83 protein-coding genes and 5 pseudogenes (1 of these 88 running past the window's edge) are annotated in these 115,343 nt (G+C 73.6%); 39 read left to right on the plus strand and 49 right to left on the minus strand.

Annotation, left to right across the window (positions count from 1 at the left end; translation table 11 throughout):
* The 4 genes from ACWCPI_RS33820 to ACWCPI_RS33835 all read right to left on the minus strand — a co-directional run.
* Window positions 1–468 (minus strand): DUF2461 family protein (locus ACWCPI_RS33820; protein ID WP_451041772.1); only part of this gene is annotated, 468 nt, incomplete at its 3' end.
* On the minus strand, window positions 465–1,865 hold the full coding sequence (locus ACWCPI_RS33825; RefSeq protein WP_451041773.1) for a serine hydroxymethyltransferase: 1,401 nt from the start codon (window positions 1,863–1,865) through the stop codon (window positions 465–467). The genes ACWCPI_RS33825 and ACWCPI_RS33820, both read right to left, overlap by 4 nt.
* A 60-nt stretch (window positions 1,866–1,925) precedes the next feature.
* Complete coding sequence (locus ACWCPI_RS33830) at window positions 1,926–5,189, minus strand: non-ribosomal peptide synthetase (protein WP_451041774.1); 3,264 nt, start codon at window positions 5,187–5,189, stop codon at window positions 1,926–1,928.
* 97 nt (window positions 5,190–5,286) lie between these two features.
* Window positions 5,287–7,119 (minus strand): BTAD domain-containing putative transcriptional regulator, encoded by a 1,833-nt coding sequence (locus tag ACWCPI_RS33835; protein WP_451041775.1) that lies wholly within the window; start codon window positions 7,117–7,119, stop codon window positions 5,287–5,289.
* Window positions 7,120–7,366: 247 nt separating this feature from the next.
* Here ACWCPI_RS33835 and ACWCPI_RS33840 point away from each other — a divergent pair, with 247 nt between their 5' ends.
* Window positions 7,367–7,561, plus strand: a complete 195-nt coding sequence (locus tag ACWCPI_RS33840) for a hypothetical protein (protein ID WP_451041776.1) — start codon at window positions 7,367–7,369, stop codon at window positions 7,559–7,561.
* A 477-nt stretch (window positions 7,562–8,038) separates the two neighbouring features.
* Here the strand turns inward: ACWCPI_RS33840 and ACWCPI_RS33845 are convergent, their stop codons facing one another.
* The 4 genes from ACWCPI_RS33845 to ACWCPI_RS33860 form a co-directional block, all read right to left on the minus strand.
* On the minus strand, window positions 8,039–11,050 hold the full coding sequence (locus ACWCPI_RS33845; protein WP_451041777.1) for a BTAD domain-containing putative transcriptional regulator: 3,012 nt from the start codon (window positions 11,048–11,050) through the stop codon (window positions 8,039–8,041).
* Window positions 11,051–11,218: 168 nt separating this feature from the next.
* Entirely contained in the window at window positions 11,219–11,671 is a 453-nt protein-coding gene (locus tag ACWCPI_RS33850) for a MarR family winged helix-turn-helix transcriptional regulator (RefSeq protein ID WP_451041778.1), read from the minus strand.
* 806 nt (window positions 11,672–12,477) lie between these two features.
* Window positions 12,478–12,942 (minus strand): cell envelope biogenesis protein OmpA, encoded by a 465-nt coding sequence (locus ACWCPI_RS33855; protein ID WP_451041779.1) that lies wholly within the window; start codon window positions 12,940–12,942, stop codon window positions 12,478–12,480.
* 248 nt (window positions 12,943–13,190) lie between these two features.
* Window positions 13,191–13,340, minus strand: coding sequence for a hypothetical protein (locus ACWCPI_RS33860; protein ID WP_388797366.1), 150 nt, complete (start codon window positions 13,338–13,340; stop codon window positions 13,191–13,193).
* A 407-nt stretch (window positions 13,341–13,747) separates the two neighbouring features.
* Between ACWCPI_RS33860 and ACWCPI_RS33865 the strand changes: the two genes are divergently transcribed.
* Genes ACWCPI_RS33865 through ACWCPI_RS33875 form a run of 3 tightly spaced genes read left to right on the plus strand, consistent with a single transcriptional unit; the run spans window position 13,748 to window position 16,868 of the window.
* A complete protein-coding gene (locus ACWCPI_RS33865; protein WP_451041780.1) occupies window positions 13,748–15,619 on the plus strand; it encodes a hypothetical protein in 1,872 nt (623 codons plus the stop codon).
* Window positions 15,616–16,047, plus strand: a complete 432-nt coding sequence (locus ACWCPI_RS33870) for a hypothetical protein (protein WP_451041781.1) — start codon at window positions 15,616–15,618, stop codon at window positions 16,045–16,047. The genes ACWCPI_RS33865 and ACWCPI_RS33870 overlap by 4 nt, the downstream gene beginning before the upstream one ends.
* Before the next feature lie 50 nt (window positions 16,048–16,097).
* Complete coding sequence (locus tag ACWCPI_RS33875; RefSeq protein WP_451041782.1) at window positions 16,098–16,868, plus strand: hypothetical protein; 771 nt, start codon at window positions 16,098–16,100, stop codon at window positions 16,866–16,868.
* A gap of 263 nt (window positions 16,869–17,131) precedes the next feature.
* Here ACWCPI_RS33875 and ACWCPI_RS33880 read toward each other — a convergent pair whose 3' ends face one another.
* A complete protein-coding gene (locus ACWCPI_RS33880) occupies window positions 17,132–17,728 on the minus strand; it encodes a DinB family protein (protein ID WP_451041783.1) in 597 nt (198 codons plus the stop codon).
* Between the two features lie 90 nt (window positions 17,729–17,818).
* Complete coding sequence (locus tag ACWCPI_RS33885; RefSeq protein WP_451041784.1) at window positions 17,819–18,499, minus strand: maleylpyruvate isomerase N-terminal domain-containing protein; 681 nt, start codon at window positions 18,497–18,499, stop codon at window positions 17,819–17,821.
* Window positions 18,500–18,928: 429 nt separating this feature from the next.
* Between ACWCPI_RS33885 and ACWCPI_RS33890 the strand changes: the two genes are divergently transcribed.
* Window positions 18,929–19,678, plus strand: a complete 750-nt coding sequence (locus tag ACWCPI_RS33890) for a restriction endonuclease (RefSeq protein ID WP_451041785.1) — start codon at window positions 18,929–18,931, stop codon at window positions 19,676–19,678.
* An 86-nt stretch (window positions 19,679–19,764) separates the two neighbouring features.
* On the opposite strand, the gene ACWCPI_RS33895 is transcribed toward ACWCPI_RS33890, so the two are convergent.
* Window positions 19,765–21,474 (minus strand): SpoIIE family protein phosphatase, encoded by a 1,710-nt coding sequence (locus tag ACWCPI_RS33895; protein WP_451041786.1) that lies wholly within the window; start codon window positions 21,472–21,474, stop codon window positions 19,765–19,767.
* A gap of 214 nt (window positions 21,475–21,688) precedes the next feature.
* On the opposite strand from ACWCPI_RS33895, the gene ACWCPI_RS33900 reads away from it, so the two are divergent.
* Window positions 21,689–22,339, plus strand: coding sequence for a hypothetical protein (locus ACWCPI_RS33900; protein WP_451041787.1), 651 nt, complete (start codon window positions 21,689–21,691; stop codon window positions 22,337–22,339).
* Between the two features lie 234 nt (window positions 22,340–22,573).
* Here the strand turns inward: ACWCPI_RS33900 and ACWCPI_RS33905 are convergent, their stop codons facing one another.
* The 8 genes from ACWCPI_RS33905 to ACWCPI_RS33940 all read right to left on the minus strand — a co-directional run bounded on the left by ACWCPI_RS33905 (window position 22,574) and on the right by ACWCPI_RS33940 (window position 28,659).
* On the minus strand, window positions 22,574–23,191 hold the full coding sequence (locus ACWCPI_RS33905) for a TOPRIM nucleotidyl transferase/hydrolase domain-containing protein (protein WP_451041788.1): 618 nt from the start codon (window positions 23,189–23,191) through the stop codon (window positions 22,574–22,576).
* 89 nt (window positions 23,192–23,280) lie between these two features.
* Window positions 23,281–24,141 carry an oxygenase MpaB family protein gene (locus ACWCPI_RS33910; protein ID WP_451041789.1) on the minus strand — a complete coding sequence of 287 codons (861 nt, stop codon included), beginning with the start codon at window positions 24,139–24,141 and terminating at the stop codon, window positions 23,281–23,283.
* A 66-nt stretch (window positions 24,142–24,207) separates the two neighbouring features.
* Complete coding sequence (locus tag ACWCPI_RS33915) at window positions 24,208–24,696, minus strand: MSMEG_6728 family protein (RefSeq protein WP_451041790.1); 489 nt, start codon at window positions 24,694–24,696, stop codon at window positions 24,208–24,210.
* An 11-nt stretch (window positions 24,697–24,707) separates the two neighbouring features.
* Window positions 24,708–24,953, minus strand: a complete 246-nt coding sequence (locus ACWCPI_RS33920) for a DUF2945 domain-containing protein (protein ID WP_451041791.1) — start codon at window positions 24,951–24,953, stop codon at window positions 24,708–24,710.
* Between the two features lie 39 nt (window positions 24,954–24,992).
* On the minus strand, window positions 24,993–25,895 hold the full coding sequence (locus ACWCPI_RS33925; RefSeq protein WP_451041792.1) for an SDR family oxidoreductase: 903 nt from the start codon (window positions 25,893–25,895) through the stop codon (window positions 24,993–24,995).
* Between the two features lie 120 nt (window positions 25,896–26,015).
* A complete protein-coding gene (locus ACWCPI_RS33930) occupies window positions 26,016–26,495 on the minus strand; it encodes a hypothetical protein (RefSeq protein WP_451041793.1) in 480 nt (159 codons plus the stop codon).
* A gap of 51 nt (window positions 26,496–26,546) precedes the next feature.
* Window positions 26,547–28,166, minus strand: coding sequence for a phytoene desaturase family protein (locus ACWCPI_RS33935; protein ID WP_451041794.1), 1,620 nt, complete (start codon window positions 28,164–28,166; stop codon window positions 26,547–26,549).
* A complete protein-coding gene (locus ACWCPI_RS33940; protein WP_451041795.1) occupies window positions 28,159–28,659 on the minus strand; it encodes an SRPBCC family protein in 501 nt (166 codons plus the stop codon). Before ACWCPI_RS33940 ends, ACWCPI_RS33935 begins: the two co-directional genes overlap by 8 nt.
* 195 nt (window positions 28,660–28,854) lie before the next feature.
* Between ACWCPI_RS33940 and ACWCPI_RS33945 the strand changes: the two genes are divergently transcribed.
* Window positions 28,855–29,988: a hypothetical protein gene (locus tag ACWCPI_RS33945; protein WP_451041796.1), complete on the plus strand. Its 1,134-nt coding sequence runs from the start codon at window positions 28,855–28,857 to the stop codon at window positions 29,986–29,988.
* A 46-nt stretch (window positions 29,989–30,034) separates the two neighbouring features.
* On the opposite strand, the gene ACWCPI_RS33950 is transcribed toward ACWCPI_RS33945, so the two are convergent.
* The gene (locus ACWCPI_RS33950; RefSeq protein ID WP_451041797.1) at window positions 30,035–31,132 is read right to left on the minus strand and encodes a carboxylate-amine ligase; all 1,098 of its coding nucleotides are present in this window, start codon (window positions 31,130–31,132) and stop codon (window positions 30,035–30,037) included.
* A gap of 501 nt (window positions 31,133–31,633) precedes the next feature.
* Here ACWCPI_RS33950 and ACWCPI_RS33955 point away from each other — a divergent pair.
* Window positions 31,634–32,521, plus strand: a complete 888-nt coding sequence (locus ACWCPI_RS33955) for a DMT family transporter (protein WP_451041855.1) — start codon at window positions 31,634–31,636, stop codon at window positions 32,519–32,521.
* Between the two features lie 154 nt (window positions 32,522–32,675).
* Here ACWCPI_RS33955 and ACWCPI_RS33960 read toward each other — a convergent pair whose 3' ends face one another.
* Entirely contained in the window at window positions 32,676–34,178 is a 1,503-nt protein-coding gene (locus tag ACWCPI_RS33960; RefSeq protein WP_451041798.1) for a HEAT repeat domain-containing protein, read from the minus strand.
* Window positions 34,179–34,235: 57 nt separating this feature from the next.
* On the minus strand, window positions 34,236–34,853 hold the full coding sequence (locus tag ACWCPI_RS33965) for a TetR/AcrR family transcriptional regulator (RefSeq protein ID WP_451041799.1): 618 nt from the start codon (window positions 34,851–34,853) through the stop codon (window positions 34,236–34,238).
* A 99-nt stretch (window positions 34,854–34,952) separates the two neighbouring features.
* Between ACWCPI_RS33965 and ACWCPI_RS33970 the strand changes: the two genes are divergently transcribed.
* The 5 genes and pseudogenes from ACWCPI_RS33970 to ACWCPI_RS33990 all read left to right on the plus strand — a co-directional run bounded on the left by ACWCPI_RS33970 (window position 34,953) and on the right by ACWCPI_RS33990 (window position 40,012).
* A complete protein-coding gene (locus ACWCPI_RS33970; protein WP_451041800.1) occupies window positions 34,953–35,657 on the plus strand; it encodes an alpha/beta fold hydrolase in 705 nt (234 codons plus the stop codon).
* A gap of 173 nt (window positions 35,658–35,830) precedes the next feature.
* Window positions 35,831–36,823 (plus strand): alpha/beta fold hydrolase, encoded by a 993-nt coding sequence (locus tag ACWCPI_RS33975; protein ID WP_451041801.1) that lies wholly within the window; start codon window positions 35,831–35,833, stop codon window positions 36,821–36,823.
* 97 nt (window positions 36,824–36,920) lie between these two features.
* Window positions 36,921–37,100, plus strand: a pseudogene (locus ACWCPI_RS33980) (RICIN domain-containing protein); the annotation flags it as partial.
* Between the two features lie 149 nt (window positions 37,101–37,249).
* Window positions 37,250–37,873, plus strand: a complete 624-nt coding sequence (locus tag ACWCPI_RS33985) for a histidine phosphatase family protein (RefSeq protein WP_451041802.1) — start codon at window positions 37,250–37,252, stop codon at window positions 37,871–37,873.
* Between the two features lie 93 nt (window positions 37,874–37,966).
* A complete protein-coding gene (locus ACWCPI_RS33990; protein WP_451041803.1) occupies window positions 37,967–40,012 on the plus strand; it encodes a spermidine synthase in 2,046 nt (681 codons plus the stop codon).
* A 40-nt stretch (window positions 40,013–40,052) separates the two neighbouring features.
* Here ACWCPI_RS33990 and ACWCPI_RS33995 read toward each other — a convergent pair whose 3' ends face one another.
* Window positions 40,053–40,745 carry a YoaK family protein gene (locus ACWCPI_RS33995; protein ID WP_451041804.1) on the minus strand — a complete coding sequence of 231 codons (693 nt, stop codon included), beginning with the start codon at window positions 40,743–40,745 and terminating at the stop codon, window positions 40,053–40,055.
* A 35-nt stretch (window positions 40,746–40,780) separates the two neighbouring features.
* Window positions 40,781–41,971, minus strand: a complete 1,191-nt coding sequence (locus tag ACWCPI_RS34000) for an MFS transporter (protein WP_451041805.1) — start codon at window positions 41,969–41,971, stop codon at window positions 40,781–40,783.
* A gap of 73 nt (window positions 41,972–42,044) precedes the next feature.
* On the opposite strand from ACWCPI_RS34000, the gene ACWCPI_RS34005 reads away from it, so the two are divergent.
* On the plus strand, window positions 42,045–42,257 hold the full coding sequence (locus ACWCPI_RS34005) for a hypothetical protein (RefSeq protein WP_451041806.1): 213 nt from the start codon (window positions 42,045–42,047) through the stop codon (window positions 42,255–42,257).
* The gene (locus ACWCPI_RS34010) at window positions 42,245–43,186 is read left to right on the plus strand and encodes a hypothetical protein (protein ID WP_451041807.1); all 942 of its coding nucleotides are present in this window, start codon (window positions 42,245–42,247) and stop codon (window positions 43,184–43,186) included. The genes ACWCPI_RS34005 and ACWCPI_RS34010 overlap by 13 nt, the downstream gene beginning before the upstream one ends.
* Window positions 43,187–43,229: 43 nt before the next feature.
* On the opposite strand, the gene ACWCPI_RS34015 is transcribed toward ACWCPI_RS34010, so the two are convergent.
* Both ACWCPI_RS34015 and ACWCPI_RS34020 read right to left on the minus strand, forming a co-directional pair.
* Window positions 43,230–44,159 (minus strand): carbohydrate kinase family protein, encoded by a 930-nt coding sequence (locus ACWCPI_RS34015; RefSeq protein ID WP_451041808.1) that lies wholly within the window; start codon window positions 44,157–44,159, stop codon window positions 43,230–43,232.
* Window positions 44,156–44,842 carry a class II aldolase/adducin family protein gene (locus tag ACWCPI_RS34020; protein WP_451041809.1) on the minus strand — a complete coding sequence of 229 codons (687 nt, stop codon included), beginning with the start codon at window positions 44,840–44,842 and terminating at the stop codon, window positions 44,156–44,158. The genes ACWCPI_RS34015 and ACWCPI_RS34020 overlap by 4 nt, the downstream gene beginning before the upstream one ends.
* Window positions 44,843–44,913: 71 nt before the next feature.
* Between ACWCPI_RS34020 and ACWCPI_RS34025 the strand changes: the two genes are divergently transcribed.
* Window positions 44,914–45,582, plus strand: a complete 669-nt coding sequence (locus ACWCPI_RS34025; protein ID WP_451041810.1) for a TetR family transcriptional regulator — start codon at window positions 44,914–44,916, stop codon at window positions 45,580–45,582.
* Between the two features lie 110 nt (window positions 45,583–45,692).
* Here ACWCPI_RS34025 and ACWCPI_RS34030 read toward each other — a convergent pair whose 3' ends face one another.
* The 3 genes from ACWCPI_RS34030 to ACWCPI_RS34040 all read right to left on the minus strand — a co-directional run bounded on the left by ACWCPI_RS34030 (window position 45,693) and on the right by ACWCPI_RS34040 (window position 49,151).
* Window positions 45,693–47,696 carry a DUF1996 domain-containing protein gene (locus tag ACWCPI_RS34030; protein ID WP_451041856.1) on the minus strand — a complete coding sequence of 668 codons (2,004 nt, stop codon included), beginning with the start codon at window positions 47,694–47,696 and terminating at the stop codon, window positions 45,693–45,695.
* A 221-nt stretch (window positions 47,697–47,917) separates the two neighbouring features.
* Window positions 47,918–48,370 (minus strand): flavodoxin family protein, encoded by a 453-nt coding sequence (locus tag ACWCPI_RS34035; RefSeq protein WP_388796279.1) that lies wholly within the window; start codon window positions 48,368–48,370, stop codon window positions 47,918–47,920.
* Between the two features lie 58 nt (window positions 48,371–48,428).
* Complete coding sequence (locus ACWCPI_RS34040) at window positions 48,429–49,151, minus strand: anti-sigma factor antagonist (RefSeq protein ID WP_451041811.1); 723 nt, start codon at window positions 49,149–49,151, stop codon at window positions 48,429–48,431.
* A gap of 130 nt (window positions 49,152–49,281) precedes the next feature.
* On the opposite strand from ACWCPI_RS34040, the gene ACWCPI_RS34045 reads away from it, so the two are divergent.
* Window positions 49,282–49,647, plus strand: a complete 366-nt coding sequence (locus ACWCPI_RS34045) for a helix-turn-helix transcriptional regulator (RefSeq protein WP_451041812.1) — start codon at window positions 49,282–49,284, stop codon at window positions 49,645–49,647.
* A 63-nt stretch (window positions 49,648–49,710) separates the two neighbouring features.
* On the opposite strand, the gene ACWCPI_RS34050 is transcribed toward ACWCPI_RS34045, so the two are convergent.
* On the minus strand, window positions 49,711–50,592 hold the full coding sequence (locus tag ACWCPI_RS34050) for a YegS/Rv2252/BmrU family lipid kinase (RefSeq protein ID WP_451041813.1): 882 nt from the start codon (window positions 50,590–50,592) through the stop codon (window positions 49,711–49,713).
* 140 nt (window positions 50,593–50,732) lie between these two features.
* A complete protein-coding gene (locus ACWCPI_RS34055) occupies window positions 50,733–52,331 on the minus strand; it encodes an FAD-binding oxidoreductase (protein WP_451041814.1) in 1,599 nt (532 codons plus the stop codon).
* Between the two features lie 72 nt (window positions 52,332–52,403).
* Between ACWCPI_RS34055 and ACWCPI_RS34060 the strand changes: the two genes are divergently transcribed.
* Both ACWCPI_RS34060 and ACWCPI_RS34065 read left to right on the plus strand, forming a co-directional pair.
* On the plus strand, window positions 52,404–53,003 hold the full coding sequence (locus ACWCPI_RS34060) for a TetR/AcrR family transcriptional regulator (protein WP_388796266.1): 600 nt from the start codon (window positions 52,404–52,406) through the stop codon (window positions 53,001–53,003).
* On the plus strand, window positions 53,000–54,586 hold the full coding sequence (locus ACWCPI_RS34065) for a glycerol-3-phosphate dehydrogenase/oxidase (RefSeq protein ID WP_451041815.1): 1,587 nt from the start codon (window positions 53,000–53,002) through the stop codon (window positions 54,584–54,586). Before ACWCPI_RS34060 ends, ACWCPI_RS34065 begins: the two co-directional genes overlap by 4 nt.
* A gap of 26 nt (window positions 54,587–54,612) precedes the next feature.
* On the opposite strand, the gene ACWCPI_RS34070 is transcribed toward ACWCPI_RS34065, so the two are convergent.
* Window positions 54,613–55,251 carry a class I SAM-dependent methyltransferase gene (locus ACWCPI_RS34070; RefSeq protein ID WP_451041816.1) on the minus strand — a complete coding sequence of 213 codons (639 nt, stop codon included), beginning with the start codon at window positions 55,249–55,251 and terminating at the stop codon, window positions 54,613–54,615.
* Between the two features lie 14 nt (window positions 55,252–55,265).
* On the opposite strand from ACWCPI_RS34070, the gene ACWCPI_RS34075 reads away from it, so the two are divergent.
* A complete protein-coding gene (locus ACWCPI_RS34075; RefSeq protein ID WP_451041817.1) occupies window positions 55,266–56,093 on the plus strand; it encodes an NADPH-dependent F420 reductase in 828 nt (275 codons plus the stop codon).
* A 37-nt stretch (window positions 56,094–56,130) separates the two neighbouring features.
* On the opposite strand, the gene ACWCPI_RS34080 is transcribed toward ACWCPI_RS34075, so the two are convergent.
* The gene (locus ACWCPI_RS34080; RefSeq protein ID WP_451041818.1) at window positions 56,131–56,919 is read right to left on the minus strand and encodes a maleylpyruvate isomerase family mycothiol-dependent enzyme; all 789 of its coding nucleotides are present in this window, start codon (window positions 56,917–56,919) and stop codon (window positions 56,131–56,133) included.
* A gap of 106 nt (window positions 56,920–57,025) precedes the next feature.
* Between ACWCPI_RS34080 and ACWCPI_RS34085 the strand changes: the two genes are divergently transcribed.
* A complete protein-coding gene (locus ACWCPI_RS34085; protein ID WP_451041819.1) occupies window positions 57,026–57,727 on the plus strand; it encodes a lipoprotein in 702 nt (233 codons plus the stop codon).
* A gap of 23 nt (window positions 57,728–57,750) precedes the next feature.
* Here the strand turns inward: ACWCPI_RS34085 and ACWCPI_RS34090 are convergent, their stop codons facing one another.
* The 6 genes from ACWCPI_RS34090 to ACWCPI_RS34115 form a co-directional block, all read right to left on the minus strand.
* A complete protein-coding gene (locus tag ACWCPI_RS34090) occupies window positions 57,751–58,530 on the minus strand; it encodes an alpha/beta fold hydrolase (RefSeq protein WP_451041820.1) in 780 nt (259 codons plus the stop codon).
* 67 nt (window positions 58,531–58,597) lie between these two features.
* A complete protein-coding gene (locus ACWCPI_RS34095; RefSeq protein WP_451041821.1) occupies window positions 58,598–59,737 on the minus strand; it encodes an alpha/beta hydrolase in 1,140 nt (379 codons plus the stop codon).
* On the minus strand, window positions 59,734–62,436 hold the full coding sequence (locus tag ACWCPI_RS34100; protein ID WP_451041822.1) for a thioester reductase domain-containing protein: 2,703 nt from the start codon (window positions 62,434–62,436) through the stop codon (window positions 59,734–59,736). The genes ACWCPI_RS34095 and ACWCPI_RS34100 overlap by 4 nt, the downstream gene beginning before the upstream one ends.
* Window positions 62,437–62,508: 72 nt before the next feature.
* Window positions 62,509–76,263 carry an SDR family NAD(P)-dependent oxidoreductase gene (locus tag ACWCPI_RS34105; RefSeq protein WP_451041823.1) on the minus strand — a complete coding sequence of 4,585 codons (13,755 nt, stop codon included), beginning with the start codon at window positions 76,261–76,263 and terminating at the stop codon, window positions 62,509–62,511.
* A gap of 126 nt (window positions 76,264–76,389) precedes the next feature.
* Complete coding sequence (locus tag ACWCPI_RS34110; RefSeq protein WP_451041824.1) at window positions 76,390–78,132, minus strand: fatty acyl-AMP ligase; 1,743 nt, start codon at window positions 78,130–78,132, stop codon at window positions 76,390–76,392.
* A 367-nt stretch (window positions 78,133–78,499) separates the two neighbouring features.
* Entirely contained in the window at window positions 78,500–78,736 is a 237-nt protein-coding gene (locus ACWCPI_RS34115) for a hypothetical protein (RefSeq protein WP_388796234.1), read from the minus strand.
* 359 nt (window positions 78,737–79,095) lie between these two features.
* Between ACWCPI_RS34115 and ACWCPI_RS34120 the strand changes: the two genes are divergently transcribed.
* Genes ACWCPI_RS34120 through ACWCPI_RS34145 form a run of 6 tightly spaced genes read left to right on the plus strand, consistent with a single transcriptional unit; the run spans window position 79,096 to window position 84,519 of the window.
* On the plus strand, window positions 79,096–80,613 hold the full coding sequence (locus ACWCPI_RS34120) for an ATP-binding protein (protein ID WP_451041825.1): 1,518 nt from the start codon (window positions 79,096–79,098) through the stop codon (window positions 80,611–80,613).
* Complete coding sequence (locus ACWCPI_RS34125) at window positions 80,610–81,032, plus strand: roadblock/LC7 domain-containing protein (protein WP_451041826.1); 423 nt, start codon at window positions 80,610–80,612, stop codon at window positions 81,030–81,032. The genes ACWCPI_RS34120 and ACWCPI_RS34125 overlap by 4 nt, the downstream gene beginning before the upstream one ends.
* A complete protein-coding gene (locus ACWCPI_RS34130) occupies window positions 81,029–81,394 on the plus strand; it encodes a DUF742 domain-containing protein (RefSeq protein ID WP_451041827.1) in 366 nt (121 codons plus the stop codon). Before ACWCPI_RS34125 ends, ACWCPI_RS34130 begins: the two co-directional genes overlap by 4 nt.
* Window positions 81,363–82,007: a GTP-binding protein gene (locus ACWCPI_RS34135; protein ID WP_451041828.1), complete on the plus strand. Its 645-nt coding sequence runs from the start codon at window positions 81,363–81,365 to the stop codon at window positions 82,005–82,007. The genes ACWCPI_RS34130 and ACWCPI_RS34135 overlap by 32 nt, the downstream gene beginning before the upstream one ends.
* The gene (locus ACWCPI_RS34140) at window positions 82,004–83,275 is read left to right on the plus strand and encodes a cytochrome P450 (RefSeq protein WP_451041829.1); all 1,272 of its coding nucleotides are present in this window, start codon (window positions 82,004–82,006) and stop codon (window positions 83,273–83,275) included. Before ACWCPI_RS34135 ends, ACWCPI_RS34140 begins: the two co-directional genes overlap by 4 nt.
* Entirely contained in the window at window positions 83,272–84,519 is a 1,248-nt protein-coding gene (locus tag ACWCPI_RS34145) for a cytochrome P450 family protein (protein ID WP_451041830.1), read from the plus strand. Before ACWCPI_RS34140 ends, ACWCPI_RS34145 begins: the two co-directional genes overlap by 4 nt.
* Before the next feature lie 122 nt (window positions 84,520–84,641).
* Here the strand turns inward: ACWCPI_RS34145 and ACWCPI_RS34150 are convergent, their stop codons facing one another.
* Window positions 84,642–86,174, minus strand: coding sequence for a helix-turn-helix domain-containing protein (locus ACWCPI_RS34150; RefSeq protein ID WP_451041831.1), 1,533 nt, complete (start codon window positions 86,172–86,174; stop codon window positions 84,642–84,644).
* Between the two features lie 203 nt (window positions 86,175–86,377).
* Between ACWCPI_RS34150 and ACWCPI_RS34155 the strand changes: the two genes are divergently transcribed.
* The 3 genes and pseudogenes from ACWCPI_RS34155 to ACWCPI_RS34165 form a co-directional block, all read left to right on the plus strand.
* Window positions 86,378–86,998: an L-threonylcarbamoyladenylate synthase gene (locus ACWCPI_RS34155; protein ID WP_451041832.1), complete on the plus strand. Its 621-nt coding sequence runs from the start codon at window positions 86,378–86,380 to the stop codon at window positions 86,996–86,998.
* Window positions 86,999–87,116: 118 nt separating this feature from the next.
* Window positions 87,117–87,872, plus strand: a complete 756-nt coding sequence (locus tag ACWCPI_RS34160; RefSeq protein ID WP_451041833.1) for a dienelactone hydrolase family protein — start codon at window positions 87,117–87,119, stop codon at window positions 87,870–87,872.
* A gap of 88 nt (window positions 87,873–87,960) precedes the next feature.
* A pseudogene (locus ACWCPI_RS34165) lies at window positions 87,961–88,221 on the plus strand (DUF899 family protein); the annotation flags it as partial.
* Between the two features lie 52 nt (window positions 88,222–88,273).
* Here ACWCPI_RS34165 and ACWCPI_RS34170 read toward each other — a convergent pair.
* From ACWCPI_RS34170 to ACWCPI_RS34180, 3 genes are all read right to left on the minus strand, one after another.
* A complete protein-coding gene (locus ACWCPI_RS34170; protein WP_451041834.1) occupies window positions 88,274–88,747 on the minus strand; it encodes a universal stress protein in 474 nt (157 codons plus the stop codon).
* A gap of 44 nt (window positions 88,748–88,791) precedes the next feature.
* Window positions 88,792–90,033, minus strand: coding sequence for an SLC13 family permease (locus ACWCPI_RS34175; RefSeq protein ID WP_451041835.1), 1,242 nt, complete (start codon window positions 90,031–90,033; stop codon window positions 88,792–88,794).
* A 103-nt stretch (window positions 90,034–90,136) separates the two neighbouring features.
* Window positions 90,137–91,033, minus strand: coding sequence for an arginase family protein (locus ACWCPI_RS34180; protein ID WP_451041836.1), 897 nt, complete (start codon window positions 91,031–91,033; stop codon window positions 90,137–90,139).
* Window positions 91,034–91,340: 307 nt separating this feature from the next.
* Between ACWCPI_RS34180 and ACWCPI_RS34185 the strand changes: the two genes are divergently transcribed.
* Together ACWCPI_RS34185 and ACWCPI_RS34190 are read left to right on the plus strand one after the other, a co-directional pair.
* Window positions 91,341–92,219 carry an MHYT domain-containing protein gene (locus ACWCPI_RS34185; RefSeq protein ID WP_451041837.1) on the plus strand — a complete coding sequence of 293 codons (879 nt, stop codon included), beginning with the start codon at window positions 91,341–91,343 and terminating at the stop codon, window positions 92,217–92,219.
* A 78-nt stretch (window positions 92,220–92,297) separates the two neighbouring features.
* On the plus strand, window positions 92,298–93,800 hold the full coding sequence (locus ACWCPI_RS34190; protein ID WP_451041838.1) for a metallophosphoesterase family protein: 1,503 nt from the start codon (window positions 92,298–92,300) through the stop codon (window positions 93,798–93,800).
* Here the strand turns inward: ACWCPI_RS34190 and ACWCPI_RS34195 are convergent.
* Window positions 93,781–106,059: an amino acid adenylation domain-containing protein gene (locus ACWCPI_RS34195; RefSeq protein WP_451041839.1), complete on the minus strand. Its 12,279-nt coding sequence runs from the start codon at window positions 106,057–106,059 to the stop codon at window positions 93,781–93,783. The genes ACWCPI_RS34190 and ACWCPI_RS34195 overlap by 20 nt on opposite strands.
* A gap of 274 nt (window positions 106,060–106,333) precedes the next feature.
* Window positions 106,334–107,308, minus strand: a complete 975-nt coding sequence (locus ACWCPI_RS34200; protein ID WP_451041840.1) for a TauD/TfdA dioxygenase family protein — start codon at window positions 107,306–107,308, stop codon at window positions 106,334–106,336.
* A 406-nt stretch (window positions 107,309–107,714) separates the two neighbouring features.
* On the opposite strand from ACWCPI_RS34200, the gene ACWCPI_RS34205 reads away from it, so the two are divergent.
* Complete coding sequence (locus ACWCPI_RS34205; protein WP_451041841.1) at window positions 107,715–108,326, plus strand: DNA polymerase ligase N-terminal domain-containing protein; 612 nt, start codon at window positions 107,715–107,717, stop codon at window positions 108,324–108,326.
* A gap of 190 nt (window positions 108,327–108,516) precedes the next feature.
* Complete coding sequence (locus tag ACWCPI_RS34210) at window positions 108,517–108,951, plus strand: cupin domain-containing protein (RefSeq protein WP_451041842.1); 435 nt, start codon at window positions 108,517–108,519, stop codon at window positions 108,949–108,951.
* An 18-nt stretch (window positions 108,952–108,969) separates the two neighbouring features.
* Here ACWCPI_RS34210 and ACWCPI_RS34215 read toward each other — a convergent pair.
* The 4 genes and pseudogenes from ACWCPI_RS34215 to ACWCPI_RS34230 form a co-directional block, all read right to left on the minus strand.
* Window positions 108,970–109,202: pseudogene (locus tag ACWCPI_RS34215) on the minus strand (ATP-binding protein); the annotation flags it as partial.
* 97 nt (window positions 109,203–109,299) lie between these two features.
* Window positions 109,300–109,758 (minus strand): peroxiredoxin, encoded by a 459-nt coding sequence (locus ACWCPI_RS34220; protein ID WP_388796176.1) that lies wholly within the window; start codon window positions 109,756–109,758, stop codon window positions 109,300–109,302.
* Window positions 109,755–110,135: a DoxX family protein gene (locus ACWCPI_RS34225; protein WP_451041843.1), complete on the minus strand. Its 381-nt coding sequence runs from the start codon at window positions 110,133–110,135 to the stop codon at window positions 109,755–109,757. Before ACWCPI_RS34225 ends, ACWCPI_RS34220 begins: the two co-directional genes overlap by 4 nt.
* A gap of 89 nt (window positions 110,136–110,224) precedes the next feature.
* A pseudogene (locus ACWCPI_RS34230) lies at window positions 110,225–110,899 on the minus strand (AraC family transcriptional regulator); the annotation flags it as partial.
* A 5-nt stretch (window positions 110,900–110,904) separates the two neighbouring features.
* On the opposite strand from ACWCPI_RS34230, the pseudogene ACWCPI_RS34235 reads away from it, so the two are divergent.
* The 5 genes and pseudogenes from ACWCPI_RS34235 to hemC form a co-directional block, all read left to right on the plus strand.
* A pseudogene (locus tag ACWCPI_RS34235) lies at window positions 110,905–111,367 on the plus strand (LuxR C-terminal-related transcriptional regulator); the annotation flags it as partial.
* Window positions 111,368–111,441: 74 nt separating this feature from the next.
* Entirely contained in the window at window positions 111,442–112,422 is a 981-nt protein-coding gene (locus tag ACWCPI_RS34240; protein WP_451041844.1) for an ATP-dependent DNA ligase, read from the plus strand.
* 143 nt (window positions 112,423–112,565) lie between these two features.
* Window positions 112,566–113,342 carry an NPP1 family protein gene (locus tag ACWCPI_RS34245; RefSeq protein ID WP_451041845.1) on the plus strand — a complete coding sequence of 259 codons (777 nt, stop codon included), beginning with the start codon at window positions 112,566–112,568 and terminating at the stop codon, window positions 113,340–113,342.
* Between the two features lie 98 nt (window positions 113,343–113,440).
* A complete protein-coding gene (locus ACWCPI_RS34250; protein WP_451041846.1) occupies window positions 113,441–114,457 on the plus strand; it encodes a questin oxidase family protein in 1,017 nt (338 codons plus the stop codon).
* A gap of 299 nt (window positions 114,458–114,756) precedes the next feature.
* A protein-coding gene (gene hemC, locus ACWCPI_RS34255; RefSeq protein ID WP_451041847.1) for a hydroxymethylbilane synthase crosses the window boundary here: on the plus strand, window positions 114,757–115,343 show its 5' portion. 349 nt of this gene lie beyond the right edge of the window; the window shows 587 of its 936 coding nt (coding positions 1–587); it begins with the start codon at window positions 114,757–114,759; its stop codon lies off the right edge, out of view.

Below are 115,343 nucleotides of genomic sequence, written 5' to 3' on the forward strand. Positions count from 1 at the left end.
GGGCGGGGGGGCGCGCGGGTCGCCCCCGAGGTGGAAGCCGGGCCGGGACCGCGGGGGGGTTAGCGCGGGGAGGTGCGCGCCGCCGTCCTCAGCCCGGCGGGGGGCGCGGTACCGGGTGATCTCGGCGGTCGCGTACGGGTAGTAGCGGCCGGAGGCGTACAGCCCGTCCCGGTCCAGGTGGACCCAGAAGCCGAGGGCGGGCAGTACGTCGAGGTAGGCGCCCTGGTACGTCTTGTACGGCGACTTGTCGTTCGACATCCGGGTGTCGCGGACGGGGCCGAGCAGCCGCACCCCGTCGTCGTCCGGGGCGAAGTGCGCGGACAGTTCCGCGGCGAGCTCCTCCATGGGGGCCCGCACGTCGCTCTCGTAGACCGCGCGGTGGCGCAGCCGCCAGGCCTCCTTGGTGTTGTCGGCGGCGAGTTGCGCGTACAGGCGCGGCGCGGAGGGCGGGAAACCGCTGAACGTCACGACAGGTAGCCCGGGAGGGGGTGGCGGGCGCAGAGCTCGACGACCCGGGCCCGTGCCGCCGCACGCGCCGCGTCGGGGAGCACTCCGGAACCGGCCCGCAGCGCGTCGAGCACGTCGGCGACCAGGTCCGCGCACGAGGCGGCGGCGGCGCGGTCCATGCCGCGGGCGGCGAGGGTGTTGCTGCCCAGGCGCAGGCCGCTCGTGGTGCGCACGGGGGTCATGTCGCCGGGGACGCGGTTGCGGTTGACGATGATCCCGCAGGACTCCAGGGCCTCCTCGGCGATGTCGCCGGTCAGCCCGGTGCCGCGCAGGTCGATGAGGACCATGTGGGTGTCGGTGCCGCCGGTGACCAGGCGCATGCCCCGTTGCACGAGCCGTTCGGCGATGGCCTGGGCGCCGTCGGCGAGCCGCTGGGCGAGTGCGGCGAACTCGGGCCCGGCCACGTAGTGCAGGGCGCGTGCCTTGGCCGCGACGGACGCCAGGTCCGGGGTGCCCTGGGTGAAGGGGAAGACCGCGCGGCGCATGGTGGCGGCGAGCGTGCCGCGTTCGGGGCCGGCCCGCCGGGCGTCGCGGCCGAGCAGGATCAGGCCGCCGCGCGGCCCGTACAGCTGCTTGTAGGTGCTGGTGGTCGTGATGTGGGCGTGGTCGACGGGGCTGGGGTGGAGGCCGGCGGCGACCAGGCCCGCGATGTGCGAGATGTCGGCGAGGAGGTAGGCGTTGGCCTCGTCGGCGATCTCCCGGAACCGGGCGAAGTCGATGCTGCGCGGGTAGGCGCTCGCCCCGCACACGATGAGCTTGGGCCGGTGGGCGAGGGCGAGTTCGCGGATCTGGTCGTAGTCGAGCAGGCCCTGAGGGGTGAGTCGGTAGCCCTTGGCGTTGTAGTAGCGGCCGCTGACCGAGGCGGGCGAGCCGTGGGTGAGGTGGCCGCCGCAGTCGAGGTCGAGGCCGAGCAGGGTGTCGCCGGGGCTGAGCAGGGCGGTGAGCACCGCGAGGTTGGCGGACGAGCCGGAGTGCGGCTGGACGATGGCGTCGCGGGCGCCGAACGCGGTGCGGGCCCGCTCGATCGCCAGCCGCTCGATCTCGTCGGCGACGCCGCAGCCCGCGTGGTAGCGGGCGCCCGGGTAGCCCTCGGCGGTGAGGTTGCCGAGGGTGCTGCCGCCGCAGGCCAGCACCGACGGGTCGGCGACGCTGGAGGCGGCGACCATCATCAGGGTGTTGTTCTGCCGGGCCGCCTCCCGGTTGAGCAGCTCGTACAGCGTGGTGTCGGTCTGCCGCAGCCGGGCGGCGGCGCGGCCGGCGAAGGTGATCGGGTCGGGTGCGTGCGGTCCTGGCCCGGCGTGCGGGGCGACGTGGTCGCCGGCCGGCGCTTCGACCGGCGCCGGCATGGTGAACGTCATGGCTGTCCCCTCCTGGAGTGGGTGAATCGGCTGGTGCCGTGCGACGGTCCGGTGCCGCCGTCAGTGCGGGGCGTCCGCGTCGTCCGGGGACAGCTCGCTGAGCGCCTCCGCGGTCGCGACCGCTTCGGCGCCGTGCTCCTCGTCGGCGGCGATCTTCGCGGCGAGTTCGGCGACGACCGGGGTGCGGAACACGGTCCTGACCGGTACGGGCACTCCCAGCAGCTCCTGGAGGAGGCCGGCCAGGCGGGTGCCGCTGAGCGAGTCGCCGCCCAGTTTGAAGAAGTTGTCCGCGGGTCCCACGTGGTCCAGGCCGAGGATGTCGCCGATGGCCGCGCAGAGCACCAGCTCCAGCGCGTCGCCGGGTTCCGTGTCCCGGTCCGCGGCGCGGTCCTCGGCCGACTGCTGGGTTCCGGCCCGGGAGGCCAGCAGCAGACGGTCGACCTTGCCGTTGCGGGTGAGTGGCAGTTCGTCCAGCACGGTGAGCGCGGCGGGCACCATGTACGTCGGCAGCTGCTCGCAGAGCCGCGCCAGGATCTGCTCGCCCGAGCCGCCCGGCCCGGCGACGACGTAGGCGTGCAGCCGCCGGACGCCGTGGGCGCTGGCCGGGGCGACGACCACGGCGGCGTCGACCTGCTCGTCCTGGCGCAGTGCCGCCTCGATCTCACCGAGTTCGATGCGGTGGCCCTGGACCTTCACCTGGAAGTCGTCGCGGCCGAGGATCTCGATGCTGCCGTCGGGCAGGTAGCGGCCCAGGTCGCCGGTCAGGTAGGCGCGTTCACCGGTCTCGGGGAGGTGGACGAAGCGGTCGCGGGTGCGCTCCTCGTCGCCCAGGTAGCCGAGCGCCAGGCCGACGTCGCTGGCCACGGCCATCTCGCCGACGACGCCGAGCGGACGCTCGTGGGCGGTGCCGTCGACGACGTAGTAGCGCTGGTTGGTGATGGGCGTGCCGTACGGGATGCTCGTCCAGGTCGGGTCGACCTCCCCGATGGGCTGGAACAGCGACCAGCAGATGGTCTCCGTCGGGCCGCCGGATCCCACGACCTGGATGCCGGGGCTCTGGGCGCGCAGGCGGTCCGGCAGGGTCAGCGGGATCCAGTCGCCGGAGAGCACCGACAGCCGCAGCGACCGCAGCGGCCGGTCGCCGCCCCGCCGCTCGCGCACCTCGGCCTCGCCGACAAGCAGTTCCATCAGCACCGGTACGGAGTTCCACAGCGTCACGTGTTCGGCGGCGACCAGGTCGGCCCACACGTCCGGTTCCGCGTGGCCGAACGGTGGCGGGATCACCACCGTGCCGCCCTGCGTGAGCACGCCGAACACGTCGTAGATGCTGGCGTCGAAGTGCAGCCCGGAGATGGCCAGCAGCCGGTCCGAGGCGTTCACGCCGAACCGCTGGGCGACGTCACGGATCAGGTTGACCACGCCGATGTGGTCCACCATGACGCCCTTGGGCTCGCCGGTCGAACCAGAGGTGAAGATGGTGTACGCGAGGTCCGCGGGGGTCTGCGCGGTCTCGGGCCGGGTGGCGTCGCCGGTCTCGAAGTCCCGGTCGACGAGGTGGCGCCGCAGGTGCCGCGGCCACTCGATCCGGGTCTCCAGCGCCGACTGGGTGAGGACCGTGTCCACGCCGGCCTGGTCGAGCAGCCGGCGCAGCCGCTCCGGCGGCACGGAAGCGTCCAGCGGCAGGTAGGCAGCGCCGGAGGCCAGGATGCCGTACACCGCCGCGTACTGCTCCCAGCCCTTCTCCATCACGACGGCGACCAGCTCGCCGGGCCGCGCGCCGTCCGCGCGCAGCCGCCGCCCGATGCGCCAGGCGTACGCGGCGAGTTCGGCGTAGGTGAGCCGGCGGCCGGCGTCGACGAGGGCCTCGGCGCCGGGGGTGCGCGCGGCCTGCTCGGCGAACAGCTCGTGCAGGGTGGTGTACGGGATCTGGCCGGCGGTGTCGTTGACGCGGCGGCGCAGTTCCCGCTCGGCGGGCGGGATCAGGTCGAAGCGCCGGGTGCGCAGACTGCCGGGGTCGTCCAGGAGGCGCCGCAGCAGGGTGGTGTAGGCGCCGAACGCGGCCTCGGTGAAGCCGGGTGCGAAGGCGCCGTCCACGTAGTCCCAGATGACGCGCAGTTCGCCGCCGAGTTCGCGCAGCTGCACGTCCAGGGAGACCTGCGGGGTCTGCGAGATGGAGTACACCTCGTGCCCCAGGTCGGTGACCGGGCGCCGGGCGGGGTAGTCGAGCAGGCTGGTGACGACCACCGGCATCCCGGCCTGGGCGCCCGCGCCGTGCAGCCGGGTGAGCTCGCGCAGCACCCGGACGCCGTTGAAGCTGCCGTGCTCCATGTCCCGGTGCAGCTGGTCGCGCAGGGCGTGCGCCCGGTCCAGGAAGGTGGCGCCGGAGCTGTCCGCCGTGAGCATGACGGCGTTGGTGAAGTCGCCCAGGACGCTGCCGATGTCCTCGTGCACCGAGGGCCGCTGGAACACCGGGTAGTTGAGGGTGAAGTCGGCTTCCTCCGCCCAGCAGCGCACCACCTCGGCGAACGCGGCGGTGAGCAGGACCGACGGGGTCACCTCCGCCTCTCGTGCCAGCCGCTGCAAGCGCTGCCAGTCGTCGGCGGCGAGGCGGTGCTCGTGCCGCTCGAAGCGGACCTCGCCGTCGTCCCGGGCGGGCCCGGCCGGCAGGGAGGGGGCGGGCGGCAGCTGCGGCACCCGCTGGACCCAGTAGTCGCGCGCCGCCGCGAAGGCAGCGGTGCCGGGCAGGACGTCGGCGCGCCAGCGGGCGTACTCGGCGAAGGTGATGCCCGGCTCGGGCAGCTGCGCCGCCGGGTTCTCGTACAGGTCGATCAGGTCGGGGAAGAGCACCTGGAAGGCGCTGGACGCGTCCAGCACCTGCAGGTCGATGCCCAGGTGGATCCGGCTGAGGTTCCCCTCCCCCGGCAGCCGGACGATCCGCAGGTCGAACAGCGGCCAGCTGCCCACCGGGAACACCTGGTGGCTCATCTGCGTCCGCAGCCGCGCGAGCCGGCGCTCCGCCTCCGCCGGATCGGTGTCCCGCAGGTCGACGACCGGTATGTCGTAGGGCGGGGGCTCGGCGAGCACGTGCTGGGTGCCGTCGGAGCGGCCGACCGCGCGCAGCATGTCGTGGCGGGCGACGACCCGGCGCCAGGCCGTCGCGAAACGCTCCGGGTCCAGATCGGCGCGCTCCCACTCGAAGTAGCCGTAGCAGCCGATGCTGCCCAGCTCGACGCCCTCGCCCCGGCCGATCATCAGCGCCTGCTGGGTCTCGGTCATCGGGAAGGGCGCGGCGCTGTCGGTGGGGCCGTGCAAGAGCTCGGTCATGGTCCAACTCCACTCGCAGTGACGAAGAAAAGGGGCATCGGGCCGGTTGCTCGGGGGCGTCGCGCCACGGGGCAGGGGCGAGGCTAGGGCGGGCCGGTTAGCCACCGGTTACGCTGTTCGGTGAGCGTTTCGCCGGTTCGCCTCTCGCCCGTTCGCCCGGCAGGGAGAGGGCGAACAGCCGTACCAGCGGGTGGAAGAGGTAGCAGGGCCGGCCGTACCGGTCCGCGCCGCTGACCTCCAGCAGCGCCTCGTCCGCCATGGCCTCCAGCAGCAGTTCGGCGTCTTGCTCGGGCAGCCCGAGCAGCGCCGCAGCCTCGACCGCGGGGAACGGATGCAGCCCCAGGGCGGCGAGCGCGGGGAACGCCCGGCGGGCCGCCGGCGCAAGGCCCCGCCACGACGGCAGCAGGGCGCCGTGCACGTCGAGGTCGCCGGAGTGCAGTTCACGCAGGCGCAGGGCCGGGTCCGCGAGTCGGCGGGCGAGCCGGTCCGGGGTGTAGTGCGGGCGGGCGGCGATCCGGGTGCCGACGATCCGCAGGGCCAGCGGAAGGCCGGCGCAGTGCTCCACGATGGCACCGGCCGCACCGGGTGCGGCGGCCATCCGGTCCGGTCCCGCGGCGGCCGCGAGCAACTGCAGCGCCGGCCCGTCCTCCAGCGGGTCCAGGGCCACGGTGTGCGCTCCGGCGATGGTGGGCAGAGCGGTGCGGCCGGTGACGAGGACGGCTGGTTCGGGGGTGTTGGGCAGCAGGGGGCCGAGTTGTGCGGCGCCCGCCGCGTTGTCCAGCAGGATCAGCAGCCGCTGACCGCCGGTGCGTTCCCGGTACAGGCGGACCAGTTCGTCGGTGTCCTCGGCGTCGTGCGCTTCCATGGGCAGCCCGAGAGCCCTCAGCAGGTGCAGCAGCACCCGGCCGGCGGGCCGCACCGTGCCGTCCGGGGCGCGCAGGTCGGCGTACAGCTGCCCGTCGGGGAACCAGCGCTTGCAGCGGTGGGCGGCGTGCACGGCCAGCGCGGTCTTGCCGACCCCGGCCATCCCGGTCACCAGGACCCGTCGTGGGCGGTCGGCGGTGGCGGCGTTCGGCGCCAACGCACGTCGCAGCAGGTCGAGTTCGCGTTCCCGGCCGGTGAAGTCGACCGTGTCCGGGGGCAGCGTCGCCGGGACGCCGTGCGGCGGGCTCGCGCCGTCGGGTGCGTCACCCGCGGCCGGATCGGCCTGGTGTGCGGACCTCGGCGCGGCGTCGGCCTGCGGCAGCCGGGCGAGGGTGCCCTCCAGCAGGGCCCGGTAGGTCGCCTGCAGTTCCTCACAAGGGTCCACGCCGAGTTCCTCGGCCAGCTCCGCGCGGCCGTGGTGGTAGACGTGGATGGCGTCGGCCTGACGGCCGCTGCGGCACAGCGCGGTCATCAACTGACCGCGGATACGCTCGCGCAGCGGGAACTCGGCCACCAGCCCGGTGAGCTCGGCGGTGATCTGCTCGTGCCGGCCGAGCGCCAGATCGGCCGCGATCCGGTACTCCAACGTGGCGGCGCGGGCCTCCAGCAGAGTCGGTGCCTCGGCCTCCTCGAGATGCTCGGTGGCGTTCGCCAGGGGCGGGCCGCTCCACCGTGCCAGGGCGTCCCTGAGAAGGTCGGCGGCTTTTTCGTGGTCCTGTGCGAACAGTGCTTCCCGTCCCGCGCGCGCGAGTTCCTCGAATGCGAACAGGTCGACCAGTGAATTTCCTATGGCCATGGCATATCCGGGTGGCCTGCGGTCGATGAGTATGTCATCGCCGAGCATCTTCCGGAGCCTGGACACATAGGTGTACAGCTGGGCGCCGGCGGTGGCCGGCGGCGTCCATCCCCACAGCAGCCGGCTCAACCGGTCGTCGGACACCACCTCGCCGCGCGCCAGCAGGAGTGCCGCGAGCACGGTGTGCAGCTTCGACCCGGAGATCGGCACCCGGTGTCCTCCATGGCGCACCTCTACCGGCCCGAGCACTCGGAATTCCATGACATCCCCGTTCGTGATTCATGCGAAGAATCTGCGAACGAAGCTAGAGGGTTCCGTTATTTTCTCGATATCGTGTCGATTTCACGGGTGCCCCGAAGCATGAAAGCGGCGGGACAATGATTCGAAAGGAGCCGTCCCTAGTGTCCGTTCACACCGCAGAGAGCGGCTGTACGGTCCACCGGCAGAGGGAGTCTCCATGCGCAGCACTCGGACGGCGAAGCGGGCGGCGATAGCAGGTCTGGTCGTTCTGGCCGGACTCGTCACAGGTACCGGCGCCGGGCTGGCTACCACCGCACACTCGACCACCGTGACGGCGGGCGACATGCCCTGGGGCGTCGTCAGGCCGGTCGAGCAGCCGGCCATGGCCGACGACGACATGCCCTGGGGATGACCCACTGAGGGCTCACCTGGGTGAGCCGCGCTCCCGCGGAGCCCGTGACAGGGGCGACCGCACGCTCTTCTCGCACCACGTGCGACGAACCCGGCACTCACGCCGGGGCCGGCCGCACCGCCCGTACCGCACCCCTCAGGGCCGGCATCCGAAGCCCGCGGGGGCCCACCGTCGGCGTCCGCGCCACGCGGGCCCGTGACATCCGCGGCCGGGTCTCCTTCTCCGGCCGGCGCCGCCGCCCGCACCAAGTCGGGCGGGCACTCGGCAGCCGCACCGCGTCCGTCCTCCCGAGAGATCACTCGGGTCTGCCGACGGAGCCGGCAGCCGCGCCATCCGCATCCCTCACCCGCGCCACCCCGGCGGCCGCAGCCGAGGCCGCCGTGCGTGCGGCTTCGGAGGCATCCCCACCGCAGGGCCCGCACGTGCCGGTGCGGGCCCTGTACGCGTCCGCAGCGGACGCGCGGCCGATACCGGCGTTCAGCCTTTACCGTCTGTCAGCAGCCGGCGCAAGGCCTGCGGCGTGAAGCATCGTTCCGCCTGGGTGTCGGTCACGGCACCGTCCCGTACCGCGGCCATCAGCCGTAGCACGCCCGCCCGCCAGGGCTGCGCTCCGACCTCCCCGAGCGCGGCGTAGGCCCGCTCGAACCTGCGCTCCGCCGCCGCACGGTCACCGCCGAGGGCGCCGACGCAGCCGAGGTCCGTCTGGACCCGGGCGTACAGGAAGCGGTCGCCCAGTTCCTCAGTGATCTCCAGGGCCTGCTCCAGGGTGCGCTCGGCCGTCGGGAGGAGGCCCTGGCTCCACTGGGTCTCGCCCAGCCCCCGCAGGGCGTGGGCCTCGCCGACGCGGTCGCCCTCCTTGCGGGCCAGTTGCAGCACGTCGTGGAAGGACTCGGCGGCCAGGTCCAGTTCGCCGGCGTGCAGCCGTACCTCGGCGAGCCGGTACACGCTCTGGGTCTCCGCGCGGACCGATCCGGACCGCCGGCTCAGCCCGACCGCCTCCACGGCCAGCGGCAGCGCCCGGTCCACCTGGCCGCGGTCGAGCTCGATCTGAGCCAAGTAGCCCAGCAGGTGGGCCTGGTTGCCGACGTCCCCGGACGTGGCGAAACCCTTGAGCGCCGCCCGGCAGTGCTCCAGCGCCCGCTCCCAGTCGCCCTGCAACCGGGCGCACATGGCCAGGTTGCGCTGGGCCAGCGCCGCGCCGTGCGGGTCGCCCGTCTCCCGCAGCAGCCGCAGCGCCGCCATGTTGCGGCCCTCGGCCAGCTCATAGCGCCGCTGGTAGATGGCGAGGGAGCCGAGCAGCCGCAGCATGGTGGCCTCCCCGGACCGGTCGCCGGTGCGGCGGGCCGACGACAGGGACGCCTCGGCGCAGCGCTGCCAGTCCTCCAGGTAGTTGCGGGTCTCCAGGTGCAGCACAGCGCTCTCGGTCAGGGCACAGGCGTACCGGGCCCGGTCCAGCTCGGCCGCGTGCACCACCACGTCGGTGACGGCGGCGCGCTCGGAGTCGAACCAGTCGAGCGGTGAGGCCAGCAGCTCGTCCGTCTCGCCCCGCAGGAACCTGGGCGCCGGCTCCGCGGGGCGGCCGACCGGGAACTCGCGCCCGGCCAGGCGCCGGTGGGCCTCCTCCGCGAGCCAGAGCCAGGCCGCGAAGGTCCGCTCCAGTACGGCGTCGCACTCCTGCTGCGTCTCGTCGGCCTCCGCGCGTTCGCGGGCGAACAGCTGAAGCAGATCCTGGAAGCGGTAACGGGCCGCCCTGCCCGGCACCGGATCCACGGCCTCCAGCAGTTGGGCGTCGACGAGCTGGTCCAGCAGCTCCTCGGCGTGCCACAGGTCGGTCTCCACGGTGGCCGCGGCGACCCATGCCGCGAAGTCCGCGGTGCGCAGCAACCCGAGCCGGCGGTACATGCGGGCGGCGTCCGGGGACAGGTCGCGGTAGGTCAGGCGGAAGCCCGCCCGCACCCCGCCCTCCTCAGGGCTGAGTTCGTCGAGCCGCCGTCGCTGGTCGCGCAGCCGCTCGACCAGCCCTCGTACGCTCAGCCCGGGTTTGGCGGCGAGCCGGGCACCGGCGATCCGCAGCGCCAGCGGCAGCCGGTCGCACAGGGCGCTCAGCTGCTCCAGCGCCACCGGGTCGCTGCCGAACCGGTCGGCGCCGGCGATCTTGGTGAGCAGGGTGGTGGCTTCGGACTGCGGCAGGACGCGCAGCCGGATACGCACAGCGGTGTAGTCGCCGGTGACGTCGTCGAGGGCCTCGCGCCCGGTGGCCAGGACGACACTGCGCCCGCCGCCCGGGAGCAAGGGCCGTAACTGGGCGAAGGACCGTACGTTGTCGAGGAGGATCAGCACCCTGCGGGTGCTCAGCAGGCTGCGGAAGTGCGCCGCGCGTTCGTCGGGCTCCTCGGGTATCTGCGGGGCGGGCGTTCCCAGGGCCCGCAGGAAGCGGTCCAGTACGGCGGACGGGGACACCGGCGGGTTCTCCTCGTCGAAGCCCCGCAGGTCGGCGAAGAGCTGCCCGTCGGGGAAGCGCTCGGCCGCCTGGCTCGCCCAGTGGACGGCGAGCGCGGTCTTGCCCACGCCGCCCACCCCGACGATCGTCGCCACGGCGGGCGCGTGCGGGTGGTACGGCTCCTTGAGCAGTCTGTCGAGTGCGGCGAGCTCCTGCTGCCGTCCCGTGAAGCGCCGTACATCCGCCGGGAGTTGGGCGGGGACCGTCTGGACGGTGACGGAGGCGGCCGGAGCCGCGGGCGGCCTGGTCAGTTCGGGTGAGTCGTGCAGGATCAGGTCGTGCAACTGCTGCAGCGGCGGGCCGGGTTCGATACCGAGTTCCTCGTTCAGCAGCCGGCGGCCCTGCCGGAAGACCTCCAGGGCCTCGGCGCGCTGCCCGGAGCGGTACAGCGCCAGCATCAGGTGCTCGCGCGACTGCTCCCGCAGCGGGTGCCGGGCGACCAGTTCGCCGAGCTCACCGGTGAGCACCCGGTGCCGGCCCAGCTGCAGCATCAGGCCGGCGCGTTCCTCGATCAGGTCGAGGCGCAGTTGTTCGAGCCGGGCGGCCTCGGCCTCGATCCGTTCCCCGGTCAGTTCGTCGAGGGCCGGGCCGCGCCATGTGCTGAGCGCCTCCTCCAGCAGGCTGCACGCCTCCTCGGCCCGTCCGAGCCGGGCGGCGTCACGGCCGCGTTCGGCCTGCTGCAGGAACTCCACGACGTCGATGCGGTGTTCACCGCGGGCCAGGACGTAGCCGGGCGGGGAGGTGAGCAGCAGTTCGCTCTCACCGGCCTCCTTGAACGTCTTGCGCAGGGTGGCCACGCAGATGGCGATCTGGTTGCGGGCGGTCGCCGGGGGCGATTCCGGCCAGACGGCGTCCACCAGGGTGTCGACCGAGACGATCCGGTCGGCGGACAGCAGCAGCATCGCCAGCGCGGTGGACTGCCGTCTGCCCTTGATGCGCAGGGGGACCCCGTCGGCCTCGACGAGCAGGGGACCCAGCAGTCTGAACACCAACTGATTCAACGGTCCCCCCGGACTGCGGCATGCGACAGGTCGGTAACGCTATATCAAGGCGAACTAGGGTGCCGGTCGGACAGCGACCGGCGGGTGGGCAAAGCCGTGTGACGCCGTGTGCGGCCCCTTGGTCGGAGCGGTCGCAGGCTGCCGCCCGGCTCCTTCTCAGGACGGGACGCGCGGAGCGACGGAGCACAGGGCCCGTGACAGTCCGCTCAAGGTCTCTACCGTGCGCCGGAGTTCGGCCTCCCCACCGAGCTTCTCGCACAGTTGCTGGGCCAGTTCGGCGTGGCCGGGGCCGACCTCGCGCAGCGCCACCTCTCCCGCCCCGGTGACCGCCAGCAGTCGGGCGCGGCGGTGCGCGGGGTTGTCGCGGTAGGCGGCCAGCCCCTGTTCCACCAGGAGGTCGGCGAGCCGCTGCACGCTCTGACGGGTGGTGCCCAGCAGCCGCGCGACGTGGGACACGGTCCGCGGGCTGGCGCCCACCGCGTCGAGGACCTGCCATTGCGCGGCGCTCAGCCCTGAGGCCTGGGTCAACTCGTTGAACAGTGCTACGAACCGGCCGTTCAGATGGAGCACGGCGACGGCGGAGCGGCTGAGGGCGTCGACGGCGCTCATGCGGTCACGGACCTCCACACCGGATGTCGCAGCTCGCACAACGTCCCCCTCAGGCAGAAATCGGCACACTGATCGACGTTGTGTGCCGCAGACGGCGCTTCCCGGCCACGCGTTGCTGCACCGTACAGGTGAGCGACACCCCTGTCTATGTTGTCTCCCATGAGTGGAATGAGAGCTACCGCCTTGCGGGGGTGCGGTGTTGGCCTCGGCACGCTCCCGCAGGGGTGGCGGCGCCGTCCTCGCACGGCGACCTGCCCTTCCACCGCGGTCACTGTCCGTCCGGTGAGCCGGGAGGGAATCCGCTTTCCCGCTCCGGCGGCATCGGCCCGGGCCGATCGCTCGCTCGGACCGGAGGCTGGCGACACGGCCACGCCGCCTCGCTCATGAACGTGACGTCGCCGCAGGTGGCCGAACGAGCACCGCCCGGAGGGCCGACGGCCCGGCGGCGCCGGGCGTCTCCCCTGTGTCATGGACCGCGCTTGCACCGACGCGGCCCGTCTGCGCCGTACTCCGCCGGGACCCCGAAGCGTCGGCCGGCAGGCGGCGGCCTTCGAAGAAGACGTTGACGATGCGCTGTTCCGGCGTGTCGGGGATGCGGAGAGACATGCCGCCGCCCGCGTGCCGACGTCGCCCGGAAGCTGCTGCCGTGGCCGCGTCGCCCCGCGGCAGCTCTTCGGGGTGCCCGCGTCGACGGCGGACGTCTCTTCGGGGTGCCCGCGTCGACGGCGGACGTCGTTCCCGACGGCGGATCTGCTGCGCGACCGACCCAGCGGGGGCGTCAGTCCCTCATGCCACGCAGTCTTCTCTCATGCCGCACGGCGTTCTTCGCGTCCCGTCTTCCCCTGCGGCCGGGCCGGCCTGACCCGGTAGGTGGTCTTCGACGGGTCGGTGACGGGATCGCCCAGGGCTATGCGCCCGCCGGTGCGCAGTTCCTCGCACACGTCGGTCGGCAGGGCGACGTAGCAGCCGCCCCTGCCGGTGGCGGTGCCGACCGGGCGCCAGTAGCCGTAGCGGATTCGCCCTCCGTCGTGGACGGTGACGAAGACGGGGGTACGGGAGTCGGACACGATGCGCAGCACATCCGACGCGAGGGCGTTGAGCGGCCTCGTGGATCTGGGCGGGTGCAGAACGGCGCGAGCGCTCGGGCGGGCGAACTGCGTGTGTGCCACGTACCCGGCCAGGTCGCGTGCGCCGCGGCGCTCGGCGGGAACGGGTGCGGGAACCACGGCGTCCGCTACGAGGAGCGGGGTGCGGGAGGGGGCCAGAGGCATCGGTACGTCCTTTCCACGAGGGAGGAACGGACACCGCCCGCCTCGTTCCTGACTTTCGTCGATCTTGCTGATCCGCATTCTTGCGCCTGCCACTGACAGTGCGCCCCTCCTGTCGGCCGTACGCGAGTGCGGGCCGCTCGGTGCGCCGCAGGGCGTCACCGGCGCGACCCGCGCTCACGCCGAACCTCACGCCTTGCGGCGAACGCCCCTCAGGGCCGTCCGGCCGCCGGGCAAAAGGCGCCGGTGCGTCAGCGGCGCCGCCCCCGCAGCTTGCCGATCAGCCGCTGGGCCTGGGCCCGGCGCCGCGGGTCGGCGGAGGCACGGCGTACCTCCGCCAAGGCCCGGCGCCCCTGCGGGCTCCTGCTGAACTGCCTGATCTTGTCCAACATGCCTGGCACGACTGTCCTCCCGAGACGGTCGACGACAACTCCCTTGCGAAGAAGGCTTCGTACGGACGCGGTTACCCTCGCCTCGCCGTCTCATCCCTGCCGCCGGGCATCCGGATGTCCCGTCGGCGGGTCGACCGTGCGTGTCATGCGAAAGCCATCGGTCCTCCGGACAGCGGGCGAACGTTCGGTCCGCTCGTGGCGGAGCCCGTGTCCAGCCCCTCCTGGCATGTTCACCGGATCGGAGGAGAGACCCGCGGGACCGTGTGTGCCGGGCACCACCGGCCTCTACTGTCGCGCTTCTGTTCCCGTGTCGCCCGTCCGGCGTCGGCATCTGCGGCCCACGACCCGGCTTTCGCGTGCGAGGAGCCTTACCGCGACACCTGGACAGGACCACCGTCGACCACCATGGGAGCACCGTGCCGGGCACCAGCCTTCCCGAAGACCGCTACAGCCGCACCGAGGCCACCCGGCTGCTGTGCGCCGGCGTCTATCAGGACACCGCCTTCCGTCGCCGGGTCATGGACGAACTGGTCGGCCATCCGGAACGGCCCGTCGCACCCGCCCTCGGCGTGGACGTCCTGCCGGTGCTCGCCCACGCCGTACGGGTGGCCCGCTGGGAGACCCGTACGGCACTGCTGATGCTCGCGGCCTGGGCCGGATTCGTGCTCTCCGACTTCGTCATGGTGTGGGACAGCCTGTCCGACAGCTGGGGTCATGGCGCCGAGGTGGGTTTCGCTGAGGTGTTCACCGCGCTCTACGAAGGCCAGGTGAACGTCACCGGCGGGGTCCCGATGCCCTGGTCCCAGCTCTTCGCGATGGTCACCTTCGGGCAGTGGCTGGCAGCCGCCCTCGGCCAACGGGGCACGGCCGTGAAGGAGTTGGGCCTGCCCGACACGGTGGCCCGCGCTGCCGACGGCCTGGGCCGCCTCGCCGGTGCGGGCAGTCTGCTGTTCGTCGCCGCCTACTGGTACCTCTACCTCGCCGGGCTCCTGGACGGCACAGCGCAAACTCCCTACCCGGCGCTCTTCCCCCTGGCGATCGTCCTCATCGGCTGGCGGCACCAGGCGGCCCACCGCAAGGCGCTGTGCGAGTGGCTCTCGAAGTGGACGTTCTCCAGAGCCACCCAGCCCGGGCTCCCCGCGGGCCTGCCGTACGACGACCTGGTGCGCAACATCCACAGGGAGCAGCAGGCCCCCGTCACGCTGTACGACCTGGAGCAGCCGTTCATCGGCATGGGCACGCGCAGGCAGAGCTGGTCGTTCGCCATGGAACTGCGCAAGGCGTCCGAGGGGCTGGGGGACCGGATCCCGGCCCAGAGTGACAAAGCGGTCCGCGGCGCGAGCGAGGGCGCTGCAGTCATGCCTGCGCGGCGGAGCACGGAGCGTCTGACGGCCCGTGCCGCTCTCGACATGATCGAGCCGCAGCTGGTCGAGCTGCGCGAGTCCGCGGCGCGCACCGGACGGGACCGCTTGCGCAACCTGGAGATCGAGCGGTTCCTCTACCTTCCGGGCGGTGTCGGACGCGACGAGAAGGTGGAGGTAGGCGGCGTCGACGACGCGGCGGCCTTCGCCGCCACGGCGCGGGGCCGCAGCCAGGAGGGACACCCCGTGTACGACCCCGCGCAGATCGCCGCGCACCTCGACGAGGCGATGGACGAGGGCGGCGAGGCGCGACGGGTCTTCCTGCGGGTCCGGATCGGCGGATGGCACGAACAGCTCGTCGTGACCGTGCTCGTGCGCGTGCACACCCAGGGCGGCATGCTCGTGCTGGAGGTCGAGTCCTACGTGCTGGGACCGGTCCGCAAGGAGTTCCGGGGCGTGGACGCGCTGGTGGACCAACTGCCGGAGAAGTGGCCCAGCGCCGCGCTGCGTGCCCTGCGGCACGCTCCCGCTGTCGGTGTGGACTGCGCGATCGGCGCGATCGGCGGCCTGTACCGCGAGATCGCCTCCGGCTGGTCCGCCGACGAGGAGGTACCGGACGTCCCCCGCGTCTCACTGCGCGCGCTCGCCGCGCAGAAGGGCCTGTCGCGCTTCCAGGAGATGGACGCCGAGCGGTACATCAAGACCGTCCAGGAACGGATCGTGGGCGGCGTCCGTGTGGCGCTGCGCGAGCACGGCTACCGGACCGAAGAGTTCGAACAGCACATCTACCAGGTCAGTGGCGGAGGCGTCTTCATCCAGGACATGTCGGGCGGCGCGATCGCCACCGGCAGCCACGGTCAGGCGTCCTCGCGCACCTCCCCCGCGCCCGGCACGGGACTGCCGCGCCAGGAAGGAAATCCCTCATGAGCGAGAACGGCTTCTCGTCACAGCCGTCCCGGAGCACCCCGGACGGCGGGGCCGCCGCGGAGGGCGGTGTCAGCATCGGCCGGATGTCCGGCGGCTCCATCGCCACCGGCAGCCACGGACAGGCGGTCTCGGTCAACACCACGGGCGTCCCGGCTCCCGACGCCCACCACCGAGAACTCCTCGCGGCTGTACGGGAGTTGCTGACGGAACTGCCCGGAGCCGGCCTGCGGGAGGCGGAGGACTCCGCGCTGCACGCAGAACTCGTCGGTCTGGAGGCCGAGATCACCCGCACGGGCACGGCCGACTCCGGCCGCCTCACGCAGGTGCTTCGCACCGTCCGGCGCTGGCTCGGTTCGCAGGCCGCCGCCGTGGGCGCGGTGGCCTCGGCGACCGCCGTGGTGCAGGCGATCGCCCAACTCCTCGGCTGACAGCCGACCGGACAGCGCAGACGAGCCGGCAGCCTGGAAGGACGACGGCGATGAGGGTGTACGACAGGGAACAGCAGGAGTGGGCGGGCGGGCGCCGTGAGCGCCTCTACCACCCGGACCAGTACCTGGATCTGCCGCGTCAGCGGCGCATTCTGGAGCGAACCGGCGTGGTGCTGGCCGTGGTGGGGCTGTGCTTCGGCGTCTGGGCCCTGGCCTGGAAGGACGAGCCCGAACCGCCGCGCCCCACCAGCTCAGGGCAGGACGACAGCGCGCCGGCCGACCCGAGCGGCCCCACCCCGCGGACGTCCCCCACGGGGAACGACTACGCGTCCGCGGCCCTGCCGGACGGCTACCACGAGGTGCCCGACGAGGAGGGGTTCCGTATCGCGGTCCCGGTGGGCTGGTCGAGGGAGAGCAGCCCGTCGCAGTACGGCATCGACATCGTCAACTACCGCAGCCCCGACGGCCTGCGCCGGCTCCAGGTGTTCCAGCTGATGGAGGACTCGCCGTACGGATCGCTCCAGGCCGCCCAGGTGGAGAGTGCCAAGCTGGACGGCTACGAACTGATCGAGCTGACCGAGCCCCCTTCCTCCCCCGACGCGGCGGCCGAACACGAGTACCGCGCAAGCGAGATCGTGGGCGAGTCGAACTCTGGTGTACGACACGTGATCGACCACCGCTTCCAGGCGGCCGACGGCAACCGCTACGCGCTCGTCGCGTACGGACCCGACAACGCGGACCAGGCCGAACGTGAACTCGTCGACACCGCCGTCGGCTGGTTCTGCCCGCCGGAGCTCACCTGCGGCACTCCGGCCGGCTGACGCCGTGGGGCCGCGGGCGAGCCACGGGACAGCGACGTACCGGGACCCGGTCCACGACATCGGCCTCCGGACTGCCCCCGAGGCGCGGCGCTCGGCCTCGACGTCCGCCGAGAGTGGGGCGTCGAGGGCGGCCGCGGCAGCGCCGTGGGGGAACGAATAACCGCCGCAGCCGCCTCTGCGGATGGGCATGCCCGCAGCCGGGCCGGCCAGTCCCCGAACCACCCGCACGAGCGACGCGGGTTCACGACCTGCCGGCGGGGGGATCAGCGGCCGGCTTCCCGCGCCACACGCTCCAGCCGGTCGCGGTGGCCCTCCCACCGTGCCTGATCGCCTGGTGCCATGAGGTCCTTGCCCGGCGCGAACCCGACGGCCCCGTCGATGAGTTCTCGAACGATGTCGGCGTGGCCCGCGTGCCGTTGGGTATCGGAGATCACGCGCACCACGATGTGGTGCAGCGTCACTTCCCGACGGCCCTCGGGCCACCACGGAACGTGGCCGACCGCGTCCAGCGCGAGCGTCGCGATCGTGGCGTCGGAGTGTTCCCACGCCTGCTGGTACAGCGCGACGATGTCCTCGCGCGACTCGTCCGCCGTGGCCCACATGTCCGAGTGGGGTTCCGCGTCCCGCGTGTACCACCAGGGCGGCGGGTCCGCGTCGAAGAACGGCCGGCCGAAGGTGTCGCCGAAGTAGCCCAGCTCCACACCTGCGACATGTTTGACCAGCCCCAGCAGGTTCGTGCCCGTGGGGGTCAGCGGGCGGCGGATGTCGTATTCCGAGAGCCCATCGAGCTTCCACACCAGGGCCTCGCGCCCTTCCTGCAGATATCGGAGCAGGTCCGCTTTCGGGTTCGGTTCGATCATGCCGGGCAGTCTTCCACCCGGCACTGACAACGGAGGGAGGATCGTCCGGCCCTCCAGTCTTCGAACCAGTCGTGCCGTGCGGGCTGTCGCTCAGCCGAACAGCGGAAACCGGTCAGCGGCGGGGCCCAGCGCAGCGCGTTCCGCAGCCGTGAGCCTGCTCCGGCCGGTGCCCACGCGTGCGTAGTGCTCGTCCGTCCAGTCCGGCAGGGCGGGTCGGCCGAGGAGGCCGTCGAGCGTGGCACGCACCGCGGCCAGGCCTTCGGGCGCCGGAGGTGGGGGGTGCGGAAGTTCCACCGTCAGGTCCAGCTGGTGGATCGTCGCCTCCACCGCCAGGGTGACCAGCAGGTCCCCGGCCGTCAGCACGTGCCCCTGTGTGCGGACGCGCTGTGCGGGGTCCGCTTCGCCCGCCGCGTGGGTGACCGCCGCCAGCGTCTGCAGGTACAGGTCCTGCAGCCGGCCGAAGTCCAGGAACATGCTGCCGTTCACCCGCGCCCGGCGCCGGCTGTCGGCGGCCCCCTCGGTGTGCGGCCGCCAGTCCTGCCAGTAGGTCACGGCGTCCCGGTCCGCCGGTTCACGGGCCGGCGTGTGCAGAGCGACCAGGGCCCGCTGGGCGTCCGTCAGGCAGTGGTGGACGAGATCGCGCACCGCCCAGCCCGTACAGCCGGTCGGCAGCCACGAGTCCTCCTCCCCCAGTCCGGCGACGACCGCCGACACCGCCTCGTACGCCGCACGCAGCACCCGCGCCGGCGCCACGACATGTGCTGTGCTCATGCGTCCCCTGCCCGCCCGTCCGCGGACGGCGTGTTCGCCGCCCCGTCAGGCGCGGTTACCCCGAAGCAGTAGGCGTACCCGTGCCGTCAGCGGTCCACAGCGGGCAGATCGGCCAGGCCGCTGTCGCGCATGATGTGGTCGACCGTCTCGTCCAGGGTGCTTTCCGCGCCGATCACGGTCTCGACGGCACCGGGCAGCAGGTCGAGCTCCCGGTACCAGTCACGCAGTTGCGGCTCGCCGACTTCGTCGGCGATGGCCTCGGACTACCGACAACCACCCCTGACGCAGGCGCGGTTCCGTGCCGCGACGCTGACGCCGTACCCCCTGGTACGAGTGAAGTCATCCCCACGGCGAACCCGCCGGTGAAGCTCCCGATCTTGGGCAGACGGCGGAAGTGATCTTCCTTCGGTCCCATGAGAGGGGCATGCCGTGACCGCACCTACGCGTCCCACACCGCCTGCGAACCGTCGGTACGGGTTCGACCTTCGCTCGACCGCCCTGTTCTTCGTCCTTGTCGCCGTGGCGCTGAGCGTCCTGGGCCTCGCCGCCCGCATGATGGCCGGTGCTGTCGAGCGGCGTCCCGCCTGGATGTTCGCCCTGGTCGTCGTAGGTGTCGCGGGCATCGCGGGCCTGCGGCGCCGACTGCATCTGGCCAGGGCCGCACGCCGGGCCGCGACGGCGCTCGACGAAGCGGCGAGGACCGCGGCCGACGCACTGGAAGCGCCGGTGACACCCCGTCAGCCCCCGGCTGTCGAGTTCGCCGTCGACTACGACGCCCTGACTCCGGAGGAGTTCGAGGAGGCGATAGCGGCCCTCTGCGAACGGGACGGCTGCTCGGCGGTCGAAGTCGTGGGAGGCGCCGGGGACTTGGGTGCGGATGTCCTTGCCGTGTCTCCCGAAGGGAGCCGGGTCGTCATCCAGTGCAAGCAGTACGGCGACTCGCACCGGGTCGGCTCCCAGGATCTCCAGCGCTTCGGCGGCACGTGCTTCACCGTTCACGAGGCCGATGTGGCCGTGCTGGTGACCACGAGTGACTTCACCGCGCCTGCGCTGGAGTACGCCGAGCAGTGCGGGATCGTGTGCCTGGACCGGGAGGCACTTCGTGCGTGGACGCAGGGCACCGGTTCCCGGCCCTGGGAGACCGCCCCGGACGGCTCGGCGGCGCAGTGGGGCCGCTGAGAAGACGCACCCGTCGCACCGCACCTGCGCCTCGGTGAGGTGCGGCGGGCACCACCCCCGAGCGCCGCGCGCCCCGATCCGCGCGGTCAGCCCGTGGGCACGCGCAGGGCCAGGAGGGCGACGTCGTCGTCGTTGTCGGCGGGGCGTACCCGGTCGAGCAACTGGTCGGTGAACGACCCCAGGGGCCGGTGGGCGAGAGCCGCGGCGTGCTGGCGCAATCGGTGCAGTCCCGTGTCGATGGTGCGGCCGCGCCCTTCGATGAGGCCGTCGGTGTACAGGACCAGGGTGGCCCCGGGCGGGAGCAGTGCCGTGGCGTCGGGTCGGCGCAGATCCGCGTGGGAGCCCAGGAGGATGCCATGGCCGTCGGTGAGGTAGTCCGCAAGGCCGTCCCTGCTGATCAGCAGCGGCGGAGGGTGGCCGGCGTTGGTCCAGGACAGCCGCCAGTGGCCGTCGTCGGCCGCTTCGACCCGGGCGAAGATCATGGTGGCCATGGTGACGTCGGTGATGTGCTGCATGGCCTCGTCGAGCCGTTCGACGATCCGGCTGGGGGGTTCGTGCTGGGACCAGGCGTAGGCGCGGAGCATGTTGCGGACCTGCGCCATGCCGGCCGCCGCCTCCAGGTCGTGGCCGACGACGTCTCCGATGGCCAGGGCGGTGGACTCGTCGGACAGAGGGAACGCGTCGTACCAGTCACCGCCCACTTGTGAGGCGTCCGGTGCGGGCAGATAGCGGACGGCCATCTGCAGGCCCGTGAGGCCGGGCATCTGGGGCAGCAGATGGTTCTGCATGGTCTCGGCCACTTTGCGCTGGCGCTGGTAGAGGCGGGCGTTGTCCAGGGCGAGCCCGGCACGGCGTGCGATGTCCTCGATCAGGGGGAGGTCCGCGGGGGTGAAGGGCGCCGGGTTCTCGCTCCGGCCCAGGGTCAGAGCTCCCAGGACCGCGCGGGTACTGCGGATGGGTGCGATGGCCGCGGAGTGCATACCCGTGGCTTCGAACAGGCGACGCTGCTCGACCGCGATGCCGGAGTCCGGCAGCCCCTGATAGGTCTGCGGTCCGGCCACGGTGGACGCGACGCCGCGCAGAGCGCTGGACAGCGGCATCGGGGATTCCTCGGGAATCGGTGGCATCGGTCCTTGCAGGTCCTCGTGGTGCACGAGGGTGCCCTCGTCGGCGTGGGCCACGACGTGTCGCCACACTTCGTCGCGCTCGGTGATGAGGTCGACGACGGCCCAGTCGGCCAGCCTCGGGACGACCAGGGACACCAGCCGTTCCAGGGCCTCGTCGACGTCGAGGGTGGAGGTCAGCTGTCCGGTGGTGTCGGCCAGCAGAGCCAGCCGTTGCAGCTCCGACAGCGGCTGGGTCGGCTGCCGCTGCGGTTGCGCTTCGATGGCGTCCGGGGGCATGGGGGTGTGGAAGAGGACGAGCGTGCCGAGCTGGTGGTCGCCGAGGTCGTACGGGGTGATCAGCCAGGATATGCGCAGTACGGAGCCGTCGGAGTGGGCGAAGAAGTCCTCGTCGGCCTGGGCCGTGCGTCCGGCGTGGAACGCCTGCCGCATGGCGCACCGGGTTCTCGGCAGCGGCTGCCCCTGCGGGTCCCGGTGCAGCAGGTCGTGCGCGTCGTGACCGAGGAGTTCGTCCGCGCACCGGCCGAGCAGGCTCTCGGCGTGGCCGTTGACCGCGATGATGATGCCCTGCTCGTCCACGACGTAGGCGCCGGTGCCGACGGCCGCCAGCGCGGCGCTGAGCATCGGCACGGACGGGTCGGGGGCGGTCTGCGTACGCTCTGGCCCCGTCATCGTGGCTCCTCGCTGATCGGGTCGACGCCCCGCCGGCCGGCGCGCCTGGCCGTGTGTTTCTGGTGTGCTCGCTCGCCTTCCCCGTATGCCCACAACCGCGAGGAATCCACGTGGGCGTCCGGCCGGGACGTCCACGATCCTTCGGGCGCCTCGCTGCGACGTACTGTGGGGGACGATCATCGACGACGCTGGATCATCAGGCGGGGGCGTGCACATGACCATTCACCGTCCGGGGCGGCCGGAGGACCTTCCACCGGCCGAGGAGCTGTGGGCGCGCTGGGCGCTGCTCGCCGCCCTGGAGGCGACCAGCGAGAAGGAGGGGCGCCCGAGCGTCCATCGGACCGGTCGCTGGATCGACGAGACGGGTCTCAACCACGACGACGCCGGCTGCACCTGGTGGGTCATGTCCAGGAGGGGAGAGGGCCGGTTCGTTCTCTACGGTGAGGACGAGTCGAGCGGCGTGAAGTGGCACGAACCGCCGATCGACATGCTCGCGGGCGGGCCCGGCTGGCTGCCCTACGAGGAACTGCGCGACCGGCTCCGGGGCAACGAGCTCGGCTGCGTCTACTGGTGGGAGAACGGGGCCTGGGGCCGGGCGCCGTACCCCGACGGTCTCGGTGACGACGGCCTGGACTGCGGCATGAGCGACGTCGTCGACCGCGACCGTCTGCTTCGGGAGCTGGCGTGCCACGTCGACGGCACGGCCGGCGGGCCGGGCGGGGAGGGGCTGCTGGCCGACGCCGCGGCGGGACGGGTGGAGGCGCGGACGCTGCTGGAGCGACTGCGTCCTGTCGGCCCCGACGGTGATCCGCCGGACCTGTCGGCCATCGTCAGGGCGCTCGCCCTCGCGGGCCTGACCGGGTGAGGTCGCCGGGCCCTTCGTCGGGCCTTCGGTGCCCGCCGGGAGATCGGCTCGCTGGACGCCCGCGGGGCCGGACCCGCGAACGGCACGGCGGTGCAGCAGTACACCTGCAACGGCAGCACCGCCCAGCGACCGGGGCGGCCCGTCCAACTCGACCCGGAAGGGAGCGACCATGAGCGACTTCACCGACGGTGATGGAGCGATGCTTCGCTCGGCCGCTGGGGAGGCAGAGTCCGCTCACACGCTCGCGAGCAGGCCGTCGAGGGGTGCGGGCACCCGCTCGGAGTCGAGGGCCTCGACCAGCAGGCGGCCGTAGCGGATCTTGCGGCCCTTCTTCGTGCCGAGGAAGCGCCGCATCTGCTGCTGCGGGGGCCGGCCCTGCTGCGCCGGTTGGCGCAGGAAGGTCTGCCAGGCCTGGAGTTCGCCCTCGGCCGCCACGATGTCCTCGACCCGTGCCACGCCCAGTGCGCGGATCAGCTCGTCCTCCAGGTCGGACACGCACACGAAGACCCCTTGGGGCGTGGCACGAGCCCGCTCCAGACCGCGGTCGTAGAAGCGCCGCTCGCCCTCGTCGCACAGGCCGGCCAGACGCAGGCCCAGCCCCGGCGGCCCGAGGAGGCTCGCGTAGCGGCCGACGCTCATCGCGCCGCCCATGGGCATCACGCACACCCCCTCGGCGGGCAGGTCCCGGCCGTAGCGCGCGGCCAGCGACTCGACGGCGGCCAGGTCGCTCGGCCCTTCCAGCAGCACGGCGGTCCGCACGCTCAGCCGCTCGGCCAGCTCGCCGGCCGCACCGCCCGGCTCTCCCGCGGCCCAGCCGGCGACCGCGCTCCGGAACGCTTCCATATCCGCCATGGGGCGATTCTGCTCCTGGGCCCACTCGTGGGGCACGGGGTTTTCACCGGCTGCGTCACGAGCCCTGAGCGGGCCTTCGCTGCGGCCGCTCACATCGGACGGGCCTGGCGCGGCGGCTTCATCGCCCAGCGGATCGTCCGGGTCAGGGCCTGGCCGGTGGGGAGTACGGCGAGGTCCTCCACGACCGGGACGCGGGGCAGCCACAGCATGCCGCGGGCCCAGGGCGGGAGCAGTGCGACGGCGTTGACGGCGAGGCCGCCGTAGAACGGGCGCACGGGCAGGGGCAGGGGTGGCTGGAAGAGCAGGAAGCGGGCGGCGGAGCGGGCCTCGGGGGTGGCCCGCAGTTCGGGGCGGTAGGCGTTCAGGCGCTCGGCCAGCTCACGGCGGTCGCGGGGCGGCGAGGCCACTCCCAGCGCTTCGGCGACGCGTGCGGTGTCGGCGACGTACCCGTCATAGCCCGCGGGGTCCAGCGGATGGGCTCCGAAGCGTTCGTGGGCGCGCAGGAAGCTGTCGGTCTCGGCGGCGTGCACCCAGCCGAGCAGGTGCGGGTCGGCCGCGTGGTACGCAACGCCCTCGCTCGTGGTCCCGCGGATGCGGTCGTGGATGGCGCGGACGCGGTCGACGGCCTGCTGGGCGTCCTCGGCGGTGCCGTAGGTCGTCACGGCGAGGAAGGTGCTGGTGCGCTGCAGCCGTCCCCACGGGTCGCCCCGGTAGCCGGAGTGCCCGGCCACCGCCGCCATGGCGAGCGGGTGCAGGGACTGCAGGAGCAGGGCGCTCAGTCCGCCGATGAACATGGATGCGTCACCGTGGACCGCGCGGATCGGACGGTCCGGTGCGAACCAGCGCGGGCCGGGGGTGTGGTGGATGCGGGCCCGCGTGGCCGGTCCGTCGGGGCCCGCGACGCGGCGGAACAGGGCCCGGCCCAGTTGTTCACGGACGACGGTCAGCATGGCCGGCCTCCCCTCTCCTGCTGCCAGTGTCCGCGATACCGAGGGGGTACGGGCGCGGCGTGGGGTTCAGGGGCCGGTGAGCGCGTGCCGGGGTTCGCGGTCCGACGGCGGCCACACGTAGGGCAGGTCGTCGGGTACTTCGGGGAACAGGGCGGCGTAGACGTCGCGGTCCTTGCGGACCAGGGCCGAGCGGTGACTCTCGTGGAAGGCCGCGTCACCGAGCCAGGGCGGCAGTTCGCCGGCCGCGGCCAGGTCCGCCTGGTCGCGCACCGCGCCGCCGGGTCGCTCAGCGGCCAGTCCGGCGACCAGGGAGGCCGCACAGCTGTCCTGGTGGCCCTGCTCCCGCCAGACCCGGCAGATCTCCAGGCCGTACCGCACGAGGGCCTCCTCGTACCCGGTCCACATCCGTACGGCCGGATGCCGGCGCCATCCGTAGCCGGGGACGGTGAGACCGCGCAGGACCTGCAGCGCCTCGACCCGCTGCTTGCCCAGCCGGCGCCGGTCCAGGACCAGGGCCGTCTGCCGGAAGTCGGGGTGGGGCAGGAACGTCTGCATCGGTCACCGGCTCACTTCTTGCGCAGCGCGGACGGCTTGTGCACCGCCGACCTGCCGGACTTGGCGCTGCGCACCTCGTACTGGGGGTCCTCGGGCGAGGCGTCCACGGTGCGGCCCGCGGCCTCGGTACGGCGGGTGATCTTCCGCTCGACCGTGCCCTCCGTGGTGGTGCCGTGACTGTTCCAGGTGACCTCGTCGCCCCGGGCGAGGTCGGTGCCCTCGCCGCTGTCGCCGGTCTTCTTCGTCTTCCTCGCCATGGTCGTGTCCTTTCTCGCTCCGTCCCTGATCGTGTCCGTCTACGTCGCTGATCGCGGTGCCTGCGCACGCCGTCCGGACGCGGCGCTGTCGGCCAGGCCGCCGGCGCCGAGGGGGCCGGTGTACATGACGGGCTCCTCCGCCTCCAGGCGCGGCAGCGCGCGGCGTGACACGCGCAGCACCACAGCCGGCAGGGCCGCGCGCACCAGCTGGGTCAGACGCAGCCATCCCGGCGCGTACACGGCCGTCCGCCGACGCTCCAGGCCCCTGACCAGACGGGCGGCGACGGTGTCCACGGGGTACACGCGGCGGGCGGGCGGCGGCATGTGGCCGCGCAGCTCGCGCAGGACGGCGTACCGGTCGGCGTCACGGATCATGTCGGTGTCGGTCCAGTTGATGTAGGCGACGCCCACCCCGACCCCACGGTGGGCGACCTCGGCCCGCAGGGAGTGCGCGAAGGCCTCGACGCCCGCCTTGGAGGCGCAGTAGGCGCTCATCAGCGGGGCGGCGCCGATCGACGCCAGGGAGGCGATCTGCAGGAAGTAGCCCGCCGTGTCGAGGAGGTCCGGGAGGAACGCACGGGCGGTGTGGGCGCTGCCGACGAGGTTGACGTCGATCACACGGCGCCAGGCGGCGGGGTCCGAGGCGAGGAACGGGCCGCCCTCGGCGATGCCCGCGTTCGCCACCACGGCCGAGGGCCGTCCGAGGCCGGCCCGCACGGCGTCCGCCGCCGCCGCCAGCCCGGTGAGGTCGGTGATGTCGGCCTCGACGGCCAGCGCCGGCCCCGGCAGAGCCGCGGCCACCGCGTCCAGGGAGGCCTTCTCGTGGCCGAGCAGTGCGACCCGGGCGCCCCGCCGGGCGATCTCGCGGGCCAGGGACGCGCCCACGCCCCGGGCGGCCCCGGTGACGACGACCGTACGGTCGGCGAGCGGACTGCTGCGCACGGCTGCCCTCCTGGTCGCTCGGATCGGGATCTCGGCTCGGGCCGGAGATTCGGCTCGGGCCGGGCCTCGTGTCGGGCCCTCGTCACCCACTTCCTCGCGGAGGCGGTGTTCGGATGCGCCTCAGACCTCCGGTGCCGGGGGCCGCGCGGTGTGGTCGGGGTGGCCGGGCGTACGGCGCTCCTCCTTCATCTCCGCCTCGTACAGGTGGGGGCGGCCCTGCGCGAGCTGCTGCACCACGCCGGCCTCCACGTCCTGGAAAGGCCGGTAGTAGGTGGCGTCGTAGGCCTCGATCAGCTGGAACGTCCAGTAACCGGGGATGACGTTGCGGCCCACGATCTCCGTGCGGACCTTCTCGGCCCATTCGGGGTGACCGGCCTCGTGCAGCAGTTGGACGGCGCGGTCCAGCTGCAGGTCGGCGGTTCCGGTGAGCTGGTGGAAGTCGTACAGGCGCCCTCGGGCCCGTTCGGTGGTCTCCCGTGCCTTGGACAGGGCTCCCAGGGCCTCGACCGTCTTGTCGTCGACGCCGGCGGGGCGCCTGTGGCGGCGGTCGGGGCCGTCGTCGCCGCCAGGGCTGTCGAGGGCTTGCTCATCGGTGTTCATGGGCCTCCTTGACGGTTTGTGTACCGCCGCGTCGAGGCGGCGGATGCGCGGTCAGCGGCTGGTTCCGGTGCGGTCGCGCCGGCTCAGCAGGCGCTGGGCGGCGGCGAGGCCGGGGGGCCGGTGCCGGTGCAGCGCTGCCCGGGCGGCGTTGGCTCCGGGGGCGCCGTGCACACCGCCGCCCGGGTGCGCCCCGGCGGAGGCGAGGAAGAGCCCGGGCACCGGTGTCTCGGGGCGTCCGGTGCCGGGGACGGGGCGGAGGACGAGCTGCTGGTGGATGGCGGTCGTACCGCCGTTGATGGCACCGGCGTGCAGGTTGCCGTCGAGCGCCTCCAGAGTGGGGGGCGCCAGGACGCGGCGGGCGCGTATCAGGGAGCGGAAGCCGGGCGCGAAGCGCTCCACCTGGCGTTCGACCCGGTCGGCCATGAGTTCCTGGTCCTTGGTGTCCCAGCTCCCGGTGATGCCCTCGTCGGCCGCGTCGGCGCCGATCTCGTGGGGCACGTGGGTGTAGGCCCAGGCCGATTCCGTGCCCAGCGGCGAACGGGTGGTGTCGGCTGTCGTCATCTGGCCGAACAGCAGGAACGGTCGGTCCGGGACCTGGCGCATGGCGATCTGCGCGGCGAAACGGGTGAGTTCGTCCATGCCGTCGGCGAGGTGCACGGTGCCGGCCCGGGTCGCCTGCTCCGCCCGCCAGGGCACGGGGCCGTCGAGGGCCCAGTCCACCTTGAAGGTGGCGAAGTCCCACTGGAACCGCCGCAGATCGTCCAGGAGCTGCGCGGGCAGGTGCTCGGGGTCGAGGAGGTCGCCGTACAGGGCGGGCACCGCCACGTCGGCCAGCACCGCCCGGCGCGCCGTCACCGCGTCACCGGCGACCGTCCGCACGCCCGCGGCCCGACCCTCGCGCACGACGACCCGCTCCACGCGCTGTCCGCAGCGCACCCGGCCGCCCAGGGATTCCAGGCGTCGGGTCAGGGCATGGGTCAGGGCGCCGGAGCCGCCGACCGGGACGGGGAAGCCGTACGTCTGTCCGAGCATGGCCATCAGCCAGCCGAAGCCACCGCTGCCGGCCGATTCCGGGGCGAGGTCGGCGTGCAGGGCGTTGCCGGCCAGCAGCAGTCGGCCGCCCTGGCCGCGGAACTCCTCCTCCCCCAGTCGGCGCACGGGCAGTATCAGGGTGCGTGCCAGACGCAGTCCGCCCGCGGCGCGCAGCCGTAGCGCCAGCCGGGCCCCGGCACGGACGGGCGGGAAGGGCGTGAACAAGGTGCCCAGGAGGTCGGAGTGGAGGCGCTGCCACACGTCGTGCAGCCGCCGCCAGGCGTCCCCGTCACCCGGTGCGAAGGCGTCGAGGGACGCGGCGGTGATCGCGACGTCACGGTCGAGCACGGCACAGCCGCCGTCGGTGAGGGGGTGGGCCAGCACGCTGGGCGCGTGGCTCCACCGCAGCCCGTGGTCCTCCAGGCGCAGGGCACGCAGCACCGGTGAGGCGGCGGCGAGGGGATAGAAGGAGCTGAAGAGGTCGCTGACGAAGGCGGGGTCGACGCCCCGGTCGTGGCGGACCGCGCCACCCGGTTCCGGCTGTTCCTCCAGCACCTCGACGCTCCACCCGGCGTCCGCCAGCACGTTGGCGGCCACCAGGCCGTTGGGGCCCGCGCCGATCACCACGGCGTCAGGCATGGCCGGCTCCGAAGGCGTCGGCCGCCGCGGGCTCCTCGGGTTCGGTGTGCCGGGCGTCGGGGGCCTCGTTCTCGCACAGCCTGGCCAGCCGGGTGAGCATGGCGCGGTGGCGCAGCTGGATCAGTGCCTCGAAGCCGACGTTGTGCAGTCGGCCGCCCGCTCCCTGCAGGGGGTGTTCGTCCACGATCACCAGGCAGTGCTCGCCCCAGGGCCGCAGCTCGATCGCGACGCGCGCGCTGCCCAGGGCACCGGCGTAGGCCTCCAGTTCGAGGCGGACGCCTTCCTCGCAGTGGCGTACGACGGTCTCGTTGGTCAGCCTGGCGGGGCCGAGCCGGACTTCGTAGCGGATGGCCGCGTCCAGGTGCGGCCACTGCCCGCGGACCGGTTCGGACCGTGAGGTTCCCACCACCCACTCCGCGTAACGGCTGCCGTCGGCCAGGACGGCCCACACGACGTTCGGGGGGACTCGGATCAGACGGTGGCGTACGGCCACGGAGACCTCCAGGGTGACTGGCCGGGATTGTCCGTCGGCCGGCCCCGAGTGCCCGCGCTGCGCTGATCCAACCGGCCCGGAGTGCTCGGTCCTCGCGGAGCTCCCGTTTTGTCACGCGGGTGTCTGGACCCCTGAGCCGTGCTGGTCCACGGTGGTCCCTCCTGACCGCCCGATCCTCGTGGAGGGGGACCGGAAGTGAGACGAAGGCGATTACTGGCAGGGGCGATCGGCGCGGCCTCGGGGATCGCGCTCGGCCCGGTTCCGTCCAGGGCCGACGGGCCGGCGCTGCGGGCCGAGGGCTGGCAGGCCGTCCCGGCGCCCGGCGGCACTCCCGCGGCGCAGTTGCGGCGCATCGCCGCCGCCGGGCCCGCCCTGGCCTGGGCCGTGGGTGAGGAGGGGCTCGCCGGACCGTCGCGGGGGCGAGGGCTGGGCATGCTGTGGGACGGCGGCGCCTGGACGAAGACCGACCTGACGCATCTGAACCACACCCGGCTGACCGATGTCGCCGGTGTCTGCGCCGGCGCCGCCTGGAGTGTGGGGCAGCCGGCCGGGAACGGCAGCCCGCTGCTGCGCTGGGACGGGAGCACCTGGCGAGAGGCCGCCTTCCCGGGCCTGGGTGAGCCCGGCGTCCGGCTGAGCGCGGTGGCGGTCGGATCCGACCGGCAGGTGTGGGTCTGCGGTACCCGGGGCGGCGCCGTCCGGCTGCTGCACGGGGACGGGCGGCGTTGGCGCTGGCTGGAGCCGCTGCCCGTCACGAGCGCGAACCTGTACCGGATCGTCGTGGCCGCGCCGGGTGAGCTCTGGGTGTGCGGTGACCAGTCGACCGGCGGCGGCTGGTCGGGGCTCGTGGCCCGCTGGGACGGGGCGTGGACGGTCCTCCCGCCGATCGCGGGTCTGCGCCTGAGCACCGCCGATCTGCACGCCGCCGGCCCGGGCGACGTGTGGGCGGTGGGCACCGAGGCCGGTGTCGGCGGGCCGCCCGGGCGCCCCGGCAACCCCGCCCTGAGCCACTGGGACGGCACGGCCTGGACCCGGCTGGAAGCGGGCTTCGTAGCCGGGTCCCTGACCGGCATCGCGGGTGACGCGCGGGGGCGCGCGGCGTGGATCTCGGGGTGGGATCACCAGGACCAGAGCCGCAGTACGTACCTGCGCCGGGACGGCGAGACCTGGACGGCCGTCCGGGGCCCGGCCGGTGCGGCACCGGCGCCGTACCTCAACGACGTGACGCCCGTTCCGGGCACCTCGGGGTTCTGGTCGGCGGGCATGACGAGCCCGGCCCCGGCGCCTTTGACCGAGGCCTACACCGAACGCCTCGACATCGGTCGGTGACGCCGGGCCCCTCGTGACGAGCCCGCCGGCGCGGTTGAGGGCGAGGTCACGGCACGGTGCTCCGTACGCTGATCAGGTCGGTCACCGCCGGGAGGCCGCCGTCGGCGAGAGCGGCGCGCTGGCGGTCCGCGCCGGTGCCGTCGCGCAGCAGCCGGTCCACCAGTGCGGTCACCTGGCGGGTGTCGCCGGCTTCGTCCAGCGCGTCGCCCACGTGGCTCATCAGCCGGTTCACCACGTCGCCTGCCGGACGCAGGGTGCCGCCGCCGGGGTCGACGAGGGTGTCGCCGAGGCCGTGCCGGGCGGCGTGCCACATGGCGGCCTGGAGCAGTTCCGGGTCGTGGTCGAGGGTCGGCGTTCCGGCGTCCGCCTCGGCCAGGGCGGTCGTCACCAGGGCCCGGATGGTCCCGGCGAGCATGACCGCCTCGTCGGCGCCCAGTTGGACGTCGGAGCACCGCACCTCGATGGTGGGGTAGCGGGGCGACAGCCGGGCCTGCCAGTACAGCTGGCCGGTGTCGGCGATCAGACCGGCGTCCGACAGCCGTTTCACGCGCCGCTCGTAGTCCCCGGCGTCCTGGAAGGACGGGGGCATGCCGCTGACCGGCCAGCGGCTGAAGACCACGGTGCGCCAGCTGCGGAAGCCGGTGTCATGGCCCTCCCACAGCGGGGAGTTGGCCGACATGGCGGTCAGCGTCGGCAGCCAGGTACGGATCCGGTTCAGGGCCTGTACGCCCGCCTCGGGGTCCGGCACGGCGACGTGCACGTGCATGCCGTTCACCAGCTGTTCCGCCACCAGCTGCGGCGCCTGGACGACCATGGCCCGGTAGCGGGCCTCGTCGGTGACGGCCACGGGACTGGCCCGCCGCAGCGGCCAGGTGCCGCAGGCCGCGAGCCGGCAGCCGCGTTCCTCGGCGGCGACCGCGACGGCGTGCCGCAGCCGCAGCAGGTGACCGCCCGCCTCCTCCAACGTGTCGCACACGGGAGTGGCCACCTCGATCTGGGCCTGGAGCAGCTCGTGCTGCACCTCCTGGTCGGCCACCAGGGGCCCCAGCCCTGCCGCGGCACGAACCTCCTCCGCCCGTGGCACCGGCAGACCCGTGGCCGGGTCGAGCAACAGGTACTCCTCTTCCACGCCGATCGTCGTCATCGACCGCCCTTTGTTCCACCCGGCACCGCCGGTCCCCGACGCGTCTGCTCGACGCACGACATACAGCGGTGACCTCCTCGAAAGGGGTCTCGCATGTGGGTGTCCGAGTGCCGCAACCGACGCACTACAAACCATGGGACAGCCGTGAAGAAGACCGCTGACCCGAAGCCGCCCGGCGAGCCGGTCACGCGGACGGTCCGGCGGACCGCCGGCGCGGCGCCGCGCGCGGCCGGGGTCGCGTCCGCTCCGCGGGCACGGGAACGGACCGCCTACGGCAGCCGACCGCGCGGACACGTCGGCCGCGTCGGCGCACGGGAGGCACCCGCCCCGCTGCCGCAGGCCCGCGGATCGGGTCCGGTCGCCGGGGCCCGGAGGTGGCGAGGGGCTGTGAGTTGCGCGGTCCGACCGCCGGAGTGACATTGCGAGGGAAGGCCTGCCGGGCATCGTTCACGGCAGGGAGGCCGGCCGGCGTGACAGGCCCGTGGATCCCGGAGGTGTCCGCTGCACACCCCGCTCTCCGTCCTCTTCGCGCTGTGCGCGGCGTTCAGCAACGCCGTCGCGACGGTGCTGCAGCGCAAGGCGGCGCTGACCGTGCCGCGCTCGGAGGGGCTGCGGGCGGGGCTGATCCTCGATCTGCTGCGCCGCCCGGTCTGGCTGGCCGGCATGCTCGCGGTGATCGCCGCGGCCGTCTGCCAGGCACTGGCGCTGGCCACGGGGCCGCTGACGATCGTGCAGCCGCTGTTCGTGCTGGAGTTGCCGCTCACCCTGATCGTCGCCTCGCTGCTGATGCACCGTCGTCTGGCGGGCGCGGGCTGGCGGTCCGTGGCGGTGGTCGTGGCGGGGCTGGCGCTCGCGCTCTTCGCCGCCTCCCCCTCCGGCGATCGCACCCATGTGGCACTGGACCGGTGGATCCCCGCGCTCACCGTGTGCGCGGGGCTGGTCGTCATGCTCGCTCTCGCGGCGCTGCGGCGCCCCGAAGGACGTGCCAGGGCGGCGTTCCTGGGCGCCGCGACGGCGATCAGTTACGCGGTGACCGCGGCGCTGATGAAGGCCGCCGTGCACATCCTCGAAGAGCAGGGGCTGGGCGGCTTCTTCTCCGCCTGGCAGACCTACGCGTTCGCGGCGACCGGCGTGTGCGCCCTGTTCCTGCTGGAGAACGCGATGCAGGCGGGCCCGCTGGTCGCCTCCCAGCCCGCCCTCACCCTCGGTGACGCGCTGGTCAGTCTCGCCCTGGGCGTCACGCTGTACGAGGAGGAGATCCGCTCCGGGTGGTGGCTGCTGCCGCAGCTTCTCGGTGTCGCGCTGGTCGCCGCCGGGGTTCTCGCCCTGGCGCGGATTCCGCTCGCCCAGGCGGTGGTGGCGCCGGAGGAGGTGCACCACGCGCCCTGAGGGCTGTCCTCAACGGGCCCTGAGGGCTGTTCCCCAACGGGATGAGTGCCGGGTTCCCGCCGTGATCGGCCCCGGGAGCAGTTTCGGTCTGTCCGGTTTTCTGGTGAACTACCACGCCAGTCATACCGACATGGCGGGGCTGGCACCTCCACCGTCACGACGGGCCGCGGCCGTCCCCGTCCAGCACCCCCAGCGCCTCTTCTGCCGACGCTCGGGTCGCCGCCCTCGGGTCGTCCGAGGCGAGGGCGGTGAGCCGGGCGCGCAGCCGCTCCTCGTCCTGCGGTCGCTTCCCGGTGGCCGCCAGCCAGTGGGCAAGGCTCTCCGCGGCGTGCTCGCGGACCGTCTCGTCCGGGTCGTCCAGGGCACGGACGAAGCGGGGCAGGTCCCGCTCGGTGTCCTCGTCCATGGCGTTGTCCGTGTCGAGCAGCGAGAGCGCGGCGGCCCGGACGGCGGGCGACGGGGTCCGGTCCGCCGTTCGCCGCAGCAGGGGCAGCGCTTCGGCGAGGCCGATGAGCGCGTCGTGGGTGCGCCACGTCGTGTTCGGGTCGGCGGCGAGATGGGCCACCAGCGCCCGGGCCACGGGACGGCATTCCCAGGGGCGGAGCCCGTTCTCCACCAGCGTGTCCAGGGCGTCCACCGCTCCCGCGCGCACCTCGCCGTCACCGTGGTCCAGGAGCGGCAGCAGCAGCCAGACGGCGTCCCAGCGCCCCGCCCGCCCGAGGGCCTTCGCGGCGGCCGCGCGGGTACGGCCCGTAAGGGAGGAGTCGATGACGGCCGTACGCAGCACCCAGACAGCGGTCCGCGTCCCCAGGGCTCCCAGCGCGTCGGCGGCCGACGGACCGGCGACGGCATCGTCGAGCCAGCGGGTCGCCGGCTCCAGCACGCGTTCCTCGCCCCGTCGGCCGAGCCCGTCCAGCAGCCAGGACGCGACCTGGGCGTCCCGTTCGGCCTCCAGAGCCTCGACCAGGGCGTCCCGCGTCCGCGCCCTCTCCACGTCGAGCAGTCGGCGAGCCACCGCGATCCGCACCTGGGCCGAATCGTCACCGAGGCCCGTGACCAGCGAGTCGAGGAGGCGCTCGGTCCATGCGCCGGGAAGCAGTCCGAGAGCCTCCACGCGAGCGGCTCCCTCTCCCCGCTCGGCCGCTCGGACCAGTTCGGCGTGCACGGCCGGATCGTCGCTCAGGCCGTGCACCCGGCTGCGGGCCCGTCCCCGCACGGCTCCTTCCGGGTCGCCCAGGAGTGCCACGAGCTGACGTACGTCGCCCGGCACGCCCAGGGCCTCCAAGCCGTCCAGGGCGTTGATCCGCAGGTGGTGGTCCAGATCGCCGAGCAGGCGGGAGAAGGCGTCCACGACCTCCGGGCCGTCGAGGCCGAGCAGGATCGCGGCGCGCGAGGCCCGGCGCCGTACCCAGGGATCCTCGTCCCCCATCAGGGCGGGCAGCACCGCACGGCCGACCTCGGCGACCGCGAGCCGGCCCAGCCCCAGGGCCACGGCTTCACGAACCTCGGGGGCACCGTCGTCAGCCGCGGCGGCGAGCACCGCGGCGTGTTCGTGGCGCCCGACCCTGCCCAGCCCCTTGGCCGCGGCCGCGCGCCGCCAGGTGTCGCCGTCCTTCAACTCGCGCAGGAAGAAGGCGATCTGCTGTTCCGACCCCATGAGCACCCCGGTGACTCAGACCGGTGAGCGGGCCCGACGTTGTACGCGGGGCCGTCATCACTTCATCCGCAGCCGGGCGGCCAGCCCTTCGAAGTAGCTGCGGTGCACCGCGGTCAGGTCCACCTGGTCGGGATCCAGCAGCCACAGCAGGTGGGCGCCCTCGATGAACGCGGCCGTCTCCGCGGCCAGCGTGGCCGCGTCCAGGTCGGCGGGGGCCGTGCCGTCGGCCGCGGCGCGGGTGAACAGGGCGGCGAGATGGGTCCGCAGGCCCCGGCCGCGGTCCCGGAACCAGGTGTGGAGCACGGAACCGGGCTCCAGGTTCTCCGCGGTGAGCGTGGTGTGCAGGGCGGCCAGTTCGCGTTCGGCGGCGGCGGTGTGCGCGGCGTCCCGCACGAACCAGTCGAATGCCTGGTCGAGGGTGGGTTCGGCATCCCGGGTGATGGACAGCCGTTCGAGGGCGCGCCGGTCGGCCTCCTCCAGGACGGCTCGTACGAGTCCGTCCTTGCTGCCGAAGTGATGGATGAGGGCGGAGGGGGTGGCGCCGGCCCGCTCGGCGATCGCCGCCACCCCGGTGCCGCGCACCCCCTGGCGCGCGAACAGCTCGATCGCGGCGTCCACCATGGCGCGGCGACGTTCCACGCCCCGCTTCTGCACCTGCCCCTTGACTCCGGCCATGGGGATCAGGGTGCCCGGGCGGCCCGGGCACGTCCAACTCGGGGGTCGTGCCGGGAAATCGGGTGCGGGGTTCGCACCAAGCCATTATCTTGAACGACCATGCAGGAAAATAAGACGAAGAACGAGTACCTGACGGGCCGCGAGCGGATCGTCCGCACGGACGGACTTCAGCTCTGGGCAGAGGACTTCGGGGACGCCGGTCACCCCACGGCGCTGCTGGTGATGGGAGCCCAGGCGCAGGGCGTCCAGTGGAACGACGGCCTCGTCCGTCGCCTGGTCGAGGGGGGTCTGCGGGTCATCCGCTACGACCACCGGGACACGGGGCGCTCTTCCAGGGTCGACTTCGCCGCCCGGCCGTACACCGTCGCCGACATGGCCTCCGACGCGCTCGCCGTCCTGGACGCGTTCGAGGTGGACCGAGCCCATCTGGTCGGCGCGTCCCTGGGCGGTGTCATCGCGCAGCGCCTGGCGGTCACCCATCCGCACCGGGTGTTGACCTTGACCAGCCTGTCGTCGCAGCCGCTGGGCACGGACACGGCGTCGGCGGTGCAGCGCGCCCTGGCGGGAGCACCGCCACTTCCCGGCGAACTGTGTGGGCGCGGTGACCGAGGACAGCTGTGCCGTGTCGTCCCCGCCGGCGGCCCCGGCGAGCACGCGGAGGCCACCGCGGCCGCCGTCCCGGGCGCCCGGCTGGTCCTGATCGAGGGCATGGGCCACGCCCTGCCCGCGGCCCTGGACGACCGCCTGGCCGGCGAGATCCTGCACCACACGGCGTCCGCGGCCCGCGACGAGCGGGAGGAGTGAGGCCGGGGAGCCCCCAGCTCCGCGAAGACGGCGGCGACCCGCCGGCAGACCCGCACGGCTGAAAGGCGCTACTCCAACGGGTGGGCCCGGTGCGGGTTGGCCGGGGTCCCGCCCATCGCTCCTTGAGGATCTTGGTCGTCCGCTGGTGACCTGATCCGACTAGGAGCGGAAGAATGTCACATCGTCTTGCCCGACCCACGCCGCGTTCCCGACTGCTCACCTGGTGGGCGGCCGTCAGCGCGGTGACGGCCCTGACGCTCGGCCTGCCGGGTGAGTCGGTCGCGGCCGACGCCCCGAACCCGCCTGTGGGGGCGGCCCTCTCCGCCCCCACGGCCTTCGTCCGGGGCACCCTCCGCCCGGACGCCCCGCCGGCCGGGGCGAACGACTGGACGTGCCGGCCGAGCGCCACGCATCCCCGCCCCGTCGTCCTGCTGCACGCCACCTACACGAACGCCCACATGAACTGGAGCATGCTGTCCCCCCTGCTGAAGCGGGCCGGATACTGCGTCTTCGCTCCGAACTACGGCGGGGAGCCGGGAGTTCCGTTCAAGGCCACGCGGCACATCCCCGACTCCGCCCGCGAGATCGCCCGTTACGTCGACCGGGTGCTCGCCGCCACCGGCGCCCGGCAGGTCGACCTGGTGGGGCACTCCCAGGGCGGTGGTGTGCTGCCTCGGTGGTACCTGCGCTTCGAGGGAGGCACGAACCCCGCGAAGCCGGCGCGCAACAAGGTGCGTCGACTCATCGGGCTGGCGCCGTCGAACCACGGCGCCACGGTCTCCGGCCTGGGCACCCTCACGACCGAACTGGGCCTCGATCCCACGGTGTCCCTCGTGGCGGGGCAGGCGTACGCGGACCAGATGGTCGGGTCCGAGGTGCATACCACACTCGACCGGGGCGGTGACACGCAGCCGGGAGTCGCCTACACCGTGATCGCCACCAGATACGACGAGGTCGTCACGCCGTTCCACAACCAGTTCCTCACCCCGGGGCGGGGCGCGACCGTGCGGAACATCACCATTCAGGAAATCTGCCCCCAGGACCTCTCCGAACACATCTCGATCGCCTACGACTCCAACGCCCACCAACTCGTCCTCAACGCGCTCGACCCCGCCCACGCCGAACCCGTGCACTGCCGCTTCTCGGGACCCCTGATCGGCGGCTGAGAACGGGGCCTTCCTCCAGATCGCCCGCACGCCCCCGCCGGTGCACAGCTCACCGGCGGGGGCGTCCCGTTTCCCCGGGCGGGCATTCCACCCGTTCCAGTGCATCATGTCCACGACGGGTGACGGCACATGGACGTTCGTCAACGCCGCCACCGGCCGACTGCTCGACGTCTCCGGACACGCCACGGCGGACGGCTCCCGGGTGACGACATGGACGCCCACGTCGGGCACGAACCAGCGCTGGGCCGTGACCGACGAGACGACGCCGCGCTCCTGAACCGCGGGGCGTCGTCGCGATGCCGCCTGCCGCGTCCCCCAGGGCCGCGGCAGGCGGCGGGCCGTGGACCGGGCAGCGGAACCGGCGCCCGGGCCGGCAGCGTCCGTCGAACTGCGCAAGATCGTCGGTCGACGCGAAGGAGTCCTGGGGTGACCGGTACAGCCACTCGTTTCCTCCATCTGGTCCGGCACGCGGAGGCGTCCGCGGACGGGAGCGGCCTGACGGATGCGGGCCGTCGGCAGGCGACGCTGCTCGGCGAGCGGCTCAAGGACATCCCGTTCGCCGCCGTCCACCACGGTCCGCTGCCCCGGGCCGAGCAGACCGCGCGGCTGATCGGTGATCAGCTGAAGGACGTCCCGCTGCACGTCTCGGACGTCGCCGGTGACTACGTCCCCCACATGCCGGCGAGGGAGGAGCTCCCGGCGGAGTCGGCGGACCACTACCTCCGCTTTCTCGCCGACGCCTCCGAGGAGGAACGGCGGCACGGACCCGCGCTGGCCCGCCGCGCCCTGGAGCTGTTCACCGGCCCGGTGGAGGGCGAGGAGGACCGGCACGAACTGGTCGTCACGCACAACTTCCTGGTGGCCTGGCTCGTCCGGGACGCCATGCACGCGCCGAAGTGGCGCTGGCTCGGCCTCAACCACGCCAACGCCGCGCTCACCGTCATCCGCTACGCGCCCGGGCGCCCGGCCACCGTCCTGGTCGCCAACGACATGCGGCACCTTCCCGCCGGACTGCGCTGGACCGGGTTTCCCCCCGAGTTGCACGTCTGACCGGCCCTGCCGAGCCCCGGCACACGGCTGAAGTGCCGGTCGACCGGCAAGGCATCTCGACTCATCGGGCCGAAGCTGGCACCGTAAACGCCCATGAATCTGACCAAAACCGGGCAAAAGGCAAGCTCGGTGCGCTGGAGGCTCGTGCTGGCCAGCACCACCATGCTCTTCGTGGAGCTGGCGCTGATCAGATGGGCGGGAGCGAACGTCGTCCACCTCAGCTACTTCTCGAACTTCATCCTGCTGGGGTCGTTCCTCGGCATCGGCATCGGCTTCCTGATCCCCGCCGCGCGCGGGCAGTGGCTCAAACGCTGGACGCCGATCCCGCTCGCGCTCCTCGTCGTCCTCGTCCGCGCGTATCCGGTGCAGGTGCGTCAGAGCAGCAGCGAGGTCATCTACTTCACCGCCGTGAAGACCACGGGACTGCCCCAGTGGGTGACGCTGCCGGCCATCTTCCTGCTCACCGCGGTGATCATGGCCGGCATCGGGAAGATCACCGCCGACCTCTTCCGTCAACTTCCCTCGCTCGACGCCTACCGCTACGACCTGCTCGGCAGCATCACCGGGTCGGTCTCCTTCGCCGTGCTGTCCTGGCTGCGGGCCCCCTCGGTGGTGTGGGGCGTCCTCGCCGCCGTGGCGCTGCTGATCCTCGGCGGGCGCCGCAACACCCTGCTGTACGGCATCCCCCTCACGGCGATGGTCGCCGCGCTGTTCCTGGAGACGACCACGACCGGCATCTCCTGGTCGCCGTACTACAAGATCGAGCTCAAGCCCTCGCCGACGACCACCCGGACGTACTACATCTCCGCCAACGGCGTCCCGCACCAGAGCACCGCGCCGCTCCAGGTGCTGCTGAGGGAGAACTCGCCGTACCGGCAGGCGTACGACCAGACACCCCGCAATCCGCACAAGCGCGTGCTGATCATCGGCGCCGGGAACGGCAACGACGTCGCGGTCGCGCTGGCGCAGGGGGCGGAGCGCGTGGACGCCGTCGAGATCGACCCCCGGCTGCAGGAGATCGGCGCCACCCTGCACCCCGCCCGGCCCTACGACGACCCCCGGGTGCACGTGTACATCGACGACGGGCGAGCGTTCCTGGAGCGGACGAACGCCAAGTACGACCTCATCGTCCTGGCGCTCCCGGACTCCCTGACCCTGGTGTCGGGCGCGAGCAATCTGCGGCTGGAGAGCTATCTGTTCACCCGTCAGGCGTTCGAGGCCGCCCGCGACCACCTGACGCCGGACGGCGCGTTCGCCATGTACAACTACTACCGGCAGGCCTGGCTGGTGGACCGCTTCGCCGGTGACCTCGACGAACTGTACGGCCACGCCCCCTGCATGACGACGTTCAAGCGGAACGCGGCCGTACTGGTGGCCGGGATGACACCTGCCGACCAGTCCTGCAAGCAGACCTGGAAGCCCAGCGGCCCGGTCCCGGCGGCCGCGAGCGACGACCACCCCTTCCCGTATCTGCTGCACCGGACGATCCCCACCATCTACCTGGGCGCGTTGGGCGCGATCCTGCTGGTGACGCTGGTCTCGGTGCGGCTGACCGGGGTACGGATCCGCAGCACGCTCCGCTACGTCGACATGTTCCTGCTCGGCGCGGCCTTCATGCTGCTCGAAACGAAGAACGTGATCGGCTTCGCGCTGTACTTCGGTACCACCTGGCTGGTCAACGCCCTCGTCTTCTTCGGGGTGCTGCTCTCGGTCCTGGCCGCGGTCGAGGTGCGCCGCAGACTGCGCCGGGTCAACATGCTGCTCCTGCAGTTCATGCTCTTCGGCTCCCTCGCGGTGGCCTGGCTCGTGCCGACGCAGGCCGTGCTCTCGCTGCCGTTCGCGGGGCGGCTCGCCGCGGCCATCGCCCTGGCCTTCGCGCCCATCTTCTGCGCCAACCTCATCTTCTCCGACCGCCTCGCGCAGGCCCCCGACCCGACATCGGCGTTCGGCGCCAACCTCCTGGGGGCGCTGACCGGCGGCGCGCTGGAGTACCTGGCCCTGGTGACGGGCTATCAGGCGCTGCTGCTGATCGTCGCCGCCCTGTACCTGGGGGCGTGCGTCGCCATGCGCTACGCCGGGCGGGGGCCGGGCGGCCAGGCCACTGCGGAACCGGACCAGACGCTGGCCGCCAAAACCTAGCCCGGACGGCGGCCCGGGTGGTCGGCGGAGCCGGCGGCGCTCAGGGGCCGGGCGCCCGTCGGGACGCAGGGTGGGCCACATAGCCGCCGATGGAGGCCAGGACCCCGGCCGCGGCGACCAGCAGCGCCGCGGTCAGGCCCACCCGCAGCAACAGCGTGCCGACGGCAGCACCGGCGAAGACCGCCAGGACGGCGGCGGCACGCAACGGCTGGGCGGAGTCGGGTGTGCCACCGCCCAGTGCCGACTTCCTGATCCAGGTGACCAGCGTGCCGGTCACCAGCGTGGTGTTGAGCATCGCCCCGAGCCGCCACATCGTCGCGCTGCGCACACCCATCGCCAACGCGGTCAGCGCGACCACCGCGTAATGCCTCGGCACGAGATGACCGGTCACCGTGCGCAGCCCGACCGCTGCCAGGGCGGCGGTCACCAGCAGCAGGGACGCGACCGTGGCGGAGGCCAGCAGCCAGCGGCGATGACGGCCGGCCTCGGCGACGCCCAGGCGGCTGCCGGCCACCGCACCGACCGCGAACCCGGCGAGTGCCGTGAGCGACCCTAGGGGTTGCAGTCCTTCGCCACCGGCGAGCGCGAAGCCGAGGAAGAGGATGTTGCCCGTCATGAACGCGGTGAAGACCTGCCCGAGTCCCATGAAGGCCACCGCGTCGACGATCCCCGTGACCAGGGTCAGAGCGACCAGCGCCTTCGGCAGCGGATCGGACCGGTCCGACACGGGCACGCGCCGTCGTCTGCGTGGATGTCCTTCGTAGCCGTTCATGTCCGCGCCGGAACCGGCCGCCGCAGCAGGTAGGCCGCCGCGATCGACACCAGGACGGCCATGCAGGCGATGAACACCAGTCCCGCGTCCTCCAGACCGATCGGGCCCGTCAGCAGCCCCACGCCGATCACCGGCACGGAGATGCCCGCGTAGGCCACCACGAACAGCGTCGAGATCACCGCCGCGCGCCGGTCGGCCGGGGACGCCCCGGCCACCGCGGACAGCGCCCCGCGGAACGCCAGCCCCTGCCCGATGCCGCCGACGAGCGCGCTCACCACCACCAGTGACATCAGGTCCCCTCGCAGTGCCCCCGCGAGCAGCGCCAGCCCGGTGAGGAGCCCGGCGCAGCCCAGCGGCAGCGAACGCCCCACCCCGACCTTGCCGACGGCCAGTTGTCCGGCGGTCGAGGAGAAGAAGGCCAGGGCGACGACCAGTCCGCTCACGGCGTGGTCGTCGACGTCGAGGGACTGGGCGAGGAACGCGGGACTGACCGACGTGAACACCCCGAAGAGCGCGAACCCCACGAACGAGGCGATCGCCGCGGGGCCGAACACCGCCCGGACCTGCGGCGGCAGCGCGGGGCGCCGCGGCCGTACGGTGCGCAGCGGCTGCCGCTCCCGCACCGTCTCCGGAAGGCGCAGCAGCACGGCGGCCGAGCCGGCCACCAGGAGGAGGTGCACGACGTAGGGGAGGTACAGCGGATGGTCGGCGTACTCGGCGAGGACGCCCGCGAGCAGCGGACCGCAGCCCAGCCCTCCCATGTTGGCGGCCGTCGCCACGAACGTGGCCCGCGAGGCGCCGCCCGGAGGTGCCAGCTCCATCACGTAGGCCGTCGCGGCCCCGGTGAAGAGGCCGGCGGACAGTCCCGACAGCAGCCGTCCCGCGTACAGCCACTCCAGCCCGTCCGCGCTCAGGAAGCAGACCGCGCTCCCCGCGGCGCATCCCAGGCCCCACAGCAGCACCGCGCGCCTGCCCACGGCGTCCGAGGCGTTGCCCACCAGCAGCAGGACGCCGATGACCGCGAAGGCGTACACGGCGTAGACGAGGGTCACCGTCAACTCCGAGAAGCCGAACTTCTCCTGGTAGAGGGGGTAGAGGGGGGTGGGCAGCGTGGTGCCGGCCATGCAGACGGCGAACACCGCACCGCTGAGCAGACACGCGCGCCATCCTCGGCGATCACCGGCCATGCCACCGACGTTAGCCCTCGCGGGAGGGGGCGGCCGGGATGCGGGGCCGCCCGCCGCGGGCGACCCTGGTGTCATGTCCGAGCGCCGAGTGATCGTCTACCCGCCGTCCGAGAGGGGCGGCCGCAAGGTGCGTGTCGACGACGAGGTGCTCGGTACCGCGTACAGCCTTCGCGACCTGACGGTGTTCCTGCAGAACGCGGGGCTGAACGACTGGGACGAGCTGGATGTCGCCGAGTCCGGGCTGATCGAGTGGCACGAGGGCGGTCCGGAGGTGTGGGCACCCTGAGCGGGCGCAAGGGTGGGCGGGCCGGCGCGGACCACGATGTGGAGGCGGTGCTCGACGAGCTGTACGGCACTCCCCCGTCCGACTTCGTCGCCCGGCGGGCGGTACTGGCGGCCGCGGCGAAGACGGCCGGCCACGTGGAGGACGCCCGCCGGATCGGTGCCGCCCGCCGGCCCACCCTGGCCGCCTGGGCGGCGAACCTGCTGCTGCGCTCCGATCCGGAGGAGAGCCGGCGGTTCCTGGAGCTGGGGCGGGCGCTGCGGGAGGCCTACCGCACTCTGGACGCCTCCGAGGTCGCCGAGCTGTCCAGGCAGCGGCGGAGCATCGTCTCGGCCTTGTCCCGGGAGGCGGGCCGGCTGGCCGAAGAGGCCGGGCACCGGCTGTCGGACAGTGTGCGGCAGGACGTCGAATCCACCCTGCGCGCCGTACTCGCCGACCCGCAGGCGGCCGACCTGTGGGCCGAGGGCCGGCTGGAGAGCGCCCTCACCCCGCCGTCGGACTTTGCGAGCGCCGGCGCCACGACGAGTCGCCCCGGGCCTGAGGAGACCTCGCCCAGGACACCGCGGCCGTCGGCCCGGACGCGGGCGAAGGACGAGGTCGCCGAGCGGCGCCGCCTGCGGCAGGAGCAACTCGCCCGGGCACGCGCGGCAGCCGACGAGGCCGCGGCGCTGCTGCGCGACGCGCGTGCCGAACGGGCCGACGCCGAGAAGGCTCTGACGCGGGCCCGTGACCGGTGCGACCTGGCCCGGCAGGAGGTGTCCGCCGCGCAGGAGGAGCTGCGTCGGGTGCGGGAGGAGCTAGGGGCCGCGGAGCGGGAGCAGCAGGAGGCCGAGAAACGCAGCCGCCACAGAGCCGACGCGCTCGCGCGGGCCGAGCGCCGGGCGCGGGAGACCGCGCAGGAGGTCAAACGCCTGAGCGGACGCCATGGGTAGCCGCGACCGACGACGGGCCTCCCCTCGCGTCCGCGCCCTCGATTCACGGGCGCGGCTTGCCCGCGGCGGCGAAGGCGTCCGCGGTGGCGAGGTCGAAGTCCCCGTGATCGCTGCCGAGGCCCTGGGCCACCAGTGCCGCCGCGGCGCCGCCGAGGACGGCGGACTCGTACGGGGTGCGCCCGAGGCCCATGCCGCGTACGAAGCCGGCCGAGAAGGCGTCGCCGCAGCCGGTGGTGTCCACCACGTCGATCGCGAAGGCGGGCACCTTGTCGGTGCCCTCGCGTCTCACGAGCAGCGCGCCCTCGGCGCCGCAGGTGACGGCGACCAGGCCTGCCCCGGCGTCCAAAAGCTTGCGCGCGCCCGCCACCAGGTCCGGTTCGCCGGAGAATCCGAGGACCTGGTCCTCGTTGGGCAGCAGATGGTCGACGTACGGCAGCGCCGCCGCGAGCTGCTCGAAACTCCCGAGGGCACCGGGCGCGAGAAGGTCCACCGAGGTGACGACACCGTGTTCCTTCGCGTACTTCAGGATGCGCGCGGCGGTGTCGACGCCGATCAGCTCGGGCCCGCCGAGGTGCAGATGGCTCGCTTCGGCGATCGTGTCCCAGGGCACGTCGTCGGGGCCGTAGGTGATGTTCGCGCCGAGCAGGTGCAGGGACGGGCGGTCGCCGTTGGGGCGGATGGGCAGGACGCTCGCGGAGGTGGGGGTGTCCGCGCGGCGGACGAGGTGGCGGGTGTCGATGCCCGCCCGCCGCAGCAGCGCGACCAGCATGTCGCCGGTGGGGTCGGCGCCGATCGCGCCGGCGCTGTGCACCTCGGCGCCCAGCTTGGCGAGGGTCAGGGCGGTGCCGCCGGCCGTCCCGGCGGCGGTCATCCTGATGTCCTCCACCAGCGTCGCGCCCTGCCCCTCGGGTATCGCCTCCACCGGCCGCACCAGCACGTCCAGCACATGCACGCCCATCGTGACGACCTTCATCGGTTTCCCTCCTGCGCAGGCGTTACGGGGTGAGTGGTGCCGTACTCACGGGCGAGGGCGGCCTCGATCACCGCGCGTTGCCGGCCTTCGTCCAGGACGCGGGGCGTTCCGAGGGCGGCCGCGCGCTGGTGGACGCCGCACGCCCACTCCAGCAGCAGCGCGTGCTCGACCGCCTTGTCCAGCGTCGGGGCGTGGGTGAGCGCGCCGTGACTGGCCATCAGGGCGGCGCCGCGGCCCTCCAGGGCCTCCAGGACGGACTCGGCGAGGGCGGGCGTACCGAACGTGGCGTACGGCGCCACGCGTACCGAGCCGCCCAGCGCCAGCAACTGGTAGTGGATACAGGGCAGTTCGTCGAGGACGCAGGACAGGGCGGTGGCCATCGGGGCGTGGGTGTGGACGACCGCCGCGGTGCCGTAGCGACGGTAGACGCCCAGGTGCAGATCGAGTTCCGAGGTGGGGCGCAGGGTTCCGGACACGACGCGTCCGTCGAGGTCGACCACGGTCACCTGGTCGGCCGTCAGTTCGGCGAGCACCGCGCCGGTGGCCGTGACCGCGACACGGTCCTCGACCCGCACGCTGACGTTGCCGGACGTGCCGATGAGCAGCCCCTCCGCCCCCAGGCGACGGCACGCCTCGGCCACGGCGGCGCGCTCCTGACCCAGCTCCGAGCTTGAGTCCGTCATGGACGCGACGGTAACCTAAACATGAATCAAAGTCACCTTCAGGTTCGAGATCCCCGTTCGAAAGGCCGTCCATGGTCGATACGACCGAACAGCCCGACGGCTCCTGGCCCGTCCCCCTGCGACGCACGCCCCGGCAGGCCCGCAGCAAGGCCCGGCTGGCCCGGGTCCTTCAGGCCGCGGAGCGCATCCTGGTGGATGAAGGCGTCGAGGCGCTGACCACCACCCGGGTGGCGGCGGACGCGAAGGTCTCGATCGGCTCGCTGTACCAGTACCTGCCCGACCGGGACGCCATCATCGACGCGCTCGCGGCCGGGTACTTCGCCCGCCTGGAAGGCGCCATGGACCAGCTCGTCCATGCGGCGGCGGCCGAGCGGTGGGAGGACCCCGTCGGCGTGCTCATCGACGCCTACGCCGCGATCTACCGCGCCGAACACGGTTTCCGGGCCCTGTGGTTCGGCAGCAGCCTGACCGAGCAGACCCGCGCCGCGGACCGAGAACACAAACGGCGTATGGCGGACGGTGTCCGGCGCGTGCTCGGGGCCCTCGGCGTCGAGGGCGACGACGAGGCCCTCCGCCGGGCCTGCCACGCCGCCGTGCTCGCCGCGGACGCCCTCGCCCAGGACGCCTTCCGGCGCGACCCGCAGGGCGATCCGGGCCTCCTCGACGAAGCCAAGATCATGCTCCGCGGATATCTCGGCGCTGTGCTCGCGCACCAGGGCGCACCAGGCACCGGCGCCTGAGGTCGGGCCGCTGCGACGGCCCTGTCATGCCCGGGGCCCGGACCGGCTGACCGGTCCGGGCCCCTTGGCGACACCCCGGTGTCGGGCGCCGCTCCCGGGTGTCGTCACCGTCAGCCGGTGCGTCGCCTCGTGCGCATGAGCAGGAGGAACCCGGCGATCAGCAGGACCGCTCCGGCGGCGGCGGGCCACAGCTTGGCACCCGTCTCGGCGAGGCTGCCGCCGGAGGTCTGCGCCTGCGCTGCGGACCCGCCGGTGGAGTCGTCGCCGCCCGCGGGAGGCACGGTCTGCGCCGGCGTGCCGATGGCGTCGGCGTCGTCGTTCGCCGAGCCGCCCGGAGCCGGCCCGGTGGCCGGCGGGGTGCCGTCGGCCTTGGGTGCCACCGTGCTCGACAGGGTGGGCTCGTCGTCCTTCTCCGGGCCGGTCGCCGGCGCCTGCGGCTCGGGCTCGCCGGTCTCGGGCTCCTGCGTCGCGGGCTTCTCGGTCGCGGGCTTCTCGGTCGCCGGCGCCTCGGTCGGCTGGTCGCCCTTGCCGCCGTCGGCGTCTGCGTCGCCCTTCCCGTCCGCGGGCTTCGGGTCGTCGTCGTCCGCCGGCGGCGTGCCCGCGGACTGCGTCGGCCGGGGCTCCTCGGTCGGCTCCTCCTCAGCCGGGTCCTCGCCGCCGTCACCGGCGCCCGCACCGCAGGTGCGACCCTCGTTGATGCAGTCCACCATCTGCTTCATCAGGTCCTCGTCGAAGACGTTGATGAAGTCGCCGTGGTCCGTCACCGGCTTGTGCAGCTGCTCGGGGAAGGAGTCCACCGCGAACAGCGGGGTCGTCCGGCCGCCGTCCTGGAGGCTGGGCGCGTCGACGTCGTACACGATCCGCTGCACCAGCTGCGGGATGGCCTGGAAGCCGTTGGGGCAGCTGCCGTCGGCCGCGGCGAACGCCACATGGGTGCGGTGGTTGGCGCTGTCGATGTTCTGGCCGTCCCAGCAGCTCTGGAACTTGAACGAGCGCACCACGTCGCTGCCCTGCGGGCACAGCGGGTACTTGTCCTTCAGCTGCCGGTCCTCGAAGCCGGTGCAGCTCCAGGAGGCGTTGGCGTTGCCGGGGCCGTTCACGAACGCCTTGGCGTCACCGGTGATGATGCGCAGCAGCCGGGGCATCTCGGTGACCTTGCCGCGCGGGCTGCCCACGAACGTCAGCGTCACTTCCTTGGGCGTGACGATCTCGCCGGCGTTGCCCTCGATGCCGCCACCGGGCTTGTTGGCGTCCTGTTCCTGCGTTCCGTTCTGCAGGCGCAGCACGGGCCAGTAGTACGTGGACTTGTCGCCCTGGTCGACGCAGGTCGTCTCGGCGTTCGCGAGGTCCTCGTCGCTGGCGAAGGCGTCGTTGGACTGGTTGCCGATGTAGTCGTGGAAGTGGTGGGCGCCGTTGGAGACACCGGGGGCCACGATCACGTTGTCCGAGTTGAACAGCCCGTTCTCGTTGACGCCGCAGCTGGTGGCGAAGGTGCCGCGGGAGGCGCCCTTCTGGAGGGCCGGAGCGGACACGTTCGGCTGGACGGACTTGATGTCCACGTAGTCCGCGGCGACGGGGCCGTTGCCTGCCTGACCGCCGTTTCCGGGCTGCCCCCCGTTGTCCGGCTGCCCGCCGGCCTGTTCGGCGCCGCCCTGGTCGGCGCCTTCCTGGTTCTCGGCGCCCGCGTCCTGGCCGTTGCCCGCGTCGCCGTTGTCGTCGTCGGCCGCGCGCAGCGTGCACGGGGCGAGGGACTCAAGGCCTTGCGGCCGGTCTCCCACGCGGTCGATGGCGATGGCGACGCGCTCGATCGTCGCCGTGCGCTTGTCCTTCAGCGGCGTCATGATCGCGCTGTCGGCGAAGTTCTCGTCCTGCTGGACGGCCTGCGCCGACTTCTGCAGTCGCTGGTAGGCCTCGGCGATCTGCTGGTCTAGCAGGGCGAGTTCCTTGGCGACGTCCTCCGTCGCACCGTCCGGAACCGCGGTCAGCCGGGCACCTACGTCCGGGCAGTCGATGGTGCCGGCCGGCCCGGATCGGGTCTGGACGGGTTCGCCGCCGCCGTCCTCGGTGGCCGAGGCATAGACGTTGGCCGCGACCAGGCCGCCGCCGCCCAACATCAGCGCGACCGCTGCAAAGGTCGCGCGCCGTGCGCCTGTGGGGCGTCTTCGCGTGCTGCGTCCCAAGGAAGTACTCCTACGCCTCGTGGTCGGTCAGGGCATGAAAATCCCCTGCCCCTATACGGACGCGGGCACCTCCGTGTTCAAACGCATCACGAATTCAAAGAAATCTCTTATGAACAGGGCGAACGCACCGTCGCAGCGCGGGAGTCGTGACCGGGTCAGCCCATCAGGCCGGCCGCGAGCGTGGCTCCGAGCTCCCAGCACGCCTCGGTGTCGGCCTTGCCGGGTTCGCCCGTCACGGTCACCGGTTTCGCCGCGCGGCGCCAGCCCAGACCCGTCGTGATGGAGTCGATCGCCCGTACCGCTCCCGTCACATCGCTGCCGCCGTGGACGTAGTAGCCGAAGGGGCGGCCTTGCGTCGCGTCCAGGCACGGGTAGTAGATCTGGTCGAAGAAGTGCTTGAGCGCGCCGGACACGTACCCGAGGTTCGCCGGGGTGCCGAGCAGGTAGGCGTCGGCGTCGAGCACGTCGGACGCCGTGGCCGACAGCGCGGGACGCCGGACGACCTGGACGTCCTCGATCTCGGGCGCGGTGGCTCCGGAGACGACGGCTTCGAGCATGGCCTGGCAGTTGGGCGAGGGCGTGTGATGCACGATCAGCAAGGTGGGCACACCCGCACCCTGCCGTCGCGCCCTCCACGACGCAACCCCGCCGCTCGGGGCGTCGCCCTCAGCGCTCAGGGGCAGCGGACGTGACCTTGTCGACCGCCGCGGACAGACACTCCTGCATCTCGTCGGGCATCGAGCCGCCCTTGACCGCGGTGACCAGCTCGCCGGCCAGGGAGTGCAGCTTGGTGTTGGTGTTCTGCGAGGCCGAGACCAGCACCGTCCACGCCTCGTCGGAGTTCAGCCGGAACGAGGCCATCAGGATGCCCCGGGCCAGGTCGATGGTCGGCCGGGTCTGCATGGCCCGCCGCAGCTGGGCGACTTCGATGCGCAGTTCCTCGGTGACCTTCGCGTCCTGGGGGTGCGGGTGCCCGGCGCCCTCCCCGTCCGGGTCGCAGCGGGCGAACAGCGTCCGTGTCCCGGTCACGGCGAGCAGCCGGTCGACCACCGTACCGGTGGAGTGGACAGTGACCGTCTTGGCCTGCTTCAGGGCCTGACGGCGCACGGTGAGCAGGACGTCGAGTGTGGAGCAGTCGCAGAAGGAGACGTCCGCCAGATCCAGATCGATACCGCGGGCCGAGCGGCTCAACGCTTCACGCAGGACGTTTCGCAGTCGCTCACTGTTGTCGAGGTCGAGTTCCCCGCGCACCTTCACCACGACCCGGTCGCCGTCGAGGTGGAGGGTGGTGACCAGTGGGCACGGTGCGTTCACCGCTGGTTCGAGGTCGGCGTCCGCACGCTCGGCGGCGCTCCCTGCGGCGTGTGCAACGGACGTGAGCTCCGGCATGACCGCCTCTCCCTCAGACGCTCCCCGTCTCCGTCATCAGACTGAACCCGAACCGCGGGACACGTCAACAGATACATGAAATGCCGTGCGTGTTTTTGTATACGTGAAAACTCAGTCGTAGTCTTGGGGCATGGACGGAGTCCCTGAGCCGCACACCGGATGGACGTTCCTCACCAACCATGCCCGCGTGCTGGCGTCGATCGCCGACAACCCCAACGTCCGTATTCGCAGCATCGCCGCGCACTGCCGGCTCACCGAACGAGCCGTCCAGAAAATCATCGCCGACCTGGAGCGGGACGGCTATCTGAGCCACACCCGCGAGGGACGCACCAACACCTACCGCATCGACCCCGGCAGGGTACTGCGCCACCCGGCCGAAGCCGGACTGAAGGTGGCCGAGCTGCTCTCCCTGCTGGTCCAGGCCGAGGCGGATCGCAACACCCCGCCGCAGCAGCTGAGGGCCGCGCGTGCGCGGACACCGGTGGACGGCGGGTGAGGCGAGCGGGCGGCGGTGCGGGGCAGCAGGCCCTGCCGCCGGCGCTCCACGCGCCGTCCGGGCTCAGCTCAGTACGCGCAGCGCCCCTGGCAGGACTCTGACCGTGACCGGGAGGGTCGCCTCGACCTCACCGTCGGCGCCGTAGGGCACCTCGCGGTCGGCCTCGATGCGGATCTCCCTGCCCCGCAGGATGGTCACCTGGGGGCGGTGCACATGGGCGCCCGTCTTGAGGTCGTTCATCAGGGCGAAGAAGAGCCGGCGCGGAGCCTCGCGAATCATCACCACGTCCAGCAGGCCGTCGTCCACCCGGGCGTCGGGCGCGATGAGGCGGCCGGAGCCGTAGTAGCCGGAGTTGGCCGCGACGACCGTGTAGCCGGTGTGCGGGTGTTCCACGCCGTCGACGGTGACCCGGTAGCGGGCGGCGCGCCAGGTGGTGACGGCCCGCAGACCGCCGGCGTAGTAGGAGGCGGCACCGCGCAGCAGGGTGGCGTTGTTGGCGTGGCGGTTGGCGAGCGCGTCCACGCCCGCGTACACGCTGCCGAGGACCACCGTGCGGGGGTGGACGGCCGACTCGACCTCGATGGTGTCGACCTCGCGGGGTTCGTGGTGGAGCAGGACCTGTGCGAGGGCGGTCGGGTCGGCGGGGAGGTCCAGCGCCCGCGCGAAGTCGTTGCCGCGGCCGGCCGGGACGAGACCGAGCACGGCGTCGGTGCCGCTGAGGGCCCCGCCGATACCGCCGGCCATCCCGTCACCGCCGACCGCGAGCACCACCCGGCCCCGCTCTCCGGCCTCCCGGGCGAGTTCCCGGGCGTGTTCCAGGCTGCGGCTGTACTCGGTCTCCAGGTCGGCCCCGGCCTCCCGCAGCGGCCGGGCCACGGTCAGCAGCGCGGCAGCTGAGGCGGATCCGCCCGCCGTGGGGTTGACGATGGCGGTGAACTGTCGCATCGCAGTGCCTTTCGGGCCGATGGGAGGGTGCTGCCGGAGGCGGGGTGGGTGTGGGGATGGGGGCTACGAGGGGGTTCTCTGTGGCCCGGGTCGGGGGTGCCCGGGGCGGCCCAGGGACCTCAGGGGCCTGGTGAGGGTCCTCAGTCGAGGGGCAGGAGGACGCCGGGGTTGAGCAGGCCCGCCGGGTCGAGTCGGCGCTTCACGGCGCGCAGCGCCTCGACGCCCAGGGGGCCGGCCTCGCGGACGTACCAGTCCCGGTGGTCGGTGCCCACGCCGTGGTGGTGACTGATGGTGCCGCCCGCGGCGAGGATCGCCTCGTTGGCGGCGTGCTTGGCGCGCTCCCAGTGCGGCACCGGGTCGTCGCCCTGGGCGGAGACGACGGTGAAGTACAGCGAGGCGCCGTTCTCGTAGACGTGGGAGATGTGGCACATGACCAGGGGTGGCGTGCCCGCCTCGGTGAGCGTGCCGGTGAGCGCGTCACGGACGGACGCGTACAGTTCGGGCACCCGTGACCAGAACGTCGCCGTCTCCAGCGTCTCGGCGAACGCCCCGGCGTCCAGCAGGGAGTCCCGCAGGTAGGGGGCCGAGTAGCGGCCGTGCGCCCAGCGTTGTCCCGGTTCCTCGCCCAGCGGGGTTCCGCCGCACTCGCGCAGGACGGCGGCGGCCCGCTCCCTGCGGTACGCGGTGTCCTCGTCGGTGCCTTCGTAGCCGGCGATCGCCATGCAGCCCGCGGACCGGAGCCCCGCCGCGTCGCCGCCGATGGCGTCGGGCTGGGCGAGGCCGATGAGCGTCTCGGTCTCGTCGGACAGCCGCAGCACCGTCGGGCGCGGCCCGTCCTGGGCGAGGCGGCGCAGCGCGGCGGCGCCCTCCTCGAAGGAGGCGAACCGCCAGCCCTCGTACACGCGGGTGTCGGGGACGGGCCGGATCCGCACCGTGACGGACGTGATGACGCCGAACGCGCCTTCGGAGCCGAGCAGGAGCTGGCGCAGGTCGGGTCCGGCCGCCGAGCGCGGTGCGCGGCCCGTGTCGATGGTGCCCTCGGGCGTGGCGAGGGTCAGGCCGAGGACCATCTCGTCGAAGCGGCCGTAGCCGGCGGACGCCTGGCCGCTGGAGCGGGTCGCGGCGAAGCCGCCGATGGTGGCCCACTCGTAGGACTGCGGGAAGTGGCCGAGGGTGAAGCCGTGTTCGGCCAGCAGTGCCTCGGCCCGGGGCGCGCGCAGTCCCGGTTGCAGGGTGGCGGTGCGTGAGACCGGGTCGAGAGCGAGCAACTGGTCCATGCGGCGCAGGTCCAGGGCGACGAAGGAGTCGCGCCGGGCCGGGGCGAGGCCGCCCACGACGGAGGTGCCGCCGCCGAACGGGACGACGGGCAGGCCGTGTTCGGCGCAGGCGCGCAGCACGGCGAGCACCTCGTCGTGGTCGGCGGGGAGCACCACGGCCGCGGGGATGTCGTCGACCTCGCCGTCACGGATGCGCAGCAGGTCGGGGGTGGACTTGCCGCGTGTGTGGCGGATCCGGGTCTCCGCGTCGGTACGGACGTGTTCCTCGCCGCCGAGGGCCTCGGACAGCGCCTCGTGCGCGGCCGCTTCGAGCCGCGAGCCGGCCACGGCGATGTCCTCCAGGGCGACGGGTCCGGCGGTGCGCGGCTTGACGCCGAGCAGGTCGCGCAGCAGCCCGGTCACGGTCTCGGGCAGCGGGGCCGCCTTGGCCGGGTCGCCCCAGCCGCTCCACAGCATGTCCATGACTGTCGTCCTCACCGGTCGATTCGGGCGATGCCGTGTCCGGACGGCCTCGCAGGCGTTACACTGTGACACATGACGCCTATTCGTCACAACCACTCGGACGGCGACGCCGTGCTCGACGCGGTACGCGACTGCGTCCTGGCCGTCGGTGTCCGCCGTACGACGCTGACCGACGTGGCCCGCCGCGCGGGTGTCTCCCGCATGACGCTGTACCGGCGCTGGCCCGATGTGCGCTCGCTGGTCGGCGACCTGATGACCCGTGAGTGGGTCGCGGTGGCCACCGCGGCCATGCCCGAGCGACGTGCCGGCGTGGACACCCGCGGCCTGATCGTCGAGGGGCTGGTGGCCGGGGCGAGGTCCTTCCGCGCCCACCCGCTCTTCCGGAAGATCGTGGACGTCGATCCGGAACTGCTCCTCCCCTACGTCCTCGACCGCCGCGGTGCGAGCCAGGAGGCCCTCCTCGCCCTGCTCGCCGACGCCCTGCGCGAGGGGCACGCCGACGGATCGGTGCGCGCCGGCCATGTCGACAGGCAGGCGCGGGCCCTGCTGCTGATCGTGCAGTCCTTCACGCTGTCCCTGCGCACCATGACCGACGAGGACGACGCCGAGCTGAGCGGCGAGGCATTCCTCGCGGAACTGCGCGGCATCCTGGAGAGGACCCTGACGCCATGAGCCCCACCGCTTCCGCACCGGCCCCCGGATCGTCGCTCTGCGCCGCCCGGCGCTCACGTGAACTGGCCGAGTCCGTCGGTGGTCCCGCCGTGGACGTCCTGGTCGTCGGGCTCGGCGCGACCGGCGCCGGGGTGGCCCTGGACGCCGCGGCCCGCGGGCTGTCCGTCGTCGCCGTCGACGCCCACGACCTGGCGTTCGGAACCTCCCGCTTCAGCAGCAAGCTGATCCACGGCGGCCTGCGCTATCTCGCCTCGGCGCAACTCGACGTGGCCCACGAGAGCGCCGTCGAACGCGGTGTGCTGATGGAGCGCACGGCCCCCCATCTCGTACGGGCCCAGCCCTTCGTGCTGCCGCTGACGCCCTTGGTCTCCCGCGGGCAGGCGGCCCTGGCCTGGGCCGGCTTCCGGGCCGGCGACACCCTGCGCCTCGCGGCCCGCACGGCGCGCGCCACCCTGCCGGCCCCGCGCCGCCTCTCCACGGTGGAGACCCGGCACCTGGCTCCGGGCCTGCGCACCCAAGGGCTGCGCGGCGGCCTGCTGTCCTGGGACGGCCGCCTCACCGACGACGCCCGGCTGGTGACCGCGATCGCCCGCACCGCCGCCGCCCGCGGGGCACGGATCCTGACCCGGGTCAGGGCCCTGCGGCTGACCGGCACCGGCGCCCACATCCGCGACGAACTCACCGGCGAGGAGGGCGAGATCAGGGCACGGGCGGTGATCAACGCCTCCGGCGTCTGGGCCGGCGGCCTGGTGGACGGCATCCGGATCCGGCCCTCGCGCGGCACCCACCTCGTGCTGCGCTCCGACCACCTCGGCCCCCTGCCGGCCGGACTGCACGTGCCGGTCCCCGGGGAGACCAACCGCTTCGTCCTCGTCCTGCCCCAGGGCGACGGCCGGGTCTACGTCGGGCTCACCGACGAGCCCGTCGAGGGCGACATCCCCGACGTCCCCGAGGTGCCCGAGACGGACATCGGCTTCCTGCTCGACGTCCTCGGCTCCGTCCTGGACGCCCCCGTCCGACGCGACGACGTCGTCGGGGCGTTCGCCGGACTGCGCCCCCTGCTCGACACCACCCCGGCCGACGGGTCCGGCGCTTCCCCCAGGACCGCCGACATCTCCCGTCGGCACGCGGTCCTCACCTCGCCGGAGGGCGTGATCACCGTGGTCGGCGGCAAGCTGACCACCTACCGGCGCATGGCCGAGGACGCGGTGGACGCCGCCGTCACCGCCCGCCGGCTCACCGCCGGCCCCTCCCCCACGGCCTCCCTCCCCCTGGCCGGCGCCGCGTCACCCGCCGCGCTCGGCGCCGTCCGGGCGCCCCGCCGCCTGGTCCGGCGCTACGGCGTCGAGGCGGCGGCCGTCCAGGAACTCGCCGCGCGGGATCCCCGGCTGGGCGAACCGGTCCTGCCGGGACACCCCGTGACCGGCGCCGAACTGCTGTGGGCCGTACGGCACGAAGGGGCCCTGGACGAGGCCGACGTGCTCGACCGGCGTACCCGCATCGGGCTGGTGCCGGCCGACCGCGAGGCGGCGGTGGGTGCGGCACGGGAGGCGCTCGGGGAGGCGTGGGCGCCGCAGGGGTGACGGGGCGCACGGGACGGATCTGCGTGTCAGGCGTCGGTGCGCCGCAACCGCCACACGTGGTCGTTGCGGTGCCCCTCCGCGCCCTCGGGTGACACGCTCACCCGGCGCACCGTGTCCAGCATCTCCAGGCTCCACCGCGGCTTCGGCAGCGCGAGTTCGTCGAGGGCGCTGTGCGGCGTCGGGAACGTCGCCTCGAAGGGCGGCTCGGTCTGCCAGGACGGCCAGTCGGCGTGCAGGACGATCAGCAGCGTGCCGCCCACCGCGACCGCGGCCGCGGCCTGCCGCAGGACGCGCTGCTGGTCCAGGGGGACCGGCGACTGCAGATACTGCACGTTCACCAGGTCGTAGGAGCCCTCGGGGAACGACTCGCCCAGTACGTGCCGTTCCCAGGCCGTACGCTCGCCGACGCCGGCCTCGGCGGCGTGCAGGGCAGCGCGTTCCAGGGCCGTGTACGAGATGTCGACGCCGGTGACCCGCCAGCCCCGCGAGGCGAGCCACACCGCGTCGGCGCCCTCTCCGCATCCGAGGTCGAGGGCGCTGCCCGGGGCGAGGTCCCCGGCCTCGCGCACCAGCAGCGCGTTGGGGCGACCGCTCCAGAGGCGGCCGCCGTCCCGGTAGCGGGTCTCCCAGAAGTCGGCCGCCTTCAGGGCGGAGCTCTCGGTCATGTGGTGCCTCCCGGATGCTGGGGGTCGTGGGAAGGAACCGGGCGGGCGCGGGGCCGCGCGGTCCATGCTCAAGAGCCTGCGAGCGGGGCCCGGTCGAGGCAATCAGCCTTGCCGTTTCGGCAAACAGCGGGCGGCGTGGGACCACGGTCCTACGACCTCGGAGCCGGTCCCCTTGGGCCTGCGGTCCGATTCGCCCCGCCCCGCGCACGGCTAGCGTCACAGGCATGCGTATAGGACTTCTCGGCACCGGAAATGTCGCACGAGCACTGGCCCAGGGCTGGAGTGCCGCGGGACACGACGTACTCCTCGGCTCACGCCGTCCGAAGGAGCGGACGGACCTCGAACTCCCCGTGGCGGGTCTGCGGGAGACGGCGGATCACGCGGAGGTGCTGGTCAACGCCACGCCGGGCACCGTCTCGGTCGAGCTGTTGCGCTCCATCGGAGCCCCGGCGCTGGCCGGCACGCTGCTGATCGACGTCGGGGTGGGTCTCTCCGACGACTACGCCGAGCTCTCGCACCCCAACAGCAGCCTGGGCGAACAGATCCAGGAGGCGTTTCCGCAGACCCCCGTCGTCAAGACGCTGTGCACGATGGACTCCACCGTGATGATCGCCCCGCAGCATCTCGACGGCCCCAGCACCGTCTTCCTCTCCGGTGACGACCCGGAGGCCAAGCGGACCACCGGCCGGCTCCTCACCGACCTCGGCTGGCCCCCGTCGTCCCAGCTGGACATCGGCGGCATCACCACCGCGCGCGGGCAGGAGCACTTCGCGCTGCTCTTCATGGGGATCGCGGGCGGGCTGGGCGGCCACACGTTCAACATCAAGGTGGTGACCGCCTAGCCGCCGACGGTGGTGGACGGCCGCGACCCGTCGAAGGTCAGGCCTCCAGCCAGAAGCCCGCACGGGTCCGCCAGAGGTCGAGCAGGCCCTCGTCCCCCTGTGTCTCGACGGCCGGCGCGGGTCGCCGGTAGCAGTACAGGAGCAGGTCCTTCACCGGGCCCCGGACGGCCGCGCCGGCGGGCGCCTCGTCCGCGACCCGACGCCAGGCGGGGCGCTCGCCGGTGAGGTCGACGAGCCAGTTCCCGGCGTCGGTCGCGTGGAAACGGAGGGTGCGGCCGGGGGCGAGCAGGCCGGGCAGGTCCGGCCGGGGCTCGTGAGCCTCGGGGAAGGTCGAGTACTCCAGCCACTCCTCGACCGCGTCCACGGCGAGATCGGTCTCCACGGCGAAGCGCGCACCGGCCGCTTCGGCCGCGTCGGCTCGGTGGACGAGGGTCTCGTGCGTCATGCGGCGGGCCCAGAACGCCACCGCGGCGGGCCGGTCCACGGAAGGGTTCCACGCCTGCGCGCCGGGCCCCGCGGCGCGCAGGGCGACGCTGAGGGCCTTGGCTCCTTCGACGAGCCAGGGCACCAGGAACGACTCGTCCTCATGCGGACGGGCGGGTACGTCGTCCACCAGGCCGCCGGGGACCGGCCCGGTGGCCCGGGTCCGCACGACCTCCTCGGACCAGCGGTGGTCGCCGCCCACGTGCCGCAGCAGCCGGCCGAGGTCCCAGCCGGGGCAGGAACGCACCGGGGCGGTCATGTCGGCGCCCCGCACATGGGCCGTGAGCAGCTCGGTCTGGGAGACGATCTCGTCGCAGCAGCGCTCGAAGGTCAGCGAGGTCATCGCCTCATGATGCCGCAGACGCGGGGCCTCGTTTTGTCAGTGGTCTCGGATACTGTGTGCCGCCTGAGCAAGATCAGGGGAACGGGATCAGGGTGGGGAGTGAGCGATGCCGATGGGGGCGGGTCGGGTACGGCGCGCAGTGGCCCAGGCCGCTTTGGTGGCCGTGGTGCTGACGGGCTGTTCGGGGACGGCCGAGGACGAGGCGAAGCCGTCGGGGAGCGCTTCCCGGGCGACCGAGGCGGCTGCCGGCGGCGGTACGGCGGTGAAGAGGGGCGGCACCGTCGGCGCCGCCGGATCGGCCTGCGAGCTTCCGGTCGCCTTCGACATCGCCGAGCACTGGGAGGCGGAGGCCATCGACGCCGGGCCGGAGAAGGCGGACGGCGACGGCTCGGCCGAGCCCGAGGGCGAGCGGGCGCAGGAGATCGCCGACGCGCTGCTGCGTCAGGGACCGGTCACGGCGGCCTGCGAGGTGGACGCCAAGCCGGCGGGGAACATCGGCTTCTTGCGCGTCTGGACGGGCGAGCGGGGTGACGACGACGCCCGCGCCGTCCTGAAGGCCTTCGTCGGCGCGCAGGACGGCACCAGCAAGGCCGAGTACAGCTCGTTCGAGGCGGGCGGCCTCGCCGGCGCCGAGGTGAGGTACCTCCACACGAGCGAGCTCCTGGAGGAGACGAAGGAAGAGGCCGCCGTGGCCGTCGTCACCGAGCGGGGTCCGGTCGTCATACACCTCGGCGGGATGGACACCGAGGAGCACCGGGCGATGCTGCCGGCGTACGAACTGGCCAAGCGGACCCTGCGCGCCGTCTGAGCCACGGTTCGGGCGGATCCTGCCTACGCGGGGCCGGTGAGGAACCGGTCGAGTGCCGTCGTCAGTTCGGCCGGCTTCTCCACGGGCAGTTCGTGGCCGGCGTCCAGGATGCGGATCACCGCGTCCGGATAGGCCTTGGCCATGCGCAGCATCTGGGCGACGGGCAGCTGGATGTCGTGGTAGCCGTGCACCATCAGGGTGGGCGTCCGGATGTCGCCGACCTTGTCCAGGACGTCGAAGGCACGCATGGCGCCGTAGAGCGTCATGACGACCTCGCGAGGGGTGTCGGCCGAGGCGCGGATGTACTCGCGGATCTCCTCGCGGGGGTAGCCGGGCGCGAAGGCACGCTGGATGTTGGCGGCGACGAACAGTTTGAAGGGGGCCAGCGTCGAGGCGGCCATCAGCAGGGCGCGACCCCGGTTGTAGGCCATCCTGCCGATGGAGTTCACCAGCACCATGCGCTCGACCCGCTCCGGGTGGGCGAGCGCGACGGTCTGGGCGATCATGCCGCCCATCGAGTGGCCGATGATCGCGAACCGCTCGATCCCCAGGTGGTCGAGCAGGGTGAGGACGTCTCTTGCCAGGTCGTCGATCGCCCGTGCTCCCGATCCCGTGCTCTCGCCGTGCCCGCGCAGGTCGAGGCGGACGACCCGCCGCTGCTGGGCGAAGTGCGCCATCTGGTGGTCCCAGCGATGCCGGTTCGCCGTCCAGCCGTGGACGAACACCAGGGGCACGCCTCCGCCGTCGCGGGGACCCTCGTCGTCGTACGTCAGCGTGGCGCCGTCGACTTCGAGCTGCGGCATGAGGGGCCTCCTGGGGGTGCGCATACGGGTTACTGATCGGTACGGTATCCGGCCGTGCCGACCTCCGTCACCGGCGTTCCCCCAGGAAGTCGAGGATGTGGCCGAACACGTCGAGGGCCGCTCCCCTGCCGAGGAACGTGTCGAGGTGGCCGTAGCCGGGGATCTCGGTGTATCCGACGTCCAGTTGGGGTTGGCGGCGGGCGAGGACGTCGTGGCAGAGCTTCTGGGAGTCCAGCCACAGGCCGTTCTCGCTGCCCGCGAGGAGCAGGACCGGGGTGTCGATGCGGGCCGCCGCGTCCAGGGCGTTCTGCGGGAGCGCCTGGTAGCGCCGGTCGGTGTCGTGCCAGCGCACCACGGTGCGGGCCAGTTCGATGCGGCGCAGGTGCGGCAGGATCCACAGCGGGGCCGGGCCGAGGAGTTCGGCGAGCCGGTCGTGGGTGGTCTCGGTCAGATGCTCGTGGACGAAGAGGCAGGCTCCGGTCCCCCAGGCCGAGTTGTGCAGGATCTGGCAGGTGGGGTCCGGGCAGGTCGCCTTGCGGGAGGCCAGGGCGAACAGCGGGGTGTACCTGGACCACAGGCCGACCTTGCGGATGTCGACCGGGATGTGGTCGATACGGGACTTCAGGAGCTCGCCCGCCAGGGTCATCCGCAGGGAGGTGCGCCCCGCGAGTCGCGGGGTCAGGAACACGCCCTGGGACACCACACCGGCCAGTCCTGGGACCAGGCCCGCCGTCATGCTCAGGGAGAGGGCGAGGGAGCCTATGCAGTGGGCGACCACGAACAGGGGGCGGTCGCCGATGCGCTCGCGGATGTGGCGGACGGCTCCGGGGATGTCGTGGAGGGCGACGTCGTCGTAGGTGTAACGGCGGCCCGTCTCGTTGTACGGGAGTCGGCAGCTGCCTCGCCAGTCGAGCAGCCAGGGCTCGTACCCGTCGTCCAGGAGCACGTCGACCAGGTTGCGGGTCTCGGGCAGCAGGAACATGTCGGCGGAGGCGGTGTGCCCGTGCAGGAGCAGGACGGCGGGGCGGTCGTCGTCGCCGGTGGCGATACGGGTCAGGCCGAGGCGTACGCCGTCGGGGGCGTGGAACGGGATCTCCTCGACCGTCGCCGGGTCGAGGCGGTGGTGCAGCGGGCGCAGAGCCGTGGTGGTCCTGACCCTGCGCAGGGTCGGCCGGGTGGTTGCGGGGTTCGTCGTGCGGAAGATCATCGGCGGGGCTCCGTGGGGGTGGGGGTGCGGCGCAGGTCGAGGAGGTCCGCGGCGGCCCGGGCGAAGGGGCCGAGCAGGCCGCGGCCCATCTCCAGGCCGAACCAGGCGAGCCAGGTCAGCTTCGCGGCGCGCTTCTCCCGGCCGGTCAGCCGCGGGTCGACCTTGATGCCGTCGATCTGGTCGCGCACATAGGAGTCGGCGGGGACGACGACCTCACCGGCCAGGGTCGCCGGTTCGCCCTCCCTGCCCAGTTCCACGGTCAGGGCGCGGGTCTGGCGCCAGACGTCGCGGCGGGCGCGGGCGTACTTGTGGCCCTCCAGCCACCAGCGGCCTCCGTCGCGGTCGGTCAGGTGGAGGCGGTAGCGCAGCAGCGGGTGGCGCAGGCCGTGCTGGTGCGGGATGCCCTCCTCGGGGCGGATCCAGATGTCGCCGCGCTCCACGCTCAGCGGCTCGGGGTGCAGGGCGGGACAGGTGAGTTCACCGCGGACGTCGACGCGACGGTCCGTCACCAGCTGGTGCATGCTCGCGATGGAGAGGGTGAGGGACATCGAGCAGGGCGTGGCCGGGGCGCCGGGAGCCGCGTCGGCACCTACGGGACCGACGCTGCCTTCGGTGGTCTCCGCGAACCACAGGTAGGGCTGGTCCTCCTTGTCCGGGAGGCGGGCGAGACCGTCCTGGGCGAGGCGTTCGAAGGTCTTCAGCTGGGCGCGGGCGTCGTAGCGGGAGGCCGGCGGCAGGCCGAGGGCCTCGACCAGGGCGGTGGTGCGGTCGGACGTGGCGGCCGGGCCCGTGAGGGTCGCCTCGCACAGTTTCAGCGCGGTGGGGCTGTGCAACACACGGGTGAGGAAGGCGAGTTCGGGGACCGGGTCGGCCTGGAGGCGGGCCAGGGTGTCGGCGCGCCACTCGTCCCAGCCCTGCACGCGCACATGCATCCCGCCGAGGGCCATGTCCTGTACGACGTCGTCGAGGGTGTTGGGGACGCCGGTGAGGTTGTAGTCGAAGCCCCAGGCGTCCGGTTCGCAGACGGCGGCGACCGCGACGCGGCTGACCCAGTCGACGGGGGCGGCGTTGAGGTGGCGGAACGCGGGGACGGTACGGAACCGGCCGAAGGCCGAGATGAGGCCGCTGCTGAGGTCCTGGGGGTTGTAGGCGCCGGTTCTGGTGTGGCCGCCGATGCCGCCGGGGCGCAGGGCCGTGACGACCAGGCCGTGGTCACGGGCGCGGCGCAGGGCCACTTCGGCTGTCCACTTGGTCTGGTCGTAGCCGGCGACGAGGCGGTCGACGTGGGCGAGCGGGTCGTCCTCGCCCATGGAGGGGATGCCGACCTCGTTGAAGACGGCGATGGAGGAGATGTGGTGCAGCGGCTTGGGGCGGCCGGTCGCGGCGAGTTCGGCGAGGGTGAGGGCGCCGAGGACGTTGCCGGCCCGCAGCGACTGGTAGCCGCGCAGGAAGTCCACGGCCGCCGCGACGCCGACGACGCTGTCCAGCTCGTGGGCGAGGGTGTGCCAGACGTCCTCGGCCAGGCCCAGGCGCGGGTGGCGGATGTCGCCGGGAAGCACGGTGATGCGGCGGCGGACCTCGGAGGACCACGGCAGCGCATAGCTCTTGAGCGCCTCGCCGAGCCGGGCGACGGCCGCCTCCTCGTCGGCGGCGCGGACCAGGCAGTGGACATGGGCGTCGCTGTGGCGCAGCAGGTCCAGGAGCATGTGGCTGCCGAGGAAGCCGGTGGCTCCGGTCAGCAGGACGCGGCGGGGCGGCAGTGGTTCGGGCGAGGCGATGAAGGGGAGGCGGTCGGCGAGGGCCAGGTCGGCGAGGATCCGGGTGAGGTCTTCGGGGCGGGCCGCGGTGTGCGAGGGGAGGGCGGCGGCCGGAGTGGTCGCCCGGGCGGAGGTCGGGGGGAGGGCCGGGACGGTGGCCGCTACCGGGGTCGGCCGTGTGGTGGGCGTGGCCGGAACCGCCGGAACCGGCGTGGCAGCCGGGCCGACGACGGCGGACGGAACCGGGATGGCAGCCGGGCCGACGACGGCGGACGGCACCGAGGTGGCTCCCGGGGCGCCGGTCCCCGACGGAGCCGGCCGTGCGCCGGGCGCGGCCGACACCGCCGGACCCGACGAGCCGGCCGGGCCGGCCACCACGGACGCAACCGACGAGACACCCGGGGCACTGGTCCCCGGCGGGGCCGGTCGGTCGGCCGGGGCGCTGCTCGCGTGCGGAGCCGGTGTCGTGGGTGCGACGGCTGTGGCCCGTGCGCTCTCCAGCCCTCGCCTGGCGAGGTTGACCGGCCTGGCGTCGGCGAACACCTCGTCCAGGTCGATCTCCATGCCCAGGTCGTCCTCAAGGGCCGCGAGCAGTTCCACCGCCCCGACGGAGGTGCCGCCGGCGTCGAAGAAGTCGGCGTCGGGCGCCAAGTGCCCTGACGGGACGTACCGGGACGCCACCTCGGCGACGGCGGCGGCGAGTGCGTCCACGTCATCGGACGGAGGCACGCCGGCGGGCCCGGCGGTCGAGGGCGTGCTGAATCCGGTCCCGTCGGCGGGGGGCGCCACCGCGCACTCCGGCCGCGTGGACGGCGGCTCCGCCGATCCCGTCACCTTGGCCAGCAGGTCGGTCACGGTCAGGCCGCCGCCACCCCGCTCTATCGCCTCGGCGACGAAGCGCTGGTCGGCGGCTGGTGCCGCGTTGTCGTTCATCTCACGCATGAGAGCCCTTCACGGTGTTGCCCTGCCCCTTCGTCGATGCTGTCCGGACGGCCCCCGGCGGCGCCCATGGCCTCACGGCCGCCGCCAGGAACGGAACATCCGCAGCTGTTCCGGCGTGACCACGGCCTCCAGCCGGTCGTCGTCCTGGTCGCCGCCGCCCAGCGCCGACAGCAGGCGGCGGGCCGGAGCGTTGCGCGGGGTGCGTTCCGCCGTGAGGCGGACCTTCGCGCAGTCGAGTTCCTCGGCGCGGTCGGCCAGCCAGCACAGCAGGCGTTCCTCGACGCCCCGGCCGAGCGCCCGGCAGCTCATCAGCCAGGCCCGCACGTCGATCCGGTCGCCCTCTTGGCGCAGGGCGAGCAGGCCGATCTGGCCGTAGTCGCCGAACCGGTCGCGGGCCGCGGCCGTCCAGACCTCACCGCCTTCCCGCCACCGGGTGACGTCGCCGTCGTCGGCGGAGCGGGCGCGGAGGGTGAACTGGTTGGTGCGGCGGACGAGTTGCTCCGCCCGCTCGACATCGGCATCGGACAGCGGCCGGATGTCGACCTCCAGTTCCAGCTGGTCCAGGAACTCCTCGAAACCGGCCTGCTCACGGATCGCGTCCCGCTCCCGCTCCTGTTCGTAGAACCGTGCGCGCAGCGCGTCCTCGGCAGTGGTCGCCGCGGGCACCAGCGGCCACAACCGGTCCAGGAAGTCGGGCAGTTCGGGCGCCGGCGGGCAGGTCACCGAGAGCACCTGCGGCAGTGCGGCGCGCATCCTGGCGATCTCGGCCGGGTTGTCGTCGAGGAACAGGAAGCTGTCCAGGCCGAGGCCGAGCATGCGCGCCGCCTCGGCCAGGCGGTCCGGTTTGGGACCCCAGGCCGCGGAGAGCACGCTGAAGTGCTCCGCCTTCAACGGGCTGTCCGGGCGCTCCAGCACGGCCCGGACCGTGTCCTCGTCGTTGTTGCTGACCAGCATCAGCAGCGCACCCGCCGCCCGCCACCGCAGCAGTCTGCCGGCGAGCAGGGCCCGCGGGCCGCTCAGGTCGACGGCCTCGGGGCCGCTCTCACCGGCCACGCCGCCCCACAGGGTCTCGTCACCGTCGACCGCGATCACCTTCGGCGCGGGGCGCAGCACCGATCGGACGACCTCGGCGAGGCGCAGCGCCACGGCCGCCTGGAAGTGCGGGGTGAACGGGAGGTGGGCCAGGCGTTCGGTCCGCGCGTCGAACCTGTCCTGCACGGCGTGGTGGCGGGTCCAGTCGTCGGGGCCGAGGACGGCGATGCCGGGTGTGTCGGCCAGGTCGGCCGCGACCTGCTGTTCCCATCGCTCGAAGCGCTCCTCGCGCTGCGCGGTGGGCAGGAAGCCGACGATCAGCGCGGTGCGGGTGCGTTCGGCCACGGCGCGCAGGGCGGCCGGGTAGGCGGTGCGCAGTTCGGCGAGCAGCGCGTCGTCGACCGGGCCGAAACGTCGCAGGTCCGCCGCCCGCAGCAGGACGACGCCCACCGTCGTGGCCCGGTCGACGAACACGCCGGACGGGTCGCGCAGGCTCGCGAGCACGTGGTGGTAGGGGGCCTCGGCGACCGTCGTCCGGCTGCCGTCCCCGGCGGACTCGTCGACCGCCGTCCCGCACATCCGGGGCAGATTGCCGAGGGCGAAGGTGGCCGCGAGGGCGAGGGAGCGGGTCGGCGCGGCGGCCGGGTCCGGTTCCGTGGCCTCGGCCATCGCCGGCTTCGTACGGACCGTTGGTTCCGTGGCCTCGGCCGTCGCCGGCTTCGTACGGACCGTTCCCGTCGGGTCGTCCGCCGTCCGGGCGAGCAGGCCGAGCAGTTCCTCGCCCAGCCCGGCGACCGTCTCGGCGTCCAGGATGTCGAGGTTGTGGTCGAGGCGGATCCGGCCCGCGTCCGGCGTCATGGTGATCATCAGGTCGAGGTCGGAGTAGCCCGTGCCGGCCGGGAGCACCTCCAGCCGGGACAGCCGCCCCGCGGCTCGGACGTAGTTGAAGTAGACCTCCACCAGCGGTGCGTTCGCCCGGTGCAGCCCCTCCCGGGCCAGCGCCGGCAGCACGTCGGAGAACATGGCGCCCTTGGTCAGGATCCTCTCCAGACGCCCGTCGGTGCGGCGCAGCACCTCTTCGATCCGCTCCCCTGCGTTCGCCTCGGCGGGGAAGGGCACCGGCACGCCGAAGAAGCCCACCGCGTCGTAGGCGTCGGCGTGGATGCGGGTGTCCACGGGCACGGCCAGGACGAAGCGTTCACGCTCGCGTTTCCTGGCCAGCAGGACGGTCAGGGTGCCGAGGCAGAACGCGGCGGGTGTCACGGCGAGGCGGCTCGCTGCTGCCGAGACGCGGGCCATGAGTCCGTCGGGGATCGCGACGGTGACGCTGCCCGCGCGGTACGAACGGGTCTGCGGGCGGGGCCGGCTCAGGGTCAGGTCGAGCCGCTCACTGCCCTGGAAGGCCGCTCGCCATCGGCTCGCGCCGGCCGGGCCGTCGGCTTCCCCGGCGGCCTGATCGCCGCCCTGCTGGGCCTGGATCAGCAGCGCGATGTCCCGGTTGTCGACCGTGTCGTCGAGCGTGGCACCCGACAGCTCGGCGTCGATCTCGCCGGCCACGAGCAGCAGCGACTGCAGATCGCTGACGGCGTGGTGGGCGCCGTAGACCAGGATCTGGCCGCGCACGCCGCCGTCCAGCAGCTCGAAACGCCACAGCGGCGCGGACGCCAGGTCGAACGGCGGCTCAAGCAGCTCGCGCAGCCGGTGGGCGGCGTCGAAACCGGTGTCGTCGGCCACGGCCGTCCAGCGCAGCGGCGGTTCGGGCAGTGCGCGGTCCACCCTCAGTCGGCGGCCGCCCTCGTCGGTGACGACGGCGGTGCGCAGGGCGGCGTGACGTGCGGCGAGGCGGGTGAGGATGCCGGTGAGCGTCTCGCGGGTGGTCGGCGTGGTGAGACGTACGGCCAGGCCGACGGCGTGGGCCGCGCCGGGCATGCCGGGCGGGGCGCTGCGCAGGAGCCGTACGACGTCGCGGGTGGCGGGGTGCAGTTCGGTGGCCGGTACGTCAGGGGCGTCGTGCGGTTCGTCCGGCTGGGTGGTCAGCCGTTCGGGCAGCGCCGTGGCGAGGCTCTGGGCGAGACCGCGGACGTCGGCGGCGGAGAATACGGTCGCGGCGGGCAGTTCGACGCCGAGTTCGCGGGCGAAGGCGTTGCGCAACCGCACCAGCATCAGGGAGTCGAGGCCGAGTTCCTTCAGCGCCGTGGTCGCCGAGACCTGGACGGCGCCGCCGGAGACCTCGCCGACGCGGGCGCGTACGTATGCCTGCAGTCGTACGGTCCGCTCGGTGTCGGTCGTCGCCGCGAACACCTTCGCGACGAGGTCGTCCGTGCCGGGCGTGCTCAGGGGGGCGGTGACCAGCTCGGCCAGGATCGGGCGGGTGCGGGCCGTGTCCGGGTCGAGGGACAGCAGCTCCCGGTCGAGGGCCAGGGGGGCGAGCTGACGGCGGGCAGTGGGCCAGACCCGGTCGAGGAGTTCGCCGCCGTCCTGGGCGGAGAGGGCGACCAGCCCGGAGCGGGCCGTCTGGGTCTCGCGGACGCCGGACTCGGCCACCATGCCGACTCCCGACCAGGCGCCCCAGTCCAGGCTCAGGGCCCGGCGGTCGTCGCGGGAGAGGTGGTGGGCCCAGGCGTCGAGGAAGGCGTTCGCCGCCGAGTACGGGCTCTGCCCGGCCGAGCCGAGCAGACCGGCCGCCGACGCGAACAGTACGAAGTCCCGTGCCTCCGGTGCCAGTTCGGTGAGCAGTGCGGTGCCGAGGACCTTGGGGGCGAGGACGCGCAGGACGCGCTCGTCGGTCAGGTTGGCGATCGTGGCGTCGTCGAGGACACCCGCCGCGTGGACGACCCCGGCGATCGGGCCGAGCGTGCGGCGTACGGCGTCCAGGGCTGCGGTGAGAGCGGCGCGGTCGGCGACGTCCGCGCGGGCCACGACCACGGTCACGCCTCGTTCTTCGAGCCCCTGGATCCACTCGTGGGCGTCCGGGGTGGGCGCGCTCCGGCTCATCAGGGCGAGTCGGCGTGCGCCCCGGCGGACCAGGCGATCGGCGACGACCCGCCCGAGTCCGCCGAGGCCGCCGGTGATCAGGTACGCACCGTCCTCGGTGATCGCGCCGTGGCCGCCGTCGTCGGGGCGGGTCCGGGTCAGCCTGGGCACCAGCCGGCCGGGGCCGCGCAGGGCGACGAGCCGTTCGTCGTCGGCGTGCCGCAGCTGGGTCCACAGGGCGTCGCCGCCGTCCGTGGGCGGCAGGTCGACGAGGGTGGTCCGCAGTTCCGGGTGCTCCTGCGCCAGGGCGAGGCCGAAACCCCAGGCCAGCGCCTGCTGAGGATGGGTCACCTGGCCGCTGTCACCCGCTGCCTGGCTGCCCCGGACGACGACGAAGAGGCGAGGTGCCGGGCCGCTGCTCCGGTCCGCGAGGGCACGCACGAGGTGCAGGGTGCCCAGGCAGCACAATCGGGCCGCCTCCTCGGCGGTGCCGCGGTCCTGGATCGCGGGCGCGTCGAGCGCGGACAACTGCACGATCCGCTCGGGTGGTTCGTTCCCGAAGGCCTCGTCGAGGAGGCGGGTCAGATGCCGCGGATCGGCCGGGTCGAGGACGTAGCGGCCGGCGCCCTCGGCCGCGAACTCCTCGCCGCGGCGGGCGACCACGCAGGGCACCGAGGTTGCCGGCAGCCGTTCGACGAGGTCCGATGCCATGCCCGATTCGTCGGCCAGGATCAGCCAGCTGCCTTGCGTGGGCGGCTCCGCGGCGGCCGGCCGGGGTCGCCAGCGGGTCTCGAACAGGGCGCCGTCCAGGGGTGAGAGCGCGGCCAGCCGGACCTCGTGCGCCTCCAGCAGCAGCCGGTCCTTCTCGTCGTACAGGCGAAGGTCGAGCGTGACGGTGTCGCCCGAGACGGACCGCAGTTCACAGGTCACCCAGGCGGGGGTGGTGCGCAGGCCGGTGTGGTGGAGGCGTGCGACGCCGGCGGGGACGAACGCCCGTCCCCGGGGTGCGTCTTCGGGCAGTGCGGCCGTGTGGAAGGCGGCGTCGAGGACGGCCGGGTGCAGCAGGTGGCCGGCGGCGGGCCTGTCGGTCAGTCGCGCGAGGCTCGCGGAGCGGGTGCGCCGACCCGAGCGCAGGCCCCGGAAGGCGGGGCCGTAGTCGATGCCCAGGGCGCCGAGGGCGGCGTAGACCGCCGGCAGGTCCGCCGGCTCCGTGCACCGTGCGCGCAGTTCGGCGAGCGCCTCGCCCGAGTCGGTGGCGGATGCGGCCGACGTGACGGCGATGCGACCGCTGACGTGGTGCTCCCAGCGTGTGCGGGGTCCGCGGTCGGCGGGCGCCGAGGCGATGGTGAAGTCCCGCACGCCGTCGACGGCGGGACGCAGGACCAGTTGCAGCAGCGTCGGCCGGGACTCGTCCAGGCGCAGCGGCCGGACGAACGTGACGTCGGTGAGCCGTACGTCGCCGGAGTCCCGCACGGTCGTCGCGGCCTCCAGCGCCATGGTGAGGAAGGCGGCGCCCGGCAGCCATGTCTCACCGGTGACCCGGTGGTCGCTCAGATAGGCGAAGCGGCCGTCGCGCAGGTCCACCTCGCTCTGGAAGAGGTGCCGGTCGGTCTCGTCGCTGGCCTCGATGTGTGTCCCGAGCAGGGGTGAAGCGCCGGCCGCTGCCGCCGGGGCGGGCGCGAGCCAGTGGCGTTCCCGGTCGAAGGCGTAGGTCGGCAGGTCGACGCGGCGGCCCGTCGGGAACAGTGCCGGCCAGTGGGGCGTGTGACCCGCCGTGTACAACGCGCCCAGCGCGCGCAGGAGTACGTCCCGTCCGCCGTGCTGCCGACGCAGTGTGCCGACGCTCACCGCGTCGACGCCGGCCTCGGCCGCGACCGCCTCGATGGCCGAGCCGAGCGAGGGGTGGGGGCTCAGCTCGACGAAGTAGCGGTGGCCGTCGTCCAGCATGCGGCGGATGGTGTCCGCGAAGCGGACCGGCTCGCTGAGGTTGGCGTACCAGTAGGCGGGGTCCAGGTGGTCCGCGGCCACGGGCCGGGCGAGCACCGTGGAGTACAGCGGGGTGTCGGCGCGTGCGGTCGGGGCGGCCGGGAGGCGACCGATCAGCTCGTCGCGCAGCGGTGCCATCAGCGGGGTGTGCGAGGCGAAGGGGGTCGACAGCGGCCGGGACTCGATCCCCAGCGCGTCGAGGCTTCGGCGGAACTCGGCCAGGGCGTCACCGTCGCCGGAGACGGCCGTGGAGTGGGGGCTGTTGACGGCGGCGACGAACAGCCGGCCGGTGTAGGGCGCGAGCAGTTCCTCGACGCGCGGGTGCGGCAGGTCCAGGGACAGCATGCCGCCCTTGCCCGCGACGGGTGCGACGGTCCCGGCACGGCCGGTCACCACCGCGACGGCGTCGTCCAGGCCGAGGGCGCCCGCGCTGTACGCGGCGGCGATCTCCCCCAGGCTGTGGCCGACGACGGCGTCCGGACCGACGCCGAGCGAGCGCCAGGCGGCCGTCAGTGCCGCGTTCACGGCGAACAGCGCGGGCTGCAGGTACTCGGTGCGTTCCAGCGGGGAGAACTCCTCCGGCGCCCATAGCGCGTTGAGCACGGACCAGCCGGCGTGCCGTCGCACCGCCTCGTCGATCCGGGTCAGCTCCTCGCTGAACGCCTGCGAATCGGCCATCAGGTCCAGGCCCATGCCCGGCCACTGACCGCCGTGTCCGGCGTAGACGAAGGCGACCTTGCCGGTCTGCTCCTCCCGCGGCGGTGCCGGCGTGATGCGTCCGTCGGCCAGCTCGGCGAGGACGGCGCGCAGTTCCTCACGGTCTTCGGCCATGACCGCCGCGCGGTGTTCGAAGTGACCGCGGTGGCGGGCGAGGGTGTGGGCGACGTCCGGCAGCGGGGCGGGGTCGGCGGCGAGGTGACGGGCGAGGGCCGCGGCCTGTCCGCGCAAGCCCGCATCGCTGCGGGCCGAGAGCACGAACAGCCGCTTCGCGCGCGGTGCTTCGGCCTCGGGCGCCTCGCCCGCGGGCCCGCTCTCCGGCGCCGGGGCCTCCTCCACGATCACATGGGCGTTGGTGCCGCTGATCCCGAAGGCGCTCACGCCCGCTCGCCGCACCCGCTGCGTCGACGCGGGCCAGGCCACTTCTTCCCGCAGCAGGCTCAGTCCGCTGCCGGCCCAGTCGACGTGGCGGCTGGGTGTGTCGGCGTGCAGGGTGCGCGGAAGGGTGTGGTGGCGCAGCGACTGCACGACCTTGATCAGGCCGAGCACTCCGGAAGCGGCCTGGGTGTGGCCGACGTTGGACTTCAGCGAGCCGAGATGAAGCGGGCGGCCCGGCGGACGTGTGGTGCCGAAGACCTCCGCGAGGGCGTTCGCCTCGATCGGGTCGCCGAGGGTGGTGCCCGTGCCGTGGGCCTCGACGTGGTCGATGTCGGCGGCGCGCAGGCCGGACTGTTCGAGCGCGCGCCGGATCACCCGCTCCTGCGCGGGGCCGTTCGGTGCCGACAGGCCCTGACTGCGGCCGTCCTGGTTGACGGCGGTGCCGCGCAGCACGGCGAGGACCAGGTCCCCGTCGCGTCTGGCGTCGCTCAGTCGTTTCAGTACGACCATGCCGGCGCCCTCCGCCCAGATGGCTCCGTCGGCGGTGTCCGAGAAGGAGCGGCAGCGGCCCGTCGGCGACAGGCCGCGCAGTCGGCTGAACTCGACGAAGGTCTGCGGTGTGACCATCAGGGTGACTCCACCCGCGAGCGCGAGGTCGCACTCGCCCGCACGCAGCGCCTGTGCCGCCAGGTGGACGGCCACCAGTGAGGAGGAGCACGCGGTGTCCACCGTGAGGGCGGGACCGTTCAGCCCGAGCGTGTAGGCGAGCCGGCCGGAGGCCACGCTCAGGGCAGAGCCGGTGCCCACGTAGCCGTCCAGTTGGTCGAGCCGGGTGCCGGAGAGGTAGTCGCTGCCGAACATGCCGACGTACACCCCGGTGGTGCTGCCTGCCAGGTCGGCGGGGACGATCCCGGCGCGCTCCAGCGACTCCCAGGCCGTCTCCAGAAGCAGGCGCTGCTGGGGGTCCATGGCCGCCGCCTCCTTCGGGGTGATGCCGAAGAAGCCCGCGTCGAAGGAGTCGATGTCGTCGAGGAAGCCGCCCTCGCGGGCGTAGGACTTGCCGGGGGCGTCCGGGTCGGGGTCGTACAGCGACTCGACGTCCCACCGGCCCGCCGGGAACGGCCCCACCTCGTCCCGGCCCTGAGCCACCAGGCGCCACAGGCCCTGCGGGTCGGTGACCCCGCCGGGCAGGCGGCAGGCCATGGAGACGAGGGCGATCGGCTCACCGGAGGTGATCGCGGGCGGCTGTGCCGCCCGTCGGTCCGTCCGGGTCGAGAGGGCCGGCACCCCGGTCAGCAGGTACTCGGTGAGGCGGGCCGGGGTGGGGTGGTCGAAGAGCAGGGTGGCGGGGAGCTTGGTGCCGACGCGGGCGCTGATGCGGTTGCGCAGGTCGACGGCGGTCACCGAGTCCATGCCGAGGTCGCGCAGCGGCTGATCGGGGCGGACGGACCGGGGTGAGCGCAGGCCGAGGGCGTGGGACGCCTCCTCGCTGACCAGGGCGAGAACGCGTGCGGCGCGTTCGGACTCCGGGAGGCGGGCCAGGCGGTCCGCCAGAGTGCGTGCGCCCGCGCGGTCGGTGCGGGGCGTGGGGAGCAGGGAGCGCCACAGGCCGCCCGTCGGTGCGGCGGACCGCAGCCGGGGCAGGTCGAGGGCCCAGGCGACCGCGTGCGCCATGTCGCGCCGCAGGGCCAGCTCGGTGAGTTCGCGGCCCTGGTCCGGGGTGAGGGCGCGGTGGCCGAGGCGGGCCATCCGCTCCAGGTCGGCGTGCTCGGCGGCCAGCCCCTCCCCCGCCCAGGCGCCGAAGGAGATCGAGACCCCGGGCAGACCCGACGCCCTTCGGTGGTGCGCGAGTTGGTCGAGGAAGGCGTTGGCGGCGGCGTAGTTGGCCTGACCGGGGCTCCCGGCCACGCCCGCCGCGGAGGAGACCAGCAGGAAGAGGTCGAGCGGCAGGCCGGCGGTGAGCCGGTGCAGGTGGGCGGCGCCGTCGACCTTGGGGCGCAACACCTGTGCGAGGCGCTCGGGGGTCAGCTCGGCCAGCACGCCGTCGGCGAGGACGCCGGCGCAGTGCACCACGCCGCGCAGGGGCGACTCGCCCCCGCAACGGTTCAGTACGTCCGCCACGGCCGCCGCGTCGGCGACGTCGCACGCGGCGATCTCGACCTCGGCGCCGAGCGCGGTCAGTTCGGCGGTGACCGCGGCCGCGCGGGGGTCGCGATCGCCCTGACGGGAGGTCAGCAGCAGGCGGCGGGCGCCGTTCTCGGCGAGCAGACGGGCGATGTGGCTGCCCACCGCGCCGAGTCCGCCGGTGATCAGGACCGTGTCGGCGGTGGGGACCGGGACGGAGCGCTCGGCGGCCGACGCGCGGGCGCGCACCAGGCGTGGTGCGGACAACTGGCCGCCCCGCAACGCGAGTTCGGGCTCATCGGTGTGGGCGACGGCCGAGCGCAGCGACGGTTCGCCCCCGTCGACGTCGAGCAGGGTGAGCCCCAGGTCCGGGTGCTCCGCGCGGGCGCTGCGGGCCAGGCCCCACAGCACCGACTGGGCGTACCCGGGGACCGCGTCGCCGGCCGCGGCGGCGATCGCCCCGCGCGTCACCCAGACGGTGCGCGTGGGCGCTTCGTCCGGCGGGAGGGCGACCAGGGCCTGGAGTTCGGCGAGTGCCGTGGCGGCCAGGTCGTGGGCTGCGGTTTCCGGTGCGGTGCCGGTCGGCGGGCGGGGCCAGAGGCGTACGACGGTGTCGGCGCCCTCGTCGGTGACCGGGACGCCCGCCGCGCGCAGGTCGCTCAGGGCGGCGGCGACGGCCGGGTCCGCGGGGTCGCCGTGCACCGCCCACGCCGTCGCGGGTGTCTCGGCCGGCTTGTCCGGCAGGGTGGTCCACGCCACCTCGTACAGGTGCCGGGCGTTCTCCGACCGGTTCAGATCGGCGGGGCTCACCGCCCGCAGGCGGACCCCCTCCAGGCGGCCCGCCGGGAAGCCGTCGTCGTCCCAGAGGCCGATGTCCAGGGTGAGGTCCGTGTCGGAGCCGCCCGTGCGGTGCACGGACGCGGTCAGGTCCGTCGCGCCGCCGGGCGGCAGGACACAGCGGGCCACCGCGACCGGGAGCAGCACCCGCCGGTCGGAGGCGTCGAGGGCGGCGGCCACCTGCAGGGCGGCGTCCAGCAGCGCCGGGTGCACCGGATAGGGGTCGGCCGTGTCGCGGGCCACCGGCGGCAGTGAGAGGCGGGCCAGCAGCATCTCGTCGCCGGTCGCGACGGCCTGCCGTACGCCCTGGAATGCGGGGCCGTAGCCGAGGCCGAGTGCGGTGAGCCGCTCGTAGGTGTCCTCGCTCCAGGCCGGTTCGACGGTCTCGGGCCAGGTCGGTGGGGCGTCGGCCGAGTCGGTGGCGGGTGCGGCGGCGGACGCGGTGGCGTGCAGGGTCCAGTCCGCCGGGTCCTGACCGCGCGGCCGGCTGTGGACCGTGATCTCCGGTGCGGTCCCGGCGGTGGTCACCTCGACGGACACCTCGACGGTGCCGTTCTCGGGCAGGGTGAGCGGGGCGAGCAGGAGCAGGTCGGTGACGTCGGCGGGGGCGTCCGGGCGGGCCACCGCGAGGGCGGCTCGGCACAGTTCCATCAGGGTCGTGCCCGAGACCACGGTCCGGCCGAAGACGGTGTGGTCGGGCAGCCAGTCGGCGGTGGCCCGGGACCACTCGTCGCGGAAGGTCCAGCGGGTCGCGTCCGCCGACCGGAGCTGGACGCCCAGCAACGGGTGAGCGGCGCGGTCGAGGAGGCCGGGAGTGGTGGCCGAGGCGGCGGGTTCGGTCCAGTGGCGCTGGTCGTCCCAGGCGTAGGTCGGCAGGTCGGCGGGGCCGGTGTGCGGGACCAGGCGGCGCCAGTCGACGCGCCGTCCGTGTACGTGGAGTTCGGCCGCGGCGCGGTCCAGGCAGGCGGGCCCGTCCTCGTCGCGGCGCAGCGATCCGACGGCGACGAGGTCCTCGTCGACGGTGTGCAGGGCGGTGAGCAGCGACGGGTGCGGGCCGAGTTCGACGAAGCAGCGGTAGCCGTCGGCCACCATGCGTTCGACGGTGGCCGAGAAACGGACGGGTTCGCGCAGGTTGGTGTACCAGTAGTCGGCTTCGAGTTCACCGGTGACGGGCTCGCCCGTGACCGTGGAGTACCAGGCCACGGACGTCGGGCAGGTGGTGATGCCGTCGAGTTCGTCGAGGACGGTGGCGCGGACCGGTTCGACCTGGGCGCTGTGCGAGGCGTAGTCGACGTCGAGCCGGCGGACGAAGACCTGTTGCCGTTCGAGGTCGCGGAGCAGTGCCTGCACGGCGTCCACGGTCCCGGCGACGACCGTCGAGCGGCCGCTGTTGACGGCGGCCACGCCGATCGTGCCGTCGAGGCCGGCGAGCCGGTCCTCGACGTCGGCGTGCGGCAGGCCGACGACGGCCATCGCGCCGGTGCCGGAGAGCTCGGTCAGGGCCTGGCTGCGCAGAGCGACCACAGCCGCCGCGTCGTTGAGGCCGAGCGCCCCGGCGACGCAGGCCGCGGCCACCTCTCCCTGGCTGTGTCCGACGACCGCGTCCGGCCGGACGCCCCGGGCCCGCCACACGGCGGCGAGCGACACCATCACCGCGAAGAGCACCGGCTGGACGACGTCGACGCGGTCCAGCAGCGGGGCGCCTTCGTCGCCGCGCAGGACGGATGCCACCGACCAGCCGGTGAAGGGGCGCAGGGCGGCGTCGCAGCGGTCGAGTTCGTCGGCGAACACCGGATCGCGGTCGAGCAGGTCCTGCGCCATGCCGGTCCACTGCGCCCCCTGGCCGGGGAAGACGAACGCCAGCTTGCCGGTCCGGCCGGCCTGGCGCGGGCCGGTGATGCCGGCCGCGTCGGACTCGGCCTCGGCCAGAGCCCGCAGTGCGGTGAGCAGTTCGTCGCGGTCGCCGGCCTGCACGACGGCCCGGTGCTCGAAGTGGGTGCGGTGGTGGGCCAGGGTGGCCGCCACGGCGGGGAGCGCCGGCTCGGGCTGTCCGGTGAGGCTTTCGCGCAGGCGGTCGGCCTGTCGCCGCAGCGCGGGGAGGGTGCGGGCGGAGAGCGGGAAGAGGGTGGGGCCGGGGAGGATGCCAGGGGCCGAGGGCTGTTCCTCGGGGGCTTCCTCCAGGACCACGTGGGCGTTGGTGCCGCTGATGCCGAACGCGCTCACGCCGGCGCGGCGTGGGCGTTCGGGGTCGCGGGGCCACGCCTGGGCCTCGCGCAGGAGGCGCAGACCGGCGTGCGCCCAGTCGATGTGTTCGGTCGGGGAGTCGGCGTGCAGGGACGCCGGTATCCGTTCGTGGTGGAGGGCCAGTACGGTCTTGATGACGCCTGCGATGCCCGCGGCGGCCTGGGTGTGGCCGATGTTGGACTTCAGGGAGCCGATGCCGAGGGGGCGGTCGGCCGGGCGGTCGGGTCCGAAGACGGCGGACAGGGCCCGGCCTTCGATGGGGTCGCCCAGCCGGGTGCCGGTGCCGTGGGCCTCGACGTGGTCCAGGTCGTGCGGCCGGAGCCCGGCCGCGTCGAGGGCCGCGCGCACCACCCGTTCCTGAGCGGGCCCGTTGGGGGCGCTCAGGCCCTGGCTGCGGCCGTCCTGGTTGATCGCCGAGCCCTTGACGACCGCGAGGATCCGGTCGCCGTCGCGACGCGCGTCCGCGAGCCGCTTGAGCAGCAGCACGCCGCAGCCCTCGGCCCACACCACTCCGTCGGCGTCCGCCGAGAAGGGGCTGCACCGCCCGGACGGCGAAAGCCCGCGCAGCCTGCTGAACTCGACGTGCCCGCGCGGGGTCACCAGCAGGCTCGCGCCGCCCGCCAGCGCGAGGTCGCACTCACCGGCGGCCAGGGCCCGTGCCGCCAGGTGGAGGGCGACCAGGGACGACGAGCAGGCGGTGTCGACGGTGACGGCGGGGCCCTGGAGGCCGAGGGTGTAGGCGATACGGCCGGACGCCACGCTGCCGGCCGAGCCGGTGCCGACGTGCCCGTCGAGCTGGTCCAGGGAGGCGGCGGCCAGGTATCCGCTGTCGTACAGGCCGATGTAGACGCCCGTGGGGCTGCCGTTGAGTGTGTCCGGGACGAGGCCGGCCCGTTCGACGGCCTCCCAGGCGGTCTGCAGCAGCAGCCGTTGCTGGGGGTCCATGGCCGCCGCCTCGCGTGGCGAGATCCCGAAGAAGCCGGCGTCGAAGCGGTCGATGCCGTAGAGGTAGCCGCCGCGCAGGGAGTACGCCTTGCCGGTCGCGTCCGGGTCGGCATCGAGCAGCGCCCGGGTGTCCCAGCGCCCTTGCGGGGCGTCGGAGATGACGTCTTCCCCGGCGGCGAGCAGCCGCCAGAGCGCCTCGGGGGTGTCGGCGCCGCCGGGGAAGCGGCAGGCCATGGAGATGATCGCGATGTCGTCGGCGGCCCGCACGGCCGTGTCCCCGGTGGCGGCAGACACCGCTGGGGCGCCGGCGGGGGTGTCGTCGAACACCGCCTCCGCGAGCGCGGCGACGCTGGGGTGGTCGAAGACGAGGGACGGGTCCAGGGCACGACCGGTCAGCGCCGACAGTTCGGCGGCCAGCGTCACCAACTGCCGTGAACCGAGGCCGAGTTCGGCGATCGGCCGGTGCGGGTCCACCGCCAGCGGGTCGAGCCCCGCCGCCTCGGCCACGGCCGGTTCCAGCCAGGCCCGCACCTCCTGCGGTGTCGTCAGCAGGGGGCCGGGGGACTGCTTCGGGGACTCGTGCGCAGGCATCTAGACAGGTGTCCTCGTGAAGGGTGGACAAAGGAGAGGGCGGCGGCCCTACGGCGGGCAGGGCGCACGCGCCGTACAGCCGCCGCGGGCGACGCGACGCGGCGGAGTACGACGGTGGCGGCGGTGTCAGTCGAGGGCGGGTTCCTCGATGACGGCGAGGGTGCCGTTCAGGTAGGCCGCCCGGGAGGCGTGGCGCTGGATCTTCCCGCTGGAGGTCTTGGGAATGGTGCCGGGCCGGACGAGGACGACCTCACGCACCGGCAGGCCGTGGGCCTCGCCGATTCCGCTGCGGACGACGTCGATGATCTTCTCTGCCTCGGACGCCGAGTCCGGTGCGATCTCGGCGACGACGACGGCCTGTTCGCCGCCGGTTCCGACGCAGTCCGGCGTTCCCCCGTCGACGGAGAACGCCGCGGTGCAGCCGGGGCGCAGGGCCGGATGGGCCATCTCGGCGGTCAGCTCCAGGTCCTGCGGGTAGTGGTTGCGTCCGTCGACGACGATGAGGTCCTTCAGGCGGCCGGTGACGAAAAGCTCGCCGGCACACAGGAACCCGAGGTCGCCGGTGCGCAGGAAGCGGCCCTCGTGGCCGGGCAGCGTGGCGCGGAAGGTCTCGCGGGTGGCGAGGGCGTTGCGCCAGTAGCCCTTGGCGACGCTCGCACCGCGCACCCAGATCTCGCCGACCTCGCCCTCGGGCAGTTCCTCGCGCCGTTCGGGGTCGACGACGGCGACCGTGACGCCGGGTCCGGGGCGGCCGGAGCTGACGGCCGCGGCGTCGGCCTCGCCGGCGTGCGGGCCGGTGTGGGGGGCCTGGAGCAGGGTGGGCGGGGTGTGGACCGTGCCGCCGGTGACCATCAGGGTGGCCTCGGCCAGGCCGTAGCAGGGATAGAGGGCCTCGCGGCGGAAGCCGGCCGGGGCGAAGGTGTCGGCGAAACGGCGCAGGGTGGCGGCGCGTACGGGTTCGGCGCCGTTGAAGGCGACCTTCCAGCTGCTGAGGTCCAGGTTGTCGAGCAGTTCGGGCCCGGCGTGCTTGAGGCAGAGCTCGTAGGCGAAGTTGGGGCCGCCGCTCGTGTGCGGGCGGTAGCGGCTGATGGCGGTCAGCCAGCGTCCGGGCTGCTGGAGGAAGTGCAGCGGGGAGAAGAGGGTGGCGGTCGCGCCCAGGTGGAGGGTGTTGAGGACCGGACCTATGAGGCCCATGTCGTGGTAGACGGGCAGCCAGCTGACGAACATCTCGTGGCGGTACTCGTCGACGACGTCCGGTGTGTGGCCCATGCGCTCGCTGATCACCCGCGCGTTGTCCAGCAGGTTCTGGTGGGTGACCACCACGCCGCGCGGTGCGGCGGTGGAGCCCGAGGTGTACTGCAGGAAGGCGACCGAGTCGGCGGTGACACGGGGATCGTGCCAGGAGGCGGCGGCCTCGTCGGGGATGTCCTCGGTGGCGACGCGGATGACGTCGGCGAGCTCGGGCAGGTGCTCGGTCGCGCCGGCCAGCGCGGTGATCACCTCGCGGCCCCCCAGGATCACCTTGGCGTCGGCGTCGGCGATGAGCCGCTTCATCCGGGTCAGGGCGCGGTGGTTGTGACCACGTCCCTGCGGCGGAACACCTGGTACGGCCACGACACCGGCGGCCAGGCAGCCGAGGTAGCCGCAGACGAAGTCCAGACCCGGCGGGTACAGCAGCATCGCCCGGGTGCCGGTGAGGCCGCGTTCCTGCAGCCAGGCCGCGACGGCCCGGGAGCGTTCGGCGAGACGGGCGTAGGAGATCTCCTGGACCTCCCCGTCGCAGTCGCCGGTGACGAGGAAGCGGTAGGCGGTCCGGTCGGGGTGGTGCGCGGCATGCGTGGTCAGGAGATCGACCAGGGAACGAACCATAGTGCGAGTCTCACCTGTCTGGATCGGTGGGCGAGGAACTGGAGTTCGAGGGTCACGTGTGAACCACGTGCAGACGCCCGGCCGGACCCGGCCCCCTTGCCGGACGTTCCGCCTCGACGACCCGCCGAGGAGCCATGGCGCCGACGCGCCGCTCCCCGCACCCCCCCGTTCAACTTGCTACCGGCGAGTAGCACCCTAGCAAGCCCGTCCGGTTCGATGGACCGAACGAACGTAAACTCTACGTGTCCGTCGGATGGTTGACGAAGCCAGGGCTCCCCACAGGTCCACCACGACCCGCACACCAGGACAGGCGAAGGCCCGGACACCCGATACCGCTCAATGTCCGGGCCCCACGGGCAGGGCGGGGTCAGCCGCCGTTCAGTCGCGCACGCAGGAGCGCCTTGCCCAGTTCGGCACCCTTGCGGCTGTCCGCCTGGGCCTTGCGGAACAGGTCGGCCACCTCGGCGTCCTTCTCGCGCTCGGCGTCTTCGATGTAGGTCTCCAGCCGCAGCGCGTTGCTCAGGCATGCCTCCACGTACCAGATCAGGTTGTAGTCCTTGTCCTGCGTACCGGTCACACCACCGGTCTCCGTGCCGCTGGTCATTCGGACCTCCTCCGGCGATCGATCTCGTTCCTGGACCCGCCGAGTACCCGCCGCCCGAACGGACACACCGCACGGAGGGCGCCATTCCCGCGCAATCCCGCGACGCCGAGGACATCCCCCCAGGGTCATGACAAAGGCGTCGGTCAAGAGCGGGCAACTGGGCCAACTCCCCCTTGCTTCAAGGCATCTCCGACAGATGACGCAAGTGTGAGCAGAGTCCCGTCACTTTCGAAGCGATGTGTTGATCGACCGTGCGAGATCGGTCGATGACGGTGTGTACTGTGCTGCGAGCGCCTCGCCCCACGGCACCGGACCCCACCCTGCCCGACTGATCCCGACCGACCCTGGGAACCGACTCGATGATCGAAACACCGGACCTGGTGACCGGCGGTCTCGCCGTCGGCGCGCTGTCCGCGCTCGCCCTGGGCTGCGGTCTGCTGCGCACGCTCCGCCAACGGGACCGGCAGCGTGCGGAGATCGCCGCACTGCGCAGCCGACTCGACGGCGTCCTGCGGACGTTCACGGCCGAGATCGAACATCTGGCGGCTCACCGGTTGCCCGCCGCCGCCGCACAGCTGGCGCATCCCCATGTCCCCGTGCCTGGCCCGCTGCACCCGCAGTCCGCGGGGACACCGCTGGGCCACGCGCTGGACCAGGTACTGACCGGCCTGCGCACCGAGCTGACCGCGCAGCGCACCCGGATCGACGCCGCCGCGCAGGCGGGCATGCGCGGGGCCACACGCGAGATACAGGCGGCCCTGTACCGGCTGCAGGACGCGCTGCGCGGGCTGCAGCAGCAGTACGACGAACCCGAGTTGGCGCAGACCCTGTTCGAACTGGACCACGAGAACGAGCAGTCGTTGCGGCGCGCGCAGGTCACGGCCGTGGTGTGCGGTGCCTGGGTCGGACTCGCCCGCGAGGAGTCGCACGTGGTGGACGCCGTGACGGGTGGCCAGGCCCGGCTGGCGGGCTATCACCGGGTCCGGGTCCACAACCACCTGGCGGCGGGTACGGCCCTGGTCTCCCACGCCGTGGAACCGGTCGCGATCATCGTCGCCGAACTCCTCGACAACGCCCTGCGGCACTCCGCGCCGGACACCGACGTCGTCGTCGACCTGGAGCACGTCCATCACGGCGTCTGCGTCACGGTCGACGACGCGGGCCTGGGCATGACGCGGGACGAACGCGCCCGGGCGCAGCGGCTGGTGGCCGGGGCCGAGCCGATCCTCCTCACCGAACTGGGCGACCCACCGCGCATGGGGCTCGCCGCGATCGGCCAGCTGACCCGGCAGTTCGATCTGAGCGTGGACGTGTCGTCGCCGTCGCCGTACGGCGGCGTGCGGGCGGTGCTGCGGGTCGACAGCCGTCTGCTCAGCCGGATCGACCCCGAGGAGCGGCCACCGGCCGCGAGCGCGCCCCGCTCCACGCGCAGGGCCGCCACCGGACCGTCCACCGGGGCGCCGGGCGCCACGCCCGCCGCGTCCGCGGGCGAGGCCCCCGACGACCCGCACGGCAAGGCTTCCGCGGCCTCCCACGGACACGGCGCCGAGCCTGATGCGGGCGTCCGCGACGCCCCGTCCGGGCATCCCGCCTCCCGCGACACCGCCGGCCTTCCGCAACGCCGACGCCGTACGCGGGTGACGGCATCGTCCGCCGACTCGCCCGCGCCACGCCCCGCCGGGCGCCGTCCCGAGCAGGCCGCCGCCGCCCTGGGCGCGTTGCAGGCCGCCACGTCCGCGGCCCGGTCGGCGGCCGGCGAGCGCAGCGGCGACACCGCGACGGCCGTACCCGAAGCCACGGCCATAAACACGAGCAACGACACGGACACCGACCGGACCGACCAGCACCACGAGGACGAAGGGGGAACGGCTCGATGACCAGCCGCGACGCGGGAGACACGGCATGGGTGCTCGAACCGATCCTGCAGGTGCCGCACGTGGTGGCCGCCGTACTGCTCACGCGGGACGGTCTGGTGACCGGGTACACGGACGCGCTCAGCCGGGCCTCGGCCGAGCGGGTGGCCGCCATCACCAGCACCGTGCAGGGAGCGTGCCGGACGGCGGCGGCCGCGTTCGCCGACCGGGACCGGGCCGAGGTGCGGCAGGTCGTCATCGAGTCGGACCACGGGTACGTGCTGATCGTGCCGACGGACCACGGGACGTGCGTGGCCGCGTACGGGGACGAGGAGGTGCGCCTGGACCTGCTCGCGCACCGGGTCCACTCACAGGTGGCCCGGATGGGCGAGAAGGCGATGACCGCCGTGCCCCGAGGCGCCGAGGGCGGCGCGCCGGCATGACCGGCCGCCGTGCCGGCCGCCCTCTGGTTCCCGCGTATCTGTCGACCGGCGGTGTGGCCCGGCCCAGCCGTCCCCACCTGGAACGGCTGTCCCTTCTCATGAGCACCCGCGGCGCCGTCCCCGCCGGGCTGCCGGCCGCCCAGCTCGCCCTGCTGGACGCGCTGGACGGCGGCTTGCTGACGGTGGTGGAGGCCGCGGCGCTGCTGCGGTTGCCGGTGTCCGCGGTGCGTGTCCTCGCGGCCGAACTCATCGACCGGGACCTGGTACTGGCCCGTGCGCCCATCCCGCCCGCGGCACGCTTCGACCCCGACCTGCTGAAGAGAGTGGCCGATGGCCTTCGCGCCCTCAAACACCCCGGGTGACGCCCCCACCCGCGACACGGCGGCCCCGCGCGCGGACGTCCACCTGCCCGACACCGCCCGGGACCTGGTGAAGATCCTGATCACCGGCCCCTTCGGAGTGGGCAAGACGACCCTGATCGACTCGGTCTCAGAGATCCGGCCCCTGCACACCGAGGAACCGCTCAGCGAGGCGTCGGCGCGGGTGGACGATCTCGCCGGGGTGCGGGACAAGACGACCACCACCGTCGCCGTCGACTTCGGGCGGATCAGCCTGCCCGGCGGCGTCGTGCTGTACCTGTTCGGCACACCCGGCCAGGAGCGGTTCCGTGCGCTGTGGGACGACATCGCGTACGGGGCGCTGGGCGCCCTCGTCCTGGTCGACACCCGTCGGATCGACGCGTCCTTCGACGTGCTGGGTCTGGTGGAGGAGACGGGCCTGCCGTACGCGGTCGCCTTCAACACCTTCCCGGACGCGCCCCGCCACCACACCGAGGACCAGCTGCGCGCGGCCCTGGACCTGGAGGCGGGCACACCCATGGTCACGTGTGACGCCCGGGTCGCCGACTCGTCCGTGGACGCGCTGCTCGCGCTGGTCCAGCACCTGATCGACCGTCACACTCCGGAGGAACGGTGACCACCCACTCCCCCGACCGGCACGTCTTCGCCCGCTCGGCACCCGTACGCCTGTGGGAGGACGGCTTCGCGCTCGATCCGAACCCGTACTACGAGGCCCTGCGCGCCCAGGGGCCGGTCGGCTGGGGCGAGTTGGCGCCGGGCGTACCGGCGTACGTGGTCACCTGCCGGCGCGCGGCACTGGATCTGCTGCACGACACGGACACGTTCTCGCACGACCCGCGGCCCTGGGAGTCGACGGTCGCCGACGACTCGCCGGTCCTGGGCATGATGCGCTGGCGGCCCAACACGCTGTTCGCCGACGGCGCGGCCCACGCCCGCTACCGCACCTCGCTGATCGACACCTTCGACCGGATCGAACCGCACGACCTGCGTGCGCGGGTGCATCGGGCGGTGCGGGTGCTGGTGGGCCGGTTCGGGCCCGAGGGCAGGGCGGACCTGGTGGGCGAGTTCACGCGCCCGCTGATGGCGCTGGTGTTCAACGACCTGTTCGGACTGCCGGACAGCCACGGCGACCGCCTGCACCTGGCACTGGGCAAGATGATGGAGGGCGGCGCCGAAGCGGCCGAGGGAGAGGCCGAGTTCGGCGGCTACGTGCTGGAGCTGATCGCGGCCAAGACCGAGCGGCGGGGCGAGGACCTGCCCAGCCGGCTGCTGGACCACCCCGCGCAACTCACCGCGGAGGAGGTCACCTGGCAGGTGTTCCTCACCCTCGGTGCCGGGTACGAGCCGACCGCCAACCTGGTGTCGAACGCGCTGTCCCGCGTCCTCGGCAACCCGCGGTACTACTCCACCCTCACCAGCGGCGCCCGCCCCGTGACGGACGCGGTGACGGAGGTGCTGCACCACGAGACGCCGCTGGCCAACTACGGCATCCACTATGCCCGCAGGCCCGTCTCCTTCCACGGCGCGTGGATCAGGGCCGCGGTGCCGGTGGTCGTCTCCTACGGGGCGCTCGCGCTCCAGGACGACCCGCAGGGCAGGGGAGGTCCGACCGTCGCCGAGCCGGAGGCCGCGGGCCGGCGCCACCCCAGGGACGCCTCGCACCTGTCCTGGTCGGCGGGCCCGCACGCCTGCCCGGTCCGGCAGCACACGCTGCTCATCGCCACCGAGGCGATCGAGCGGCTCACCCAGTGGCTGCCCGATCTGGAGCCGGTCCTGCCGCGCGAGCGCCTGACCTGGCGGCCCGGCCCCTTCCACCGCTCGTTGACGTCCCTGCCCGTCCGGTTCAGCCCTCGCTCCCCCGACCAGCCAGGAGTCGCCTCGTGACCGTGACCGACCGCACCGAACGCTTCGCCGTCGACCCGTTCGGCGCCGACATCCCCGGCGAGAGCGCACGGTTGCGCGCCCTCGGCCCGATCGTGCCGGTGGAGCTGCCCGGCGGCATCCCCGCCTGGGCGCCGACGACCTACGACACCCTCAGGGAACTCATCCTCGACCCGCAGGTCAGCAAGGACCCCCGGCTGCACTGGAGGCTGTGGCCGGAGGTGGGCGAGCACCCCTCCTGGGGCTGGATCCTGGGCTGGGTCGGCGTGGTCAACATGCTCTCGACGTACGGCGCCGACCACACGCGGCTGCGCAAACTGGTCGCGCCGAGCTTCACCCAGCGGCGTACGGAGAAGATGCGGGCGCGTGTGGAGGCCATCACCACGGAGCTGCTCGACGCGCTCGACGCCCCCGACGGCGAGGCAGCCGCGGTGGTCGACCTGAAGGCCGCCTTCGCACATCCGCTGCCGATGCGGATGATCTGCGAACTGTTCGGCGTTCCCGACGAGTTGCGGGAGGCGACCGGGGCGCTCATCGCGTCCATCATGGACACCTCCGACCCGAGCCCGGAGCACGCCGCGTTCGTGCAGCAGCAGATCGGTACGGTGCTGCCTGCGCTGATCGCCCACCGCACCGAGCATCCCGGGGACGATCTGACGACCGAGCTGATCCGGGTGCGCGACGAGGACGGCGACCGGCTCAGCGACGAGGAGTTGCTGTACACGCTGCTGCTGGTGATCGGTGCCGGTTTCGAGACGACCGTCAACCTGATCGGCAACGCGGTCGTCGCCCTGCTCACCCATCCCGAGCAGCTGGCGGCCGTGCGGTCCGGGCAGATCGGCTGGGACGCGGTGGTCGACGAGACGCTGCGGGTGCATCCGTCGATCGCGGCGCTCCCCCTGCGCTTCGCCGTCAGTGACATCGAGGTCGGCGACGTGACCGTTCCCGCCGGGGACGCCATCATCACCACGTTCGCCGCCGCGGGACTGGACCCCGCGCACTACGGGCCGGACGCGGACGCCTTCGACGCCACGCGCGGGGCCGACGACCATCTGGCGTTCGGGATCGGTGTGCACCGGTGCATCGGGGCTCCGCTGGCCCGGGTGGAGGCCCTGACGGCGTTGCCCGCGCTGTTCGACCGCTTCCCCGGCCTGAGCCTGGCCGTGGAGGGGGAGGAACTGCGTCAGGTGCCGTCCTTCATCGCGTTCGGCTGGCAGCAGATCCCCGTGCGGCTGCGCGAGGGATGACACGCCGACCCGGGGACGCGACCGGTCCCCCGTTCCGGTCGTGTCCCCGCGGCGCAGTCGAACTTACGTCTACGCGGAGGGATCGGGTATCGCAGCAGTGCCCGCTTCGCGGCCCGCGGGGCTCACCTGTGCACAAGTGAGTCCGGAAGGCCCGGTTTCGCCCCGGGGAGGGTGGGGGGTTCCAGGTCGGCCACGGCGAGGTGGGCCAGGACGACCTCGTACAGGTCGCTGCCGCCGGCGAGGAGTTGGCGTTCGAGGACCGGTTCGGCGCTGCGGACGTGCTCGCGGACGGTCTGGGCGTGGACGCCGAGGGCCTGCGCGGCGCGTTCGGCGTTGCCGCCTTCGGCGATCCAGGCGCGCAGCGTGCGGCGCAGGTCCCGGGTGTCCTTGTCCAGGCGGGCGAGGAGGTCCTGAGCCCAGGTCCGCATGGCGGGGCCGGACAGCAGCTCGCGCAGCGAGGCGCCGGACTCCTCGCGGGCGCCGGGGCCGTCGGGTTCGCCGGCCCGGCCCACCTGGATGTTGAGCGCCAGGTGCACCACCGCGCGAGCGGTCAGGTCGGAGAAGTCCGTGCGCAGCAGGGTCTCCACGCGCTCCATGCGGGCGCGGACGGTGTTGCGGCTGACGCCGAGGACCTTCGCCGTGTTGACGGCGGTGAACTCCAGGCCCAGCCGGGTGGTGGCGAGCAGTTCGGCGCGGGTGTGGTGCGGCAGGGTGTCGAGCGGCCGCAGCAGTGCGGACGTCCAGTCGTGGAGGGCGGCCGGGTCGATGAGGCGCTCGGGGTGGGTGCGCTCCGCGTAGACCGCGGCCTTGTCCGGGCGGAAGTGCGCCACGGCGAGGGCGCTCACGGCCTGGCCGTAGGCGGTCGCGGTACGGGCCAGGCTCTGCCGGGCGCTGCCGCCGATGAAGATGCCGGGACGCGGGCCGATCAGCGACCGCAGTTCACCGGCCGCTGCCTCGTCGGGGGCCACCACGATCACGTGCTGGTCCATCGCCGGACAGCGCACGACCAGTGCCCGCTCGTCGGTGGCCTCGATGCACTCCTGGGCGAGCCGGTCGCGCTCCTCGGCGCTGCCCTCGACGACGTAGACGCAGGCGGTGTCGGTGTCGAGCAGGCCCGGCCACAGTCCCGCGGCGACACGGCGGGCGGAAACGGTGTCCTCGACCATCAGCAACTGCAGGATCGCCAGGCGCAGATCGGACGTCGCCCTCTCCAGCCGGCGCCCGGCGGCGGTCGTCTCGCCCGCCTTGAGCAGAAGCTCGATGACCTGGACGGTGTGCGTGACCATGTCGGCGGTCCGCCGGTCGAACGGCGCCTGCCGGGACACCGCGAGCACCCCCGCCGCCGTGGGGTCGGGGTACACGACCCTGACCAGGCGCAGATGACGGCCCTGCCCTTCCCAGGCGGCGGAGGCGATCCGGCCGGCGGCGATGTCGGCGACCAGGCGGTCGTCCAGGGGCGGTCGGGTGCCCGCGAGGAGGGTTCCCGCGTCGTCCTGGAGCGCGGCGGTGCCCTGGACGGCGTCCGCGAGCCAGGCCACGACCCGGCGCACGTCACGCCCGGTCGGCCGCAGATGGCCCAGCAACTCCTCGGCCCAGGCCGAGGCGTCGGCGCCCCTCACCCCCGCCGGACGGTCCCCGTCCTCCCTCTCAGCCACGTCGGCCTTCACCTCGTCCTGCACTCCGTCCCGACATACCGTTCGGGACGTTACCTCACGCGTGCACGGTCGTATGCGGGCGCTCGCACGGGGGACGGGTTTCCCAGGATCGTGGGATCCATCCCCGCCCCTCCCGGCGCGATCGCCGGTGTTCCTGCCCGGCCCTGCGCTGCCGGCGGCCGTGCAGGGCATAGGCTCGGTGAATGGCGAAGTACTTCGACGTGCACCCCGACAACCCTCAGCCGCGCACCGTGTCCCAGGTCGCCGAGAGCGTCCGCTCCGGTGCGCTCATCGCGTATCCGACGGACTCCTGCTACGCCCTCGGCTGCCGACTGGGCAGCCGTGACGGCATCGAGCGGATCCGGGCCATTCGCCGCCTGGACGACCGGCACCACTTCACCCTCGTCTGCCAGGACTTCGCGCAGCTCGGCCAGTTCGTCCGGGTCGACAACGACGTGTTCCGGGCGATCAAGGCGTCGACACCGGGCAGCTACACCTTCATCCTGCCGGCGACCAGGGAGGTGCCGCGCATGCTCCAGCACCCGAAGAAGAAGACGGTGGGCGTGCGCATCCCCGACCACGTCGTCACCCAGGCGCTGCTCGCCGAGCTCGGTGAGCCGCTGCTCTCCAGCACGCTGCTGCTGCCCGACGAGGACGAGCCGATGACCCAGGGCTGGGAGATCAAGGACCGGCTCGACCACGTGGTGGACGCGGTGGTCGACTCCGGGGACTGCGGCACCGAGCCGACGACGGTGATCGACTTCTCCGGCGGTGAGGCCGAGATCGTACGCAAGGGGGCGGGCGACACGTCCCGGTTCGAGTGAGCCGGGGCCGGGTCGAGGCGGTCGGGCGCTCACAGGTGCAGGTGCCACGATGGCCTCGATCCGGCCCGTCCGCGGGCCGTGCTCGCCGACTCCCCGCACAGAGAAGCCCGCCGCCGCCATGACCGCCGTACAGGGAATTGCCGTCGACGTCCCGACCGGGGACGGCACCGCCGACGCTTACCTGGTCCGTCCCGTGGACGGAGAGCCACGGCCGGGGGTGCTGCTCTACATGGACGCCTTCGGTCTGCGGCCGCGTCTGAAGGCGATGGCGGACCGGTTGGCCGCGGCCGGGTACACGGTGCTGGTGCCCAACCTGTTCCATCGTCACGGTCGCGCTCCGGTGGTCGAGTTGCCCGAGTTCATCGATCTCGCGGCCCGGCCGGAGATCTTCCGCAGCGTCCTGCCGATGATGCAGGCGCTGACGCCCGAGCGGGCGATGCGCGACGCCGGTGCCTTCCTGCGCGCGCTGGCCGAGAGCCCCGCGGTGGCCGACGGCCCGGTCGCGCTCACCGGCTACTGCATGGGGGCGCGGCTGGCCCTGCTGACCGCGGGGACCTATCCGGACCGGGTCGCGGCGGCGGCCGGATTCCACGGCGGCCGACTCGCGACCGACGCGCCGGACAGCCCGCACCTGGTCGCCGGGAACATCACCGCCGAGCTGTACTTCGGCCACGCGGACCAGGATCCGTCGCTGCCCGTCGAGCAGATCGAACGCCTGGAGAACGCGCTCACCGAGGCGGGGGTCCGGCACCGCTGCGAGGTCTACCCGGGGGCGGGGCACGGGTTCACCCAGGCCGACACCTCCGCGTACCACCCCGAGGGGGACGAGCGGCACTGGGCGGCGCTGCTGGACCTGCTGGAGCGGACGTTCTGAGGCGCCGGGCGCGATGTGCGCCGCGGGCGGGGCAGGGGCAAGCTGAAGGAGTCCCTGCCTCGACCGGGGGAGCCCCGAGATGACGTCGATGGCGAACCTGCCGGATGTGGTGTCGCGCGAGGAGTGGCTCGCCGCCCGCAAGGAACTGCTGGCCGAGGAGAAGGAGCTCACACGCGCCCAGGACCGGGTCAACGCCGAGCGGCGCCGGCTGCCCATGGTCCGCGTCGACAAGCCGTACGCCTTCGAGGGCCCGCCGGGGACGGTCCGCCTGCTCGACCTGTTCGAGGGGCGCCCACAGCTGGTCATGCACCACTTCATGTGGACGTACGACATCGACGCCGACGGCGTCGAGCACCCCCGGGACACCGGATGCCCCAGCTGCTCCTGCGCGGCCGACGGGATCAGCGGGCTGCGCCAGCCGGGTCCGGGGCCGGCCCCGGCCAGACGAGCAGCACCGGGCAGGGCGCGTGGTCCACGACGAACCGTCCCGCCGGGCCCAGGCTCTTGGGCCCGCGGTGGCCGCGGTCGCCGTCCCGGGCCACGATGAGCAGGTCGGCGCCCTCGGCCGCGTCGACCACGGCGCGTTCGACCCGGCCGGAGCGCTCCACCCGCGTGCAGGGCCTGCCGAGCCGGTCGGCGGCCTCCCGCAGCAGCCCGCGGGCGGAATCGGCGGCCGACCGCTCCATCCGGGTGCCGGGGTCCCGTTCGGGGTGGCCCCGGCCGAGCAGACCGGCGAAAGCGCCGTGCGCGACGCCTTCGCTCTCGTGCCCGGTGACGTGCAGCAGCACGATCTGCGCGCCCTCGGGGACCTGGCTACGGGCGGCGTCCACGCACGCGTGCCAGGTGCCCTCGACGATCCACACGACGACGGCCATACGGATCACCTCCAGCCTCTCGTTCCGTCCCCGGTCGGGTGCGCTCAGGTGCCGGTCAGCCGCAGTGCCCCCCACAGCGCCACCACCGAGCAGGTGAGCGCCGCCGGCACGGTCAGGAGGCCGAGCCGGGTGAACTCCCCCAGTTTCACGTCGGTGTCGTGTTCGTGCACGATTCTGCGCCACAGCAGGGTCGCCAGGGACCCGGCGTAGGTGAGGTTGGGGCCGATGTTGACGCCGAGCAGGACCGCCAGCACCGCACCGGGTCCGGCCGCCTCGGTCAGCGGCAGCAGCACCAGGACCGCCGGCAGGTTGTTGATCACGTTCGCCAGTACGGCGGCCAGCACCGCGATGCCCAGCAGCGCGGGCAGGCCGGTGCCGTCGGGGACCAGGTGGCCGAGGGCGTCGTCCAGCCCGTTGTCGACGACCGCCCGCACCACGACGCCCAGGGCCAGCACGAAGGCGAGGAAGGGGAGCGCGGCGGCGCGCACCAGGGCCGCGGGGGTGGTCCGGCGCCGGGCCAGGGCGCGGACGGCCAGCACCAGCGCGCCGGCGAGGGCCGCCCACGCCGGATCGATCCCCACCGCGGAGGTCACCAGGAACCCGGCCAGTGTGCCCGCCACCGTGACCAGGGCGAACACCGGCAGTTCGGGGGCCTCGTCGACGGACGGGGCCTGCGCCCCGGCGTCCAGGTCCACCGCGAAGAACCGGCGCAGGACCACGTACTCGACGGCGATCGCGACCAGCCACGGCAGCGCCATCAGCAGAGCGAAGCGGGTGAAGCTCAGGCCGCTGGCGGCGAAGGCCAGCAGGTTGGTGAGGTTGGAGACGGGCAGCAGCAGGGAGGCCGTGTTCGACAGGTGGGTGCACGCGTACACATGCGGCTTGGCACGGGCACCGAGCCGGGCGGCGGTGGCGAAGACCACCGGGGTCAGCAGGACCACGGTGGCGTCCAGGCTGAGCACCGCGGTGATCAGGGAGGCCACGAGGAACACCTGGCCGAGCAGGCGGCGCGGGCGTCCCGCGGCGGTGCGCGCCATCCAGGCGCCGCACGCCTGGAACAGTCCCTCGTCGTCGCACAGTTGCGCCAGCACGAGGACCGCTGCCAGGAAGCCGATCACCGGACCGAGACGGGTGACCTCGTCCGCCGCGTGGTCCAGGGGGATGGCCCCGGTGGCGATGACCACCGCGGCGGCCGGGACGGCGAAGACCGCCTCCGGCAGACCCCGTGGACGCACCACTGCACAGACCAGCACCAACACGAGCAGGACGGCAGAGAGCGCTTCCATGAGCGAGTCGTTCAGGGTGGGAGCCTTTCGGGATGGGGGCCCGGTGCGCCGCGGCGCGGCCGGGAGAGCGCTTGATCGTTCAGGTGCCCAAAGCGTAACGAAGTCACCGGTGCCGGGCTGTCCGCACCCCCAGCCCCCTGCGCAGGCACTCGGCGAGTCGGGCGGCGATCGTGCCGTCCTGGTCGAGACGGGGATTGAAGATCGTGACGTCGAAGCCCACGGCGCGCCTCTCGGCCAGGGCCGTGCGCAGCACGCTCTCCAGTTCCTCCCAGGTCAGCCCGCCGGGGATGCGGTAGTCGACGGCGGGCATGACCATGTCGTCGAGGACGTCCACATCGAGGTGGACCCAGTACCCGCCGTCGGGGCCGGCGGTGAGCCGGTCGACCGCGTGCCGTGCTGCCGTGGCCGCGCCGACCGCGCGTACGCCGTCCAGGTCGACCGCGTACAGACCGGGCGGCAGGGCCTGCATACCGGCTCGTGCGGACTCTTCGGCGTCGCGGAAGCCGAGGGCCACGACGTCCTCGTCCCGCACCAGCGGGCCGCGTCCCTCCAGGTCGGTGAGCAGGCGCGGGCCACGACCGGTGGCGAGGGCGAGTTCCATCGAGGCCACCTCGCCGCGGGGCTCCGCCGAGGGCTGGTAGAAGTCGGTGTGTCCGTCCAGGAACAGCAGTCCGTGGCGACCACGGCGGCGCAGGGCGAGGAGGTTGCCGAGCAGGATGCTGCAGTCTCCGCCGAGGACCACGGGAAAACGGCCGGTGTCGAGGACGTCGCCGACGGCGTCGGCCAGCCGGGCGGAGTACCGCGCGATGGCGTACGCGTTGAGGACGCCCGTGCCGGTGTCGCGGACCGGGTCGTAGGCCGGCGGTTCGACGCGGCCGGCCGTCACCGCGCCGAGGCCGGCGGGCAGGCCGGCGTCGAGCAGGGCCGCCGGCAGGTCCTGGACTCCCGAGGGCCGCAGGCCGAGTACGGACGGTGCCTCGATGATCGCGAGTTCCCGCATGCCCGGCCCTTCCGCCGCAGTCCGACCGCCGCCTCCCCACTCCATCTGTGCCACATCCGCCGGCCCCGTACCACTCGCGCCCCGGCGGGCGGCGGTGTGGACGGCTCCTGGTGCGGCAAGGGTTGCGCCGCCGGCCGGGCGTTCGAGGGAGGGCCCCTTCTCCGGCCGAAAGTCGCCCCTGTGTGACCGGAGTGGACTCCTGTTGCTGCAGAGCTCAACGGCTACCGACGGTAAGGGCTTGCTCCACGCATCCTCGACCCGTAGACCTTGCTCCATCAATGGCCATGGCTCTGGGGGGAGTTGGCTCATGCAAGGCACGATCGACGGGTTCCGCTATGGTGCGGTGACCCCGGTGGCGGCCTATCTGATGGCCTGCCTGGGAGGGGCGCTGGGGCTGCGGTGCATCGTCCGCTCGCTGCTCGACAAGGAGTCCTGGAAGCCGGGTTGGCTGGCGCTGGGCGCCGCCTCCATCGGCTGCGGCATCTGGACCATGCACTTCATCGCCATGATCGGGTTCGACGTGGCGGAGGCCCGGATCGGCTACGACGCGGGCCTCACCGTCCTCAGCCTCGCCGTCGCGATCCTCGTGGTCGGCGTGGGCGTGTTCATCGTCGGCTACCGAGGGGCGGGCAGGGGGACGCTGACCGGCGCCGGTGTGATCACCGGGCTCGGTGTGGCCGCCATGCACTATCTGGGCATGGCCGCGATGCGCCTCGACGGCAGCATCCGGTACGACGTGGTCACCGTCGGGCTGTCCGTCCTGATCGCCGTCGTCGCCGCGACCACCGCACTGTGGGCGGCCGTCACCGTCCGCGGCTTCTCGACCAGCCTCGGCGCCAGCCTGGTCATGGGGATCGCCGTCTCCGGGATGCACTACACCGGCATGGCCGCCGTCAGCGTGCACCTGCACGGCACCACGGGTGCCTCGTGGTCCGGCGACTCGCCCACCTCGCTGCTGCTGCCCATGCTCCTGGGGCCGATCACCTTCCTGCTGCTGGCCGGCGTGGTGGTGATGTTCGACCCGCTGCTGGTCCTGGGGGAGGCCGAGCGGAGGCGGTCCGCCGTCCCCCGGCGCACCGGACCGGACAGCGCCCCCGGGCAACGGCCGGGCACCGGACCGGAACTCAGGGCCGCCCCCGTCGGCGCCCGACCGCCCGGCCCGAAGGCGTGGACCCGCGAGCGGTGACCGGGGGCGGGGAAGCGACGACTCGCCCGCCCCCGCCTCCCGTGCCGGCCCGAACCCGGCCATTGTTACGGTGCACCCGTGTCTGACTCCTCACGCGATACCGCCGAGGGCGCCGGCTGGGGCGCCGCCGAACTCGGCGCGTACAAACGGCTGATGCCGCCCAAGGTCGAGAAGATCTCCTGGCTGAACCCGAAGACGCTGTGGGCCGCGCGCAACGGCATGCTGGCGTCCTGGTTCGGCGACCCCACGGGTCGCACCCGAAGCCGCTGGGTGGCGCAGCGGGCGGCTGCCGGGGCGCCCGCCGACAAGGTGATCCGGCGCGACGACCCGGACCGCTTCTCCTTCCTGGTCATCGGCGACACCGGCGAGGGCGACGACTCCCAGTACGCCGTCGTGCCAGGCCTGCTGAAAGTGGGTCAGGACACACGGTTCGCGATCCTCGCCAGTGACGTGATCTACCCGGTCGGCAGCGCCGACGACTACGGCACCAAGTTCTTCCGGCCGTACCAGGACTACCAGGCGCCCATCTACGCGCTGCCGGGCAACCACGACTGGTACGAGGACCTCGGCGCGTTCATGCGTGTCTTCTGCGGCGACGCCCCGCCCCTGGCACCCGAGCCCACGCCACGCGCGTTCAGCAGGGCGTGGCTGCGCTCGCTGCTGTGGCACCGGCCTCGCGAGGGGGACGGCCGACGCCTGAGCGAGGCACGCACGCTGCGGTCGGCCGCCGTCCAGCAGGCCGTCCAGCCCGGTCCGTACTGGGCGATCGACGCCGGGCCGGTGCGGATCGTCGGTCTCGACACCGGTCTGCTCGGGACCATCGACGCCGAACAGGGAGCGTGGCTGCGCGAGGTGTCCGAGGACCCGCGGCCGAAGATCCTCGTCACCGGCCAACCCCTGTACGTGGACGGTGAGCACCACCCCTGCGCCATCGAAGGGGGCGGCACCGTGGACGACATCGTCCGCGACCCGGCCCACCGCTACGTCGCGGCGATCGGCGGCGACATCCACAACTACCAGCGCTATCCCGTGCAGGTGGACGGCCGCCGCATCCAGTACGTGGTCTCGGGCGGCGGCGGTGCGTTCATGCACGCCACGCACACGATCCCGCGGGTCGACATCGCGGACGTCACCGAGAAGGACTTCCACTGCTATCCCCTGCGCGGTGACTCCCTCGCCTTCTACAGCCGGCTCTACGGGCGCCGGCTGCGGATGCGCCGCTTCTTCACCCTCACCGAGGCGGAGGCGGCGGCCGTCGTCGCCGAGCGTCTGGGCATCCCGCTGACCCGTGCCCAGCAGCGGACCGCCCGCATCACATGGCGTATCCGCCTGGTCGCCGCCCTGCTCGGCGCCGGCCGCCGCCCCGACCGCACGGCGCGGCTGCGTCTGCCCGTGCGCAAGATCTACACGCAGCTGTTCTCACCGGGTTCGGAGACCTACAGCCCGCCCTTCTTCAAGTCCTTCCTGCGTCTGGACGTCACCCCCGAGGCCGTCCGTCTGCGCTGCTACGCCGCGACCGGCAACCGGGCCCAGGAGATCGACCCGCCCGTCGAGGACGACATCACGATCCCCCTCGTCTGAGCGGCCGCCCCGCGCCCTGCGCGACGACCCGGTCGAGCAGGTGCAGCGGGGCGGGCCTGATCCCGGCGGCGTCGGCCGCGTCCCAGTGGGCGAGGGCGCGGGGCAGATCGACGAGGCCGTGGGTCAGGGGCAGGTCAGAGGGGCGGCCGGACTCCGTGAGCCGGGTGTGGAGCAGGGACTCCAGGCGGCAGGAGGCCATCGTGCCCGGGATCCCGGAACGCAGGGCGAAGCCGGACTTCGCCACGTCCGGCAGTTCCGCGTCGAGCCGGGTCCGCGTCGAGTCGAGGGCGAGCAGACCTCCTCCGACGACCAGGACGTCCTGCTCCCGGCTCATCCGGTCCAGGGCGCTCGCGGTGTCGAAGCAGTGCGGGAAGGAGTCGTCCACGACGACCGTGCCGGGCCGCAGCAGGCCGATGTCCAGCAGGGCGTGGGCGCCGCTCACGGCGGTGACGATCACATCGGCCTCGTAGACCACCGACGGCAGTGTCCGCCCCGACTCCGCGACGTCCACCGGTGTCCGCGGGTGAGCGGACGACAGCTCCGCGGCCAGCCGGCGCAGTCGCGCGGCGCTGCCGGGCAGGTCGCACAGCAGCAGCCGGGCCGGCGGCCGGGAGGCCGTCGCCAGCAGCAGGCGCAGGGACGAGGTGCCGATCGAGCCGCATCCGACGACGGCGAGGGAGAGATCCGCCAGGTGGCGGCCGGTCGCCGCGAGCGCCGCGTGGACCGTGCGGGCCACGGCGACGGTCGTCATGGCGTGTCCGGTGGTGAGCGCCGCGCTCGTCGTGGTCTCCCGCAGGACGTCGTAGCCGTAGCCCGTCAGGGACGGGATCATGCCGGCGAGCGAGACACAGCGGGCGCCGAGTGCGGCGGCCCGCTCTACGGCCCGGGCGGTGCGGGCCGCCAGCTCGGCTCCCGGGGCCAGTTCGTCGGCGAACACGGGGAGGGCGACGAACCCGGAGGTCCCCAGCGGGGTCGTGGTCCGCTCCAGCAGACGTGCGCGGCCGTCCGGGAAGAGGAGCGCCCGGATCTCCTCGCGGTCGAGGCCGGGAAGGTCCTGCGGCAGCCCGGCGAGGGCGGCCAGATGGCGTGGTGCGGGCAGGTAGCCGACGAGCGCGGCGTCGAGCGGGGCCGTCGTGTGTCGCGGACGGCGGGCGCCGGACGCACGGGTGTCGCCGAGCGCGCCCCGGAGCTGACTCCGTATCTCCTGCGCGAAGCCGGCGACCTCGCGCGCCGGGAGCGCCGCCGCCGAGGCTCGTACGGTGACGCGCAGACCCGAACCCTCGGCGACCGGCCGCACGGCGAGGAAGACGTCGGTGCCCACCGGCGGTGGCGCGAGGGCGGTGTCGGAGTCGTCCGTGTGCAGGGTCAGACGGCCGTCGGGCAGGGAGCCGAGCGAGGTGAAGTCGAGGAAGGTGAAGAAGAACTGGCCGTGGTACGGCAGCCCCGCCGCCGTGCGCGCCTCGCTGGGCCCCGCAGCCCGGGCCAGCTCGGCCTCGGCGGCGATGTTCCTCATGTCCTCATGGAACGAGGGCGGTTGCTGCCCTTCGCCCTGGCCATGGGTCCGGGCCGGTCGTACCGCCACCGCCTGCGCGAACGGGCCGAACACCCGATGCGCGTCGGCGGTGGAGTCCTCGCGTCCGGTGACCGCGAGCCCCAGGACCAGGTCGCGTCGGCCGGTGAGAGACGCCAGGGCCCGGTAGTACCCGGTGAGCAGCGGCGCGTACAGCGTGCGCCGCGCCGCCCGGGCGAGCACGCGCAGCCCCTGTGTGGTGGCGGCGTCCAGCGTGAACCCCGTGGTGTGGAACGCGGGGGCCGCTTCGGTGTCCTCGGTGGCCGGGCGGCGCAGCACGGGCGGCGTGTAGGGCGCGCACACCCGTGCGTGGTACGCCTCGGCCTCGGGGTCACGGGGTCGCGCGTGTACGGCGGACAGCGCGACGTGCTCGCGGAAGGTGCTCTGGAGCGGCGGCAGACCGTGCGGCAGGCCGCGGTCGAGGCGGTCGTACACGGTGAGCAGTTCCCTGGCGAGCAGGGCGGCGCTGTAGCCGTCGCCGATCAGGTGGTGGGCGTGGACGAGGAGCACATGGTCGTCGGGCGCCACGGTGAACAGCCGCAGCCGCAGCAACGGCCAGGCCCACGGCTCGATCCGGCGCCCCGCCTCCTCGGCGATCCGCTGCTCCAGCAGACCGGGGTGGGCCAGCGACTCCACCGCCACCGGCAGGCGCAACGAGTCCGGCAGCTCCTGCTGCACCGGTGGGCGGGCACCCGCGGGGAAGACGGTACGCGTCATCGGATGACGGGCCACCAGGATGTCGACGGCCCGCTGGAAGACGTCCGGCCGCAGTGGTCCGGTCAGCCGGAACCGGGCGAGCCAGCCGGAGCCCGCGGTGGGGTCGAGGGCCTCGGCGAGCAGGAACCCCCGCTGGGACGGCGTGAGGGGGTAGGGGGCCGTCGCCTGCGCGGGGGCGGGTTCCGGGAGCGGCTCCGGTGAGGCGGCCGTGTCCAGGGCCGCGGCCAGGGCGCCGAGCGTGCGGTGGGTGTAGACGATGGTGGGCCGGGGGACGGCCGGCAGGTGCGCGCGCAGGCGGGCGAAGAGTTCCAGGACCAGGATGGAGTCGCCGCCGAGCGTGAAGAAGTCGTCCTCCCGGGTGACGGCCGGCACGTCCAGCAGGTCCGACCAGATGCGGGCCACGGTGTGCTCGGTCGGGGTGGCGGGCGGGGCGCCGGGGCCGCATCGCGCGGGCAGCGCAGCAGGGTCCCCCACGGCGTGGTGAGCGGTCTCGTGCGTACCCGCGCTTTCACCGGTCTCCGCCTCGGACGCCGCCTGCGCCTTGTGGGCCAGCCGGTTGCGGTCGATCTTTCCGGTGCCGGTGAGGGGCATCACCGGGAGCGTGCGGATGCGTCCGGGCAGCATGTACGGCGGCAGCACGCGGGCCAGGAAGGCGCGTACCTCGCGTGCGTCGGGATCGGCCGAGCCGGACCGGGGTTCCAGGTAGGCCACCAGACGCCCGTCATGGAGCAGCACGGCGGCACGGGCGACGTCGGGGTGGGTCAGCAGCGCGGCCTCCACCTCGCCGAGTTCCACGCGGTGGCCGCGGACCTTCACCTGGTCGTCGAGGCGGCCCAGGAATTCCAGTACGCCGTCCGCCGCCCGACGGACCCGGTCGCCGCTGCGGTACCAGCGGTTGCCGTCGCGTTCGACGAACGCCTCGGCGGTGAGGTGCGGTTCGCCGAGGTAGCCGGGGGTCAACCCGGTGCCGGCGATGAGCAGTTCACCGGGTTCGCCGGGCGCGCAGTGACGGCCGTCCTCGGCGACGACGGCCAGATCGGTCCCGGCCACCGGCCGGCCGATGGGCACCTGCCGTGCGTCGTCGGCCGGCCGGGCGGTGATGATGTGGCAGGTGGCGTTGATGGTGGTCTCGGTCGGCCCGTAGAGGTTGGCGATCCGGTGCTCCCGGCCGCCGCACGCGTCGAGCAGGTCGAACCAGCGGCGTACGTGCGCGGCGGGCAGTGCCTCGCCGCCGACGTGCACCCAGCGCAAGTCCGACAGGTCCGGCGGTGTCCCGTCCTGCCGTGCCCGGGTCTCGGCGGCCGTCAACAGGCGTTCCCACAGCGTCGGTACCGAGCTCCACACCGTGATGCGGTGGTCGACGATCCGGTCCAGGAGTGCTTCGGGGTCACGCAGGAGGTCCCGGGTGAGGGTGTGGATCGTGGCACCGGCCAGCAGCGGTGCCAGCAACTGCCGTACGGAGGCGTCGAAGCAGACGGACGCCGTCTGCACGAGCCGGTCCTGCGGGCCGTAACCGAAGGTCGCCACGGACCAGTCGAGGTAGTTGAGCATCGACCGGTGCGTGATCGGGACCGCCTTGGGGCGGCCCGTGGAGCCCGAGGTGAAGATCACGTAGGCGATGGCGTCCGGGTCGGCGGGCTGCGGCTCGCTCGGCGGCGGGGTGGCGCAGGGCTGGTCGCCGGCCGTGACCATGACCGGTGTGACGCCGTCCAGCGCGGCGGCGGCCCCACGGGTCGAGGGTTGGCAGACCGTGACACGCAGTTCGGTGCGACGTGCCTGGTCCCGCAGCCGCGCCTCGGGGTGGGTCGCGTCCAGGGGCACCCAGCCGGCGCCCGCGCGGAGGATGCCGACCACGCCGACGACGGTGTCGGCGCCCGGTTCGGTGATCAGGCCGACCAGATCACCCGGGCGTACGCCCTCGGCACGCAGCCGTGCCGCGAGCGTTGCGGAGGCGGTGTCGAGTTCGGCGTAGGTGAGGGTGGTGCGGCCGGTGTCCACCGCGACGGCTCGTGGTGTCGCCAGGAACCGGGCATCCAGGCGGTCGACGATCCCCTCGCCGTCGCCGTGTGGCCGCGGACGGGTGGGCGGCTCGGTGGCGGCGCGCAGCTCTTCGCGGTACTCGGCCGCGAGACGCTCGACGGTCTCGGGGCGGAAGAGGTGGGCGGGATGGTTCCAGGACAGGCTGAGGGCTTCGTCCGATTCCCAGCACAGCAGCCCGAGGCGGGTCGCCGCGGAGGCGGTGGCCGCCGCGGCCGGGGTCACGGTGACCGGCCAGTCGCGGCCGTGATTCACGGGGAACCGGGCGAAGCTGAACCCGGCAGGGGCGACCGTGCGCGGGGCCGCGCCGGTGGCGGGCAGCAACGCGGCGATGTCGGGGCTGGTGAGTGTGGCGTGGGACTCCGCTTCCTGCCAGATCCGGCGCAGCCGCCGGGCCAGTCCGGTCACGGGCTCGTCGGGGTCGACGGTGACGAACACCGGCAGGGTGTCGGCGAGCGGGCCCACCAGACGCTCGATCCCGGGCAGGGGTGCCTCGCGGCGGGCTCGCGCCACGTTCACGGCGACGCGCCGCCGGCCGCTCCAGCGGGCCAGGCAACGGCCGTACACCGCCAGGAGGAGGTGGAAGAGGGAGACCTCGTGCCGGGCGGCCAGCTCCCGCAGTCCCGCCGTGAGGGCCGCGTCCACGGCGGTCTGGTGGTGGGTGAGCGGTGGTGTGGGCAGCGCCTCCGGGTCGCCGTCGTACGGCAGTGCCCGCGCCGAGGCGGCTGCCGTGTGTTCGGCGATGCGCTCGCTCCAGTACCGCTGGTCCCTGGTGAAGGCCGGGGAGTGGCGTTCGGCGCGCACGAGGTCCGCGTAGTCGCCGAACTCGGCACGGACGGGCGGGAGTTCGCGGGTGCCGTCGTGGGCGAGCGCGGTGTAGAGCGACCAGAGTTCCTCGCACAGCACCTTGAGGCTGTAGCCGTCGGCGGCGCTGTGGTGGACGACCAGCAGCAGGTGGGCGAGGTGGGCGTCGCGCGGGTCGCGGACGAGCACGGCACGCACCGGGTCCTCTGCGGTCAGGTCGAACGGACGGTTGTACAGCCGCCGTTCGACGTCGGGCAGCGGCGGGGAGGCGCCGTCCGGTTCGCGCACCTCGTACCAGCGGGGCGGCCGGTCGGTGGGCTCGGCGGGCGCGGCGTACTGGCGCGGCGGTGTGCCGTCGCCGGTGATCCGCAGCCGCAGCATGGAGTGCCGTGCGGCGAGGTGGCCGAAGGCACGGCCGAGGAGCCCGGTGTCGAGGGGACCGCTGACGGTCTGGCGTATGTAGCCGTAGGCGGTGACGCCGTCGTACAGCGCCTCGGTCGTGTGGAAGGCGAGTTGGAGCGGGGTCAGGGGGCGTGGCGGGGAGTCCTCCCGCGCGGGCGGCGCGGCGGCGGGGGCAGCGGCGCCGGTCGGTGCCCGTCTGCTGAGGTGGGTGGCCAGTTCGCCGACCGTCCGGTACTCGAAGAGCAGCGTGGCGGGCAGCGGCAGCCCGAGTTCCCCCTCCAGGCGCCGCGCGAGGTCCACGGCGGTGAGCGAGTCGAGCCCGAGACCGAGGAAGTGCTCGTCGTCGCCGATGTCCTCGGGGGCGCGGTGCAGCGCCTCGGCCAGCAGGTGGCGCACCAGCTCGGTCACGCGGGACGGGTCCGGTACGGGGCGCACGGCGTCCGCGGTGGTCGGGGGCGCGGTGGTCGGGGCCGCGGTGGGCGGGCTGTCGTGCGAACCGTCCCCCACGACGGTCGGCGCCGACATCCGCGACGAGGTGACCAGCAGATGCGCGGCATCCGTGGCAACGGCCGTGTGCAGTGCGGCGATGGCGTCCCGCGCGCTCATGGGGGTCAGTCCGTGAGCGCGCATACGGGCCAGGGCCGGTGAACCGGCGGCCAGTCCCGTGTCCGCGACGGGTCCGAACCCGATCGCCTGCCAGGGATTCCCGGCCGCGCGCTCGGCGGCGGCGAAGGCGTCGAGGAAGGCGTTGGCCGCCGCGTAGTCGCCGAGCGCACCCGCCAGTTCGGGCACCACGGAGGCAAGCGAGGAGAAGGCGACGCACACCGCGGGGCGCCGGCCGTGCCGGTGCAGCGCCTCGGCGATCAGCGACGTACCCCGCACCTTCGCGGCGAGCACCTGCTCGATCTCCCGGTCGGTCTTGGAGCGGAGCGTGCCCGGCCGGACCGTCCCGGCGGCGTGGAACACGCCGTCCAGAGCGGGCAGCGTTGCGAACAGGGCGTCGACGGCGGCTTCGTCGGACACGTCGGTCGCGTGGTACTCGGCCAGGGCGCCCTGGGCGCGGAGTTCGGCGAGCAGCTCGCCGGGGGCGGTCGCGGAACGCCCCGTCAGGATGAGCCGGGGTGCGCCGCGCCCGGCGAGGTCACGGGCGAGTGCGGAACCGAGGCCGCCGGCTCCGCCGGTGATCAGGTAGGTGCCGTGCGGAGGCAGGGCGCCGGGGGACGTGGCGGCGTCCGTCACCTCGCACGGCGTACGCACGAGCCTGCGGTCACCGCGCCATGCGACCGCACCGCCCACGCCCTGCCCTTGCGGGTGGGGGGACGAGAACAGCTCCTGTTCGAGGGCGTCGAGCCGGGCGTCGAGCGTGTCGTGCGAGGACAGGTCGACGCTGCGGGCGGTGAGTCCTGGGTGTTCTTCCGCGAGTGCGAGGGCGAAGCCGTGCGCAAGCGCCCGCGCCGGGCGTGCCCGTTCCGTGGCCGTGCCGGTCACGAAGGCGTCCTCGGTGACGACCAGCAGACGCGAACAGCCGTCGGCGTCGGCGAGTGCGTCCAGCGCGGGGCGTGGTGAGGCGGTGTCGAGGCAGTCGGGGGTGGACCCGGTCCGGTGAGGGCGGTCCGCTGCGCGCCCGGGGGTGCCGATCGCGGCCGGGTCGCCGACGTCTGCGGCACGGTCGGCCCGCTCCCTGACCTCTCTGGCCCCGTCACGGCCGTCCGCCGCCCGGGCTCCGCCGCCCGCCGCCCCGTCACCACCGTCCGCCGTCAGGAGGGTGTCCTCCCCCACGCCGCCGAGCCACACCACCGTGTCGGCCGAGGCGGCACCCTGCCGGGAAGCCTCCCGCTCCCCCAGCACCGTCACTCCGCGGCCGGTCAGACGCTCGGTCAGGGCCCGTCCGAGCGGCTGGTCGGCGCCGATCAGCCGTACCGCACCCGGGCCCGCCGCCGGTGTGAGTGGTGCGTCCCGCCAGTCGAGGCGCCGGACGAGGGTCGCCGCGCCGGGCTTGCGCGGCCAGTACCGGGTACGCCGGTACGGGTACGTCGGTACCGGGACCCTGGGGGCGGCGGCGGCACGCGTCGCGCGGGCCAGTGCCTCCCGGTCCAGCACCGCTCCACGTGCCCACAGGCGGCCCGCCGTCTCCAGCAGGGCGCGAGCCCCGCAGGGGGCACCGTTCCGGCCCGGGGCACAGGACGTTCCCGTCGTCCACACCGCCACATCGCGGGCGGCTCTGGCGCCGGCGACCGCGCGGACCGCGCCGCCCAGGGCGTTGTCCGGGCCGAGTTCGAGGAAGGTGTCGTAGCCCTCCTCCAAGAGCCTCGCCACAGCCGCGCCGAAACGCACGGGCCGGACGGCGTGCTCCTGCCAGTAGCCGGGTGTGAGGTCGGGCCGCCACTCGCCGGTGACCGTGCTCAGCATGGGAAGGTCCGCCGGTTCGGCCGTGAGTGCCTTGGCCGCGTCCCGCAGGGGATCGAGGGCCGGCTTGATCAGCGGTGAGTGGAAGGCGTGCGAGACACGGAGCCTGCGCGCCGTCACACCCCGCCGGGTCAGCCGCGCGAGAGCCCGGTCGACGGCGTCCTCGGCGCCCGAGATCACGACCTGGCCGGGCCCGTTGACGGCCGCCACGCCGAGCGAGTCGCCGCAGCCGTGGACGAGGTCGGCGACGGTGTCCTCGTCACCCTTGACGGCGGCCATGGCGCCGGGCGGGGCGAATTCGCCCATCAGGCGCCCGCGTTCCGCCGCGAACCCCACCGCCTCGGCCAGGCTCAGCGCACCGGCGGCGCAGGCGGCCGCGATCTCACCGACGCTGTGTCCGGCGACGGCGTCCGCGCCGAGGCCCCACTCCCCCAGCTGCCGGGCCAGGCCCACGCCGAACGCGACGAGCAGCGGCTGCGCCACCTCCGTCCTGGCCAACTCCCGGGGATCCGCGCGCGGATCGAGGCACCACTGGGCGAGCGAGCGTCCGAGGACGGGCCCGGTCAGCGAGGACGCCTCGTCCAGGACCTCGCGGAACGCCGGGGCCGACCGGTACAGGGCGCGTCCCTGACCGGGCCGTTGGGTTCCCTGGCCGGGCAGCAGGAACACGATCCGTGAACGCGACCGGGCGACCGTGAAGTCCGACGGGCGTACGGCTTGGAGACGGTCCGCCAGGTCGCCGTCGGTGACCACGGCGAGACGGTGGGCGCCGTCCTCGCGGGCGGTGTTGACGGTGGCGCAGAGGCCGGCCTCGTCCAGGTCCGGTTCGGCCCGGACGAACGCGGCGAGCTCGGCGGCGGACGCGCGCAGGGCCTCGGCGCTGCCGGCCGACAGGGTGAGCAGGTGCGGGCCGCCGGCTTTGGGGCTCTCGGAGGGCGTTCGGACGGGCGGCTCCTCCAGGACGGCGTGCGCGTTGGTGCCGCCGAAGCCGAAGGCGTTGACGCCCGCGAGCAGAGGGCCGGGGGCTCGCCACTGCTTCTGCCCCGCGACCAGTTCGAAGCCGGGGGCGAGGTGGCGCACGTAAGGCGCGGGCTCGGTGGCGTGCGGGGAGGGCGGGATCCGGCGGTGCTGAAGTGCCAGGACCGTCTTGACCAGGCTCGGCATCCCGGCGGCGTTGAGCAGGTGTCCGATGTTCGCCTTGACCGAGCCGAGCAGGCGCGGAAGTCCGTCGGTGCGGGGCGGGAAGGCGTGCCCGAGTGACTGCGCCTCGACCGGGTCACCGACCGGGGTGCCGGTGCCGTGCGCCTCGACGTACGAGACCGTGTCGGGGTCGATGCCGCACTCGTCGTACGCCTGGGTGATGACCTCGCGCTGGCTGCGCGGGTTGGGGGCGAGCAGGCTGAGCGAGCGGCCGTCGTTGTTGACGGCGGTGCCGCGGACCAGGGCGAGCACCGGGTCGTCGGCCCGCAGCGCGTCGTCCAGGCGGGCGAGGACGAGGGTGGCTCCGCCTTCGCCGGGCACGATGCCGTCGGCGGCGGCGCCGAAGGGGCGGCCGGCGCCCGTCGGGGACAGCGCACCCGCGCGGGCGAGCAGCCGGTGGCCGGTGGGGGTCAGGGCGAGTTGGACGCCGCCGACCACGGCGATGTCGCACTCGCCGCTCTGGAGGCTGCGCCGCGCCAGGTGGAGCGCCACGAGCGCGGAGGAGCAGGCGGTGTCCACCACGAGGGCGGGGCCGTCGAGGTCGAGCGCCTGGGAGAGGCGGGCGGCGACGAGGTTGGGCAGGTTGCCGGTGAGCGCGGCGGGCTGGGCGGCGAGGTCGCCGTCCGTGGCGGCGGCGAGGATCTCGCGGTAGCCGCTGTCTCCGACGGCGGCGAAGACGCCGATCCGGCGCCCGGAGCGCCGCGGCCCGGCGTATCCGGCGCGCTCCAGCGCCTCGTGGGCCAGCTCCAGGAACAGCCGCGCCTGGGGGTCGGTCGCGCGGGCCTCCTCGTCGTCCAGGCCGAAGAAGGCGGCGTCGAAGGAGGCGGGATCGGGGAGGAAGGACCCGAAAAGGCCGGGGGCAGCGCCCGGCCCCCGGCCGCTGCGGCCCTCCTCCCCGCGCCCTCGGGCTTCCTGGCCTTCCCAGCCCTCCCGGCCGTCCCAGCGGCCCTCGGGCACCGCTGTCACCGTGTCGCGCCCGGACACCAGCAGCTCCCAGAACGCTTCCGGGGTCTCGGCGCCGGGGAAGCGGCAGGCCATGCCGAGGACCGCCAGCGGCCCCGCGCCCTCGCCGGGCGTCGCCGGGACCCGCCCGGCGTCCTTGCCGGCGGGCCCCCGACCCCGGCCCGACGTGTCGTCGGACGTCCGCTGCGCCCCGTCGAGGCGGGCAAGCACATGCCCGGCCAGCGCCGCCACGGTGTCGTGGTCGCGCAGGACGCGAGGCTCCACGGTGACGGCGAAGGCGTCCTCGATCCCGGCGAGCACGGTCATGGCCTTCAGCGAAGAGCCCCCGAGGGCGAAGAACCGGTCGTGCCGGGTGATCTGTGTCGGCGGCAGCTCCAGTGTCCGCGCCCAGATCCCCCGGACCACGTCCTCGACGTCACGCCGCGACCGTGGCGCCGCCCCCTGCCGGCCGTCCCGCACAGGCCGGCCCGCCCGGGTCCGGCCCCGCTCCCGCGCTCCTGAGAGCCGTTCCTCCACCGCCGCGTAGGCGCCCGCCTCGAACCGGGCACGCATCAGCGCCCGCCGCAGCTTGCCGCTCGTCGTCCGGGGGAACGCCCCGGGAGGCAGCGGCAGCACCCGTACGTCGTCGTGGCCCAGCGTCTCCCTGACCCTGGCCGCCACCGCGTCCAGGACGGGCAGGGCGGTGCGCAGGGCGGGCCGGGCCCACTGGACGAACACCACGACCCGGTCGCCGCCGGTGTCCGGATCGGTGGAGCCGATCGCCGCCACCGCGCCCTGGGGCAGCGCCTCGGTCGCGGCGGCGGTCTCTTCGATGTCGGGCGCGTGGAAGGTACGGCCGCCCACGAAGACGACGTCCTTGTGCCGGCCGGTGACGCACAGCCGGCCCTCGTGCAGGAAGCCCAGGTCACCGGTGCGCAACCAGCCACCGGTGAACGCCTCCGCGCTCGCCTGGGGACTGCGGTGGTAGCCACGGGCCACCTGGGGGCCGCGTACCTCGACATGACCGACACGCCGGTCGGCGAGCGGTCTTCCGGCGTCGTCGGTGACGCGGATCCGGCAGTGGGGGACGGGACGGCCCACGTCCATGAACTCGACGGCGTCCGGGCCCGGTCGCACGGGCACGGCCCGACCCCGGCTGAGCTCCTTGCGGTCCAGCTGAAGCGGGGCTGCGACCTCCCCGAGCGGGGGTACGGTCACCGCGAGCGCGGCCTCGGCCAACCCGTACACGGGCAGCATGGCCCTGGCGTCCAGTCCCGCCGCACCGGCCTTCGCGGTGAACTCCCGCCACACGCGCGGCGCGATGGGCTCGGCGCCCACGAGCAGCAGGCGTACGGCGCTGAGGTCCAGTGCGGACCAGGTGCTGTCCGGCACGCGCCGCACCGCGAGGGCCAGCGCGAAGTTGGCGGCCGACAGCAGGGTCGCCCGATGACGCGCCGCGGCTTCGAGCCAGCGGGCCGGGCGCTTGGCGAAGGTCAGCGGCTCCAGCCGCACCTGCTTCAGGTGCGCCGCCATGGGGACGAGGTGGGTGCCTATCAGGCCCATGTCGTGGAAGTACGGCATCCAGGTCGCCACCACGTCGTCCGAGGTGATCGCCATGGCCGCGCGGATCTGCCGGAGGTTCGCGAGAACCGCCTCGTGGGTGACCTCCACGCCCTTGGGGTCGCCGGTGCTGCCGGAGGAGAACTGCAGGAAGGCGACGTCGCGCGGGTCCCGGGCGGGCAGCGGGCGCGATGGTTCGCCCTCGCGCAGCTCACCCAGCCGCAGGGCGCGCACGGGGCCCGGCAGCTCGGCGACCAGAGCTTCGGTGGTCCCGTCCACCACCACGGCGGGCCTGCCCAAGAACTCCCAGACCGGCCCCACCCGGCGGGCCTCCGGGGCGAGCGGCACGGGCACGAGTCCCGCCGCCAGCGCCCCCCAGAACATCGGCTGGAAGTCCTCGCCCAGATCCGCGAGCAGCGGCACGGGCGTGCCCGGCTCCAGTCCCGCCGCGCGCAGGCCGCCGGCCACGCGCAGGGCGTCCTCGCGCAGTTCGGCGAAGGTCACGGTGCGCTCGCCGCCGTCTCCGCGGACGTGGACGACGACCTGCCCGGGGGCCTCCTCGGCGGCGTGCAGCAGGATGTCGAGGAGCGTGACGGCGGTACGGCGCCCGGGAGTCGGCATGCGCTTCCTTCCTCGTCCCACGGAACGCACGCCCGCGGACCGGCCCTGCCGGGATCCGGTACCGGCTCGGGCGTTTTCGATCAATCACCTGTACGACGACCAGTTTCGTCGAACGGTTCACCCCGGCCGGAGGGCGGTGCTCCCTCGGCCTCATGCCTCCGCGCGCACGTGCACGGCGTGCGGGCGCAGCTCGGCCGGACGGCCACTGGCGAACTGGGCGCGTGGCCGCATGGGCGCGTGGCCGCATGGCCGCGGCGGACGGGCCTGGCCTCGGCTACCAGCGCCCCGCTTCGGTCCCGGTGATCGGCTCGGAAGGTTTGCCGTCCACGCCGACCGGCACGTCACCGGCGAGCATCACCCGGTGCATGATCCGCGGGTGGCCGAGGTGGGCGTTGTCGCTCGGGGCGAGGTGGATGGTGGCCCGGTTGTCCCAGAAGGCCACGCTGCCGGGCTCCCAGCGGAAGCGGACCGTGTACTCGGGCCGTACGGCCTGTTCCAGGAGCATGTCGAGGATCGCGCGGCTCTCGGCCCGCGAGAGGTCGGCGATCTGCTCGACGTAGTAGCCGTTGACGTACAGCACGCGTTCCCCCGTCTCCGGATGGACGCGTACCAGCGGATGCAGCGAGGCGACCTGGTGGTCCAGGAGATGGCGGACGTACGCGTCGTCGCCGGGCCTCGGCTGGTAGCCGACGCCCAGACGGTGCTCGGCCCGCAGCCCGTCCACGAACTCCCGCACGGGGCCGGACAGTCCGGCGTACGCGGCCGCCAGGTTCGACCAGGTGGTGTCGCCGCCGTACGGGGGCACGGTCTCGGCGCGCAGGATCGTCGCGGCGGGCGGGTCGAGGCGCGCGCCGTGGTCGCAGTGCCAGCCGCGCAGCAGGGTGTGGCGGCGCCGCCGCAGCCACTCGTCGTGCTCCATGCCGAACTTCCCGCCCAGCTCCAGCCGGTCGGCGGTGGTCTCGACCTCGGGCACTCCCGGCGGTGAGGCGCTCCCCCGCTTGCCCAGCACCACCGGCTCGCCGAACCGGCGCGCGAACGCCACGTGCCCGGCGTGGTCCAGCCGCTGCCCACGGAAGAACACGACCTTCCAGCGCAGCACCGCCTCCCGGATCGCGGCGACCACGGCGTCGGCCAGCTCCCCGGCCAGGTCGATGCCCGTGACCTCCGCGCCGATGTGCCCGGCGACCGGTTTCACCTCGATTCCCGCGAGGTGCTCGATCCCGTCGGCGGGGGCCCTGTCCGTGGTCATGCGCGCTCCGTCGGTCGTCCGCGCCGGCTCCGGTCGGAGCCGGTCCCAGGGTGATCGTGGCAGGGTTCGGCGGACGTGGCGACAGCGCCCCGGCGCACCCGGTTGCCGAAGGACCGTCAGCGCACCGGTGGTCCCGGGACCGTCGGCTCGTCGACCGCCCCGCTCTCCGGCGCGCGGGTCGCCCCGCCGCCCCCGTCGACACCGCGCCGACCGGATCGGGCACGGAGCGACCGCACCCGAGTACCGCTCCCCCGGGCCGGTTCGCCGTGCGCCGCCCCCGCTCACGCAGCACCCCTAGTCCGCGACGAGCCTCACCGGAGCCGGGGAGCGCGCGTCGCGGGCGTCCCGGCGGGTACTCGGACCCCGGCGGGAAGGGCTTGGCGGTGCCCGCGTGAAGGAGGCGTTCATGAGCGGGAAGGACCGGCTGCGGGAGTATCACGGCAAACGGGACTTCGGGCGGACCCGCGAGCCGGAGGGAAGCACGGCGGCCCCCGGCGAGGAGCCTCGGTTCGTCGTGCAGATCCATGACGCCCGCACCCTGCACTTCGACTTCCGGCTCCAGGTGGACGACGTGCTCAAGTCCTGGTCGGTGCCGAAGGGCCCCTCCGGCGATCCCAGCGACAAGCGGCTCGCCATGCCCACCGAGGACCATCCGCTCGAGTACGAGGCGTTCGAGGGCGTGATCCCCCAGGGCGAGTACGGGGGCGGCACGGTGATCGTCTGGGACAACGGCACGTACGAGCCGTTGTCCCACGACCGCGAGGGCCGGCCCGTCGACTTCGGTGAGTCCCTGGAGCGCGGACACGCCACGTTCCGGCTGAACGGCTCGAAGCTGCATGGCGAGTACGCGCTGACCCGGATCCGCGACGGACGGGACGGAGACCGGGAGGCATGGCTGCTGGTGAAGGCCGGCAAGGGGCGGGCGCGCGGGCACGGCACCCCCGACCCGTACCGGGCCCGCTCGGTACGGACCGGCCGTACCCTCTCCCAGGTCGCCGCCGACGGCGACGAAGGGTGACGGTGGCGACCGGGCATGCGGACCGGCAGGTGCGGTCCCGGCCGGTGCGGGCGGGCGGCACGCACTGCTCTCCCGCTCGGGGCTGCGGTCGCGGCCCCGCATTCGGCGGATGTTGTGGTTCCGCCCTCAACCACCCGTGCCGGCCTCTATGTTCACGGCGACAGCAGCTCCCGTGACAGGAGGTCCTCGTATGCGCCCCGCGCTCCGCATCCCCGTCACCGGCGCCGTGGCGGCCGCCACCGTCCTGGTCACCGGGCCGGCCCAGGCCACTGCGCCCGGCCCCGGCGTCACGGCACGCACGATCAGTCAGAAGACCGTCGGGGACACCGACTACATCCTTCGCGAGGTCACCATCCCGCCCGGCCAGGCCACCGGCTGGCACTACCACGACGGACCGCTGTACGCCTTCACCCGGCAGGGCACGCTGACCCACTACGACTCCACCTGCGTGTCCGACGGCGTCTACCCGAAGGGCAGCTTCATCCAGGAACCCTCGGGCCCCGGCAACGTGCACCTCGGCCGCAACGAGGGCGGCACGCCGGTGGTCCTCGACGTGCTGTACGTGCTGCCGCACGGCGCGCCGTTCTCCCGGGACGCGCCGAACCCCGGCTGCCCGTTCGAGTGACCGGCCCGTCGGCGGGGCTCATGTCGGCGGCAGCGGCTGCTCGGCCCAGATCGTCTTGCCGCTGCCGGTCTGCCGGCTGCCGCAACGCCGGGTGAGCTGGGCGACGAGCAGCAGTCCCGGCCGCCCTCGTCGTAGGCGTGGGCCCGGCGCAGGTGCGAGGAGGTGGCACTGCCGTCGGACACCTCGCAGATGAGAGTGCGGTCACGGATCAGACGGAGCTGGATGGGCGGTGCGCCGTAGCGGATGGCGTGTGGTCTTGCGGGGCACCGCATCAACCGCGGTGCCCCGACGGTCGCGCCTATGCCGCCCGGCGGCGCGCGGATGCCGCCGGGCGGCCCGCGGGCACGCTCACTTGCGCAGCGCGGCGAGGGCCCGGTCGGCGTGGGCGTTCATGCGCAGCTCGCTGCGGACGACCTCCAGGACCGTGCGGTCCTGCCCGATGACGAAGGTGACCCGTTTGGTGGGTGCGAGCGAGAAGCCGCGGGAGACTCCGAACCGCTCCCTCACCGTCCCGTCGGCGTCGGACAGCAGCGGCATGCCGAGCGTGTGCCGGTCGGCGAACTCCTGCTGGCGTTCGACCGCGTCACCGCTGATGCCCACCGGGTGCGCGCCGACGGCGGCGAACTCGGTGGCGAGGTCACGGAAGTGGCAGGCCTGCGCGGTGCAGCCCGGTGTGAGGGCGGCCGGGTAGAAGAAGAGCACCACCGGTCCGGCGGCGAGCAGTTCGGACAGGCTGCGCACGGTTCCCGTCTCGTCCGGCAGTGCGAAGTCCTCGACCTTGTCGCCGACCTCCACTCGTGCGCTCATGACCGGCCCTCCGCGTTCCTCGCGACGCTCCGGGCCCACAGCACCAGGGGTACCTGCAGCGGGAGCCTGCCGAAGGCGGCGGCCTTCTGCGGGGCGGGGCGGTGGCGCCAGTCGGCGGCCATCTTCACGTTCGCGGGGAACACCCCGACGAAGAAGGCCGCCGTGGCGAGCGCTGCGGCCTTGCGGGTGCGGGGCAGCGCCAGACCGGCCGCGAGCGCGAGTTCGGCGGCGCCGCTGGCGTACGTCCAGGTCCGTGGCGTCCCCGGCAGGACGCTCGGCACGGTCGCGTCGAACTGGCGGGGAGCGGCGAAGTGGGCGACGCCCGCGGTGGCCAGCAGGCCGGCGAGCAGCAGGGGGGAGCGTTGGGACCGGGGCACGGTTCCTCCTTGGATGGCCTGCCGCCGGATGCTACCGGAGGGTAGATCATGGCTCGCCACCCGCCCCGGCCGCATCGCCCCTGCTGTGCGCGTTGGTTGTGGGTGCCGGGCGTGTAGCCGAAGGAGCGCCGGAAGACATCGATGAAGGCGCTGGCGGAGGACCAGCCGCAGCGGTGGGCGACGGTCGTGACGGGGGTGTCCGCGGCGAGCAGACGCAGTGCGTGGTGGAGGCGCGACCGGGTGCGCCACTGCGGGAACGTCATGCCGAACTCGTTGCGGAAGAGCCGGCTGAGGGTGCGCTCGCCGGCTCCCGTCGCGGCGCCGAGGGCGGCGAGCGTGCGGGGGTCGGCCGGGTCGGCGTGGACGAGGGCGCAGACCGCAGCCAGGCGGGGGTCGGTGGGGGTGGGCAGGCGCAGCGGCTGCTGGGGGGAGGCGCGCACTTGGTCGCGCAGGACGGCGAGCAGCCGGCGCCGCTCGGGGCCGTCGTCGTCGGGGTCCCGGGTGTAGGCGGGGATCGGTTCGCGCAGGAGCGGGCTGACGGCGAGGACGGTGGGGGCGTCGAGCCCGAGCGGGTTGTCGTCGGCGGGCAGACCGACCAGGTGCAGGTCGAGGTGGCCGTGGGCGCGGTGAGCGTCGACGGCGCCGGCCGGGACCCAGGTGGCGCGGTTGCCGGGTGCGAACCAGGTGCCTGCGTCGGTGGTGAGGGCGAGGACGCCGGAGCCCGCGTAGACGATCTGGTGGTCGTCGTGGCGGTGGGCGTCGATGCGGTCTGGCGGCGGTGCGGGTGCTGATCCTCACCACGTTCGGGATCGACGAGTACGTCGCACAGGCGTTGCGGGCCGGCGCCGGCGGCTTCCTGGACAAGGACGTCACCGCGGACGTGCTGCTCGACGGCATCCGCACCGTGGCGGCCGGGCGAGTCCCTGCTCTCCCCCGCCGCAACCCCCGCGCTGATCACACGGTTCCTGTCCTCCCCCGCCGAGAGCCCGCGGTCGGCGGCACACGAGGACCTCGCCGCCCTCACGGCCCGCGAGCGCGAGGTCATGGCCTGGGTGGCCGAAGGCCACTGCAACGAGGAGATCGCCGGGAAGCTGTTCGTCAGCGCGCTGACCGTCCGCACCCACGTCCATCGCGCCATGACGAGGCCCGGTGCCCGCGACCGCGCCCAACTCGTCGTGATGGCCTGCCAGTCGGGCCCGGTACGGGCCGCATCGCCGAACGCGGAGCAGTGACGCCACGGCCGCCGTTCAGGGGAAAACGGCGGCGGGAGCGCGTGGCGAGGGGCGAGATCGTCGAGAACTGACCCGTGAGCCTGCCGCTGATCCCTCCCATGCTCGCCACGCCCGGCACCCTGCCGCCCGCCGCGCAGGACGCGCGCTGGGCGTACGAGACCAAGCAGGACGGCCAGCGCGCGGTGGTCTATCTGGAAGGGGACGGCAGCCTGCTGCTGCGCGCCCGTTCCGGCGAGGACATCACGGCCGCCTATCCCGAGTTGCGTCCGCTGGGCGGCGCGCTCGGCAGCACACCCGCGGTGCTCGACGGGGAGGTCCTGGCGCTGGACGCCGAAGGGCGCGCCGACTTCCAGCTGCTGCAGTCCCGCATGGGCCTGGCGCACGCGCCCGCTCGGGCCGCGCGGATGGCCGCCCGGACCCCGGTCCATCTCGTGCTGTTCGACGTGATGCACCTCGCGGGCCAGTCCCTCGTCGCGCTGCCCTACAGCCGGCGCCGCGGGCGGCTGGAGGAGCTGGGCCTTGCCGGGCCGTACTGGTCGACGCCGTCCGCACTGGTCGGGCACGGCGCCGAGGCCCTGCGGGCGACGCGCGAGCACGGGCTGGAGGGGCTCCTGTGCAAACGGCTGGACTCGGTGTACGAGCCCGGGGTGCGTTCCCGCGCCTGGATCAAGATCCGCAACATGGTCAGTGAGGACGTCATCGTCGGGGGCTGGCTGCCGGGCAAGGGACGGCTCACCGGCCTGCCGGGAGCGGTACTGGTCGGCCAGCGCGCGGCGGGCCGGCTGCGGTACGTCGGCAGCGTGGGCACCGGTTGGAGCGAGGCGGAGCGGACGCAGCTGGCCGGACTGCTGCAGGCGTCCGCGACGGACGCCTGCCCCTTCGAGCCCGCTCCGCGCGTGCCCGGCGCGCGCTGGGTGCTGCCCCGGCTGGTCGGGGAGGTCCGCTACAGCGTCCGCACCCGCTCCGGGCTGCTGCGCCAGCCGTCCTGGCTGCGGTTGAGGCCCGACCTCACGCCCGAGGAGTCGGCGGCCGACCTGCCGGACACCCCCCTGTGACACGGCGTCAGCCGAAAGTGTTGCGCTGATCGTCACCGGCGGTACGTCCGTGGCTCTTGGCACGGCAGGGAAAAGCCAGCATCCTGAACTGCCTTTCCCCCCATGCCCGTTGGGCTGCGTGCCCGAATCAGGAGGAGGACGCAGTGTCGTCACAGACGTCCCGCACGCACCGCAGAAGATGGCTCACCGGGCTCGCCGGTGCCGCCGTCCTGGTCGTCGCCTTCCCCGGCACCGCCTTCGCCGCCCCGCCGGGGGCACTGCCCGCCAACGCCGAGGCGGCGGAGAGGACTTACGAGCCGGCGTACGACTACGACACCGACGGCTGTTACTCGACCCCCGCCATCGGCCCCGACGGAACCGTCAACGGCGGCCTCAAGCCCAGTGGTTCGCTCAGCGGCGGCTGCCGGGACGCCTCGGACCTCGACAACACGAACGCGTACTCGCGCTACAAGTGCAACAACGGCTGGTGCGCCTACATGTACGACCTGTACTTCGAGAAGGACCAGGCGCTGTCGGGCAGCGGCATCGGCGGGCACCGGCACGACTGGGAGCACGTCGTGGTGTGGGTGCAGAACGGCCAGGTGCAGTACGTCTCGACGTCCAACCACGGCTCGTACACCGTGCACGCCGCCGCCAAGGTCCGCTTCGAGGGGACGCATCCGAAGATCGTCTACCACAAGGACGGCATCAGCACGCACTGCTTCCGCCTGGCCAACTCGAACGACGAACCCCCCGAGAACCACAAGGGAACCTGGCAGTACCCGCCTCTGGTGGGCTGGAACGGCTACCCGGCGGGCGTGCGCGACAAGCTGGTCGCCCACGACTTCGGCAGCGCCAACTTCGGTCTGAAGGACGGCAGCTTCCCGGGCAACCTGGCCTCGGCCAAGCCGTCCGGCATCCCCTTCGACCCCTACGCCTGACCCCGTCCCGGCTCGGGCTCGGGACCTAGGACCGGGGGCACCCCGGTTCCTCCCCGGGTCCGATCCGGTGATCGCCGGCCGCGCGTAACGTCGACGGCATGGACACGCACGACACGAGCGGGCAGCTCGAAGAAGCCCTGGAACGACTCCACGCGTCCGGCCCCGAGCGGCTCGGCCGGCTCACGAACCACGCCCCGATGGTCGTCGAGGCACTCGCGGCGAACGGGCGGGCAGGCGCCGTGCACCGGTGGCTCGACCGGTACGAGAGCAAGCTCGAGGACTTTCCGGACCGCGTGGCACCCGTCACCGAGGCCAACTGGCGCGCGGCACTCGGCGATGTTCGCCGCGCCGCGGACTGGACCGACCACTTCACCCGCGCGCTCACCGAGCGTCCCTGGAAGAATGTCCTGGCCGCATGGTGGCCGCGCCTGCTGCCCGGGCTGTACGGCGGCTCCACGCATCCGGTGATCCGGGTCGGCCACGCCGTACGCGCCCTGCAGCACGGCGAGAACACGCCCCGCGTCACCGAACTCGCCCACGCGCTCGGCTACTGGGCCGCCCGGCACCAGCCCGTCTCCGGCATCACCGCACTGCCGGGTGCGCCGAGCGCCGCCGCGTCCCTGGACGCCGTTCCCGCCGTCGAGGAGCCCGACGAGGAGTTTCCGGCCCGTCTGGCCGCGGTGCGCCGACTGCCCGTCTGGGCCGGTGACGTGACCGACCCGGACACGGCCCGCGAGCGCCTCACCGAGCTGGTCCGCGCCGCGACACACCGCTACGCCACCCACGGCCACGGCGAGGAGACCATGCTCGTGCACGCGGCGACCGCCCCCAACGCGGTGCTGCGGACACTGGATTCGCTGCCGCGCGAACTGTGGGCGCCGAGCCTGCACGCCGCGTGGACGGCATCCGCGGCGGTCACCGCGATGTACGCGCCGAAGGAACCCGTCGTCTACACGCCCGCGGCCCGGCTCACCGCCGAGGAGGTCCTGGAGCGGGCCCTCGCCCACGGCGACGAGCACGTCGTCAAGTTCACCGACACCGCACTGGACGTCGGCGACGAACCCGCCCTCACGGCCGCCCTGCGGGCGGTGGAGATCAGCCGGCCCTTGGCCTGAACCCTCCGTCGGCAGGGCATTTTCCGAGGTCCGTTCGCCCGAACAGCGCATGGTGGCCCTGAGGTCGGGACACCGGCGGGCCCCCGGGCGCAGCGCCGACGGGTGGGCGGAGACGGCGGACGGGCCAGGCCGTGGCGGCGGGCCGGGTCCGTGGTGGAGGACGGGACGGTGAGGACGCCGAGGGGCTCGGCGCCTTCGATCTGCACCCCGTCGAGTGGCGGCTGCCGTACCCGGCCGCCGGGGCGTGAGATCCGTCCATACGGCGAAGGCGACATGGCGCGAGGGTCTATCGTGTCCGCATGTCCGTCCCTGAGCTGATCCGTATCGTCTCCCGCGACTCGCCGATGGCACTCGCCCAAGTGGAGCGCGTCCGCGCCGAGTTGGCGGCCCTTCATCCCGGTGTCCGCACCGAGGTCGTGCCGGTGAAGACGACCGGGGACAAGTGGATGGGCGATCTTTCCCAGGTCGAGGGCAAGGGCGCGTTCACCAAGGAGGTCGACGCGGCGCTGCTGGCGGGCGAGGCCGATCTCGCGGTGCACTGCGTCAAGGACATCCCCGCCGACCGGCCGCTGCCCGCGGGGACGACCTTCGCCGCGTTCCTGAAGCGGGACGACATCCGGGACGCCCTCGTGCACCCCGGCGGCCGCACCCTGGACGAGCTGCCCGACGGGACCCGCATCGGCACCTCCTCGGTGCGCCGCGTCGCCCAGCTGGCCGCGACCCACCCGCACCTGGAGTGCGTGCCCTTCCGGGGCAACGCCAACCGCCGGCTGGAGAAGCTGGCGGCGGGCGAGGCGGACGCGCTGCTGCTGGCGGTGTCCGGCCTTGAGCGCATCGGGCGCGAGGACGTGATCAGCGAGGTCCTCTCACCCGAGGCGATGATGCC

Source organism: Streptomyces sp. NPDC001920 (genome assembly GCF_053594495.1).

Bases quoted from the DNA above. Each gene is read 5' to 3' on its own strand.
- ACWCPI_RS34185 (WP_451041837.1), top strand. From the start codon at position 91,341: ATGCAAGGCACGATCGACGGGTTCCGCTATGGTGCGGTGACCCCGGTG.
- ACWCPI_RS33900 (WP_451041787.1), top strand. From the start codon at position 21,689: ATGACCATTCACCGTCCGGGGCGGCCGGAGGACCTTCCACCGGCCGAG.
- ACWCPI_RS34070 (WP_451041816.1), bottom strand. From the start codon at position 55,251: ATGACCGAGAGCTCCGCCCTGAAGGCGGCCGACTTCTGGGAGACCCGC.
- ACWCPI_RS34155 (WP_451041832.1), top strand. From the start codon at position 86,378: ATGGCGAAGTACTTCGACGTGCACCCCGACAACCCTCAGCCGCGCACC.
- ACWCPI_RS34205 (WP_451041841.1), top strand. From the start codon at position 107,715: ATGAGCGGGAAGGACCGGCTGCGGGAGTATCACGGCAAACGGGACTTC.
- ACWCPI_RS34210 (WP_451041842.1), top strand. From the start codon at position 108,517: ATGCGCCCCGCGCTCCGCATCCCCGTCACCGGCGCCGTGGCGGCCGCC.
- ACWCPI_RS33870 (WP_451041781.1), top strand. From the start codon at position 15,616: ATGAGCGAGAACGGCTTCTCGTCACAGCCGTCCCGGAGCACCCCGGAC.
- ACWCPI_RS34195 (WP_451041839.1), bottom strand. From the start codon at position 106,059: ATGCCGACTCCCGGGCGCCGTACCGCCGTCACGCTCCTCGACATCCTG.
- ACWCPI_RS33975 (WP_451041801.1), top strand. From the start codon at position 35,831: ATGTCACATCGTCTTGCCCGACCCACGCCGCGTTCCCGACTGCTCACC.
- ACWCPI_RS34025 (WP_451041810.1), top strand. From the start codon at position 44,914: ATGGTCGATACGACCGAACAGCCCGACGGCTCCTGGCCCGTCCCCCTG.
- ACWCPI_RS34060 (WP_388796266.1), top strand. From the start codon at position 52,404: ATGACGCCTATTCGTCACAACCACTCGGACGGCGACGCCGTGCTCGAC.
- ACWCPI_RS34170 (WP_451041834.1), bottom strand. From the start codon at position 88,747: ATGGCCGTCGTCGTGTGGATCGTCGAGGGCACCTGGCACGCGTGCGTG.
- ACWCPI_RS34220 (WP_388796176.1), bottom strand. From the start codon at position 109,758: ATGAGCGCACGAGTGGAGGTCGGCGACAAGGTCGAGGACTTCGCACTG.
- ACWCPI_RS33885 (WP_451041784.1), bottom strand. From the start codon at position 18,499: ATGAGCACAGCACATGTCGTGGCGCCGGCGCGGGTGCTGCGTGCGGCG.
- ACWCPI_RS33935 (WP_451041794.1), bottom strand. From the start codon at position 28,166: ATGCCTGACGCCGTGGTGATCGGCGCGGGCCCCAACGGCCTGGTGGCC.
- ACWCPI_RS34050 (WP_451041813.1), bottom strand. From the start codon at position 50,592: ATGCGACAGTTCACCGCCATCGTCAACCCCACGGCGGGCGGATCCGCC.
- ACWCPI_RS34100 (WP_451041822.1), bottom strand. From the start codon at position 62,436: ATGCGTGAGATGAACGACAACGCGGCACCAGCCGCCGACCAGCGCTTC.
- ACWCPI_RS33990 (WP_451041803.1), top strand. From the start codon at position 37,967: ATGAATCTGACCAAAACCGGGCAAAAGGCAAGCTCGGTGCGCTGGAGG.
- ACWCPI_RS33825 (WP_451041773.1), bottom strand. From the start codon at position 1,865: ATGACGTTCACCATGCCGGCGCCGGTCGAAGCGCCGGCCGGCGACCAC.
- ACWCPI_RS34015 (WP_451041808.1), bottom strand. From the start codon at position 44,159: ATGAAGGTCGTCACGATGGGCGTGCATGTGCTGGACGTGCTGGTGCGG.
- ACWCPI_RS33850 (WP_451041778.1), bottom strand. From the start codon at position 11,671: ATGAGCGCCGTCGACGCCCTCAGCCGCTCCGCCGTCGCCGTGCTCCAT.
- ACWCPI_RS34250 (WP_451041846.1), top strand. From the start codon at position 113,441: ATGGACACGCACGACACGAGCGGGCAGCTCGAAGAAGCCCTGGAACGA.
- ACWCPI_RS34030 (WP_451041856.1), bottom strand. From the start codon at position 47,696: ATGTTGGGCGGCGGCGGCCTGGTCGCGGCCAACGTCTATGCCTCGGCC.
- ACWCPI_RS33905 (WP_451041788.1), bottom strand. From the start codon at position 23,191: ATGGCGGATATGGAAGCGTTCCGGAGCGCGGTCGCCGGCTGGGCCGCG.
- ACWCPI_RS34175 (WP_451041835.1), bottom strand. From the start codon at position 90,033: ATGGAAGCGCTCTCTGCCGTCCTGCTCGTGTTGGTGCTGGTCTGTGCA.
- ACWCPI_RS34125 (WP_451041826.1), top strand. From the start codon at position 80,610: ATGACCAGCCGCGACGCGGGAGACACGGCATGGGTGCTCGAACCGATC.
- ACWCPI_RS33855 (WP_451041779.1), bottom strand. From the start codon at position 12,942: ATGCCTCTGGCCCCCTCCCGCACCCCGCTCCTCGTAGCGGACGCCGTG.
- ACWCPI_RS34135 (WP_451041828.1), top strand. From the start codon at position 81,363: ATGGCCTTCGCGCCCTCAAACACCCCGGGTGACGCCCCCACCCGCGAC.
- ACWCPI_RS33915 (WP_451041790.1), bottom strand. From the start codon at position 24,696: ATGCAGACGTTCCTGCCCCACCCCGACTTCCGGCAGACGGCCCTGGTC.
- ACWCPI_RS33930 (WP_451041793.1), bottom strand. From the start codon at position 26,495: ATGAACACCGATGAGCAAGCCCTCGACAGCCCTGGCGGCGACGACGGC.
- ACWCPI_RS33950 (WP_451041797.1), bottom strand. From the start codon at position 31,132: ATGACGACGATCGGCGTGGAAGAGGAGTACCTGTTGCTCGACCCGGCC.
- ACWCPI_RS33965 (WP_451041799.1), bottom strand. From the start codon at position 34,853: ATGGCCGGAGTCAAGGGGCAGGTGCAGAAGCGGGGCGTGGAACGTCGC.
- ACWCPI_RS34085 (WP_451041819.1), top strand. From the start codon at position 57,026: ATGCCGATGGGGGCGGGTCGGGTACGGCGCGCAGTGGCCCAGGCCGCT.
- ACWCPI_RS34065 (WP_451041815.1), top strand. From the start codon at position 53,000: ATGAGCCCCACCGCTTCCGCACCGGCCCCCGGATCGTCGCTCTGCGCC.
- ACWCPI_RS34040 (WP_451041811.1), bottom strand. From the start codon at position 49,151: ATGCCGGAGCTCACGTCCGTTGCACACGCCGCAGGGAGCGCCGCCGAG.
- ACWCPI_RS34160 (WP_451041833.1), top strand. From the start codon at position 87,117: ATGACCGCCGTACAGGGAATTGCCGTCGACGTCCCGACCGGGGACGGC.
- ACWCPI_RS34005 (WP_451041806.1), top strand. From the start codon at position 42,045: ATGTCCGAGCGCCGAGTGATCGTCTACCCGCCGTCCGAGAGGGGCGGC.
- ACWCPI_RS34110 (WP_451041824.1), bottom strand. From the start codon at position 78,132: ATGGTTCGTTCCCTGGTCGATCTCCTGACCACGCATGCCGCGCACCAC.
- ACWCPI_RS34180 (WP_451041836.1), bottom strand. From the start codon at position 91,033: ATGCGGGAACTCGCGATCATCGAGGCACCGTCCGTACTCGGCCTGCGG.
- ACWCPI_RS34075 (WP_451041817.1), top strand. From the start codon at position 55,266: ATGCTGGGGGTCGTGGGAAGGAACCGGGCGGGCGCGGGGCCGCGCGGT.
- ACWCPI_RS34080 (WP_451041818.1), bottom strand. From the start codon at position 56,919: ATGACCTCGCTGACCTTCGAGCGCTGCTGCGACGAGATCGTCTCCCAG.
- ACWCPI_RS34045 (WP_451041812.1), top strand. From the start codon at position 49,282: ATGGACGGAGTCCCTGAGCCGCACACCGGATGGACGTTCCTCACCAAC.
- ACWCPI_RS34055 (WP_451041814.1), bottom strand. From the start codon at position 52,331: ATGGACATGCTGTGGAGCGGCTGGGGCGACCCGGCCAAGGCGGCCCCG.
- ACWCPI_RS33910 (WP_451041789.1), bottom strand. From the start codon at position 24,141: ATGCTGACCGTCGTCCGTGAACAACTGGGCCGGGCCCTGTTCCGCCGC.
- ACWCPI_RS33830 (WP_451041774.1), bottom strand. From the start codon at position 5,189: ATGACCGAGCTCTTGCACGGCCCCACCGACAGCGCCGCGCCCTTCCCG.
- ACWCPI_RS33920 (WP_451041791.1), bottom strand. From the start codon at position 24,953: ATGGCGAGGAAGACGAAGAAGACCGGCGACAGCGGCGAGGGCACCGAC.
- ACWCPI_RS34105 (WP_451041823.1), bottom strand. From the start codon at position 76,263: ATGCCTGCGCACGAGTCCCCGAAGCAGTCCCCCGGCCCCCTGCTGACG.
- ACWCPI_RS33895 (WP_451041786.1), bottom strand. From the start codon at position 21,474: ATGACGGGGCCAGAGCGTACGCAGACCGCCCCCGACCCGTCCGTGCCG.
- ACWCPI_RS33880 (WP_451041783.1), bottom strand. From the start codon at position 17,728: ATGATCGAACCGAACCCGAAAGCGGACCTGCTCCGATATCTGCAGGAA.
- ACWCPI_RS34000 (WP_451041805.1), bottom strand. From the start codon at position 41,971: ATGGCCGGTGATCGCCGAGGATGGCGCGCGTGTCTGCTCAGCGGTGCG.
- ACWCPI_RS34115 (WP_388796234.1), bottom strand. From the start codon at position 78,736: ATGACCAGCGGCACGGAGACCGGTGGTGTGACCGGTACGCAGGACAAG.
- ACWCPI_RS34020 (WP_451041809.1), bottom strand. From the start codon at position 44,842: ATGACGGACTCAAGCTCGGAGCTGGGTCAGGAGCGCGCCGCCGTGGCC.
- ACWCPI_RS33875 (WP_451041782.1), top strand. From the start codon at position 16,098: ATGAGGGTGTACGACAGGGAACAGCAGGAGTGGGCGGGCGGGCGCCGT.
- ACWCPI_RS33960 (WP_451041798.1), bottom strand. From the start codon at position 34,178: ATGGGGTCGGAACAGCAGATCGCCTTCTTCCTGCGCGAGTTGAAGGAC.
- ACWCPI_RS33970 (WP_451041800.1), top strand. From the start codon at position 34,953: ATGCAGGAAAATAAGACGAAGAACGAGTACCTGACGGGCCGCGAGCGG.
- ACWCPI_RS34130 (WP_451041827.1), top strand. From the start codon at position 81,029: ATGACCGGCCGCCGTGCCGGCCGCCCTCTGGTTCCCGCGTATCTGTCG.
- ACWCPI_RS34090 (WP_451041820.1), bottom strand. From the start codon at position 58,530: ATGCCGCAGCTCGAAGTCGACGGCGCCACGCTGACGTACGACGACGAG.
- ACWCPI_RS34200 (WP_451041840.1), bottom strand. From the start codon at position 107,308: ATGACCACGGACAGGGCCCCCGCCGACGGGATCGAGCACCTCGCGGGA.
- ACWCPI_RS33840 (WP_451041776.1), top strand. From the start codon at position 7,367: ATGCGCAGCACTCGGACGGCGAAGCGGGCGGCGATAGCAGGTCTGGTC.
- ACWCPI_RS34095 (WP_451041821.1), bottom strand. From the start codon at position 59,737: ATGATCTTCCGCACGACGAACCCCGCAACCACCCGGCCGACCCTGCGC.
- ACWCPI_RS34120 (WP_451041825.1), top strand. From the start codon at position 79,096: ATGATCGAAACACCGGACCTGGTGACCGGCGGTCTCGCCGTCGGCGCG.